We start from the raw sequence: 113,551 nt of genomic DNA, 5'->3' as shown, positions 1-113,551 counted from the left end.
CTGGACACCAAGTACTCGGTGACCGGCGAAGGCGACGGTGAAGTCGTCACCACCTCGCTCACCCTCGGCTCGAACGTGGCCGACGGCCGCGGCAACGTCGCGATGAGCATGACCTATTCCAAGCGGGAAGGCGTTCTGCTCGGCGCCCGTCCGCTCGGCAACCTCGGCATCGTGACCGCCACGGGCGCCAACTACCAGAACTTCCTGGACGGCATTCAACCGACCCCGGCGCCCGCCGGCTGCGGCGGCCCGAACTCGGTGGCCGCCGGTGGTTCGACCACCACGGTCCCCACCCGCACCCAGATCACCGGCGTCGGCGCGGCCGCGTTCCAGTTCCGTGAAGACGGCACGCTGGGCCCGAACTGCGGCGTGTTCAACTTCAACCCCTACAACTACTACCAGACCCCGCTGGAGCGTTACGGCGCTACGGCGATCGGCCACTACGAGATCGCCGACAACGTCGAGGCTTACGCCCGCGTCCTATACTCCTCGACCAATGTGACCCAGCAGGTCGCCCCGTCGGGGATCTTCGGCAACTCCTTCATGGTGCCGCTGGCCAACCCGTTCCTGACGGCCCAGGCGCAGTCCACCCTGATCACCGCCGCCAACGCCGCCCTGGCTGCCGGCACCCTGCCGGCGACGAGCTGGGACGACGTCAACAACAACGGCACGGTGGACGCCGCCGACGACCTGAGCCTGGTGATCCGTCGCCGGACCGGGGAACTCGGCCCGCGTTCGACCGAGTACGACAACAACACCTTCCAGTTCACCCTCGGCCTGCGCGGCACGCTGATGGACACCTGGAACTGGGACGTCTACCTGCAGAAGGGTCAGGTCGACCGCACGAACATCTCGCGCGGCTACACCAACACGACCAACTTCGGGAACGCGCTCAACGCCGTCTCGCCGACCGAATGCCGCGTCGACACCGCCTCGTGCGTGCCGATCAACGTCTTCGGCGCCTACGGCACGATCACGCCGGAAGCTGCGGCCTACTCCAGCGCCACGGCGATCATCGCCGAAAAGTACGAGCAGACCGTCTTCAACGCCTCTGTCAGCGGCGAACTGGCCGGCTTCCAGAGCCCCTGGGCGTCCGCCCCGGTGGCCGCCGTGCTCGGCGTGGAATACCGTGAAGAGAAGGGCTCGTTCACGCCGGACGAATGCTGGAAGCTCGCTCCGGTCAGCTGCCTCGGCGGCGCCGGCGGCAACCAGCTCCCGATCTCCGGCGGCTTCGACGCCCACGAGATCTTCGGCGAAATGATCGTCCCGATCGCGATGGACCAGCCCTTCGCCCGTTCGCTGGGCCTGGAACTGGGCTACCGCTACTCGGACTACAACCCGACGGGCGCCAACAGCACCTGGAAGGCCGGCATCAACTACGAGCCGATCGACGGCCTGCGCTTCCGCGTCATGCGCCAGCGCGCCGCCCGCGCCCCGAACATCGGGGAACTGGCCGCGCCGGTGATCACCGCCCTGCGTAACGCCGACTACGACTACTGCTCGGTGGGCAACCCGAACCCGATCTCCGCCGAGCTCGCTCAGCGTTGTATCGCGACGGGCATGACCGCGGCTCAGGTCGGCACGGTGCAGGACATCGTCTCGGGCCAGATCAACACCTTCGAAGGCACCGACCTGGCCAACCTGCCGGACGCGGAAGTCGGTAACACGACCACCGTCGGCGTGGTGTGGGAGCCGACCTTCCTGACGGCCCTGCGTCGTCCGGTGATCTCGGTCGACTACTACGACATCGAGGTGAAGGACTACATCTCGGCCTTCTCGGCCCAGGAAACCCTCGACGGCTGCTACGTCTCGGGCATCCAGGAGTTCTGCGATCGCATCGTGCGGGTGAACGGCGACATCGCCTCGCCGGGCTCGGGCGTCCAGCGCTTCACCACCAACCTCGACTACATCCGCGCGGAAGGTATCGAAGCCTCGGTCAACTTCGGCCTGGACCTCGACACCGTCGGCCTGAACGAGCGCTGGGGCAGCCTGGCCTTCTCCTGGACGGGTAACTACTACCTGACCAACGAGTCGCGCTCGAGCCAGACCGTCCCGGAGATCGACTGCCTGGGTTACTTCGGCACGAGCTGCGGCAACCCGACCCACGAGTTCCGCTTCGTCCAACGGACGACCTGGACCATGGGCGACCTGCAGCTGTCCTACCTTTGGCGCTACCTCGGCGAAGTCGAGATCGAGGAAGTCCAGAAGCCGAACACCTTCGACGAGTTCGAGGAGATCGAGGCCTACAACTACGTCGACCTGGCGGCGAGCTACGCCTTCAACGACACGGCCAAGATCACCTTCTCGGTCCAGAACGTGTTCGACAAGGATCCGCCGGTTCTCGGCAACGAGGCCGCGACCACCTCGGCCAACTCGGGCAACACCCTGCCCAGCGCCTACGACGCGCTCGGCCGCATCTATGCGGTGGGCCTGAACCTGCGGTTCTAAAGACCCGCTGGAGAGCAAGAGCTGGGGCGGCGGACTTCGGTCCGCCGCCCTTTTTCTTTGTGCGCTGGAAGACCCGGGACAGGCGGTTCGGAAGCGGCCCGGGCGGGACGCGATCCCCGTCCCCGGTCCGGCCGATCGAGATCGCGCTGCGGGCGTGGCGCCGAGCGCGCGGCCCCGGCGCCTGTGACGTCTGACGGCACGGGATCGCCGCCCCGGCGGCTTCGATGCGCGCATGCGCGCTCTGCGGCGGGCCAGGCCGCCGCCGGCTCCTTCGGCGCTTCAAGGGCGGCGGGCGCCGCCCGCTGCGTCAGCGCAGAGGCGTGGGCGCCAGCACCATGCCCGCGCCCTGGCTGCGCAGGCGCTCTGTGGCGACGTTCTCCAGGATCGCCTCGGCGCGGGGGTCGCCCAGCACCCATCCGGCGGCGGCGAGCGTCCGAACCGAGACCGCGCCGACGCCAAGCACATTCTCCAGGGCTTCCAGCGGAGAGGCCTGCGGCGTCATCCGGCGAAGCCGCACGTCGCCCTCGATCTTCGCCAGAGCCTTGGCCTTGGCGACGGCCTGGTAGAAGCCGCCGAGCTCGTCCACCAGGCCGAGAGACTTGGCCTGGGCGCCGGTCCAGACGCGCCCGCGGGCGATCTCCTGGACCCGCTCGACCGGCAGGTCCCGCCCTCGGGCGACACGGGTGAGGAACTCCTGATAGGTGCGGTCGATCATCGCCGAGAAGGCGGCCTCCTGGGCGGGCGTGAACTCTCCGGAGAGATTGTAGACGCCGGCGAAATCGCCTCCGACGTCGAGCTGGCGCATGTCGACGCCGAACTCGGCCAGGGCCGGTCCGAAGGCGAGCTTGCCGCCATAGACGCCGATGGAGCCGGTGAGCGTCGTGGGCTGGGCGACGATCGCCGAGGCCTCGGAGGCGATCCAGTAGCCGCCCGAGGCGCCGTAGGTCCCCATGGAGACGACCACCGGCTTGCCGGCCGCCTTGGCGGCGCGGACAGCGGCCAGGATCTGTTCGGAGGCCGTGTCCGAACCGCCCGGCGAGTTCACGCGGAAGACGATGGCCCGGACGGCGTCGTCCTCGGCGGCGTTGTAGATCGCATCGGCGATGTCGTCGGAGTGGATCATCGCGCTGGGGGCCAGCGGATTGGCCGCCCCGTTGCGGCCGGTGACGATGGGACCCTCGGCCTCGATCACCGCCACCACCGGGCCCGAGCCTTCGCGCCGGCCGCTGGACCGGAGGTAGCTTTCCAGGTCGACGATCTCCGCATCGCCGCCCGCCTGGTCGAGCAGGGCGTGTTCGGCCTCGTGCGCCATGCCCAGGCGGTCGACCAGCTTCAGCGCCGCGGCGCGATCTGCGGGATAGGGGCCCGCCTCGAGCTGGCGGCGAAGCTCGGCGGGGGCGACGCCCCGGTCGGCCGCCGCCAGGGCGAGGCCGCTGGAATAGACGGCGTTCATCCAGGAGAGCTGCGCCGTGCGGTGCGCCTCGGTGTAGTCGGCGTGGAGGTAGCCGTTGACGGCGTTCTTGTACTCCCGGCGCTGCTCGAACTCCGGCTCGACGCCGTACTTGTCGAAGGCCCGCTTGAAGAACAGGTCCTCGACCGCGAAGCCGGTGACCTGCAGCGAGGCGCCGGGCTGCAGCCAGAACTCGTCGGCGGCGGCGCCGACCATGTAGGTCGAGCTGACCACGCCGGCCTGATAGAGGCCCTGGCTGTGGGCGATCACGGGCTTGCCGGCCTCGCGGAAGCGCTTGATCGCCAGGCGGATCTCGTCGGCGGCGCCGGGCTCCATGCCGGCCTCCGGCAGGCGGATCAGCAGGCTCTTGACCCGCCCGTCGGTCTCGGCGCGGTGCAGGGTCTCCACCACCGACATGACCGAAAGGCCGCCGCGCCCGAAGGGGGAGAGCGGGTTCTGGGCGTCCTGGTCGGTCAGCGCCTGGCGCAGGTCGAGCTCAAGGACCACCGATCCCGGCAGGGGCGCCGGCCGCGTGGCGCCGGCGGCGATGACGATCAGCAGGAAGGGGACGCCCACCAGGAACAGGATCAGCCCGGCGAAGACGCCGGCCATGGTGGTCAGGAACTGCTTCATCGATCGTCCGGGGCCAGGGTGGAAAGCGCTCCACCCTATATCGGCGCCCGTTGCGGGGAAATGAAGGCCGCGCCTAGGGCGTCGAGGGCAGGGCGTATCCCACCCGCGCTCCGGGCCCCAGGGGCAGGTCGAGAGCCGCCCAGCCGAGCACGAGCAGCAGGCCCGCCGCCAGGAAGCACAGGGAGTAGGGAACCATGGTGGCCATCAGCGAACCCACGCCGAAGTCTTTCACGTACTTCTGGCAGAAGCCCAGGATCAGCGGGAAGTAGACCATCAGCGGCGTCACGATGTTGGTGGTGGAGTCCCCCATCCGGTACGCGGCCGTGCTCATTTCGGGGCTGACGCCCAGCAGCATCAGCATGGGCACGAGGATGGGCGCCAGGGCCGCCCATTTGGCCGAGGCCGAGCCGATCAGAATGTTGATGCTGGCGGCCAGGACGACGATGCCCGCCAGCAGCAACGGCGTGGGCAGGCCCGAGGCCCTCAGGCCTTCCGCCCCATGGATGGCGATGATGGCGCCCAGGTTCGACCAGTTGAACAGCGCCACGAAGTGCGCCGCGACGAAGGCCAGCACGACATAGGGACCCATTTCGGCCATGGACTGGCCGGTCAGCCGGACCACGTCGCCCTGGCTCTTCACCGTGCCGGCGGCGACCCCATAGGCCACGCCGCAGACCAGGAAGAGGACGAAGAAGCCGGCCACCAGCGACTGGAAGAACGGGCTCAGCCGCTCCTCGGCCGGTGCGGCCGCATCGATGAAGGGCGCCCCGGGCGCGAGCGTCATGGCCGCCCAGGCCAGGATCACGGCGAGCGCGCCGACACCGGCCCACGCCAGGCCGCGGCGTTCCCGGGCGCCGGCCTCCTGCGGATCGGTCTCGGGGGCGGTCGTCGCCGCCGGCGTCCACGGGCCGAGCCGGGGCTCGACGATCCTGTCGGTGACGAACCAGCCGATGGGGGTGAAGAGGACGGTCATGGCCAGGATGAACCACCAGTTGCCGGCGATGTTGGCGGTCCAGTCGTCCTGCAGGAGGCGTGCGGCCGGCTCGGTGATGCCCAGCAGCAGGGCGTCGAGATGGCCGGGGAAGATGTTGGCCGAGAAGCCCCCGGAGACGCCCGCGAAGGCGGCGGCGATTCCCGCCACCGGATGGCGCCCGGCGGCGGCGAAGACCACGCCGGCCAGGGGCAGAAGGACCACATAGGCCGCATCGGCCGCATGGTTCGAGACGATGGCCACGAAGATGACGATGGGCGTCAGCAGGACCTTGGGCGCCTTGGCGACGCTGGCGCGCATCGCTGCAGCGAAGAGGCCGGTGCGCTCGGCCACGCCGGCGCCCAGCATCACCGTCAGGACATAGCCCAGGGGCGCAAAGCTGGTCAGGGTCCGCGGCATGTCCACGAACAGGCGCCGCAGATTCTCGCCGGTGGCCAGGCTGACGGCGCCGAGCACTTCACCCGTGGCGGGGTTGACGGCCGAAAGCCCCAGCCCCGCTGCGACCATGCTGGCGACGAAGACCAGGCCGATCATCCAGACGAAGATGACCACCGGGTCGGGCAGGCGATTGCCCACTCGCTCGATCGTACCCAGGAATCCGATGCCGGTCGCCAATGCCGCCCCCTCCACGCTGCACAAAGGGGGGAAGCTTGGCGATCAGGCGGCCCGAGGCAAGCCCTTTAGGCGTCCGCCGGCGCCGAAGCGGCCCAGGCCTCGGCGATCGCCGCCTGCAGAGTGGCGTTGCTGAACGGCTTGTGGACGAGCGCGACGTCGTTCGGCACCTCGACGTCGAAATAGCCGGTCAGCAGGATGATCGGCAGGTTCGGCCGCAGCGGCCGCGCCTGGCGCGCGAACTCCACGCCGTTCAGGCCCGGCATGGCGAAGTCGACGAGGGCGAGATCGACGGGCTCGTCCCGGGCGATCAGGTCCAGGGCCGTCGCGGCGCTGTCGGCCTCGACCACGTCGTAGCCGCAGTCGCGCAGGAAGCCGGCCGTCACCGACCGCACCGCGGCCTCGTCGTCGACGACGAGCACGCGGCGATCCCCGCGGGCCGGCGATGCGGCGCCCTCCGCCGCGGCGGGGACGGCGCTCTCGCCCGGCTTGACGGCGGCCCGCGGCAGATAGATGCGGATGTCGGCCCCCTGGCCCAGCTCGCTGCAGATCTCCAGGGCGCCGCCTGAGCGCTGGGCGAAGCCGTAGGCCATGGGCAGGCCGAGGCCCGTGCCCTTGCCCACGGGCTTGGTGGTGAAGAAGGGCTCCAGCACCCGCGCCAGCACCTCGGGGGACATGCCCTCTCCGCTGTCGCGGACGGAGACCCGAACATAGTCGCCCGGGGCCAGGTCGAGCCCCGCAGGCGGTTCCTCAAGGCTCAGATTCTCCGCCGTCACCAGGATGTCCCCGCCGTCGGGCATGGCGTCGCGGGCGTTCACCGTCAGGTTCAGCAGGGCCAGTTCGAACTGGTCGGGCTCGATCGCCGCCGGCCACAGGCCGGGCGCCACATCCCAGAGGGTCCGAACCGATGCGCCCAGGGTGCGCTCGACCAGATCGCGCGTTTCCAGCAGCAGGGCGCCGAGGTCGGTGACCTCAGCGCCGCGGCTTTCGGTCTGACGGCTGAAGCCCAGCAGCCGCTGGGTCAGCCCCGCGCCCTTCTGGGCCGCCAGGGTGGCGTTGTCGAGATAGCGGCGGACCGCCCGCTCGTCCCCCAGACGGCGCGCCGCCAGTTCCAGGCTGCCGATGATGGCCGTCAGCAGGTTGTTGAAATCGTGGGCGACGCCGCCGGCGAGGGTGCCCAAGGCGCGGAGCTTGTCCGACTGGCGCAGATGCATTTCCGCCAGCTTCTCGTCGGTCACGTCGCGCTCCAGCACCACGAGATGGCCGATCTCCCCATCCGCGTCGGGCACCGGCACCACGGAGGTCTCGAGCCACTGCGGTCCGGTCTCGGTCTGCCGCTCGTCCAGCACCTCGACGGTCCGCCGCTCATTCACCGCCATCTGCTCGGCGTCGGGACGCCCCCGGCCGCCGAGCTCAGGCTCGGTCCGGCCAAGGCTGGCCTCGGGCGGCAGGCCGAGCGTTTCGGCCTTCCTCTCATTGATGCGGACGAACCGCCCGTCGGCGTCCTTCACCGCCACGGCGGCCGGCAGGTGCGCCATCAGGCCCCGGAGGAGGGCGCGTTCCTGGTGCAGGGCGCGCTTCAGGCGGTGCTGCTCGGCGGCGGTCGCCACCATGGCCCGGAGCCCGTCGGGCTCCCAGGGCTTGGCCGCATAGCCCACAATGCCGCCCCGGTTGAGGGCGGAGGTGACGGAGCTCAGGTCCGCATAGCCGGTGAGCAGGATCGCCTGGGCGTCGGAGATCTCTCGCGCCTGGGCGAGGAAGGCGTCCCCGGTCATTTCGGGCATGCGCTGGTCGGAGAGGATCACCGCCACTTCGCGCAGTTCGGTCAGCCTTTGCAGGCCCTCCCGTCCGGATCGAGCCGCCACGACGCGATAGTCGTCCTCGAACAGGTCCTCCAGGGCGACCAGGATGTCCGGCTCGTCGTCGACGAGCAGCAGGATGGGACGGGAATCGGAAGCCGCGGTCATGCCTGGTCGTCCATCGGCAGCTCGATCAAGAAGCGCGCTCCACCGAGCGGCCCGTCCCCCACGCTGATTTCGCCCTTATGCGCCCGAACGACGGCATAGGCGATAGCCAGGCCGAGGCCCGTGCCCGAACCGACCGGCTTGGTCGTGAAGAAGGGCTCGAAGATGCGGTCGCGCACATCCTGAGGAATGCCGGGGCCGGAGTCATTGATCTCGATCCGGTAGGTCTTTCCGTCATCTGAGGTGGCGACCTCGATCACCCCCGGCCCGCCCAGGGCGTCGGCGGCGTTGGAGACGATGTTCATGACCACCTGGTTGAGCAGGGCGGGCGAACCGGTGAAGTGCGGTCTCGCCTCCAGCCGCCGGCGCACCTCGATGGCGCCCAGCTTGGGCGCCAGCAGGGCGAGCACGGTCTCGATGGCGTCCGGCACGTCCAGGCGCTGCACTTCGGCCTCGTCGAGGCGCGAGAACTTCCGCAGGTTGAGCACCAGGCCCTGGATGCGCTGAAGCCCGAGCCGCATGGCGCTGAGCCGCTCGGCCGCCTTGCCCAGAGCCTGTTCCTGGTCCGGCTCAAGGCTTGCGCTTTCCAGGACCTGCCGGGTCAGCCGCTCCACCGTGCCCTGGTGACCCAGGATGAAGGCCAGCGGATTGTTGATCTCGTGGGCGATGCCGGCCACCAGCTCGCCCAGGGACGCCATCTTGGCTGACTGGACCAGCTGAGCCTGGGCCTCGCGCAGCTGCCGGTTGGCCGCTTCCAGCTCGGCGTTGGCGCGGGCCAGCTCATCGGCCGCCGCCGCCCGGGCGTCGGCCTCCTCCGCGCGACGGGTCTCTTCGGCGAGCAGCTTGCGCCGGACCAGAGCCCGGACCCGCGTGCGCAGCGCCTCGTCGCTGTCGTCGCTGGCCGTCACGTCGTCGGCGCCGGCGTCGAACGCCGCGGCCAGGGCCTGGGGATCGGAAGCGCCGGGACCAATGAGGATGATCTGGAAGGGCGAGGCGAGCCGCTCGCGGATGCCGTCCAGGCTCCGGCAAAGGGCGAGGCCGTCCAGCGCCGCGCCGCGGGCCGGCGCGATCACGCAGTCGACGCCTTCCTTCGCCTGGGCGAGCGCAGCGTCGGCCTCGGCGGCCTGGACCACCTCGTAGCCGCCATGAGCGAGGACGGCGCTCAGCCGCAGCCGCTGCGTCGGGCTGTCGTGGGCGACCAGGATCCGGGCCGGCCGGAAATCGTCGGCCACGGACCGTTCCGCCGCCCCTGGCCTGCCGCGCCGCAGCAGGGCGCGGAGACGGGCCAACATGACGTCCACGTCGGCCGACTTGGCCACATAGGCGTCGGCCCCGCTTTCCAGGCCCTGGCGCTCGAGGTCCTGTTCGCGCGCGCTGGTCAGCATGAGCAGCGGCAGGGTGCGGGTGCGCCGGTTGAGGCGCAGCTGGCGCGACAGCTCGCGCCCGTCCATGCCCGGCAGGTGGAAATCGGCCACCACCAGGTCGGGCAGCGGCCCGTTCAGGCGCTCCAGGGCGGCTTCGGCGCTGCCCACGGTGTCGACCACATAGCCCTCGGCTTCCAGGCGGCCACGCAGGGCCAGAGCCTGGGTCTCCGAATCCTCGACCACCAGGACCCGGGCCGGAGGATCACCGGGAGTCACGAGGCGGCCCTGCCGAGGGAGGCCAGCTGCAGGATGCGCGGCGCGATCAGGTCGAGGGGCAGGACGTCGCGAGCCGCGCGCAGGCGCACGGCCGCGCCGGGCATGCCGTTCACCACCGCCGTGCTGGCGTGTTCGGCGATGGTGTGACCGCCGGCCGTCGCCAGATCGGCGAGGCCGGCTGCGCCGTCCTCGCCCATGCCGGTGAGCAGGACGGCCAGCGTCCGCTCGCCCGCCGACTGGGCGAGGGACGAGAACAGCACATTGGCCGACGGCCGCTGTCCGCCCTGCGGCGGGTCGCGGGTCAGGCGCATCACGCCGCCGATGCGGACGGCGAGGTGCCGGTCGCCGGGCGCGACATAGACGAAGCCGGGCTCGGCCGTCTCTCCGTCGGAGGGCACCTTCACCGACAGGGGCGTCTGGCCGTCCAGCCAGCGGGCGAAGCCCTCCATGAAGGCTGCGCCCATGTGTTGGACCACGAAGGCGGGGGCGGGGAAGTCCGCCGGCAGGCCGCCCAGCACGCGGGCCAGGGCCGGCGGTCCGCCTGTGGAGGCGGCCAGGGCGAGATAGTCGAGCTGTTCGAACGGGCCGCGGCGCGCGCTCGTGGTGATCGGCGCACGAACCGGCGAGGGGGCGCCGATGTTGCGGCGGCGGATCACCGGCACGCTGCTCATGATGAAGAGCTGGGTGCAGATGGTGTCGGCCAGATGCTCGTAGCTGGCGCTGGCGGGGCCGGTCGGCTTCTCCACCACGGTCAGGGCGCCGGCTTTCAGCGCATTCATCGAAATGCGCAGCGAGGCGTCCTCGACCGCGTCGGCGATGACCACGATGGGGGTCGGATGCTCCGACATGATCCGGCGGGTCGCCTCCAGTCCGTCCATGCCGGGCAGGCGGATGTCCATGGAGATGACGTCGGGCTTCACCCGCTCGATTTCCGCCAGCGCCGCCTCGGCCGATTCCACGGCTGCGGCCACGACGAACCGCGGGTCGCGTCCGATGATGTGCGACAGGAGCTGGCGGACGACCAGCGAGTCCTCCACGATCATGACGCGAACCGGCCGGGACATCAGAGAACCCGGCTGATGGTCGCCAGCAGTTCGCGCTGATCGAACTTCTGCTTGGTGATGTAGGCCTCGGCCCCCAGGTCAAGCCCGCGGCGGACGTCCTGCGGATCGTCGCGCGAGGTCATCAGGATGACCGGCAGCTCGGCCAGGCCGGCGTCGGCCTTGATCGCCTGGAGGAGAGAGAAGCCGTCCATGCGGGGCATCTCGATGTCGGCCACGACGGCGTCGATGACGACGCCCCCCGAGCGCAGGGTGTTCAGCGCGTCGACGCCGTCGACCGCCAGGACCACGCGGTAGCCCTGGGCTTCGAGGATGCTCTTCTCCAGCGTGCGGGTGGTGATGGAATCGTCGGCCACAAGGATCGTACGCGCCGAGTGGGATTCGGACGCCTGTGGCGGCGCCAGGCCGAGCGCCGAGGCCGACAGCCGGCGGGCGTTGCGCAGCCAGCGTTCCACCAGCGCCTCGGCGCTGAGGACGAGAACCGGCTGGTCGTCGTCCAGCAGGGCCGCGCCGGCGCTGAGGCCGGGATAGGCTCGACTGTCCTGCAGCGACTGCACCGTGAGCTCCCGGACATCCTCGACGGCGTCCACGGCCACGAGCAGCCGACGGTCGCCGCGCACGAGAAGGGCCGCAGGGATCGCGGCGGCGGGATCGGGCGGGGCGAGCGGGAGGTCGTCGAGAAGGGCGCGGAGCGGAAGCACGGGCGTAACAATGTCCGAGCCGTCGGTTTGTATCCGTGCGCTCGGAACGCCTTCGACGATTTCGAGATCGGCGCCGGAAAGCCGCAACAGAGACCTCACGCCGAAGCTTGGCAGGGCGAAAAGCGCATCGCCGGCGCGGAGGATGACCAGGGTCTGCCGGGCCGCCGACAGAGGGGCCGACAGTATGACCTCGGCGCCGACCGGATCCCGGTGGGTCAGGCGCACCGATCCGCCGAGCGCGAGCAGGGTCTGGTTGACGGCCGACAGGCCCATGCCGCGGCCCGAGATGCGGTCGACCGAGGCGGTCACCGAGACGCCGGGCTCGAAGGCGAGGGCGAGGATTTCGTCGGCCGCCCGCGGCGGGTCGCCGCGCCGGCGCGGCGGCATCAGGTGGCGCGCCACGGCCGCGGCCTCGATCTTGGCGAGATCCGGCCCCGGGCCGTCGTCGAAGACGCGGACCTCCAGCCGCCCGCCGCGCGCCCGGGCGCGGAGGCCGACCTGCAGACGGCTGGGCTTGCCGGCGCGCTCGCGCACGTCGGCCGGCTCGGCGCCATGGCTGATGGCGTTGCGCAGCAGGTGGATGATCGGGTCGCGCAGGGCCTGCAGCACCCGCCGTTCGGCCCGCACCTCCAGTCCTTCGAAACGGACCTCGACCTCCACGCCCTGCTCGCGGGCGATGTCGCGGGTCATCCGCGCCAGGTCGCCCAGCAGGTTTTCGGCGGGGGTCAGCGCGACTTCGTCGACCTGCGAGCGCAGGGCCGCGGCGCTCTGGCCGACCGCCCAGCTGGCGCGGGCGTGACGCTGCGCCAGGGCCGAAAGCTCGCGCGTCAGACTGCGCAGTCCGGCCTCGAAGGCCTGCACGTGCGGACCCTCGCGTCCGGCGCCGCGCATCCGCACTTCGCCCCACAGCCGCTCCAGGGTCCGGCCGTCGCGCTGCAGGCGCTGGACCACCTCGACCAGGGCTTCTTCCGCCAGCAGGTCCGCCGACAGCTGATGCATGGCCTCGCTCAGGCGAAGGCCCAGCTCGGCGTCCACACGAACATATTCCGGCGCCTTCTCGCCCGGCGGTCCGGCTTCGGCCGGAACGGGCGCCGAGGCGGGCGCTGCGGGAGCCTCCTCCGGCGCCGCGGCCCGGCCGGCGAGCGCCTGGATCGCAGCCGTGGGGGCCGGCGGCGGCTGGCCCTGGCGCCCGGCCGCCGCCTGGGCCTCGATGGCGTCGAGGCCGACATGGATCAGGTCGACCATCTGGGCCGACAGGCCGGCGCCGGCCTCCATCACCTCGGCCAGACGCTCTTCCAGCCGATGGGCGAGATCCTCGATGGCCGCGAGATCCACGGCCCGAGCGGCGCCCTTCAGGCTGTGAACCCGCCGGAAGATCTCGCGCAGGTCCGCCTCCGCCGGATGGGTCAGGGCGCGGCGGACCGCTTCCACATGGTCGCGGTGTTCGACCTCGAAGGCCGCCAGCAGCTGGGCGCGAAGCTCGGGCACGGGCGCCGATCAGACCCTGTAGCGGTCGGCCAGGGCCAGCAGCTGCTGGGACAGTCCGGCGAGATTGCCCGCCGCCTCCTCCAGCTGGCGCGTGCCGACGGCGGTCTGCTGGCTGGCCTGGCGGATATTCTGCAGGGCGCCCATGACCTGCTCGATGCCGAGCTGCTGCTGGTTGGTGGAGGCGACGATCTGCTGGAAGGTCTGGACGCTCTCCTGCACCCGGGCGGTGATCTCGGTGATGGTGCGCTGGGTGGTGTCGGTGCGCTCCTTGCCGGCGGCCACGCGCTTGACCGCTTCCTCGGTCAGCATGACCGAGGAATTGATGCCGCGCTGGATGTCGCCCAGGATCGAACGCACCTGGTTGGTGGCGTCCTTGGCCTGGTCGGCGAGCAGCTTCATTTCCGAGGCCACGACCGAGAAGCTGCGCCCGCTCTCGCCGGCGGCGGCGGCCTCGATGGCGGCGTTGAGCGCCAGGAGGTGCGAGCGCTCGGAGATGTCGTTCACCGTGGTGATGATGTCGCCGATGGCCTGGGTCTTCTCGCTCAGGGCGACGATGTTCTCGGCCACCGCCTCGGCCTGATCGCGAATGGCGTCCATGGCGCGGGCGGTCTCGTCCACGGCGCGCAGGCCCTCGTTGCTGGTCTGGGCGGTCGCCTGCGCCGAGGCGATCACCTCCTGGGCGCGTTTGCCGATCTGGGCGCCGGAGTGGGTGATCTCGTCCACCGTCGCGGCCGTCTCCTGAACGGCGGCCAGCTGTTCCTCGACGCTCGCGGCCTGTTGCTGGGTGGAGGCGCGGATCTCGGCGGTGGCGGCGTTCAGGTTCTCCGTCGCCTCACGGTTCTGCTTGGCCAGTTCCTTGAGGCCTTCCACCATCCCGTTCAGCGTGCCGCCCAGGCGGCCGATCTCGTCGGTTCCGGTGGTGGCGGTCTGGCTGGTCAGGTCGCCGCGGCCCACGCGCTCCACGAACTCCATGAAGGCGGCCAGCGGGCCGACGACGGAACGCCGGATCAGGTAGGCCACGGTGACGGCGATGCCCACGGCCAAGCCCAGGCCGATCAGGGTGGACAGCCGGCTGATATTGTAGATGTCGCGAACCCGCTGCTGCCCGAGCTCGATGGTCTGGTCCATCACGCCCGAGGCGTTGTCGAGTTCGGCCTGGAACGCGGCGCGGGCCTCCTCCAGCCCCTGGCGGGCCTCGCGCGCCGCCGTCAGATCGTCGCGGTCGAGGGCCTCGAAGACCACCAGGTTGCGGCCGCGGATGTCCTGCAGGACCGGCTTGGCCCGCGTCAGGGCCTGGCCGATCTGGTTCCAGGCGCGGGCGCGCTCGGGCGAGGCGGCGGTGGCCTGATACTGCACGGCGAGGGCGATGGCCTGATCCAGCGTCTGGTCGGCGGCGTCGGCGCGGCTGCGCCACTGGCTGGGGACGCCGCCCACCTGGGCGCCGGTGGTTCCGAACACCTCGTCGGCGAAGGCGGTTTCCGCGGCGGCCTGCATCTCGTGCTGGGCGGCCTGCACCGCATAGAGCCTCTGGATGAAGGCCAGATCGCGGCTGACCACCGACTCCGTGTCGTTGCGGACGGCGCCGATCTGGCTGAGGCCGAAGAGACCCAGGGCCACGACGAGGACGATGACGGCGGCGAAGCCCAACAGGATTCGGTTGGCGATACTCACAGGGTCAGGCTCCCATTGGCGTGGCGCCGGCCAGCAGTTCGGCGACGGAAAGAAGGACGAGGGTCTTGCCCTGGTGTTCGCCTGCGGAGACCGCGATGGCGCGCGAGTCCGATCTCGGCTGCGCTTCGACGACGACAGGCCGTTCGGCCAGGCGCAGGGCGATGTCGGGATGGTTGGCGAGCACGGCGACATAACCGCCGCCTGAGGCGGCGGGCGCGCCGACCAGGCTTGCGAAGTCCAGCACCTGGCGAACCCGGCCGCCCTCGGCCATGAGGCCCAGCAGCCCGGCGGTCCCGCCGCCCAGGGGCTCCATGCTGCGGAAACGGCTGACCTCCCGGGGCGGCAGGCCGAACAGGTTGTCGCCCACCTGGCAGACCAGCAGCTGGATGGTGTCGCTCGCCGGCGTCTCCGCCGCCGCCGTGCGGCTCAGGCGGCGCGCGCGCTCGTCGAGAATGGCGCGGGCGCGCGGGGATTCGGCCTCAGGCTTCGCGGCGCGGGGCTTTCGGGGGGTTGTGCGGCGCGTCCTGTCGTCGGTCATCTCGCACCCGCCGTGGCGTCCAGCTGAAGGCGCGCCAGCTCTCGCAGGTCGCCGGCCGTCAGGCCTTCCCCTTCGCACAGTCGAGCCGTGGGGCTCAAGCTCGCCGCCAGCCGCGCGGCGGCGGAAAGCGCGCGGCGACCGGACTCGCGCCGCCCGCGGTCCAGTCGCACCAGGCCCAGATGGTAGTGGGCCATGACGAACTGCCCGTCGAGATAGGCCGCCTTGCGGAGGGATTCCTCGGCCTCGGCGAGGCGGCCCTGCCCCTGCTCGACGAGCCCCATATAGAAGTACAGCACCGCCTGGTCGGCGCCGCGTTCCAGCGCCGTGCGGCAGGCGGCCTCGGCCTCGGCCAGGCGTCCCTCGTCGGCCAGGCGCCGGATGTCGTCCACGGCCGGCGCGCCGGGGGACGGCGGCTCCGCGGGCTCGGCCGCCGGAGGACGGGCCGGCCGGGGCGGGGGGACGTACGGCGCGGGCGTGCGCCTCCAGGCCCGGATTGGGCTCGGCATGGCCGATGAGCAGCCACCCCTCGGCGTTGAGCCGGTTCGCCAGGGCGGCCACCACGGCGGTGACCGTGTCCGGATGGAAGTAGATGAGGACGTTGCGGCAGAGGATCAGGTCGAAATCGACCAGTTCGAGGGGCGCCTCGGCGCCCAGCAGGTCCAGCAGATTGCCATGCTGGAACCGCACGAGACTGCGGTAGCGGGGCTTCAGTCGCCAGCGACGCTCCTCCGGCGTGAACCACTCCGACTTCTGCTCCGCCGAGAGGGAGCGCAGAGCCCAGGCGCCGAAGGTCGCCTGCCGCGCCGCGGCCAGCGCATCCTCGTTGATGTCGGTTCCGAGGATCGAGACCCGCCAGTCGGGCAGCCGCTCGCCCAACAGTTCGGCGACCAGGATGGCGATGGAATAGGGTTCGGCGCCCGTGGCGCAGCCGGCGCTCCAGATCCGCAGGCGTCGCTCTGCGCCGTTGCGGGCGATGATCTCGGGCAGGATCGTGCCGCGCAGCGCGGCGAACTGCTCCACATAGCGGAGGAAATAGGTCTCCCCGACGGTGACCTCGCCCTCCAGGCGCCGCCATTCCGCCGGCCCGGTCGCCGGGTCGGAGAGACGGGCGACATAGTCCTCGAACTGGCGCACGCCGACGGCGGCCATGCGCCGGCGGACGCGGTCCCAGAGCACGTCGTCCTTGTCGGCGTAGTAGAAGTGGCCGGTCCGCTCGATGACCTCGCGCTTGAGCGACCAGAACGCATGTCCCGGCGCGAACAGCGGGCCGCGCAGAACGCGCCGGCTCAGAGCCCCGCGCCTTCGGAATCGTGCAGGCGCGCCTGCAGCGTCTGCGCCAGTTCGGCCACGCGCAGCTCTTCCTGCAGCAGAAGGAGGCGCTCGGGGTCGAGGCGCGGGACGAGCCGGCCCTCGAACTCCAGCTGGCCTGCGACCGCGCCATTGGCGCTGGCGGCCTCGTCGATCTCGCTGAAGCCCTCCGCGCGGGACCGGATGTCGCTGGCGCGGTCTACGAGAAGGGCGAGGGGGGCGCCGGTCCGGGAAGGTTTCAGGCGCACGACGTGACTGTAGAGGTCCGGCCGCTCGGCCGGCCGGTCGGGGTCCAGCACGCCGGCGAGGTCGATGACCGCCAGGGCCTCGCCCCGCAGGTTCATGAAGCCGGCCAGGATCCGCGGCCAGGGCGCCTGCCGCTCGAACCGCGTCACGGGCAGGATCTCGGCGACGGCGGACATGGGCAAAGCCATCTCCGACCCGGCGACGTCCAACAGGAGGTGGGATTCGTCCGCGGGACCCATGCCTCCAGAAACACTATCGCAAGGGTTCCGCCAACCGGGTTTCTCGCCGGCGACAGGCCAGGGGAAGCTTGGCCTCAGGCTCAACCGCGGGCGCCGCTCAGGCGTCCGCCAGACCGCTCGCCTTGCAGATGTGCGCCCACTCCGCCGCGGTCACCGGCTGCACGGAAAGGCGGAAGGAGGTGACGAGCGACATCTTGGCCAGCGCCGGATCGGCCTTGGCCTGGGCGAGGCTGAAGGGCTTGGGCAGCGGCTCGACGGCGCGCACGTCGACGCAGACGAAGACGCCCTTCGCATCGGTGGGATCGGGGTAGTGCTCCCGGACCACCTCGGCGATTCCGACGATCTCCTTGCCGGCCTGGGAATGGTAGAAGAAGCAGCGGTCGCCGTTCTTCATGGCCATCAGGTTCAGCTTGGCGGTGTGGTTGCGCACGCCCGTCCAGGGTTCGCCCGCCGCGCCGCAGGCGACGAGGTCGTCCCAGGAAAAGACGTCGGGCTCGGATTTCAGAAGCCAGTAGGCCATGGCGCTCCCCCAAAGCTCGCCGCCAGTTCACTCGATCGGCCGGCGGTCGTCCAGCAGGTCCCCGCGCTGCGTTCCCGCGCGCTCCTGGCGGACCAGTTCCTCCACCGCCGGCGCCGGGGCGGTGTCGCGGGCCTCCCGCGTCTCGGCCGCGGACGGGCGCCGGGCCGGGGCGGACGGGGCGGTCGGCTGAGGCGGCAGGCCTGACGGCGCGGCGCCGGGATCGAAGCGCAGGCGGTAGATCGGCTCCGGCAGGGAGAAGCCGCCGTCTTCCAGCGCCGCCTTCACCGCCTGGATGCAGAGGCTGCGGCCCTTCAGGAAGTCGGTCTCGCGCTGGTCGATCCAGCCGAAGAAGCGCAGCACGATGTTGGAATCCCCGACCTCCTGGATGACGGCGCTCGCCTCGGGGTCGGCCAGGACGAAGGGCTGGTCGTTGATCGTCGCCAGCCCCACCGCCATGGCCTGCAGGGGATCGTCCTTGGCGTCGACGCCGAGATCGAACTGGAAGCGCCGCTGCGGATTGCGCGTGTAGTTCAGGATCACCGCCTTGAAGACGATGGCGTTGGGGATGCGCAGGTGGTTGCCGTCCAGCGTCATCAGCACCGTCGCGCGGGAGGTGAGGCGGATGACGCGCCCCTCCTGGCCCTCGATGACGACATGGTCGTTGGCGCGGAACGGCTGGCGCAGGCTCAGCATCAGGCTCGAGACATAGTTGTCCACCGTGTCGCGCACGGCGAAGCCCAGGGCGATGCCGATGACGCCCGCGCCGCCCAGCACCGCCCCGAGCAGGGCGGTGGCGCCGAGGATATCCAGCCCGATGACGACGCCCAGGACGATGAAGACCACGCGGGCGCTGCTCGCCGCCAGCTCGGCCATGAAGGCGTTGGGCGTCAGCCAGGTCCAGAGACGGCCCACTCCGGCCAGCAGGTGGCCGGCGAAACCGATGAGGGCGGCGACGCCGATCGCCACGCCGAGCAGCGGCAGGCCCTGGATCAGGCCCCGCATCTCGCCCTCGAAACGCTCGACGGCGGGGGCGACGTTGGTGCGGACGTCGAGGTCGCGCTCCAGGGCGTTCTGCACCGTGACCACGCCCGCGACGCGACGGGCGATGGCCTCGGCCTGCTCGGCCTCCCGCGGGGTCGCCACCGACCCGGTGAGGGTGACGACGCCGGAGCTGACCCGGACCTCCGCCCCTTGCAGGCCGTCCACCTGGGCGAAGATGGCCTCGATCCGCGCGGCGATGTCGCGGTCCTCGCCGGCCGCGGTCCGGCTGGCGATCACCGGCGCGGGGTCGGTCGGCGCCTCCGGGACCTGGCCGCCGGCGGGGCCGGCGAGGAAGAGGGCGAGGGCGGGAAGGAGCCAGCGGAGCATCGCCCAAGACTGGCGCCGATCCGGGGTGCGGACCAGCCGCTCGGGATCCTGGGCGAACCAAGGGCGGGGCGGACCGGTTGTAGGAGCCTGCCCACAAAGGAGGATTTCATGGCCCAGTCCACAAAGCCCGAACATGCCGGCGCGCCGCTGACCATCCAGGCGGTGGGCCCGCTCACCTCGCGGGGGCTCGTCCTGCGTTCGCCCGCGCTCGACGACGACGGCTGGATCAGCGCCATCTATTCGGCGGACGGCGACAACATCTCGCCGGCGCTCAGCTGGACCGCCGTCCTGGAGGCCGAGAGCTATGCGCTCGTGGTCGAAGACCCGGACGCGCCGGGCGACGAGCCCTTCATTCACTGGATGATCTGGGACATTCCCGGCGACGTCACCGAACTGGCCCGGGATATCGCCAAGACGCCGGAGCCGCAGGGCCTTGGCCGCGCGCATCAGGGCCGCAACGGCAATGGCGGGTTCGGCTGGTTCGGTCCGCGCCCCCCTCAGGGACATGGAGTCCACCGCTATCACTTCCAGCTCTTCGCGCTCGGCAAGTCGCTCGGCATGACGCCCGACACCCAGCTGAAGGAGCTGCTGAATGCGCTGAAGGCCAACGCCATCGCCTCCGGCGAGCTGGTCGGCCTGTTCGAGAACCGCGACCCCGTGGCCGATGCGCGCTCGCCGGGCCGCACGGGAAGCTATGGCGAGACCCCGTCGAACGAACAGGCGACCGAACATGAAAAGGAGGCCGGCCGCGGCGGGCTGGATGCGGACGACCGCGACCAGCACGCGCCGCACCGGCCCGGCGGCGAGGTTCAGCCACGCGGCGGCGGCTGAACCCCGTCGACCTGGCGGCGGCCGCGGACCTCAGGTCCGCGGCTGCACCACATTGCCGCTGTAGGCCCCCGGACGCCCCGGCCGCGCGGCGAGGTCCAGCGACGTCCCGCCGCTGATGGGGCCCTCATGCGCCACCACCCGATCTTCCCGGATCTCCAGGTCCTGGACCGCATAGGCCTCGCCCAGGCTGGTGACCACGGCGGCGACCCGCTTGTCGTCCAGGTCGACCATCAGGTCCTTGATGACGCCTGCCTCGGCGCCGGTGGCGGAGACCAGGGGCCGCTCGCGGATATCCTGGTCCTGGTGTTCGAGCTCCCACTTGTCGAGCTCGCTCAGTCGATGCAACGCCATGTCGTCACTCCTGTCTCTAAATGGGCCTAGGGTCGCGTGGCGACCTGGGCCGCCTGGGCCCAGACGTAGATCGGCCGGTCGCCAAGGGCGTTGCGGCCCTCATCGTCCAGCACGCCGCCCGGCAGGTCGTCGCCGGCCCGCACGCTGCCCTGCACGTCCACCGTCTGGCCTTGGTTCACGTTCACGCGGCCTTCCACTTCGGGCGGCGGCGAGGGAATCTGCTCGTCCAGGATGACGAAGACCCGGCGATCCTGATCCTCACCGACCCAAAAGCTCGCATCTCCGACCATTTCCTGGACGCTCACGCCCTGCAGCCGCACCTCACGCCCGACCAGGGCGGCCGGATCCTGCGCATCCATCAGGACGGCGAGGTCGGTGATCGGCGCACGGTCGACGGCGCCGGCGGTCTCGTCGCCGACGGCGCCGGGCGCGGTGGCGACGGCGGGCGGCGTCGTGGCGACGGTGGCTTCCTCCTCGTCGCCCATCGCGCTCATCGCCCACCAGATCAGGGCGACCGCCACCAGGGCGAGGATCACCCAGGCCCACCAGGGCCATCCGGATTTCTTCTGGACCTTGATCTCGGCCATGGCTCCCACTCCATTCTGCCTCCCGGCGCACGGCCGCCGGTTGAGAGGCCAACGGGGCGCCTCAGCCGGACGTTCCAGAGGTCGCGGGGTCGTGAGAGGACGCTTCGGCGCCGCGGGCCTTCTTTTTGCGGCGGCGCATGGAGGCCGAGACCTGCAACTTCGCGAGCGCCGGCGCCAGCACCATCTGGATGACCGTCGCCACCAGGGCGCCGAAGGCGAGCGCCGCGGCCATGGGCACCAGGAACTGCGCCTGCAGGCTTTGCGCGAAAGCGATGGGCGCCACGCCCAGGAAGGTGGTGGTGGTCGTGAGCATCACGGGCTTCCCGGGGCGGCGCCGCGCAGCCCGACTGGGCGGCCAAAGCCGCCGCGCAGACGGCTTGCCGCCAGGGTCGCGCCATCTCGCTCCTCCACCCTCTCCGGATCTGGTTCAGCCCGTGCGGCCAAGCCGCTCCAGCGAGGCTAACGAGGCGATCCCGGTGCGGGTTGCGACGGCGGTCGGGCTCCGCCGCTCAGCTGGCCGATCCGCGGCCCATGGGGCGCCGCGGCGCTGTGGCGCTGCGGAGCCGTCGCCGCCCGACAACGTGGTTAACGCTTCCTTCAAGGCGGCCAGTTACGGCTTTGTTCTCTGTGAGGGCCCAATCATGATGACCACCCTGACCCCGCCAGCCGCCGGCGATCTGATCGCGGAGGGGCGCGGCGCGCTCGATCGGGGCGATCCGGCCGCGGCGGCGCAGGTCCTCCGCCGGGCCTGCGAGCAGAACCCCGTCGACTACGAGAGCCGCTACTGGCTCTACTGCGCCCTGGCCGCCAGCGGCGAGCCGGCGGCCCTGGTCCTCAATGATGCGCGCGACCTGCATGCGCACGACGTGTTGAGGTCGGTGGGCGCCGACATGGCGCGCTTCCGGGACGACCGCGCCTATTGCGCCCAGATCGGCAGCCAGCTCTACGGCGCCAGCCTGATGTCGGCGGCCAGCATCTGCTTCGCCCGCGCGCTCGATCTCGACGCGCCCGATCCCCAGCTGATGCTCTCCTACGGCCTTTCCATGCAGCACCAGGGCCGGTTGTGGGAGGCGATGAACATCTTCCGGGCGGCCGCCGAACACTTCGCCGATCCGGCCATCCACGAATTCCTTCTGCATCCGGTGTTCCTTTCGCTGAACGGACCGGACGGGATGGCCGAGGAGGCGCGGAACTGGGGTCGGCTCTATGCGACGCCGGCCGCTCCGGTGAAGGCGACGTTCGCCAACGAGCGCACCGCCGACCGGCGCCTGCGCATCGGCTATATCGGACCGAGCTTCACCCGCAGCCAGGTCGCGCAGTTCATCCTGCCGGTCCTGGAGGCCCATGATCGTGCGGCGGTCGAGGTCCACCTCTACTGCGCCGATCCCGAGGCCGAGGCGGGCCTGCCGGCCGCCTGCAAGCTACGCAAGATCGGCGGGCTCGGACACGCCGAGGTCGCCGCCATGGTCCGCGCCGACAAGATCGACGTCCTCGTCGATGTCTGGGGCCATACCGCAGGCAGCCGCCTGCCGGTCTTCGCGCTTCGCCCGGCCCCCGTCCAGGCGGCTTGGATCAACTTCGTGCAGAGCACAGGCCTGTCCTGCATGGACTATGTCCTGCATTGCGACGGCATGGCCGTACCGGGGACCGAGGCCTTCTTCACCGAGGAGATCTGGAGTCTCGGCGAACTGATGAGCCCCAGCCGCCCGGCGGCCGACCGGCCCGAGCCCACGCCGACGCCGGCCCTCAGGAACGGCTACGTCACCTTCGGCTCATTCAACAATCCGGCCAAGCTGGACGAGATGACGGTGGCGGCCTGGGCCCTGATCCTGCGCGCGCGCCCGGCGGACAGGCTCGTCCTGAAGTACCGCTACTTCGCCGATCCCGTTCTGCAGCGCGCCACCCAGGCCCGCTTCGCCGTCTATGGGGTCGGGCCCGAGAAGCTCGAGTTCCGCGGCCACAGCACCGGACAGGACTACCTGAAGGAGTTCGCCGACATCGATCTGGCGCTGGATCCCTCGCCCTGCGTGGGGGGCACGACGACGCACGACGCCATGGCCAACGGCGTGCCGGTCCTGGCCCATATGGGCGACAACTACTACGCGCGCGCCGCCGCCTGCACCGTGCTGCCCCTGGGCATTCCCGAACTGGTGGCCGAGACCTGGGACGACTATGTCGAGCGCGCCGTGGCGCTGACGGAGGATGTGCAGGCGCTCGACCGGCTGCGCGCCCGGGTGCGTCCCGCCTTCGAGGCGTCCTCCTATCGCGATGAGGCCGGTTTCACGCGCAAGCTGGAGGACGCCTTCCGGCAGATGTACGCCCGCTGGCTCCAGACCTCGAACTGACGTCGCAACCCGGCTCAGGCGCCCAGCGGCCGGCCGGAGGTGAAGAAGCCTTTCCGCGCCAGCAGCCTCAGCCCGCGCCAGTAGCCACGCTCGAGATGGAGCGGCCTGCGGCGCGCCGTTACGGCCGCGTGCGTCTTGCGCAGGTTGTAGTGGGGGATCGAGGGGAAGTGGTGGTGTTCGATGTGGTAGTTCATGTCGGCGTAGAAGAAGCCGGCGACCGGGCCCAGGATCACGGTCCGCGTCGAGCTCTCATAATCGCCGGGAACCCCGCTGGCCCGCAGGTCGAAGTGCTGGAGCGCCGCGAGCGTCCGGTTGACGAAGGTCATGCAGAAGGGCGCCAGCGTGATGGCGGCTGCGAGGAAGGGTGAGCCGAGCCAGAGACACGTCGCGATCAGCAGCGCCTGGCCGACGATCACAGCCCGGGCGCCGTTCCGGAGCTTGAGGAAGGCGTCGCTTCCGGCCGGGAAGATCGCCGCCATCGCGCCGCCGGGGGCCACGCCGGCGGCGTTGAGCGCCAGCACGCGCACCCGCCGATAGAGCGCGCCCACGTCGATCGTCAAAAGCGCGAGGGTTCCGAGCGGCGAGAGCCGTCCTTGCGGGTCGGCCTCGAAGTCGCCCTCGCCCAGGGTGTTCCGATGGTGGATCGGATGGGTGACCTCGAAGTAGCCGTAGTTGCTCCAGGTCAGGATCGAGAACAGCCGGAAGAGCGCGGTGTTCAGCCACCTGACCGAGAAGACGGAGCGATGAAACAGCTCGTGCCCCACGCCGGCCCAGCCCAGGAAGGACCAGGTCACGAAGTGGGGGATCAGAAGCAGCAGGGCGGCGACGGTCTGGCCCCGGGCGAAGAGTAGGCTGGCGCCGGCGAGCAGCGCCGCATGGAACGCGATCCTGAGCAACAGAAGCGTAGCCGCGAGGCCGTCCCGCCGGACCGTGAGCTTGCGATAGGTCTCCCGATCGAGAATGCGGCCCTCGCCCCTCTCACCGCCGGACAGGCCGCTCGTCTGGTCGCGCGCCATGAAGGGTGATCCCGGCCTACGCGCCGGCGTCCAGGAAGTCGCGGCCGGCCCGCCCCACCAGGAGCAGGGCCAGCATGGTGTGCTGGATGCACACGATGAGCTCGTGCTGGGCGAGCTCGCCCACAAAGCTCGTCACGTCCCCGTGGATGCCGGAGTTGAAGTCGTGCCAGACGATCACGCCGCTGTCCCCGATCATCCTGCGGGCGTTGGCGGTGTCGATGGTGACCGTCTCGGTGTCGTGGCCCCCGTCGACGAACACGAGGTCGACCGTCCCCTCGAGCCCGTGCGCGGCCGGGTCGAAGCGACGGCTGTCCTGATGGATCAGGTGCAGCCTGCCCTTGTCGGCCGCCGACAGGGCGGTGGTGTAGCGCGGCCCCACGGCGCCCTGGGCGCTTCGGAGATAGGCGTCGTTGATGTCGCCATCGCGCCGCAGATCGGCCTCGTCATAGTCCGTCAGCGGCCTTTCGCCGACGTGGCTCTCGCCCAGGTCGAGAGAGTAGACCTCGCAGTCCGGCCCGGAATTCTCCACCAGCAGGGCGGTGGAATAGCCGAGGAAGGTGCCGAACTCGAAGATCTTCCGCGGCTGGACCAGCTTGACGAGCGAAACGAGGGCGGCCGCCTCCAGAAGGGTGACGCTGCCGATGCCGCTCGAGGGCACGTTGATCTTCATGCCGACCGGCTCGGCGTGGCGCGCCTCGATCTTCATGAAGACGACCTTGGGCTTGATCTGCACCAGCCCGCTGGCGTGGGTCCGGCAGTGATCGCGCAGCTCGACGGGGCGGCTCATCAGGCGGGCGGTCGATTCTGAGGGCTCGGAGGTCATGAGTGGTCCGTCTTGGAATGGGGCGAGGCTCAGGCTCAGACGAAGAACATCACCGTCTCGGACCAGCCCTGAGTATAGTGTCTCAGGTACACCTTGTAGTCCGGGTGGATCGAACGGGCGTATCGCCACACGTCCCTGAAGTCGCTGGCGCTGTGATAGACGGCGATAGCCAGTTTCGGGCGGTCCTGCCCGATGTGCCGCGCCCCGCCCGCCAACGCCTTCATCTCCCAGCCCTCGAGATCCATCTTGATGAAGCTCACCGGCTCGGCGACGGCGAGGTCGAGGGTGGTCACCGGAACCTCCTGTCCCCCGCCGGAGCTCACGGCCGAGGCCGAGCCGGCCTCGGCGTCGAAGCGCATGGTTCCGGGCGCGTCCGACAGCGCCTCGGGGTGGAAGGCGATGTCGCGAAAGGCCTGCAGCCGCTCGCGGGCGGCGCGGAGGTTGCGCGGCGACGGCTCGAAGAGGTGGACCTGCCGGTAGTCTGGATCGCGCTGGCAGAAGCCCTCTGTCGTGTCGCCATCGAACCCGCCGGCGTCGACGAAGGTCTCGCCCTTCAGCTCCAGGAAGGGCTCGAAATACTGCTCCTCGATGCGGACGCGATAGTCGCCCATGAACCGCACGTCGGCCGTCAGCCGGTAGCGCAGGACGTCCAGGAGGGTCTGGCGCGAAGCGTCGTCCTCCAGGCTGGCGAAAAGGTCCGACCATTCCGCGGAGGCGTCGCGCCAGTCCGCCTGCTGCTCGCGGACGAAGGCCGGCGCCGCAACCGCGCCTTCGCCGGCGCAGACGAGGTCGTGCAGCGAGACGATGGCCGTCAGCCCCGCGGCCCGCAGCCTCTGATCGACCGCGATGGGACTGATCGAGGTCGAGCCGTTGATGACGACGGCGCCGGGGGGCAGGGCGGCGATCGGCACGCAGGGCAGGCCGTTCCACATGGCGCCGGGCTCGGCGTAGTCGTGGACGACGCCGTCCAGCCGGAGCCGCCCGACGAGCGCGGCCGTGTCCTCGTTCCGTCCCACCACGAAGCACGGACGGTCGAGCGCGCCCGACAGCAGGTCGCGGGCGAGGGGCCGGTTGGCCGGCGGAGCCTGGATCGCGGCCGCGACCTCAGTGCGGAAGCCGTGTTCGGACATGGTGTTCGCTCCCGCCTAGCCGTCGACCGTGTAGAGCTCGCCGGCCACGGTGGCGGCCATCAGCGCGTCGAGTTCGGCGCCGGTCTCGCAGCGGGCGAAGAGAATGCCGATCCGCCCGAAGGGGCTTTCGGACACGCGGTCGCCAGCCAGGGCCAGCGGCACGAGGCTCTCGATCTGCACGGGCCGGTGGAACCGCAGGGCGCCGAAGGTCTGCGCCTGCCGCAGCGCAATGGTGTGGCGCATGATGGCGGCCGGCTCTCCCGTCCGTCCGTCAAAGGGCTGGCCGAGGAACGGCCGCACATAGTTTTCAGCGTAGTTGAAGCCCGTCGAGAGCGAGATCAGGCGACTGTAGAGGTCGCCCGGACAGCGCCGGGTGATCTCCACGATCCAGAAGCGCGCGCCATCTGAGATGAACTGCGTGTGGATCAGGCCGGAGGTCAGCTTCAGGTCGCGCGCGATCTGTTCGATGGCCGCCCGGACGGCGCGAAGCTGCTCCGCATCGAAGTCGGGGATCACGCAGCTGGTGTCGACGGCGAAAGGATTGATGGACCCGTGCTCCTCCACGATGAAGTCGGCGAGGATTCCATCTTCCCCGAGGAAGGCCGTGTGGCTGTGGAGCTGGCCCTCCACGAATTCCTCAATCAGGCAGGCGCCGCCCTTCGAGAAGGACCTGGCCCGGGCCACGGCGGCGGCGATCTCCTCCGAGGTCGGCGATTTCAGGGCCGTGACGCCGCGCCCGCTGTAGGCGTCGACGGGCTTGACGATGATCGGGCGGCCCGCGACGGCGTCGGCCTCAGCGACCTCCCGCGGCGCAGGCAGGCCGCGCGCCTCGGCATAGCGGCGAAAGGCGCGCTTGTTGCCCAGGGTGTGGACGGCCTCGACGGGGTCGATCCCCGGAAAGCCGCGCCTGGCGCTGATCTGCGCGCAGGTCTCGTAGGACAGGTCGTTGCAGCCCGGCACCAGGAAGCGTGCGCCCAGGCGGTCGATCAGGGCCTCGGCCGCGTCGACGTCGGAATAGTCCAGCTCCACATAGTTGGAGACGGCCTTGGCCAGGAAGTCCTGCGGGTTGCGGCCGACCACGTGGACCTCGAACCCCGCCGCCACCAGGAACTGGTGGATCGGCGCCGAAGCGACATTGGTGTCGAGGAGAAGAACACGGTCCATCGTCATCGGGCCCGGCAGGCGGGCGCCTCCATGCGCTAGCTGTCCAGGGCGACCAGCGTGCTGGTCTCCGCGGACCGGCGGATGGCGTCGGCGACCTTCAGATTCTGCGCCCCGTCGAAGGCCGTGACGACCGGCTCGCCGCGCCCGAGGATCACATCGATGAAGTTGTCCAGCTGCCGCTCCAGCGGGTCGGCGCGCACGACGGGGATCACCTCCTCGACGAAGGGCCTGTGCCAGGACGGGGTCTCCGAGGCCGGATGCGACTTCAGGCGCATGGTGGGAAAGTCCAGCGATCCTTGCGTGCCCGTGATGCTGTAGCAGTCCTCGTCGGGATAGGTCGGATAGACCGGATTCTCGCGCGAGGTCTGTTCCCAGCTCCGCGGTGAAGCGCCGGTGTCGGACAGGACGAAGGTTCCGAGCGCGCCGCTGCGGAACTGCAGGTTGATCGCCACCGTGTCCTCGACGGGGAATCCGCGGATGGCGTTGGAGGCGATGGCCTGGACTGCGGAGATCTCGCCGCACAGCGTGCGCATGATGCCGATCTCGTGGATCAGGTTGATCAGGATGGGCCCGCCGCCGATCTCCCGCCGCCAGGGGCCGGCCTCGAAATATTCCGGCGGCTTGTGAAAGATGGCGCTGCCCTGGATCGCCACCAGCCGCCCGAGCCGACCCTCCTCGATGAGCGTCTTGGCCGTGGACATGAGCGGGCTGTGGGCCCGATGGTGCCCCACGATCAGCTTGGCGTTCCGCCGCGCGACGAGGTCCGCCAGCCGGGCGGCGTCCTCATAGGTCGACGTGATCGGCTTCTCGACCAGCGCCGGAACGTCGCGCTCCACGCATAAGCGCGCCTGGTCGTAGTGAAACTCGTTGGGCGAGGAGATGATCACGCCGGACGGCGCGAGGCTGTCGAGGCAGGTCTCCAGGTCGTGGAAGAGCGGCACGTTCAGCCGCTCGCCGATGTCGTTGAAGACCGCACGCTCGGGCGTGACGATGCCGGCCAGTTCGGACCGCGGGTTGTTCTGGATCAGCTCGATGTGCTTGCGGCCCATCAGGCCGGGGCCGACCACGACCAGTCCTTGCTTTGTCATCAGCGGCGCTCGGTCATGTCAGGAGCCCTCCGGCGGAGGCGGCGGACCGAGTGCGTCGAGGCTCTCCGCCAGCGCCGAGGCGACGGCGCCGATCTGCTCGAAGTCCAGGTCGATGGCGAAGGGCAGGCCGATGACCGAGGCGCCCAGCCGGTCGGTTTCGGTAAGGTCGCCGTGCGGACAGCCGGCGAAGGCCGGATTGGTGTGGCAGCCGAGGCCCCACCAGCGGCGCGTCTCGACGCCCCGGGCGTTCAGCTTCTCCTCCACCGCGGCGGCGGCGCCGTCCGGCAGCCGCACGCTGCAGACGCTCGTCACCCAGTTCGCTCCCCAGCCGGGCTGGAACCCCACCTGCGGCAGATGGAGCAGGGCCGCGCGCACGGCCTGGGCGGTGCGGAGCCAGCGGAGCCGGTTGTGCGGCCACCCGTCCAGGGCGGCCAGGCCGACGGCGCCGGCGTATTCGCTGAGCTTGGCGTTGGTCGCCGGGATGTGGGACTCGCGCGAGCCCCTGAAGCCGTAGGTGGTCCGCTGCCGCACCCGCTGGGCGAGGATGTCGTCGGTGGTCGCCAGGAAGCCGCCCTCGCCGATGCCGAGCACCTTGGTGGCGTGCAGGCTGACCACGGCGGGGACCGGCGCGGCCTGCAGGTCGTCGAAGGCCGCCGCAGCGTCGAGCAGGACCTGCAGCCCGGTCTCCTCGCGCAGGGCCAGCCAAGGCGCGAGGTCGGGCATCAGGCCGAAGGGGGCGACGAGGATGGCCGCGGAGATCGGGCCAGGCGCGCCTTGCAGGGCGTCCCGCACCGTCTGCGGCTGCAGCATCCAGGTGTCGGGGTCGACGTCCAGGAAGTAGGGCACGAGGCCCGCGGCGATCACGGCGTGGGCGGTGGCCACGAAGGTGTAGGCCGGAAGCGCGCAGAGGCTGCCCTGCGGCAGGTCCATGGCCTGCAGGCAGAGGGTCAGGCCCTGGGTCGCGTTGGCGCAGGTGACCACGTGGGTCTGCGGCCCGAATCGGTCGGCGAGACGCGCTTCGAATTCGGTGAGCAGGGGGCCGAAGTTGGAGTACCAGCGGGTCTCGTCCAGCCGCCGCAGATAGGGCAGCAGGGCTTCGGCGGTCGGCAGTTCCGGACGCGCCACGGGCATGGGCGCGCACGGTTTGGCCAACAGGTCGTTGGAACGGGCGACACCGTAGCTGGCCATGACGACGCGACTCTCCCAATGGAGTTTCGCGCCAAGGCTAGGGTCGCAATCGCGGACATATGGTTAACGGGAGCCTGTGCGGCGCCGTGACGCGCCCTTCGCCCGGCGGCCGCTCGGCCCGCAGGCGAAAGACCGTGTTTACCATAACTGCCCATGGTCGGCCGGGTGCGCCGCAGGCGCGGCTGGATGAGCGACATGTCAGCGACCTTGGTCTTCCCGGTATCGACACCCGACGGCCGCGCCTTCCTGCGTCAGGCGCTGGAGCGGGGCGAGCGGGTCGTCGGCGCCTCCTGCGACGCCAGCGATCCCACCGAAGGCGCGGCGCCCTGGGTCAGGCTGCCGCTGGTCCACGAGCCCGGCTTCCTCCCGGCCTTCCTCGATCTTGTCGAGCGGCACGAGGTGACCCGCATCCACGCCGCCGCCCACATGGTGCACGCGGCCCTGGGCGACATCCTGCGCGAGCACGACCTGAAGCACCTGCGCATCATCAACCGCTCGGCCCTCGAACAGGAGTTCGCGCGCTGGGACGACATCTTCGCGCGCGCCGGGCGGTGGGCGGACCTGATCGCCGCCCTGGCGCCGTCCCGCCCGCCGCCGGAGCCGACCTTTCTGGCGGGCGTCATCCGCCTCGCCTTCGACCTGTTCGGCGAATCCTACGACGACAAGCTGGCGGCGCTCCTGGCCTGCCTGCTCGAGGCTCCCGAGGGCGACATGGTCGAGATCGGCGCCCTTTTCGGGCGCTCGGCGAGCGTCCTGCTCTCGGGGCGAAATCTCGGCGGGGCGGAACGGCGCCTCTTCGTCTTCGATCCCTGGTGCGCCGACGAAGGCGCCCAGCAGGACCTGCCCGAAGCCCTGCAGGCCTATACGCGCGCCGCCGGGCTGGAGCGGGTGGCCCACGCCTTCGAGGCGACCTTCGCCGCCCTGGCGCCCCCCGGAGCGATGGGCGCCTACCGCGCGCCCTCGGCCGCCGGGCGAGCCATCTATGGCGGAACGGCCGATGGCGAATCCGTGCGCCTTCTGAAGCCGCGGGCGCCGCTGAAGCCCGCCGGCGGAATCGCCCTCCTGCACATCGACGGGAATCACGACGCGCCATGCGCGGCCGAGGACGTCGCCCTGTGGTCGCCGCTCGTCGTGCCGGGCGGCTGGGTGGCGATCGACGACTACTGCTGGCGCTATGGGGATGGCCCCAAACTCGCGGGGGACGCACTGCTGAAGCAGTGGGGCGCAGGCGTGGCGCGCGCCTATGTGGCCGGCGACTGCCTCTTCATCCAGCGCGCCCGCTAGAATCCGCTCACGCCGAATCGTCGGGCGTCGAAGGGCTGGTTTTCCTGGGGGGAAGGCCCGTCGCAACGGCGACGGAATGGATGGTCGGAGTGGCAGGATTCGAACCTGCGACCCCCGCGTCCCGAACGCGGTGCTCTACCAGACTGAGCCACACTCCGACTTGGAGGCGGCCTTATAGAGGAGCGATTTCGGGGTCGCAAGCGCGTGACGAGGCGTTGCATCCCAAAAAGGCTTTTGCTATTCCCACGCCCTCGCCGCGGGGGCCTCCCCCGCCGCCGTTCCTGCTGGGGAATGGTGTAATGGTAACACTGCGGTTTTTGGTACCGTCATTCTAGGTTCGAGTCCTAGTTCCCCAGCCACTTCTCCGAAGGGACCGAGCGCTGTCTGAGGCGCGGGTTCCAGGAACTTGAGAGCACAAGCCTCCGGACCCCCACATCGTCATGCTCGGGCTTGTCCCGAGCGTCCCTGTCGAGGGGGTGAGCGTGGGGAGTGATTCCCGGCGCAAGGCCGGGAATGACGTGTGGGCGCCGGACTCGCGAGCGCCTAGGCCCGCCGCATCGATTCGATGATCACCGGCTTCTTCAGCCACTGGTCCTGCTGGTCCTTGAACTTGGTCTCGCCGCCGGTGGGCTGGGCGAGGATCTTCTGGGCGACGGGCAGGCCTGAGACCACCTTGCCGAAGGCGGCGTAGCCGAGGTTGTCGCCGGGCTCGCCCGGACGGGCGTCCAGGAAGGGCTGGTCGCCCAGGCAGATGAAGAAGGTGTTGGTCGCCGTGCCGACGTCGAATCGGCCGAGCGAGATGGTCCCGTGGGTGTGCTTCAGCCCCGTCATGGTCGTGCTCTCGTGCCGGATCGGCGGGAAGGGGCGCACCTTGGCGGCCGGCTGGGCGACGATGGTGCCCTCGGTCGGCGCCCAGTCGTTGCGGGCGGCGCGGAAGAAGCTCGCGCCGTCATAGGCCTTGGCGTCCACATAGCGCAGGAAGTTGGCGGTGGTCAGCGGCGCCTTCTTGGCCTCCAGCTCCAGCACCATGGTCCCCAGCGCCGTCTTCATCGTCACCCGCGGCTTTCCGTCCGCCCCCCAGACCACCTGAGGCGCCGCGGCGATCAGCCCGGCGCCAAGGATCACGTTACGACGGGGGAGGGTGGTCTTGGACATGGGGAACTCCTGACTGTCGGACGGCCGGACCCTAGCGGACCCTGGCCGCAGGCGCCAAACGCGCGGCCCATATCGCGGGCGGGTTCGGCGCCAGGCAGAGGGAACGGACCTGTGCGCCCGGGGATTGCCTAGTCTCCCAACAACGGAGGCAGAGCATGTCCCTTTCGAAGATGGTCGGACTTCATCCTGATGTGGCCGGCGAGGTGAACGAGAGCCTGGTGACCGCGGCGCGCCATTCCATGCTGTGCTCGCTCTTCTGTACGTCCTGCGCCGACGCCTGTCTGGCCGAGGACATGGACATGCGCAGCTGCATCCGCGCCTGCCTGGACTGCGCCGAGATCTGCGCCGCCACCGCGCGGCTGGCGGTCCGCCGCAGCAGCCAGAACATCGAGATGCTGCGCGCTCAGGTGGAGACCTGCATCCGCGCCTGCGAACTCTGCGCGGCGGAGTGCGAGAAGCACGACCACGAGCACTGCAAGCTGTGCGCGACCATGTGCCGGGAATGCGCCGAGGACTGCCGAAAGGCGTTGCCCACCATCCAGTAGGGCGGGCCGCGGGCGGCGGCTATTCGAACCCTACGAAGGTCGCCGCCTCCGCCACGCTCTTGCGCTCGGACACCACGGCGTTGGCGGGGAAGGTCTCGTCCGGCCAGCCGAGCGCGATGCTCTTCATGATGACCTGGTCCTCGGCGATGCCGGCGTGTTCGCGCACCACGGGCGACTGCATGATGCCCTGGCTGTTGATTACGGCGCCCAGGCCGCGGGACCAGGCGGCGTTCACCAGGGCCGTGGTCACCGCGCCGCAGTCGAAGGGGGTGTCGTCGCTGCCGTCCAGCACGCGGTCATAGGTGACGATGATGCAGACCGGCGCGTCGAACTGGCGGAAGCCGCGCAGCACCCAGTCCTGGCGCCGTTCCTTGTCGTCGCGGGCTATGCCCATGGCGCCGAAGAGCTGCTTGGCCACGCCCACCTGCCGCTCGCGGTGCTGGCCTTCGAAGGGCTGGCCGGTGCGGAACTCCCGCGACTGGGGCACGCCGGCCACCATGCGCTCGGTGTTGCCGGCGCGGATGCGGTCCAGCGGCTCGCCGGTGATGACGTAGAAGCTCCAGGGCTGGGTGTTCATCGACGACGGCGCGCGCATGGCGAGCGTCAGGATCTCCTCGATCAGTTCCCGCGGCACCGGATCGGGCTTGTAGCCGCGGATGCTGCGCCGGCCGAGGATGACGTCGTCGAATTCCATGCTGGTCCCCTGGATGTGGTGTCGCCGGACGGGAACCTGTCAGTTTGCGGGGCGCGCGCCAATGCTGACGCTAGGGGAGGCGGCCCGATCGGCTCGACCGCGGTCGGGACGGAGAACCTCCGTCGCGTCCGCCCGTTCGGGCGGGATGGATCGCGCCATGCTGAACTGGGCCAGGGCGAGGCTCGACGGTTTGCGGACCAGCCTATGGCTGGCGCCGGTCCTGATGTTCCTGTTGGGCGTCCTGCTTGCGGTCATCATGCTGCGGCTGGGCGCGACCTGGCCCCGAACGGGCGGGGTGCTCCACCGCTGGCTGGTCAGCGGAGACGGCGAGGATGCGCGCAACCTGCTGTCCACGCTCCTGACAGCGGTGATCTCCCTGGCCGGGATCGTCTTCTCGGTCACCGTGGTGTCCCTGTCGCTGGCGGCGAACGCCTATGGGCCGCGCCTCATCCGGACCTTCCGCGCCAACCGTGGGACGCAACTGGCGCTCGGCGCCTTCGCGATGACCATCGTCTACCTGCTGCTGGTGCTTCGCGCCGTGCGCGGGGGCGCCCCGCCGGGTGAGGTCCCCACGGGGGCGGTCGCCCTGGGCAGCCTGCTGGCGCTCGTCTGCGTCCTGGCCCTGGTGGGGTTCCTGCAAGGCGTCTCGAACCTCATCGTGGCCGACGAAGTGGTCCGTCGGGTCCGGCGCGAGTTCGACAAGGTTGTCGACGATCTGCCGGCCATGGCCGAATTCGCTGCCCCCGGCGGCTGGGCCCTGCCGCCGGACTTCGAGGCGACGGCCGGGCGCATCCGGCTGCCCAAGGAGGGCTACGTCCAGTCGGTCGAGTATCACCAGATCCTGTGCTGGGCCGAGGCGCACGGCGCCGTCGTCCGGCTCGATTTCCGTCCGGGCGACTTCGTGGTGGAGGGCGACCGCAAGGTGCTCGTCCACCCGGCGCCGGCCGATCCGGAGGCGGCGCGGCGGGAGATCGGCAGGTTCATCGTCTCCGGCCATGGCCGCACGCCCGACCAGGATCTTGAGTTCGCCATACGCCATCTCGTCGAGGTCGCCGTGCGCGCCCTGTCCCCCGGCGTCAACGACCCCTTCACCGCCCTGGCGGTGATCGACCGCCTGCGGGGCGGGCTGGCGCGCCTGATGGTCCGGCAGATGCCGAGCCCGACCCTGGCTGACGGCGATGGCGAGTTGCGGGTGGTGCGCCGCGTCAGCGACTTCGGCGGCATCGTCGACGCAGCCTTCGACCAGATCCGGCAGTCGGGCGCCGGCATGCCCTCGGTGCTGATCCACCTGCTCCGAGCGATCGGCGATCTGGCCGAACATGTGAGGACCGAGGAGCAGCGGCATGCGCTGACGCGTCACGTGCGGCTGATCCAGCCACCGGCCGGCCCGGACGGCGCGCCGGGCGACGACCAGGACATCCGCCATGAACAGCGCCGCGCCCTCGCCGCCCTCGCGCGGTGAGCTCGGGCGCCTTCCCGGGTCAGGCGGCTCGCCTCAAGGGCGCAGGACGCCCCTGTGACCGCCGCACCTTAGACGCCGCTCAAGACCAGACCCGGCGCGTCGGGTTCGCGGCCGGTTCCGCCGTTCAGCGCCTTCTGCATCCAGACGATGTCGACCCAGCGGCCGTGCTTGTAGCCGAAGCCTTCGCCGACGCCTTGCTGCCGGAAGCCCAGCGACCTGTGCAGGCCGATGGAGCCCGCGTTGCCGGAATCGCCGATGACGGCGACGACCTGGCGGATTCCGAGGGACTCGCAGGCCGCGATCACCGCGGAGAGAACCGCCTTGCCGACGCCGCGTCCCTGCATGTCGGGCGCGATGTAGACGCTGTCCTCCACCGTGTAGCGATAGGCGGCGCGCGGACGGAAGGGGCCGGCATAGGCGAAGCCCAGCACACGACCCGCTTCCTCGGCCAGCAGATAGGGCAGGCCGCGGGCCACCACCGCCTGGCGGCGCGCCTCCAGTTCGTCTGCGCTCGGCGGGACCTCTTCGAAGGTGCCGAAGCCGTGCAGCACATGGTGGCCGTAGATGGCGGCCAGCGCCGCCATGTCGCGGCTCTCGGCCGGGCGAACGATCATCGGCTCACGGCCTCCTTCATCCAGCCCTTCTCCATCGCCCAGACGGCGAAGGCGTAGTCCAGCGCGATCTCCTTCAGAAAGTCGAAGCGGCCCGAGGCGCCGCCGTGGCCGGCCTCCATGTTGATCTTCAGAAGGATCGGCGCCTCGCCCGTGGTGTGCTCGCGCAGCTTCGCCACCCACTTGGCCGGCTCCCAGTAGGTCACCCGCGGGTCCGACAGGCCGCCGGTGGCGAGAATGGGCGGATAGGCCTTTGCGCCCACCTGGTCGTAGGGGCTGTAGGAGGCGATGCGGTCATAGGCGCCGGGGTCGGTCAGCGGATTGCCCCACTCCGGCCATTCCGGCGGGGTGAGGGGCAGGGTGTCGTCGCTCATGGTGTTCAGCACGTCGACGAAGGGGACGGCGGCGATGATCGCGCCCCACAGGTCGGGCCGCATGTTGGCGACGGCGCCCATCAGCATGCCGCCGGCCGAACCGCCATAGGCCGCGATCTTGCCCTTGGTCGCCAGGCCTTCGCCGATCAGATGCTCGGCGCAGGCGATGAAGTCGGTGAAGGTGTTGGTCTTCTTGTCCTTCCGCCCGTCCATGAACCAGCCCCAGCCCTTGTCCGAGCCGCCGCGGATATGGGCCGTGGCCCAGATCCAGCCGCGGTCCACCAGGGAGAGGTTGCGGATGGAGAAGGTCGGCTCCATCGCGTGCCCGTAGGAGCCGTAACCATAGAGCATGACCGGCGCGGAACCGTCGGTCGGCGTGTCCTTGCGCATCAGCAGGGTGACCGGCACCTGGGCGCCGTCGGCCGCACGGGCGTAGAGCCGCCGCGCCACATATTGCGAGGCGTCGTGGCCGGAGGGGATTTCCTGCGTCTTGCGCAGGGTCCGCTGGCCCGTGAGCATGTCGTAGTCGAACCACTGGCGCGGCGTCGTCGGCGACTGGTAGACGAAACGGGTGGTGGCGGTCTCGTACTCGAGCCCGCCCTCGAGATGCAGGGCGTAGGCCTCCTCGTCGAAGGCGACGATGTCCTCGCCCCCGTCGCGGGTCATGATGACGATGCGGTCGAGCGCATTCACCCGCTCCATCCGCACAAGGTGATGGGCGTAGGCGGCGAAGCCCGTGATGTAGCGGCCCGGCTCATGGGGCACGAAGTCGCGCCAGGTCGCCCGCGCCGGCAGGGGCTCGGTCGAGACGCAGAGCTTGAAGTCCACCGCCCCGTCGGCGTTGGTGCGGATCACCCAGCGGTCGCCCCAGTGGTCGATCTCGTAGCGCACGCCCTCGGACCGGCGCTCCGCGCAGGCCGGGTCGGCGGTGGGCTCGGCGCCGGGAATGATCCAGATCTCGGTGGTTTCCTGGTTGCCCACATGGATGGTGACGTAGGCGTCGTCCGAGGTCGTTCCGACGCCCAGGAACATGCCTTCGTCAGTCTCCTCATAGACCAGCACGTCGTCGCCGCCGCGCGCGGGGCGGCGGAAGACCTTCACCGGGCGGGCGTTCTCGTCGCGCCAGATCCAGAAGAGCCACTGGGAGTCCGGCGAGAAGGTGAAGTCGCCATAGGCGCTCTCCGCCGGCGCGCCGAGTTCCTCGCCCGTCGCCAGGTCCTTCACCCGGACAGTGTAGTACTCCGAGCCCTGCTCGTCGGCGGCCCAGGCATAGAGCGCATGGTCGGGGCTGTGGCCGGCCGCGCCCACCTGGAAGTAGGCCTTGCCCTTGGCCAGCGCGGCCTCGTCCAGCAGGATCTCCTCGCCCACCTCGCCGCCGCGGGGGCGGCGCGCGCGGATCGGATGCTCGGCGCCCTGTTCGTAGCGGACATAGTATTCCCACGGCCCGTCCGGCGTGGGGACGGAGGAGTCGTCCTCCTTGATGCGCCCCTTCATCTCCGCGAACATCTGCGCCTGCAGGGCCTCGGTGCTCGCCAGCATGGCCTTGGTGTAGGCGTTCTCGGCGTTCAGGTGCTCGCGGATGTCGCTGCGCAGCTTGGACGGATCGCGCAGCACCTGTTGCCAGGCCTCGTCCTTCATCCAGGCATAGTCGTCGGTCCGCGTGCGGCCGAGCTGTTCGAAGGTCTTGGGATGCTTGGGCGCGACGGGCGGGGTGAGGGGATTGCTCATGTCCGCTAGATGCGACGAACGGTCGCCCGCCTCAAGCGGCAGCGGTCGCGCGCCCCCCGCGGCGGACAGATTTCCTGCTGAAGGCATGGGCGCGCGGCATTAGAACGCGCCCCGCTCACAGGGTCGCGTCTTGTTTGGGCGCACGCCCTCTGATTCACTCCGCCCCAAGTCGGGACGAGTAGTCGAGGGCGTCATGGTCTGGGATCTCTCCGTAGAGCTGATCCACGCAACCGTTCAGGTCGAACAGCCGCTGGGCGATGGAACGCGCACGGTGGGCACCGGGTTCCTGATCAACGCGCCGGCGCCCGACGGGCGGCCGCGGACGGTGCTGGTCACCGCGGGCCACGTCCTGCAGCGCATGCCCAATGTCCAGGCCAAGATCGGCTACCGGGTGGAGAATCCGGACCATTCCTGGCGCTACAGCCCGCAGAAGTTCGACATCCGCGACAGCGGCGGCAATCCGCTCTGGACCCAGCATCCGAACCGCGACGTGGCGGTGATCGAGATCACGGCGCCCGAGAAGTTCGCCAAGGCGGCCATTCCGCTGGACTGGCTGGCCGGCGACGAGACCTTCACCTCCTATGCGGTCGGGGCGGGCGACGAGATGATGGCGCTCGGCTTCCCGCGGGGCCTGGCGGCCAATCCGGCGGGCTTCCCCATCCTGCGCTCCGGCCGCGTCGCCTCGTTCCCGCTGGCGCCGTCCAAGGCCTTCCCGACCTTCCTGCTCGACTTCACCGTCTTCCCGGGCAATTCCGGCGGTCCGGTCTTCATGGCCGAGGGGGCGCGCCGCCGCCCGGGGTCGAGCGAGGCCCAGGAGGTGCAGTTCATCGCCGGTCTGCTCACCCAGCAGGTGGAGCTGAACAACGAGCGGCTGGAGATCGGCATCGTCACCCACGCCCGCTACATCCGCGAGACCCTGGCCCTGATGGACGACCCGCTGGCGCCGGTGACGGTGGCCGAGGCCTATAGCGAAGTGGGCGGCGCCAAGGCGGCCTCGGCGCTGGAGGCGGTGTCCGACGATCCGTAGGGCGGGGCGCCCGAACGGACAGCCGCGTTTCTCTCGACGTCATCGTCGGTCTTGATCCGACCCGTATTCATGGACCCTCGCGTCAAGCACGCCTGTCCTGGGCCACGTACGAAAAAAGGCCCGGGTCGCCCCGGGCCTTTGTCGTTCGTCCGAGCGGGACGGCTCAGCCGGTGTAGACGATCGAGATCGTCTCGGCGATGCAGGCGGGCTTGTCCTCGCCTTCGATCTCGATGGTGCACTCGTTCTTGATCTGCATGCCGCCGGCCTTGGGCTCGGCGCCGATCAGCTTCTGGCGCATGCGCACGCGCTTGCCGACGCGCACCATGTTGATGAAGCGGACCTTGTCGGAACCGTAGTTGATCCCCCGGGTCACGCCCTTGATCGGCAGCATGCCGGCGCCCAGGAAGGGGATCAGCGACAGGGTCAGATAGCCGTGGGCGATCGGGCCGCCGATCTCCTTGGTGGCGCGCTCCACGTCCACGTGGATCCACTGATGGTCGCCGGTGGCCTCGGCGAACTGGTTCACGCGCTCCTGGGTGATCTGCACCCAGTCCGACACGCCGACTTCCTGACCGACCAGGCCGGGCAGGTCCTTCACTTCCACCGGGTTCATCGCTTGCTCCCTCAAGGGTTTGAAACAGGTGTTCGCGGTCTAGCACGCGCCGCGCCCCCGGCAAGGGCGCGAACGTGAAAGGCCTCAGACGATCTTCGAACCCTCCTTGCCCCAGTAGGCGTCGCGGATGAGCCGCTTGTAGAGCTTGCCGGTCGGGTGGCGGGGCAGTTCCTGCATGAAGTCCAGCACGCGCGGCGCCTTCACGTGGGAGAGGTTGGCGCGGCAGAAGGCCATGAGTTCGCTGCGCAGCTCGTCGCCGGCGGCGTTCCAGTCCATGGGCTGGATGACGGCCACCACCTTCTCCCCCATCTCGTCGTCAGGGGCGCCGACCACGGCCGCGTCGGCCACCTTCGGGTGGGTGACCAGCAGGTTCTCGACCTCCTGCGGATAGATGTTCACCCCGCCGGAGATGATCATGAAGCTCTTGCGGTCGGTGAGGTAGAGGAAGCCCTCCTCGTCCAGCCAGCCGACATCGCCGAGCGTGGTCCAGCCGTGCCTGTTGGTGTTCTCGGCCACCTTCTCGGGCGCATTGTGGTAGCTCAGCGGCGCCCCGCCGGAGAAATAGACGACGCCCTCGGTGCGCGGCGGCAGGGGCTCGCCGTCCTCGCCGCAGATCTTCACCTCGGCGGTCGTGCCCTTGCCCACCGAGCCCTTGTGGGTCAGCCAGTCGTGCGGGCCGATGTGGCAGAAGCCGTTGCCCTCGCTGCCGGCGTAGTATTCGTGAATGACCGGGCCCCACCAGTCCATCATCTGCTCCTTCACCGGGATGGGGCAGGGGGCTGCGGCGTGGACCGCCGACTTCAGCGAGGAGACGTCGTAGCGGGCGCGCACCTCCGGCGGCAGCTTGAGCATGCGCACGAAGTGGGTCGGGACGAACTGGCCGCAGTCGACGCGATACTTCTCGATCAGGCCGAGCGCGTGCTCGGGATCGAACTTCTCCATCACGACCACCGTGCCGCCGAGCCGCTGGTATCCCATGCACCAGCGCAGGGGCGCGGCGTGGTAGAGCGGGGCCGGCGACAGATAGACCCCGTCCGGCGGGAAGCCGAAGATGTGCTCGGCCATCATGGACAGGGCGTTGGGCGCATCGATCGGGCCGCCGGTCAGCGGCGGCTTGATCCCCTTGGGCCGGCCGGTGGTGCCGGAGGAGTAGAGCATGTCCGAACCCGCCGTCTCGTCGGCGATCGGCGTCTCCGGCATGTCGGCGCGCGCCGCCTCGAAGCTCTCGTAGGGCGCGCGCGCCTCGCCCACCATGTAGAGCTTCACGCCGGGCAGCAGGGCGGGCAGTTCATCGACCACCGGGCCGACGCCGGCCGAGGTGATCAGGGCCTGCGCCTCGCAGTCCTTCATGATGTAGTCGATCTCGCCCGCCGTCAGCTTGGACGAGATGCAGGCGTAGTAGAGGCCCGCCCGCTGGGCGGCCCAGGCCACCTCGAAGAAGCGCGGATGGTTCTCCATCAGGATGGCGATGACGTCGCCCGCCTTCAGGCCGAGCGATCGGAAGAGGTGCGCCCCCTGGTTCGATCGGGCCTCCAGCTGGCCGTAGGTGACGGTCTCGCCCGAGCTCCCCATCACATAGGCGGCGCGGTCGGGGTGGCTTTTCGCGTGATGCGACGGATGCATGGGTCCTCTGTTTCCTCCGGCGGCGCGGGCCTCTCGCGGGCCCGTCGGCGCATCTCAGCTTATCGCTGTTCATCTGATGATGGGGTGCTTGACCTCCCGTCCGTCAAGCGGCCGGTATGGTGAAAAAGCCTGGAAACGCCGGAGGCCCCCCATGTCCGCCAAGACGCTCGCGAAATTCGAGACCCTCAAGCTGGAGCTGGAGGAGGGCGTCGCCACCCTGACGCTCAACCGGCCCGACAAGCTCAATGCTTTCAACGTGGTCATGAACAAGGAGCTGATCGCCGCCTTCGATGTCACCGACGCGGAGGATGCGGTGCGGGCGGTGATCGTCACCGGCGCCGGCCGCGGCTTCTGCGCCGGCGCGGACCTCTCCGGGGGCGCCTCGACCTTCGACTACGCCCAGCGCGACAGCGGCAACCTGGCGGAGCGGACGGAGGCCGGCGTCTATCGCGACGGCGGCGGACTGGTCGTCCTGCGCATCTTCGAGAGCCTGAAGCCCGTGATCGCCGCGGTGAACGGGGCCGCCGTCGGGGTCGGCGCCACCATGCAACTCCCCATGGACATCCGGCTGGCCTCCACCGAGGCGCGCTTCGGTTTCGTCTTCGCCCGCCGCGGCGTCACGCCGGAGGCCTGCTCCTCCTGGTTCCTGCCCAGGCTCGTGGGCATGCCGACGGCCCTGGAGTGGTGCTACACCGGCCGCGTCTTCGGCGCGCAGGAGGCGCTCGACGGCGGCCTCGTGCGCTCCCTGCACGCCCCCGACGAACTGCTGCCGGCGGCGCGCGCCCTGGCCCGCGAGATCGCCGACAACGCCGCGCCGGTCTCCGTCGCCCTGACCCGCCAGCTGATGTGGCGGATGGCCGGCGCCGAGCATCCGATGATCGCCCATCGCCACGACAGCCGCGCCATCCAGGCCCGCGGCGCCTCCGCCGACTCCGCCGAAGGCGTCAGCTCGTTCCTGGAGAAGCGCCCGGCGGACTTCCCCAACCGTGTGTCGCAGGACCTGCCCGACATCTGGCCGGGCTGGTCGGCGCCTCCCTTCGCCTGAGGGGTTCGCAAACCGCAGGTTAACGTCCCTGCGGCAGACTCGCGGTCCTGATGAGCCAGACCTCGCCCGCCGCATCTCCGGACGACCCGCCGGCGCCGCGCTTCCGGGCGCGGCATGCGCTGCTGAAGCGGCTGGCCGACGTGGTCTGCCTGCCGTCGAGCCGGGTGAACGCCTTCGAGCGTTCGGTCACCGCCGACCTGCTGATCGAGATCCTGCGCGAGGCTTCCACGGAGGAGCGGCAGCGCGTCTCGCGCCGCCTGTCCAGCCTGGTCGAGGTGCCGGCCCAGCTCGCCCGCCTGCTCATGCGCGACGAGCCGGAAGTGGCCCGGCCCCTGCTCACCGAATGCGAAACGCTCTCGGACGCCGACCTCGTCGATTGCGTGCGCCTGTCCGGCCCCGACCACCGCCTGATGATCGCCGGGCGCAAGGCGGTGAGCGAGGTGGTCGTCGAGGCGCTCGTCGCCTCGGGGGAGGTCGCGGTCATGGAAGCCGTGGTCGGCAACCGGGACGCGAAGATCGGACATGCGAGCCTGGAGGCCCTGGTCGCGGTCACCCGCGACGCCCCGCAGCTGGTCGGCCCGCTGCTGCGCCGTCCCGAACTCCGTCCGGCCCAGGCCTATGTGCTCTTCTGGTGGGCGGACGCCGAGGCCCGCAAGACCATCCTTCAGCGCTTCGCCGTCTCGCGCGAAATCCTGCAGGACGCGGCCGGCGACATCTTCCCGATGGCGGCCCAGGAAGGCTGGCAGGATCCGCTCTCGCGCAAGGCCCTGCAGTTCATCGAGCGGCGCCAGCGCAACCGCGCGGCCATCGAGAAGAGCCCCTTCACCAGCCTGGAGGCGGCGATCGCCGCGGCCCAGCACGGCATGACGCGCGAGGTGGCCGAAGAGATCTCCTACCTCTCGGGCCTCAAGCCGATGACCGGCGCCAAGCTCTTCACCGATCCCGGGGGGGAGCCCCTGGCCATCCTCTGCAAGGCGACCGGACTGCCGCGGGCGGCCCTGCGCGCGCTCTGGCGAGGCCTGCGGCGCCCCGAGACCGACGAGACCGGCGCGCCGAGCCCGGCCTACGAGCGCACCCTGTTGATCTACGACATGCTGGCGGTCGATCGGGCCCAGACGGTTCTGCGTTACTGGAACTGGTCGCTGTCCTCGGCCCTGACGCCGGATCTTCTTAAGGCGATCCGCGATGGCGACGAGGACGCCATCGATGAGTACTCCCTGCCTCAGCGCGCGGCGATGCTCGCCTTCTCCAAGGAATTCGGCAGGAACTAGCCGGCCGCCGATCGTCGATAGATTGCGCCGACCGCTGAACCCGCGTCGGGCCCCCGCCACAATCTCCACGGGAGATTGTGTTCATGCGGCGAAGCTCAGCAAAAGCGCGAATTTCTGTTATTCCTCTTGTCTCCGTTCCTTGGCGGCTATAACTACGGAACAACTGATCTCGGAATCAGATGTTCTGGGGTGCCGTTGGCGCCGCTCTGGATAGAAGAAATGGACGAAAAAACTGAAGTCATCGAGATGACCGCCGATATCGTTTCCGCCTATGTCGGGAACAACTCGGTGGCGGCGGCGGATCTCCCGAACCTGATTCAGGCGGTCCATCGCGCCCTCGCGGGAATTACGCAGGCGCCGGAAGCGGTGGAGGCTCCGCCGAAGGAGCCGGCCGTGCCGGTTCGTCGTTCGATCACGCCGGACTACCTGATCTGCCTGGAAGATGGGCGCAAGTTCAAGTCGCTGAAGCGGCATCTGCGCACCAAGTACAATATGAGCCCCGAAGAGTACCGGGCGAAGTGGGGCCTGCCGAAGGACTATCCGATGGTCGCCCCGAACTACGCCAAGGCGCGTTCGGACCTCGCCAAGCAGATGGGCCTCGGCCAGGGCGGCCGGCAGACCACGCGCAAGAAGCGCTGATCTCCCGCGGCCCCTGACATACCGACTGCGGACGCCCGCCTCCCCGGAGGCGGGCGTTTGCGTTCGGGGCGCCGGAAATTGACTCTTCGGTGGATTCTTCGTCGCAGCCGCCGGATTTCGGCTTGCCCTCGATTCGCCATACGGGCGATAAGTGATTCGTCGTGATTCCAAGGGGTTGTTAAGGAATCTGAGCATGGCGGCGCAGATTGGGGCATCGGCCGCGGCGGCGCGGGCGCACGAGGAGATGTACAGCTACTGGGCGGGGCTGCGCCGGGGCGCGCGGCTGCCTGCGCGCGCCGACATCGAGCCTGCGGCCCTCAAGCGGCTGTTGCCCACCGTCAGCCTGATCGACGTTCGGAGAGACCCGCTCGCCTTTCGCGTCCGTCTCGCCGGCACCGGTCTCTACGGCGTCTATGGCCGCGAGATCACCGGCCGCAGCCTGGCCGAGGTCTATAATTCCGGGGCCGCGGAATACTGGCGCCAGGAGCTGACCGCTGTGGTCGAGGAACGCCGGCCCGGCGTCGGCGTCCACAGCCTCGCCTGGCGGGGCGCCGGCCACCTCTCGATCCTCTGGCTGCGCCTGCCGCTGGCCTCCAACGGCCGCGACGTGGATATGATCCTCGGCTACGACACGGTGGTCGGCATGCAGAGCGAATCCGGGGTCAGCGGCATACGCGCCGCCTGACCGGCCCTACGGGCGGTTGGCGGCGCCCAAGGCCTCGGCGTCGCGGCGAATCCGCGCCGCCATGGAGGCCAGGCCGTTCGACCGCTGGGTGGACAGGGCGCCCGAAAGCCCCAGGCGTTCGAAAGCCGCCTTGGGGTCGAACGCCAGGATCTCGGCCGGCCGACGGTCGGAATAGAGCCGCAGCAGCACCGCGATGAGGCCCCGCACGATGTGGGCGTCGGAGTCGCCGCGGAACTTCACGGTCCCGTCGGGCTGAGGCTCCGTGACCAGCCAGACCTGGCTGGCGCAGCCCCGCACCTTGTTCGCCTCCGAGCGTTCGGCGTCGCTCAGGGGCTCCAGGCCGCCGCCCAGCTCGATCACATAGCGGTAGCGCTCCTCCCAGTCGCTGAGGAGGTCGAACTCTTCGGCGAGTTCGTCGAGGGAGTCTTGGATGTCGGCCATGAGCCCTGCGACTTAAGTCGCCGCCGCGGGCGGCGCAACCGCTGCGGCTCAGTCCGGCGCCGCGGTGAGCCGGACGGCGGCCTCAAGGCCCCCGCCTTCGCGCGGCCCCAGCACCAGGCCGCCGCCCATCGCCTGGCACAGCATGTGGGCCAGCGGCAGGCCCAGTCCCGCCCCCTGGGTCTGGCGCACCAGCGCGTTCTGACCCTGTTCGAAGGGGCGCAGGAGGCGCGGCAGATCCTCCGACGCCACGCCCGGACCGCGGTCGAGGATGTGCAGAATCACCGATGGTCCTCGACGGCTGGCGGTCACCTGGACCTCCCCGCCCTCGGGGCCGAAGGCGAGGGCGTTGGACAGGAGCGCGCCGAGCGCGGTGCGCAGCCCCCGCGCGTCGGCCATCACGTCCGGCAGGCGCCCCTCGTCGTCGCGCAGGACCGAGGCCGTCCGAGTCCGGATCTCCTCGTGAAGCAGGTCCAGCACGTCGTCGAGGGCGTGGTCCAGGGATTCCCGGCGATGAGCCAGGTCGGCCGTGCCGCTCTCCAGGCGGGCGATCTCCAGCACCTGGTTGGAAATGGCCAGCAGCCGGCGCCCGCTCTCGGCGATCATGCGGGCGTAGTCCTTGTACTCCGGCGCCCCGACGGGACCGTAATACTCGGCGGCGATCAGCTCCGAGAAGCCGAGGATCGAGTTGAGCGGGGTGCGCAGTTCGTGGCTGACCATCCGCAGGAAGGAGCGCCGCTGCTCCTCGCTGCGGGCGTCGATGCGCGCCCGCGCCCGGGCGCGGCGCTCGGCCGGGAGCTCCGGAGGCGTGGCGGCGAGCTTGCTTGCAGGCGGAACCATTGAGGGCGGCGCATCCTTCGGCGAAGGGGACACGGTGTGGCCCTGCGCTTACGATTTCGTTTCGCCCGTCGCGCGCGGGGCGAGCGGATTCGCTGTTTCGCGCCCTCGCCGATAGACTTGCAGGGTTGCAACCCATGATTCCGCGGCCGTGAATTCGCCCTCTCGACAGGTCCGCGCCCGCAGAGGCGCCGTCAACGCCAGCGCCGAGGGCTTCTGGTGGAACGCCGCCTGGCTCGCCGCCTGCGTGGCCGGGGTCGTGGTGCTGCTCGCCTCCGGCTGGGCCGACGCCGGCCGCGGCGCCGCGGCGCTGGCGATCGGCGGCTTGCCCGCGCTCGCCGGCCTCGGACTGGCGATCGGCGGCCGACGCGGCGGCCGCCGGGCCCTGCTGGTCTGTTGGACCCTGGCCGCTGCGGCGGCGGTCCTGCTGTGCGGGGGCGCGCTCGGCCCGCTCGGGGTCTGGTGTCTGGCGCCGCTCGCCTTCGCCGCCGTCAGCGGCCGCCCGCGCCTGACCGCCGCGGCCGGCGCAGCCGTGCTGGGCGTGCTCGGTCTTGGCCTGCTCTCCAGCCTGCTGGGCGGCGTCGCCGCCCCGGCGCCGCCCGCCGCCGGACTCCTGCGCGCCGTGGCTCTCGTCACCGTGGCGGGCGGTCTCGCGCTCGGGCTCGTGGGCCTCACGCGCCGATTCGCGCAGCAGGAGCGCGCGGCCCTGGGGGAGGCGGGCAAGCTGCGCCGACTGGCGGACGAACAGCCGGCCCTGCTGCTCGACCTGCTGCCCGACGGCCGCATCGCCGCGGCCTTCGGACGGACGCTCGACGGCGCCGGCGCGATGACCCTGGCGGGCCAGCCCTTCGCCCATCTGGCGGCGCCGGCCGAGCGGGACCTTCTCGTCGAGGCCATGGCCGAGGCGCGTGCGCGCGGCCAGGCCGAACGCGCCTTCACCCCGGCCTCCGACCCCGAGGGCATGGCCGAGGCGAGGCTGCGCCGCATCGGCCCGCTTCGCGTCCTGGCCGTCGTCGTGGATGCGGGCGCCCGGCGCCGGCGCGAAGCCGTACTGGAGGCCGCGCGGGTCGAGGCCGAGCAGCAGAACGCCGGCAAGTCCCGCTTCCTGGCCAATATGAGCCACGAACTGCGCACGCCGCTGAACGCCATCATGGGCTTCTCGGACATCATGCGCTCGCGGCTCTTCGGCCCGCTGTCCGACCGCTACGCCGAATATGCCGAGCTGATCCACGAGTCCGGCGGCCACCTGCTCGATCTGATCAACGACGTGCTCGACATGTCGAAGATCGAGGCCGAACGGTTCGACCTGGCCCGCGAGGTGTTCGACGGGCGCGAGGCGATCACCGCCGTGCTGCGCCTGATGCGTGGCCAGGCCGACCGCGCCGGCGTCCAGTTGCGCGGCGTGCTGCCGCGCGAGCCGCTGGACATCGACGCCGACCGCCGGGCGCTGAAGCAGATCGCCCTGAACCTCGTCTCCAATGCGCTGAAGTTTACCCCGCGGGGCGGCGCGGTGACCGTAGGCCTGCAGGCGGCGGGCGGGCAGCTGGAGCTGGTGGTGGCCGACACGGGAACCGGCATGAGCGCGCAGGACGCCGCTCGTGTGGGCCGGCCCTACGAACAGGCCGGCGATGCGGAGAAGCGCGCCGTCGGCACGGGCCTGGGCCTGTCGCTGGTCCGCAGCTTCGCCGAGCTGCACGGCGGCGACATGTTCATCGAAAGCGCCCTGGGCGAGGGCACGACGGTGACGGTCCGCATGCCCGTCCTGGCGGAGGCCGAGGCCCCGGCGCCGGCGGTTCCGGCCGAAGCGCCCTAGCTTAGCGCGCGGCCATCCGCAGGAAGGCGCGGCCGGCGGCGAAGTCGCCCACCTCGACATAGGCCCGGCGCACCGGCGTCCCGTCGGAGAACAGGAACTCCACCGCCACCGCCTCGCGCGGGTCGAGCTCGGCCAGGGTGGCGGCGGCCTCGGCCGGGAATCGGAAGGCCCACCCGGACGTCATGGTTTCCGGCATCAGGTCCAGACCCGCCCGGCTTCGCGCCTCGGCGGCGAAGGTGCGGCGGGCGGCCGGCGGCGGCAGTCGTCCCGAAAGGTCCGCGCGGGCGCCGAGGCCGAGATAGGGTTGTCCGGCGCGGTCGACGTCGCGCACCGCCAGGCGTGCGGCATAGGGCGTCCGTCCGTCGGCGAAGCTCGCCAGGGCCAGCAGCACGGGACGGCCGTCGCGGCCGGCCAGGCCGAAGACCATCCGTCCGCCGTCGAAGGCGGCGTCCTGCGCCAGGCGCCAGCGGTGCTGTTCGCCGCCAGCGGTGCGGTCGGCCCGCCAGTCGGCCCGCTCGCCGGGATAGGTGATCCTGCGTGTCTGGGAAAAGCCGTCGAAGGCGGCGCGCACGTGGTCGGCGGCCGAGCGAAGGCTGTCGGAGTCGCAGGCGCTGCGGGTGGCCGCGGCCACCGCCTGCCGATCGGCCCGGGCGATGGCCTCGGGATCAGCGCCGGCGCGGACGGCGGCGTTGCGCGCCTGCAGCCGGCCCGCGTCCAGGGCGGCGCGCAGCTCCTCGCCGAACAGGCCGCATCGGGCGTCGGCGGCGGTCATGGCGGTGCGCTCGACATAGAGGTCCAGCGGCCCGGCGGCCGCGGCGGCGGGCATGGCGAAGAGCGCCGCAGCCCAGATCCCCATCCATCGAGACGCCGAACGCCGCCGGTTCTGGCGGTGGCTCGTCATCGCGTCGTTCGTCTTTGTTCTGTCGCGACCGTCGAGGGCCGCTTCAGCCACCATGGCCCGGGCGGGGTTGTCGTTCGGTTAGCGCCGTGACGCGGGCGCGCAGATGGTGGAAAAGACGGCCATGATCCTCTCCACCGACGTCTGGGCCGCAGCCCTCATCCGCCGCGCCGAGCTCTCCGGCGGCTTCGGCGTCGTCGCGCGCAAGGGCGATGCGCGGGCCGGCGCGGTGCTGGTCAAGGCGGTGAACCTCTCCGACCGCACGGTGCGCCTCTATGCCGAGGCCACCCGCGGCGACGGCGAACGCGTCTGGATGCGACCGACCGCCGCCACCGAGGAGCCCGAGGTCGACGCCTACATCGCCCGCGCCGCCCGCATCGACCCCGACATCTGGGTCGTCGAGGTGGAGGACAAGCAAGGCCGCCACTTCCTCACCGAACCGGTCGAGGAGGGCTGAGGGGCCGTGCGCTCTCCGCTGACGCTTCGGCGGGCCGGAATGGCCGACGCGGAGACTGTGTTTCGGCTCCACGTGGACTCCGTCAATGCGCTCTGTCGGCCGCATTACAGCGAAGAGCAACTGGAGGCTTGGTTCGTCGGCCGCTCCGGTGCGAACTACCTCGGGGCCATCCAGGCAGGCGCGCTTTGGATTGCGGAGCGGGATTCGGAAGCCGTCGGCTTTACCGAGTTCTTCCCGGGACTGATCTCGATGCTCTTCGTCTCCGGCGGGGCCTCAAGGACTGGCGTCGGACGACGATTGCTGGAGTTCGCCGTGACGGGAGCCCGCGGCGTCCCTGACGCCGCAGTGCGTTTGGAGTCGACGCTAAACGCCAGGCTCTTCTACGAGCGATGCGGCTTTGTCGTGGTGGGAAACAGCCATCTGGTGAGGAATGGCGACATCCGGATTCCAACCGTGAAGATGGAGCTCCCTTCAGAGCGCCAGCTCTGACAGACACTGACGCTCCTGACTGATCGGTCGATCCGAAGGGGCCAGGTCGAGGAGGCTCAGCCGCGTCAGATCGGCGGCAAGACGATCAGCTCTTCGGGATATTCGCCGTCCAGCAGGGCCTGGAGGTCCAGGGGCAGGTTGGGCGGATAGATCGTCTCGTCGCACGCGCGAAGTTCCGCCGCCGACCACCAGCGCATCTCAAGAATCTGCGTCCGCTCGTGCTCGGTCCAGCCGTCATTGGTCAGCGGTTCTTCGTCGGCGAAAGCAATGACGAAATGCTCGCGAAAAGTGACCCCCCAGTCGCCGCTCCGCCGGCTGTCCTCGCCGTACCAGATGACGGGACCCAGGCGCACGTCGGTCAGGCCCGTTTCCTCGGCGATCTCTCGGGCGGCGGTTTCGGCGATGGTCTCGCCAGCATCCACCCCGCCCCCCGGCAACATCCAGCAGGGGCTATCGGCGCCCGAGCGCATGGTGTTGCGCACCTTGATCAAGAGGAGGCGGCGTTCCGGGGAGATGAGCAGGACGCGCACGCGACCGGGTGGGGAGATTGTCATTTTGCGGACCTCTCGCGCCCTTCACAGAATGGCTACCGCGGACTTGGGTCGCGGACAGATAACTGGAGGCATGTGACGAGGCTTCGAGCCCGGAGCAGGTCACGAAGGCTCCGACCAGCACAATCGCCCTATAGTCAAGCTGTTAACCGACTTCGTCCACCGAACCGAAAGCCGCGCGGGGGCAGGATGGCCATTCCCCCAACAGTAATGGCGTGCGGCTGATGCTCTTCCTCATGAACGACGTGGTCCTGGACCTCTCCGAGATGAAGCTGACGCCGCGCCTGACCGCGCACCGCTTCCGGGCGCTGTCCTTCCCGTCGATCATGCGCATGGGTCAGGAGCTCTACGCCGAGACGCCGCTGCTGCATATCGAGCGCCCGAACCGCGCCCGTCGGCTGGCGGCCCTGATCCACGCCAAGGCGCCCAGCATCACCGCCGCCCTCTTCGTCGCGCCCGGCGAGGCCGCCGAGCCGGAGGAGGTCACCGTGCGCTTCGCCGAGCTGACGCCGAGCGCGCTGGAGGCGCTGAAGGACCGCCAGGACGAGGGCGGACTCGACATGCTGGCCTGCGACCGCGAGGTCTGGCGCCGGCTCGCCGCCTGAGGTTTTGGCGCCGGCGAGACGACGCCGTTTGCGTTGAAGGGGAGGGCGCGCTAACCCGCGCCGATGACCAGCTCTCCCGCCGCCCAGGCCGCGCGCCGCCGCACCTTTGCGATCATCTCCCACCCCGACGCCGGCAAGACGACGCTGACCGAGAACCTGCTGCTGGCCGGCGGGGCGATCCGCGCGGCCGGTCAGGTGCGCGCCCGCGGCGAGAACCGCCGCACCCGGTCCGACTGGATGAAGATCGAGCGCGAGCGGGGCATCTCCGTCTCGGCCTCGGTGATGACCTTCGACCACGATGGTCTGATGTTCAACCTGCTGGACACGCCGGGCCACGAGGACTTCTCCGAGGACACCTACCGCACGCTGACGGCCGCCGACGCCGCGGTCATGGTGCTGGACGCCGCCAAGGGCATCGAGCCGCAGACTCTGAAGCTGTTCGAGGTCTGCCGCCTGCGCGACATCCCCATCGTCACCTTCATCAACAAGATGGACCGCGAGGCCCAGGACCCCTTCGAGCTGCTGGACGAGATCTCCTCCAAGCTCGCCCTCGACCCCGCGCCGCTCTACTGGCCGGCCGGTTCGGGCGGCCGCTTCAAGGGCATGATCGACCTGCGCGCCGACCGCTTCCTGCCCTTCGCCAAGAAGAGCGCGGCCGACGAGGAGGGCCATCCCGACCCGATCGCCTTCCACGGCAACGCCATCGTCTCCTACCTCGACCCCGAGGAGCAGGCCGAGGTGGAGGAGGGCGCCATGCTGGTGCAGGAAGCCTCCAAGCCCTTCGACCCGCAGTCCTTCCTGGAAGGGCACATGACGCCGGTCTTCTTCGGCTCGGCCCTGCGCAAGTTCGGCGTCGCCCAGCTTCTGGAGGGTCTCGGCGCCTATGCGCCGCCGCCCAAGGCCGTGCCGGCGACGAAGAACGGCGAGGCGATCCACGTGGCGCCGGGCGACCGGGAAGTCTCCGGCTTCGTCTTCAAGATCCAGGCGAACATGGACCCCAACCACCGCGACCGGGTCGCCTTCCTGCGTCTGACCTCGGGGCGCTTCACCCGCGGCATGAAGCTGAAGGTGCAGAACACCGGCCGGCAGCTCTCGGTGAACTCGCCCATCATGTTCTTCGCTTCCGACCGCGAACTGGCCGAGGAGGCCTTCGCCGGCGACGTCATCGGCATTCCCAACCACGGCGTGCTGCGTGTGGGCGACAGCCTGTCCGAGAGCGGGACCCTGCGCTTCGCCGGCCTGCCCAACTTCGCCCCCGAAATCCTCCAGCGCGTGCGCGTGAAGGACCCGCTGAAGGCCAAGCACCTGAAGAAGGCGCTGGAAGGCCTGGCCGAGGAGGGGGTCACCCAGCTCTTCCGTCCCAATATCGGGGCCGACTTCATCGTCGGCGCCGTGGGCCAGCTGCAGTTCGAAGTCATGGCCGACCGCCTGGCCAACGAATATGCGCTGGAAGTCGCCTTCGAGCCCGCGCCCTATGCCGAGGCCCGCTGGCTGGGCGGGGACAAGGCCGACGTCGAGGACTTCGCCAGCAAGCACAAGGGGGCCATGGCCAGCGACATCGACGAGCAGCCCGTCTTCCTGGCCAAGTCCGCCTGGGAGATCGGCTATGTGGCCGAACGCTATCCCAAGGTGCGTTTCGAGCGCTCCAAGGAGAGGGCTTAAGGGCGCATGGGCGGCCACGGCCTCTATGGGCGCCCGCCGCGGGAACTCGCGCCGACCCCGGCCGATGCGGTCCAGGTCTCGCCCCTGATCCCGGGCTCGCAGGCGCTGGAGGACCTGTCCGACGGCGGCCTCGACGCTGCGACCCTGCTGGCGCCGCCGGGCGTGGCGGAGCGGCGCTACGTGCTCGCCCAGGCCCTGCGGGCGCTGAAGCCCGGCGGGGACCTGCTGGCGCTGGCGCCCAAGGACAAGGGCGGATCGCGCCTGGGCAAGGAGCTCGCGGCGTTCGGCCTCGAGGTCGCCGAGAGCGGCCGTCGCCACCATCGCATCTGCCACGCCGTCCGTCCGGCCGAGCTCCGCGGCCTGGACGACGCCATCGCCGCCGGCGCGCCGCGTCTGTCGAAGACGCTTGGCCTCTGGACTCAGCCGGGCGTGTTCGCCTGGGACAGGGTCGACCCGGGGTCGGCCCTGCTGCTCGACCACCTGCCGCCGCTGGAAGGGCGCGGCGCCGATCTCGGCTGCGGCCTGGGGGTGCTGGCCCGCGCGGTGCTAGCCTCGAAGGACGTCGCCGAGCTCGCCCTCGTCGACATCGACCGTCGCGCCGTCGACTGCGCGCGGCGCAACGTGGACGATCCCCGCGCCCGCTTCCTGTGGGCCGATGTCCGCGGCGGCACGGACCTGGCCGATCTCGACTTCGTGGTCATGAACCCGCCCTTCCACGACGGCGGGGCCGAGGACCGCAGCCTGGGCGCGGCCTTCATCGCCGCGGCGGCCCGGGCGCTGAAGCCTGGCGGACGCCTGCTGATGGTCGCCAACCGCCACCTGCCCTACGAGGCGCCGTTGCGGGAGGCTTTCGGCAAGGTGGCCCTGTTGGCCGAGACCGGCGGCTACAAGGTCCACGAGGCTAGGCGATGAAGCCGCCCATGGCCCGCCTCGACCGGCTGCTGGCCAATCTCGGCTACGGCTCGCGCAAGGAGGTGCAGGCTCTCGCCCGGACGGGCGCCATCGTGTTCGACGGGCAGGCGATCAAGGACACCGGTTACAAGGTGCCGATCTCGGCCGAGCTGCCGCAGCGCCTGACCATCGGCGGTGCGCCCGTCGATCCGCCGGCCCCGCTGACCCTTCTGATGCACAAGCCGCTGGGCGTGGTCTGCTCCCACCGCGAGCCCGGGCGCAGCGTCTACGAGCTTCTGCCGCGGCGGTGGCGGGCGCGGATGCCGGCGCTGTCCACGGTCGGGCGCCTCGACCTCGACACCTCGGGCCTGTTGCTCATCACCGACGACGGTCCCTTCCTGCATCGGGTGATCTCGCCGCGCAGCCATGTGGCCAAGCGCTACGTGGCCGAGCTCGCCCGGCCGCTGCGCGGCGATGAGGCGGCCGTCTTCGCCGCGGGCGAGCTGATGCTGGAAGGCGAGACCGATCCCCTGGCGCCAGCCGTTCTGGAGGTCCTGGGCGAGCGTCGGGCGAGGCTGACCATCATCGAGGGCCGCTACCACCAGGTGCGCCGCATGTTCGCCGCCGTGGGCAACCACGTGGAGGCCCTGCACCGCGACCGCGTGGGGCGACTGGACCTGCCGGACGCTCTCGCGCCGGGCGAGTGGAGAATTCTCACGCCCGACGAACAGGCCGCCATCTTCGCCGAATCCGAGGCGTAAGCCTCCGCCGTTGTTGAGAAAAGATCCGGCGGCTCGGCGCGCTTTACTGGTGCGACGAAAGGTTCCGTTAACCATGTTCAAGAGTTAATGACTTGTTAAAGCCGGCGGCTCCGGCTTTGCTCTGTCGGGCATGCACCCGTGACGGTCGTCCCGTCGCGGGACTCTGATGGGCACGGAGTTCCAGTTCATGTTCGAGTTCGGCCGGGAGCTGAAGCGCATCTTCGGGGGGCAGGGCGCCTGGCGTCCCACCCGTGACGGCCTGGCGGGCGGCGACGCGGCCCTGCTCGAACTGCTCGACCTCTCGCTGCTGCGCAACGAAGGCCGGGCCGCCGATGTGGCCGCCGGCCGGATCAGCGCCAAGGACAAGCCGCAGCGCCGGCTCGAGGCGGCCATCGTCTGGCGCGAGGTCGCCCGCCGCTCCGGCGACGCCACGACCCTGCGCAAGGCCGCCGCCCAGGCCGAAGCCGCCGCCGAGGCCTTCGACCGCAACCGCCGCCCCGACGGCTGGGCCCGGGCCCGCTGCGAACAGGCCTACTGCGCCCTCCTGGGCGCCGAGCTGTTCGGCGACGAGGGCCTGAACGCCGCCGCCGAGATCGCCTTCCGCGAGGCCCGCGAAGCCGCCCGCGGCGGCCTGGCCGCGCCCCTGGCCGAGGTCGGCCTCGCCCTCATCGAGGGCCGCCGCCGCATGAGCCTCGGCGACGCCCAGGCTGCGCGCGTCACCGCCGCCCGCTTCGCCGCTCCGATTGCGGCGCTGAAGGCCCTGACCCGCCGCTGTTCGGCCGCCCACCTGCTGATCGCCGAGGCCCGCACCCTGCGCGCCGACCTGCTGGCCGGATGGGGCGCCCGCCTCAAGGACGCGGACCTGCTGCGCATGGCGCTCGACGAGGCCGCCGACGTGGCCGACGGCCTGGACGGCGCCTATGAGCCGCTGGCCCACGCCCGCGCCGCCGCCCTGCGCGGCCACATCCTGGCCCTGATCGGCGAGGTGGACGGCGACGTCGAGGCCATCCTGGAGTCCGTCACCCGCCTGGCCGACGTGCTGGACGACCTGTCGCGCGACCATAGCCCCCTCGACTGGGCGCGGATCCAGGCCACGCTCGGCTTCTCGCTTCAGACCCTTGGGGAGGCCACGTGCGGCGAGCGCGCCTACGAGCAGGCCGTCACCTGCTATGAGCGCGCCGGGCTGGTCCTGGCCGAGGCGCCGACCCTGGCCCTGCGCGCCGAGGCGTCCAACGGCCGCGCGCTCTGCCTGGCGCGGGCCGCCGAGCTCTCCGGCGACCTGGCCGTGCTCGATGCGGCCGAAGCGGCCTTCAAGATCGAACTGTCCCGTCGTCGCGCCGGGGCCGACCCCGTCACCTGGGCGCTGGCCCAGGTCAACCTCGCCCGCATCTACGAGGCGCGGCTGGACATTACCGGCAAGGATCGCGGCGAGCGCGCCTCGGCGGCTCTGGCGCTGCAGGCCGCCCTCGACGTCTTCGCCGAACAGGGCCTGCGCTCCTTCAGCCTGATCGCCATCGAGGCCATGGAGCGCCTGCGCCTGCGCGTCGTCCCGCGCGACGCGGTGTGATCGCCACCTCAAATGGTGGTTCTAGAAGTGAGCGCGCGCTGGTAGAAACTCCCTGATCGCGTGGGGGGGAACATGACTCGGACCGGCTTGATTCTCTGCGCGCTTCTGCTGGCCGCCGGAGGGGCGCAGGCCCGCCAATCGGTGACTCCCGACGCCGAATTGGACACGCTCCCCGACTGGCTGCGGATGCCCACGCCTCAGGACCTGCACGCCGTCGCGCCGGCCGAAGCGATACGAAAGGGCGTGGGTGGACGCGCGACGCTCGTCTGCCTGGTCAGCCGGCAGGGCGCCCTCTTCGACTGCGCGGTGGAGTCCGAGACGCCCGCCGGGATGGGCTTCGGCGCCGCGGCCATCGCCCTGACCCCGCAGTTGCTGATGAAGCCGGGCACGAAGAACGGCGAACCCGTCGTCAGCCGCACCCACATCCCATTCGACTTCACCGGCCTCGAGCGGGGCATGAGCGGACGCTATGCGCGTGTTCCGCCCCCGGTGTCGCGCTACTTTATCGGCCAGCCGACCTGGACGGAGGCGCCCACCTACGCTGAAGCCGTCGCGGTCTATCCGGAGAAGGCTGCGACCCGCCGCGTCGGCGGCTCGGCGACGGTGAAGTGCCGGATCGATGCGGATCGGCGGCTGAAGACTTGCCAGACGATCAACGAGGAGCCGCGGGGCTTCGGCTTCGCCCGCGCCGCGCGCAGCCTTTCCGAAGACTTCGAGATCGCCCCCCTGGCGCCAGGTAGCGAGCTGGACCTGGAAGCCTTGGAAACCCAGTACATGGTCACCTTCGATCCCCTGATGCTCGATGGCGAAGCCCGCGTCACCGGCCGGCCGACCTGGACCGCATTGCCGTCCGCGGCCTCCATGGCCGGGGCCTTTCCGGCCGCGGCGCAGGTCGCCGGAGTCGCTTCAGGGCGTGTGATAATGGATTGCCGGGTGGGCGAGGGCGGAACTGTGGAGGACTGTCGCGTCGCTTCCGAGGACCCGGCAGGCTACGGCTTCGGCCCTGCGGCCCTTTCGCTGACGCCCGGCTTCCGGATGTCGGTCTGGACGATGGAAGGCCTGCCGACCGTGGGCGGCCGGATCACGATTCCGCTGCGCTACCAGAACCCGACGGCGGAGGCGCCCCCCGCCGCGCCCCCCGCCGCCCCCTAGGCCGCGGCGACGTCGCCGGTCTGGCGGCGGATTCGCCAGAAGCGGATGGTCCGCTGGGCGGCCTCGCGCGGGATGGACTCGTAGAGTTCGCCATATTCCTTTGCGCGGCCCATGGCGTTGGCTTCGCGGTCGAGGATCAGCAGGGCGAAGGTCAGATAGAGCGAACGCTCGAAGCCGGCGGCCTTGCAGACGATCGACAGGGCGTCGAGGTCGCGGCGCTCGAGGATCTTGCGGGCGGTGCCGAAATCGATGTCGGCCATCTCACTCAGCGCCACCAGGAACTTGGTGGTCTCGCGATTGCGCAGGAAGGCGGCCAGCACCGGCGGCGTGATGCCGTTGCGCAGCTTCAGCAGGCGGACGGCCCGCTCGGCCTCGTCATAGTCCGGGGGCAGGGCGCCGTCGCGGGCGGCGACGCTCTTGCGGCCGGCGGCGAGCGCGGCCTCCAGGGCGGCGGGATCCACCTCGGCGTTGCGTTCGCGGATCTGGTCGCGCAGCCGCGCCTCGACCACGAAGTACATCTCGTTCAGCAGGTCCACCGGAACGGTGCGGCGCGACACCACGGCGGCGTGCAGTTCGGCGTTGGCCATGGCCCGGTCGATGGCCCGCTCGTGGGACTCGCGCGACAGCTCGGCCCCGTCGTTGCGGAGCAGGACGCCGAGCGTCTGGTCGTCGCCGCGTTCGACGATGGCCTCGGACACGGCCGCCGAGACGGTGGCGCGCTGGCTGATGGCGCGCAGATGCGCCTGACCGCGCGTGTGGGCGACCGCCAGCAGGTCGTCGTCCGTCAGGGCCTCGGACCGGGTGAGGACCTTTTCGGCGACGGCGATCGACCGGTCGCGGGCCAGATCGCGCAGCAGCCCGCGGGGCGGCTCGGCGGTCTCGGCGATCTGGCCGGCCAGTTCGGCCCGGACAGCCTCCTCCATCTCGCTCGCCAGTTGGCTCATCACGTCGTCGAAGAGCGACATCTCCTTCGGCGCGCGGCCGCCCTCGCCGGTGAAGAACAGGTCGGTGACGCTGCGCAGCAGTTCGCGCCGCCGCTCGCTCGAGGGCTCGCTCGCGAGCGCGATCAGGTCGTGGATCTTGGTCCGTTCCATGGAGCGTCTCAGAACTGGCGGTCGAGGCCCTCGGCGTCGTCCGCGGCCTCCTCGGAAGGGGCTGGCGCATCGGGCGGCCCGACCAGGATATAGCGGTCCCCCGCGGGCGGAGCGGGAATGGCGTCCGGAGTCAGGCCGTAAGGTCGATGCACCGAATAGAGGTGGGTCCGCCCGCCGCCGGCCGGGGCCGCCTGCGCCATCTGCTGCGCCGACGGTGCGGCCGCCCCGCTGCCCCAGAGCCTGTACGGCCCCGCCCAGGCGGCCGGCGGACCGCCGAGCAGGGCGGGGGTCGCGGGGGCGATTTCGGCTCGGCCCACCGGCTCATAACCCGGCTGAACCGCGGGCGCGGCGGCGGCGCGGGGCGGCTGTGACGGGGCCTGTGACGTCAGCGGCTGAGCCGTCGGCGGCGTCGGCGGCGACGACGCCGGCCTGGCGAACTGGTGGGCGAGCGCCAGGGCCTGGGGGCGTTGCGGCGCGGCGGCCGCCGTCGCGGTCTCGGCGCGAGGCGAGCGCTTGTTCGCCCAGCCCAGCATCGTCCCGCCATAGGCGGCGGCCTGGGGCGCTCCCTCGGGGCCCGTGGGAGCAAGCTGATGGGCCGGCGGCGGGCCGTAGCGGTCCTGCACCACCTGGGCGTGCGCCTGCGCGGCGGGCGCGGCGGCGAGAATCAGGACGGCCAGGCTGAGCTTACGCATGGCCGAATGATTAGGTCTGGCCGCTTAACCCTGGCCTAACGTCCGCGCCACCAGCGAAGGCCGAAGCGCTCCAGCCGCGCCAGCAGGGCGTAGAGGATCGCGCCCATGACGCCCAGCACCACCAGGGCCGCGAACATCCGGGCCGTCTGCAGCCGGTTGCCCGCTTCCAGAATCCGCCAGGCCAGCCCCTGGGCGCCGCCCGAACCGGCGACGAACTCGGCCACCACGGCTCCGATCAGGGCGAGGCCCGCCGCCACCTTGTGGCCCTCCAGCAGGAAGGGAACGGCGGAGGGCAGGCGCAGGCGCGCCAGCCGCTGGACGCGGCCGGCTCCATAGAGGTCGAAGAGCCGTTCCAGGTCGGGATCGGCCGCCTTCAGCCCGGTCACCGCCCCGGAGAAGATCGGGAAGAAGGCGACGACGGCGGCCAGCGCGACGATGGCCCGTTCCGGATGATCGATGCCGGCCCAGATCACCACCAGGGGCGCGATGGCCACCACCGGCGTCACCTGCAGCACCACGGCCAGGGGTTTGACCGCCCGTTCCAGGATCGGGCTCAGCGCCACGGCGAGGGCCAGGACCTGGGCCGCCAGGCTCGCGATCAGCAGGGCGACGAGCGCCATGAACAGCGTGTTCCAGGCCGAGGCCAGCAGGCTGTCGGCGTCGGCGACGACGGCGGCGGCGACCTCCGAGGGCGGCGGCAGAAAATAGCTCGGCACGGCCAGGATCCGGCAGGCGGCCTCCCAGGCGCCGAACAGGAGGGCCAGCAGGAGAACGGGCGCGAGCAGGTCGACCACGCGTCTCACGCCGCAGGCTCCTGGGGCGCATGCATGGCTGAGGCCAGCACGGTCGAGACCGCCTCCACCGTGGCCCGGAAGCCTGCGGTCGTTCGGAAACCCTCGGGGCGGGGCGTCTCGCCCGAGACCGTCAGTTCGCCGGCGGTGCGGCCGGGGCCGGCGCTCATCACCACCACGCGGCTGGCCATGTAGACGGCCTCCTCGACGCTGTGGGTGACGAAGACGATGGCCGGCTTCAACTCGGCCCACAGTCTCAGCACGTCGTCGGCGAGCGCCCGGCGGGTGATCTCGTCCAGGGCGGCGAAGGGTTCGTCCAGCAGCAGAAGGCGCGGCTCCGTGACCAGGGCGCGGGCGAGGGAGACGCGCATGGCCATGCCGCCGGAGAGCTGCGCCGGTCTCGCCCGCGCTGCGGCGCCAAGCCCGACCCGGGCGAGGGCGGCTTCGGCGCGCCGCTGCGCCTCGCGACGGGCGACGCCCTCCAGTTCCAGCGGCAGGGCGACATTGGCCCGGGCGCTCAGCCACGGCGCCAGGGTCGGCGCCTGGAAGACCACCGCGGTCTCGCCGCGGCCGGGGGTGCGGCGCACCGCGCCGCGTGTCGGCTGCTCCAGTCCGGCCAGCAGGCGCAGAGCCGTCGACTTGCCGCAGCCGGACGGCCCGACGATGGCGGTGATCTCTCCGGCCGCGAGCGAAAGGCTGAACGGTCCGAGCGCGCGTCCGCGCGCCGGATAGTCGACCTCGACCGCGTCTAGGGCTGCGACCGTGGCGGACTCCATCGGCCCTGTCGCGTCCCTTAGGGTTGGGCCGGCTGGACGAAGTCCAGGGTGTAGGCGCTGCGATAGTCCATGTCGGCGGGATAGACGCCCTGGTCGCGGGCCATCTGGTAGAATTCCGCCCAGCGTTCGTCGGTCATCAGGCCGAGCTGGTCGGGATGGGCGCCCTCGACGATCTCATACGACTTCAGCTTCTCCCGCGCCTGATCGAGCACGTCCTGGCTCATCTCCGGATTGTCGGCCCGGATCAGGGCGTCGGCGGCCGAGGCGTCGCCGTGAAGATAGGAGCGCCAGCCGGCGGCCGTCGCCTCGACGAAGGCGCGCACGGCCTCGGGATTTTCGGCGATGAGCGGGTTCCGCGCCAGCACCATGGTGGCGTAGCCGGGATAGCCGTAGTCGGCGAGCAGGAAGACCTTCGGCGCGAAGCCCGCCTCCTTCTCGATGGTGTAGGGCTCCGACGTCACATAGCCCTGCTGGGCCACGCGCTTGTCGGCCAGGAAGGGGGCCGAGTTGAAGGTGTACTTGCGCACCTGATCGTCGGTGAAGCCGTACTTGGCCTTCAGCCACACCCAGAAGGCGGTGACCGAGGCGTCGGACAGCAGGATCGGATGGCCCTTCAGGTCGGCGATGGTCTCGATCCCCTGGTCGGGATGGGCGATCAGGACCTGGGGGTCCTTCTGCATGAAGGCGGCGACGGCGGTCACCGGGACCTTCTCCTGGGCCAGGTTCAGGACGATGAAGCTGTTGGAGCCCATGCCCATGTCCACGGCGCCGGAGGCGAGCAGCTGGGGCACGTTCACGCCGGGCCCGCCCTGCACGATCTCCACCTTCAGGCCGCGCTTCTCGTACTCGCCCGTGGCGAGCGCCTGATAGAAGCCGCCGTGCTCGGCCTGCGCCCGCCAGTCGGTGGCGAAGCGGATGGTTGTCAGGCCCTCGGCGCCGGCGGCGGGATCGGCGGCCTCCTCGCGGGGCGAGCAGGCGCAGACCAGAGCGGCGAGCGCGATGGCGACATGGCGCAGGATCTTCATGAACGAACCCCCGAAACGAACCCGGCCAACCTAGAGCGTTTTCGCCGGAAGGGGAGAGCCGATCGTGGGGAAATCCGCGCCAAGGCTTTCAGGCCGCGGCCTCGGTCGGCTGGCCTCTCCCGCGGACGTCGCGGCCGGCCCAGCGCGCCAGGGCGCCGTGCAGGGCCTCGATCTGAATGGGTTTGCCCACCGCGTCGTTCATGCCGGCCCGGCGGCAGCGCTCGACCATCTCCGGCAGCACGTCGGCGCTCATGGCGATGATCGGGACCCCGCCGGCCGGCCCGTCCAAGGCGCGGATCGCGACCGTGGCCTCCAGGCCGTTCATCACCGGCATATGCACGTCCATGAGGATGGCGTCGAAGGTGAGTCTGCTGGCCAACTCCAGGGCCTCGGCCCCATCGGCGGCGACGGCGACCTCGCATCCCAGCAGGCCCAGCACGGTCCGGCCGAGGTCGCGGTTCATCGGGTGGTCGTCCACCAGCAGGACGCGCAGGCCCGAGAGATCGGCGGCTTCGCCCCGCGGTGCGCTGTCGGCCTCGGCCGCAGCGGCGTCCGCGGTGATCTCGAACCAGAAGACCGAGCCGGCGCCAGGCGCGCTCTTCACGCCGATCAGGCCGCCCATGGCCTCGACCAGGCCCTTGCAGATGGCGAGGCCAAGACCCGTTCCGCCATAGGCGCGGCTGACGGAGGAATCGACCTGCGAGAAGCGGCGGAACAGCCGGTGCATGCGCTCGCGCGGGATGCCGACGCCGGTGTCGCGCACCTCGAACCGCAGGAGCAGGGCCTCGCCCTGTTCGCGGATCGACAGGACGAGGTCGACACGTCCGGCCTCGGTGAACTTCACCGCATTGCTGAGCAGGTTCAGCAGGATCTGGCGCAGCCGGAACTCGTCGACCTCGGCGACGGCGCCGGCCGGTCCTGCGACCTCGAGCCGGACATCCAGGCCCTTGTCCGCCGCGGCGGGCGCGATGATGGCCAGACTCTCCTCGGCGATCTGCGCCGGCCGGTGCGGCCGGAGGGCCAGCTCCACCTCGCCGGCTTCCAGCTTCGAGAAGTCGAGGATGTCGTTGACGAGCGCCAGCAGGGAGGCGCCGGCCCGGTCGATCAGGTGGAGTTGGCGGCGCGCCTCCGCCGGCAGGTCGTCGCGCCGGATGAGCGTCTGGGTGAAGCCCAGGATGCTGTTCATCGGCGTGCGGATCTCGTGGCTCATGGTCGCCAGGAACTCGGCCTTGGCGGCGCCGGCGGCCTGGGCCCGCGCCTGCGCCCGCTTGGCCGCGCGCGTGCGCATCGCCAGCAGACGCCGGATGCGCGCCTGCTCGGCCAGGATCAGCGCCACCGACAGGCTGGTCATGAAGCCCAGCGCGATGACGAGCTGCAGGTTGTGGATCCGCTCGACCGGCGTCCAGAGCGTGGCGATCTTGGCGACCGGCCCCTTGGTCACCACGAGGGTGCAGACCACCGACATGGTCAGCGCCGTCAGCGCCGCGCCCCGCGGCCCAAGGCGGAAGGCTGCGATCACGAGAAGCGGCGTCAGCAGGATCGGCGTCGGGAAGGTGGCGGGAAGATAGGCGATGATGCTCAGGGCGACGACCGAGCCGTAGATCGCCGCCCGTTCGGCCCGGCTGCGGCGGAAGTCGGGACAGCTGCGGCCATGGACCAGCAGCAGGACCGCCGGCAGGGTCACGGCCATGCCCAGGACGTGCGCCAGGGCCCAGCTCCAGGACGTCGCCCAGAAGCCGCCGCCCGCGGTGCTGATGATCGCGCCGGCCGGCAGGGCGGTGAGGGCGCAGGCCGGGATCACCGCCAGGCCGAGGAGCTGCAGGAGCTGGCGCAGGTCGCCCATCCGCGGGCGATGGCCCAGGGTGCGGCGCACGAGCCAGGCGGCCAGGCCGGCCTCGGCCAGATTCAGGGCGGTGAAGGCCGGCGCCAGGCGAAGCGGGGCGCCCGTGGCGAAGTTGATCGTCAGGCTGAGGACGGCGCAGGCGGCGAGCGCCGCGGCCGCCCAGCGGCTGGGCAGCACCAGCAGGGCGGCGGCCAGGATTCCGTTGGCGAGCCACAGCGCCGCGACGCTGTTCTCATCGCGCGTCAGCACGACGCTGAAGAGGGCGCTGGCGGCGAAGGCCAGGCTCAGGACGGCGGTCAGGCTGGCGTGTCGCCGAGCGCCGGACGCGTGAAGCATGATGGATGGGCTCCCCAGACCTGCCGACAATGCCTGGGGGATGGCGCCAAATGGTTAAGCTAGACAGGGCGGCGGAAAGGCTGCGCCCAAGGCAAGAGGGCGGCGCAACGGTCGCCCGCTGCGTCGCCCTCGTTCCAGATCCGCGAAGGATCTGCGCCGTAAAGGTCGCCGCGACTTCGAAGGCGGGCTTCCCCGCAGGTTTCCGTCGCGCCGTTGTCCTCCGAGCCTCGACGAAGGGTCGCCCCGCCGTCGTCTCCTGAGAACCTCCCGCTCCGTCGGCGTCCCGGTTTCCCGCTTCGCCAGGGACGCGGTCCCTCTCGGCCCCTTGACGTTGCGCCCGGACCCTCTATGAAGCAAGCGCCCGACCTCGCTCCGATGTGGGAGAACGTCGTTCCGCCAGTGGAGAACCGGTGGATCGGCTGGGGATTTCGCGGGAATTCCGCTTTCAGATCAATCGGTCGCGCTTATCCACAGGATTGCGCGCGGGCTGGCGTCAGCGTCCGCCCTCAAGCGCCTCGCGCCGGGATTCAAGCTCCAGCCACTCGGTTTCGGCCGCTTCGAGCCGACTGCGCGCGGTCTCCAGCGCCTGGCCGTAGCGGTCGAAAGCGGCCGGGTCGCGGCCGTAGAGTTCCGGATCGGCCAGCTGGCGCTCCAGCAGGGCGATCTTCTCCGGCAGATCGGCGATCAGGGCGTCCAGTTCCTCGAGCCGCCGCTGCTCCTTGTAGGAGAGCTTGACCGCCGCCTTCGGGGCGGCCGGCGCCGGCGCCGGTTTCGCAGCCGGCTTGGCCGGGGCCGCCGCCGGCCCGAAGAAGCCGGGATTCTGGCTCATGAAGTCCTGCCAGCCGCCGGGCGTCTCCACCACCTGGCCGCGGCCATTCAGCCCGATGGTCGAGGTGGCCAGGCGGTCGACGAAGTCGCGGTCGTGGCTGACGAGAATGAGCGTGCCCTCGAAGTCGGCGAGCAGGTCCTCGAGCAGGTCGAGGGTGTCCATGTCGAGATCGTTGGTGGGCTCGTCGAGCACCAGCAAGTTGGCCGGGCTGGCCAGGGCGCGCGCCAGCAGCAGGCGGTTGCGCTCCCCGCCGGACAGGCTGCGCACCGGCTGGCGCACCTGCGCGTCGGTGAACAGGAACTCCTTGGCGTAGGCGGCGACGTGCTTGGGCGCGCCGCGCACCAGGATCTGGTCGCCGCCCTGGGGCGCCAGCACGTCCTTCAGCAGCATGTCGGGCTTCAGATCGGCGCGGGCCTGGTCGATATAGGCGATCTCCAGATTGGTGCCGAGGACCACCTCGCCGGCGTCGGGTGGAATCTCGCCCAGCAGCAGCTTGACCAGCGTCGTCTTGCCGGCCCCGTTGGGCCCGACGATGGCGATGCGGTCGCCGCGCAGGATGCGGGTGGAGAAGTCCTTCAGGATGATCCGGTCGCCGAAGCTCTTCGACAGGCGCTTGACCTCGGCCACGCGCTGGCCGGACAGGCCCGACGTGCTCAGGCCCATGCTCAGCGCCCCCTTCTGGTCGCGCAGGCGCTCGGCCTTGTTCTGCCGCATCTCGATCAGGCGCCGGCGGCGGCCCTCGTTGCGGGCGCGCCGCGCCGTGACGCCGCGGGCCATCCAGTGCTGTTCCCGCTCGATGGCCTTGTCGAGGCGGCGCGCCTCCTCGGCCTCGGCGGCGCGGATGCGCTCGACCCACTCGTCGAAGGCGGCGAAGCCCTTGTCCAGCCGCCGCACCTTGCGCCCCTCCAGCCAGAAGCAGCGCTGGGTCACGCGTTCCAGAAAGGCGCGGTCGTGGCTGACGATCAGGACGCTGGCGCGGCTGGCGGCGACGGCGGCCTCCAGGGTCTCGATGGCCAGGATGTCGAGGTGGTTGGTCGGTTCGTCCAGCAGCAGGACGTCAGGGTCCTCGGCCAGGGCGCGGGCGAGCGCGACGCGGCGCGTCTCCCCGCCGGACAGCCCCTGGCTCGGCTTGGCCGGATCGAGGCCGAAGCTCTCCAGCGCCGCCGCCGCCTCGTGCGGGGCCGCGCCCCCGGCCGTGGCGTGGTCGAGCAGGGTCGGGCCCGTGATCTGCGGCTCCTGCAGCACATAGGCGACTCTGGTCCCCGGCGTGACGGTGCGCTCTCCGGCGTCGGCCTCGGCCAGCCCCGCGAGGATCTTCATCAGCGTCGACTTGCCCGCGCCGTTGCGGCCGACCAGGGCGGCGCGGCTGCGCGGCTCCAGCGCCAGGTCGACGCCGTCGAACAGCATCTTGGGTCCGTCGGCGAGACGGACGTCCTTCAGGGCGAGAACGGGAGGCTTCATGCGGCAAGGCACATAGCGCGCTTCGCCGCGCCTGCAAGCGCGGCCCGGTCAGAAGGGGATGTCTTCCTCGGGGATCGGCCGGCTGGGATCGACCTCGTCACGGGGCTGCGGCGTGGCGGCCGGCGGCGGCAGGGGCGGCGGCTCGGCGCGCTGGGCCGCGACGCCGAACTCTGCGGCCAGGTCACGATAGAAGCCATTGCGCGCGTCCTCCTCGAACAGGGGTTCGAGATCGGGCAGCAGCCACTCGAACTCGCGCGGCTCAAGGCCCTCGTGGGCCTCGATCATCACACGGCGCCAGATCTGGGCCGGAATGGCCCCGCCGGTGACCCGGTTCATCGGGGTGTCGTCGTCATTGCCGACCCAGACGCCCGTGACCAGCTCCGGGGTGAAGCCGACGAACCAGGCGTCGCGCCAGTTCTGGCTGGTGCCGGTCTTGCCCGCCGCCGGCCAGTCGAAGGCCGCCCGGCTGGCCGTGCCGCCGGGGCCCAGCACCTTCTGCATCATCTTGACCATCATGCTGGCGTTGGCGACGTCGTAGACCGGGACCGGGCTGGTGGGCGTCCGGACGAAGACCGTTTCGCCGCCGACCGTGCGGATTTCCTCCACGATGTGGGAGTCCAGCCGCCCGCCGGCCTGCTGGAAGACCTGGAAGGCGCTGGTCAGTTCCAGCAGGCTGACCTCGTAGGCGCCGAGCGTCACCGACAGGTCGGGATTGCGTGGAATGGTCGTCAGGCCGAAGCGGCGCGAGATGTCGCCGAGCGCCGGGCCGCCGGCCTCGGCTCCCAGCTTGACCGCCACGGTGTTGATGGAGCGGGCCAGGGCCGTCTCCACCGTCACCGGTCCGCGGTAGCCGCCGCCATAGTTCTGCGGCCGCCAGTCGCCGAAGCGGACCGGGCCGTCGACCCGCACGTCGCTCGGCAGCACGCCCTTCTCGAGCGCCGCGGCATAGACCAGCGGCTTGAAGGTGGAGCCGGGCTGGCGGCGAGCCTGGGTGGCGCGGTTGAAGACGCTGCGACTGTAGTCGACGCCGCCCACCATGGCCCGGATCGCCCCGGTGGAGTCGAGCGTGACGAGGGCCGCCTGACCCGCCCCCGCCGCAGCGCCGTCGCTGGCCATCACCTGGGCGACGATCCCGGCCGCCTCTTCCTGGAGCGCCGGATCGATGGACAGGCGCACCAGCAGGTCGGGCGAGTTGGGAGCGATGCGGCTGAGCACCTCGTTGGTCGCATGGTCGAGCAGATAGCCGTAGGGCCCGTCGCTGGAGGTCGCCGTCGGCGCCAGCCGGGGCGTGTCGGCCAGGGCCGACTGATACTGCGCCTCGCTGATCCAGCCGGTGTCGCGCATCCGCTGCAGGACCCAGCGCGAGCGGGTCAGCGCGGCGGGCATGTCGTTGGTCAGGGCGAGCCGCGACGGCGCCTTGGGCAGGGCCGCCAGCAGGGCGGCCTCCGAGAGGCTGAGCCGCGACGCGGGCTTGCCGAAATAGGTCCGCGCCGCGCCGTCGACGCCGAAGGTGTTGGCGCCGAAGAAGACGCGGTTGAGATAGAGCTCGAGCACCTCGTCCTTGGTCAGCATGCGCTCCAGCCGCCAGGCCAGCGCCGCCTCCTGGACCTTGCGCTCCAGGGTCTGGTCGGGCGTGAGGAACAGGCTCTTGGCGATCTGCTGCGAGAGGGTGGAGCCGCCCTGCACCACCTCGCCGGCCTGCCAGTTGACGTAGAGCGCCCGGGCGATGGCCATCGGATCCACGGCGCCGTGCTGGTAGAAGCGGTGGTCTTCCGCGGCCAGGAAGGCGAGCGGCACGTGCTCGGGCAGATCGACCAGGCGCACCCGGTCGCCGTAGCGCGGGCCGCGGGTGGCGATCAGCTGCCCCGTCCGGTCGAAGAACTTGATCCCCGGCGCGCGGTTGAAGGCGTAGAGCTGCTCACGCGGCGGAAGGTCGGGCACGTCGTCCAGGAAGCGCTTCTGGACATAGACCGCTCCGGCGACGCCGAGCACGGCCACGACCAGCAGCAGGACCGCCAACGACTTCCACAGCCACCCCCAGCGCCGGCGGCGCTGGCGCGGCGGCAGGACGAAGGGCGCCTCGTCGGGGCCGGGCGGCTCGCCGCCGCCGCCTCCGCTCCCCTTGCGTCGCGGCGCCTTCTCTCGCCGGCCGAAGCCGTCCCGCAGGGTCTCCGCCTTCTCGGCCGCGGCGGCGGCCATGGACGGCGGCTCCGGCGCGCGCGGGCGGCCGGGCTCTTCGTCCGAGAAGCGGTAGGGTTCGATGTTCCAGTCGTTCACGTTCGCGGACTGTGATTGGCGGCGGAGACGCTTCGGGTTTAGGACGGGCGCGTGAGCACGCACAAACCCTTTTGGCGCACGAAGTCCCTCGAACAGATGACGCCCCGGGAGTGGGAGAGCCTATGCGACGGCTGCGGCCTCTGCTGCCTCGTTCGCTTCGAGGATGAGGACAGCGGACAGGTGATCCCCACCCGCGTGCATTGTCGCCTGTTCGATCCGGACACGTGCCGTTGCTCCAACTACGCCGAGCGCAAGCGCCATGTTCCCGACTGCATCAAGCTGACGCCCGGCCTGATCGGCAAGCTGCCGTGGATGCCCAGGAGCTGCGCCTATCGCAGGCTCTACGAAGGGCGCGACCTGCCGCCCTGGCATCCGCTGATCACCGGCGACCCCGAAAGCGTCCACGAGGCCGGCGTCTCCATCCGGGGCCAGACGCTCAACGAGGACGAACTGGAAGACCCGGAGGACGCCTGGGCCTATGCGGCCTTCGACCTGCTGGAAGACCGCAGCGGCGACTGACTTCGTCGCAGGGCGACAGGTATGTGGCAAAAAAGTCACATCCGCTCTTGCGTGACTTCGCCGTCCGCACAATCTAGACGCCGTAGAATTCTGACTGACGGAGAGAGCATTCTTGGCGCGCGACCCCTACCAGGAACTGGGCGTTTCCCGGAGCGCGAGCGACGACGAGATCCGCAAGGCGTTCCGCAAGCTCGCCAAGCAGCACCATCCCGACGCCAATCCGGGCGACAAGGCCGCCGAGGAGAAGTTCAAGCGCGTCAGCGCGGCCTTCGACATCGTCGGCGATCCGGACAAGCGCAAGAAGTACGACGCCGGCGAGATCGACGCCGAAGGTCATGAGACCATGCGCGGCTTCGGCGGCGGCGGCTGGAGCCCCGGCGGCTTCGACGGCGGCCGGCGCGGCTACTCCCGCGCCGAGACCTTCGAAGGCGTCGATCTCGGCGACATCCTGGGCGAAATGTTCGGCGCCCGCGGCGGCGCGCGCGGCGGCGGCGGCGGCGCAGGCGGCTTCGGCGGCGGCTTTTCGGCCAAGGGGGCCGACGTGCGCGCCAAGCTGGAGATCGATCTCGAGGAGGCGATCGCCGGGGGCAAGAAGCGGATCGCCTTTTCCGACGGCCGCACCATCGACGTCACCATCCCGACCGGCGCCGCCGAGGGCCAGACTCTGCGGCTGAAGGGCCAGGGCTCTCCTGGCCGCGCAGGCCCGGGCGACGCCTTCATCGAGCTCGTCATCCGGCCCCACAACATCTTCCGGCGGGAGGGCGAGCGGCTGGTCATGGACCTGCCGGTCACGGTCTACGACGCCGTGCTCGGCGGCAAGGTCGAGGCGCCCACCCCGGACGGGCCGGTCACCCTGACGGTGCCCAAGGGCGCCAACACCGGCACGCTGCTGCGGCTGAAGGGGCGGGGACTGCCCGACGCCGCCGGCAAGCGCGGCGACCTGCTGGCGCGGCTCGTGGTCACCCTGCCCGACGCCATGGACGCCGAGCTCACCGCCTTCGCCGAGCAGTGGAAGGCCAAGCGGCCCTATGCGCCCAAACGGCGCTGAGTCCGTGACAGGGCGTCGCAGCCGTATCATAACCGCCGCGTTCAGCCTCGGTTCAGTCGCCCGCGGCTAGATCGGAACCCATGAAACGTCTCGCGCTCACAGCCGTGCTTCTGGCCCTGGCCGCGCCCAGCGCGGCGCTGGCGCAGTACGGCCCGGACCTGCGCTCGTCCTTCGGCGCCGGCCGCGGCGACCAGGACGCCGCGCGCGCGGCGGTGCGCGCCGGCCGCCAGGCGCCTCTGTCCCAGGTGCTGGCCTCCATCGCGCGCCAGACGCCGGGTCGCCATCTCAACACCACCCAGGGCGACCATCAGGGCCGCCCGGCCTATTTCGTCCAGTGGCAGACTCCGGATGGCCGGGTGCTGATCTTCATCGTCGACGCCGAGAGCGGCGCCATCATCGGCCGCCAAGGCGGCTGAGCCAGACGGAGGCGAAGTCATGCGAATCCTGCTCGTCGAGGACGATCCGGACCTGTCGCGCCAGCTGAAGGCCGCGCTCGCCGACGCCGGCTACGCCGTCGACCACGCGCCCGACGGCGAGGAGGCGCAGTTCCTGGGCGAGACCGAGCCCTATGACGCGGTGGTGCTCGACCTGGGCCTGCCCAAGGTGGACGGCGTCTCGGTGCTGGAGCGCTGGCGGCGCAACGAGGTCGGCACGCCGGTGCTGATCCTGACCGCCCGCGGCGCCTGGAGCGAGAAGGTGGCCGGCTTCGATGCGGGCGCCGACGACTATCTGACCAAGCCCTTCCACACCGAGGAGCTGCTGGCCCGCCTGCGCGCCCTGCTGCGGCGCTCGGCCGGCCATGCGGCGCCGAACCTGACCTGCGGCGGCCTGCGGCTCGACCCCCGCGCAGCGCGCGCCTCGGTGAACGGCGAGCCCCTGCGCCTGACCTCGCTCGAATACCGCCTGCTGCACTATCTGATGATGCACCAGGGCCGGGTGATCAGCCGCACCGAGCTGGTCGAGCACCTCTACGACCAGGACTTCGACCGAGACTCCAACACCATCGAGGTGTTCGTCGGACGGATCCGAAAGAAGATCGGCGCCGACCGCATCGAGACCGTCCGCGGCCTGGGCTATCGCCTGACCTGTCCGGCCGACGAGGCCGAGGGGGCGAGCGCCTCGTGACGCGGCGCGCGGCCCGAGCGTGAAGCTGGAATCGCTCCGCCGGCCTTCGCTCGTTCGTCGCCTGGTGATCCTGGCGGCGGGCTGGAGCCTGACCGTCCTCCTGATCTCGGCCGTGATGCTGGCCCTGCTCTTCCAGCAGGCCGCCCTGCGGCGGTTCGACCAGGGTCTATCGGAGCTCATCGACAACCTCTTGGCCGGCACGACCGTGGCCGAGAACGGGGAGGTGCTGGCGCCCGCCCTGACCGACATCCGCGCGCTGCGCGCCTATTCCGGCCGCTACTGGCAGATCGTCGAGCCGCTGCCGGATGGGCAGTGGCGCATCGTCGTCCGCTCGCGGTCCTTGTGGGACGCCGAGCTGCCGGCGCCTGAGAACCTGATCGCCCGCCTTGAGGCGCAGCCCGGCCGGCCCGTCATCTACGAGACGCGCGGGCCGCTGAACCAGCCGCTGCGGGCCATGGCCAGCCGGGCGACCCTGCCGGGGCGCGAGGCGCCGCTGGTCTTCATGGCGGCCGAGGACCGCTCCCCGATCGACAGCGACGTCCGCGGTTTCGTCACCGCCACGGCGGTCGCCTTCCTTCTGCTGGGCGCCGGCCTGATCGGCGCCGTCGTCTTCCAGGTCCGGTTCGGCCTGCGGCCCCTCTTCGCCCTGCGCCGCGAGGTCGCCTCGGTGCGCCGCGGCAAGGCCGAGCAGATCGCCGGCCGCTATCCGGTCGAGCTGGAGCCCCTGGCGCACGAGCTCAACGCCCTCGTGGCCCACAACCAGGAGGTCGTGGAGCGCCAGCGCACCCATGTCGGCAACCTCGCCCATGCGCTGAAGACGCCCCTGTCGGTCATGCTCACCGAGGCGCGGCAGACCCGCGGCGAACTGGGCGAGGTGGTCGAGCGCCAGGCCGAGGTGATGCGCCAGCAGGTGGACCATCACCTGCGTCGGGCGCGGGCGGCCGCCCGTACGCCAGGCCGGGGCGAGCGGACCGAGGTCGCCGACGTGCTCGACGAACTGGCCCGCACCCTGACCCGCATCTTCCAGGACAAAGGCGTCGACATCGACTGGGACGCCGAGGACGGGCTCTACTTCCAGGGCGAGCGGCAGGACCTGCTGGAACTGGCCGGCAACGCCATGGAGAACGCCGGAAAGTGGTGCGCCGGCCGGGTTCGCGTGCGGGCGGTTCCGCTTTCCGACGAACGCCTGCGCCTGACCATCGAGGACGACGGGCCGGGCCTGCCGCCCGAACGCCGGCAGGAGGTGCTGCGCCGCGGCGCGCGTCTGGACGAGAGCGCGCCGGGTTCCGGCCTCGGCCTGTCGATCATCGACGAACTGGCCCGCGCCTACGGCGGCGAGCTTCGCCTGGAGACCGCCGCCCTGGGCGGGCTGGCGGTCGTGCTCGACCTGCCGCGCGCGGAGACCTAGGCCAGCAGGGCGGCCCGCTCGGCCGCCATGTTCCGCCGGGCCTGCGTCTCGAAACGATGCCGATAGGCCTCGTCCGGATAGAGGGGCCGGGCGGTGAGAAGGTGCTCGAGCACGGCGGCCCGCCCGGGGCGGAAGAGGGCGTCGGGCACGTGGCCGTACTCTTCCCGGACGGCGCTGGCATAGGCGGCGTAGGCGGCCGGGTCGCGGCCGAGGATCGACAGGTCGATGGAGACGAGCAGGGCGCCCAGCCGGTCGCCGGCCTCCACCTGATGGCCCTTGGTCAGCTCGATCAGCCGGGCGACCTCCGCGATCGCCTGCGCCGGTTCGCCCAGGAGGGCCAGGTCGCGCCGGGCCAGGGCCGCGCTCTGCGCCTCGTTGTCGCTGCGGGTCGGATCATAGACCGCGTCGTGCCACCAGATGGCGTAGGCCAGCCAGGTCCGCTTCTCGTCGGTCAGGCCCTCGACCGCCCGAAGCTGCGCCAGGCCGTCGGCGATGTGGGTCATGTCGTGGTAGCGCCGCTGGGGTTCGCCATAGGCGGCGATCAGGCGCGCCTTGGCTTCGGCGCCCGCGCTCTGGGACGTGACCTCGGGGCGCAGCCAGTCTTCGTTCATCTCCTGCAGCCTCCTGGCCTGTCACGCCGGGAGCGGCGTCCATCTTAGGCGAAGGGAAACCTTAACCGCCCCCCGGCAGAGTGAGAACGACCGCCGTTCCGTGAGGCTTGGAACGCGGCAAGGGGGATCGATGGGCGTCTTGCCCGAACAGAAGCTCGCCGTCGTCCGCAATCTGGTCGAGGCCGCGCCCGACCGGGTGGTCGGCGACCTGCGGGCGGCCCTGGCCGGAGCAGGCGGCGATTCCGGCCTGGTGGACGTGCGCCTGCTGGTGGAGACCGAGGCGCGGGACCGGCAACTGCGCAACGCCGTCTTTCTCCCGATCGCGCCCCTCTGCATCGGCGACGGCCGTACGGAGCGTCTGACCTTTCCCGCGCGGGCCCTGGCGCTCGTCTGGAAGGGCCTGCGCGACCAGGCGACCCACGAGGTCGCCCGCGCCGCCGCTCTCTACGAGGAATACCAGGCCGAGGAGAGTTCGCCCGAGCCGTTCGACGTCCTGGCGCGCCGCGCCGCGCGCGGGGTGCGCGAGGGCAACCATCCCCGTTTCGCGGCGGCCGCCGAACTTGTCGAACAGGCCCGCCCGGACGGTGCGCGCTATTTCGCCGAATGCCTTGAGATGACGCCGAAGGTGCGCACCGCCGTCGGCCGCCTGCCGGACTGGATCCAGCGGGTGACCGATGAGGACGCCGCGATCGCGCGCATCGCCTACAAGGACGCCGTCGCCATCGCCGAGGACGCCGGCCCCCGCTTCTTCGAGATGCTGGCGGCCCACCTGCGCCACCCGTGGATGGTGCTGCGCCTGATCTCGGCGGTGATGGACAAGCCGCCGGAGAGCTATCTGTCCGGCTCCGAACTCGCCGACTTCGGCCAGCGGGTGCTGGATTCCATCGATGCGGAGCTGGGCGTCGTCGAGGCCTTCGACGCCCAGGGCGGCGCGGCGGCCGTCAAGGCGGCCGGCGGCGCGGTGGAGGCCGTCACCGCCCAGATCGCCGAGATCGAGGGCAATGTCGAACTGAGCCGCGACGGCGTCTGGGGCGCTCATGTGGCGCGGCAGAAAAAGACCCTGGCGCGCGTCGTCGAGGCGCGCCTGCGCGAGACCGACAAGGCCGTGCGGACCGCCCTGCCGACCGCCCAGGTGCGAGTCGGGCGCGTCACCAAGGACACGCCGCGCCTGGATGCGCCGCCCAGCGACGCGACCGTGCAGAAGGCCCGCACGCTTCTGGCGTTCGCCCAGGAGATCCGCGGGGCCGCCAACTATGGCGGCTTCGCCGCCGCGCGCGCCAAGACGATGGAGGCGGTCGAGGAGTTCCTCGACACCTATGTCGAGGAAGCCCTCGACTACCTGCGGGTGGGCGACGCCGCCGATCCCGACGCCGCGCGGGCCCTCGTCCGGGCCGCCGCCGATCTCATCGCGGTGGTGCGGGACCGCCAGGCGGCCGAACTCGTCCGCCGCCGCCTCTCCGGGCTTTAGGCCGGCCGCGACGTCCAGACCTCTCGCGCACGCGATGCCTTTGGGATAAAGGCGCGGCATGTTCGCCTTCTGGATCGCGGCCAGCCTGCTTTCCGCCCTGGTCGCGGGACTCGTCCTGCATCGTGCGGCGGTGGCCGCGCGCGCGCCGGAAGCGGCCGAGGCCACCCTGCCGCTCTACCGCCGCCAGCTTCGCGAGATCGACGAGCTGGCCGAGCGCGGCCTGCTGGCGCCGTCGGAGCGCCGCAGCGCCCACGCCGAGGCCGCCCGGCGCCTGCTCAGCGCCGCCGACGCCGGCGGCCAGGCCTGGACCGCCGATCCGCGCGGCCGGCGTCTGGCCCTCGGCCTGGCCGCGGCCGCGCCCCTTCTCGCGCTCGGTCTCTACCTGTTGGTCGGCGCGCCCGGCTATGGCGACCAGCCCTATGCGCGGCGGCTGGCGGAGTGGCGCGCCACCCCGCCGACGCAGCTCGACCCGACCCGCATGGCCGCGGTGCTGCGCAGCGTCGCCGCCGAGCAGCCGGGCGATCCCGAACCCTATCGCTTCCTGGCCATCGCCGAGATGGCGTCCGGCGATCCGGCGGCGGCCACCCGCGCCCTGCGGCGCGCCGTCTCCCTCGCCCCGCAGCGGGCCGATCTCTGGGAGGCGCTCGGCGAGGCCGCGGTGCTTGAGAGCGAGGGCGAGGTGACGCCCTACGCCCAGGCGGTCTTCCAGGAGGCGCTGAAGCTCGATCCGGCCTCGCCGACCGCCCGCTTCCATCTGGCCCGCGGCCGCATCGAGGCCGGCGAAACCGAGGAGGGCCTGGCCGAGTGGCGGGCGCTCCGCGCCGACCTGGCCGCCGACGATCCGCGCCGCGCCGCCCTGGACGCGGCCATCGCAGAGGCCGAGCAGGGTCCGGCGCCGGCCCCGGCCATGCCCGACATCGGCGCCATGGTCGAAGGCCTGGCCGCCCGCCTCGCGACCGATCCCGACGATCCCGAAGGCTGGGTGCGGCTGGTGCGATCCTACGCCGTGCTTGGCCAGGACGCGCGCCGCGATGCGGCTCTGGCCAGCGCCCGCGCCCGTTACGCCGACAATCCCGAGATCCTTTCGCGGCTGGCCGAAGCCGCGCGTGCGGAGCCCATGCGATGAGTTCCTGGCTGCCCAAGTCCCGCAAGGCGCGCCGGCGCCTGATGGTGCTCGCCGCCGTCGCCCCGGTCCTGGCCCTGGCGGTCGGCCTGACCCTGTGGGGCCTCTCCGACTCCATCTCCTACTTCTACACGCCGGCCCAGGCGGCCGAAGCCCGGCCCGAGCCGGGGCGGACGATCCAGATCGGCGGCCTCGTCCAGGACGGCAGCGTGGTCAAGCACCCGGACGGGCGTCTCGAATTCGTGGTCGCCGACCAGATCGCCGCCGCCCAGGTCGTCTACAAGGGCGATCCGCCCGACCTGTTCCGGGAGGGCCAGGGCGTGGTGGCGACGGGAAGCTTCAACGAGGCCGGCGTCTTCGAAGCCGGCCGCCTGCTGGCCAAACACGACGAGACCTATATGCCGCGCGATCTGCAGAAGGCGCTGAAAGAGCAGGGCGAGTGGCGCGGCGACGGCGCCGTCCGCGGCTATGACGCAGAGGCCTATCAGGGGCCGCCGACGCCGGTGACGGCCGAATGATCGTCGAGACCGGCGCCTTCGCCCTCGTCCTGGCGCTCATCCTCTCCGCCCTGCAGATGGGCGTGTCGGCCGCCGCCCGCGTGCGGCGATCGCCGCTGCTGGCCGCGGTGGGGGAGGGGGCGGCGCTGGGCGCCTTCGCCTGCATCGCCGCGTCCTTCGCCACCCTGGTCTACGCCTTTGTGGTGTCGGACTTTTCGGTGGCCAATGTGGCGGCCAATTCTCACAGCGAGAAGCCGCTGCTCTATCGCATCGGCGGCGCCTGGGGCAGCCACGAGGGCTCCATGCTGCTCTGGTGCCTGGCGCTGACCGGCTACGGCGCCCTGCTGGCCGGCTTCGGCCGCGGGCTGTCGCCGGCGCTCAAGGCCGTGGCCGTGGCTGTGCAGGGCGCGCTGGGCCTCGTCTTCCTGGCCTACACCGTCTTCGCCTCCAACCCCTTCACCCGCCTGCCCGCGCCGCCGGTGGAGGGGCGCTCCCTCAATCCCCTTCTGCAGGACCCGGCGCTGATCCTGCATCCGCCGTTCCTCTATGCCGGCTATGTCGGACTCTCGGTGGTCTTCTCGCTGGCCATCGCCGCCCTGGTGGAGGGCCGCACCGACGCGGCCTGGGCGCGCTGGATCCGGCCATGGACGCTGGCGGCCTGGAGCGCGCTCACCGTCGGCATCACGCTCGGCGCCTTCTGGGCCTATTACGAGCTCGGCTGGGGCGGCTGGTGGTTCTGGGACCCGGTGGAGAACGCCAGCTTCATGCCTTGGCTGATCGCCACGGCGCTGCTGCACTCGGCCGTCGTCACCGAGCGGCGCGGGGCGCTGCCGGGATGGACCATCTTCCTGGCGCTCGCCGGCTTCGCCTTCTCGATGCTGGGCGCCTTCCTCGTCCGCTCAGGGGTTCTGACCTCGGTCCACGCCTTCGCCGTCGATCCGACCCGCGGCGTGCTGCTGCTGACCATACTGGGCGTGACAGCGGGGCTGGGCTTCGCCCTCTTCGCCTGGCGGGCGCCGGCCATGGCGCGCGGCGGGCTGTTCGCGCCGATCAGCCGCGAGAGCGCGCTCGTGCTCAACAACATCCTGCTGGCGGCGGCGACGGCCACGGTGCTTCTGGGCACGCTCTACCCGCTGATCCGCGAAGCCATGGCCGGGGAGGCGATCTCGGTCGGCCCGCCCTATTTCAATCTCACCTTCACGCCGCTGATGTTCCTGCTGCTGACTCTGCTGCCGGCCGGACCGCTGCTGGCCTGGAAGCGCGGCGACGCCCGCGGCGTGGCCGAGCGGCTTTGGGTCGCCGCCCTGATCGCCCTGGCGATCGGCCTGCTGACCGTCGCCCTGGCGGAGCCGCGAAGCCTGTTCGGGGCCGCCGGCCTGGCCCTCGGCGCCTGGCTCATCGCCGGCAGCCTGGCCGAGGTGGCCGAGCGCATCCACCTGTTCCGGGCGCCGGCCCGCGAATCGCTGCGGCGTCTCGGCGGTCTGCCGCGCGGCGCCTGGGGCATGACCCTGGCGCACATGGGCCTGGGGGTCTTCGTCCTGGGCGCGGTGTTCGAGACGACCTGGAAGGCGGAGTCGGCCGAGGTGCTGCAACTGGGCCAGCGGTCCCAGGTGGCCGGGTACGAACTGGTCCTGGAAGACGTCGGCGGCGTCGATGGGCCCAACTATGAGGCCGACCGGGCGACGATCCGCGCCTTCGCCCCCGACGGACGCCTGGCGTGCCTGGCCCACCCTGAGCGCCGGCTCTATCCGGCTGGGGGGCAGACGACCTCGGAGGTCGCCATCTGCACCCGGGGCCTCAGCCATCTCTACATCGTGCTCGGCGAGCGTCGCGCCCTGCCGGACGGGTCCGCCGGCTGGCTCGTCACCGGCTACTGGAACCCCTGGGCGCTGCTGATCTTCCTCGGCCCTGGCCTGATGGCGGTCGGCGGCGCGGTGTCGCTCAGCGACCGGCGCCTGCGGCTGGCGGCCGGCAAACGCGCCGCGCCCGCGCCGGCGCCTGCGACGTCGCCGGCGGAGGGTGTGGCATGAGGCCGCTGGCCCGCCTCTTCGCCGTCGTCGCGGCCGTGTTCTGCATGGCCGCCGCGTCCGATCCGTCCGAACGCCTGCCCGATCCGGCGCAGGAGGCCCGGGCGCGGGAGCTCTTCAAGGAGGTCCGCTGCCTCGTCTGCCAGAACGAGTCGATCGACGACTCCAACGCCGAGCTGGCCGCCGACCTTCGCCGGATCGTCCGCGAGGAAGTGGCGGCGGGGCGGAGCGACGCCGAGATCCGGGACTTCCTCACCGACCGTTACGGCGAATATGTGCTTCTCAAGCCCGTCTTCTCCTGGGGCAACGCCGTGCTGTGGTTCGCGCCCCTGCTGATCGCCGTGGCCGGGATCGCCATGCTGATCGGGCGTACGCGGAACCGTGGCGGGGAGAGCGAGCTTAGTGAGGCTGAGGCCGCGCGGCTGGCGCGGCTGGCCGACGAGACCGACGAAGCCTGACACCTTTAGGCCCCGTTGCGGCCCTGAAGCTGAGCCAAGGCTGTCCTAAAGGTAACTTGAGGGCGGTTGCGCTCTCGTGCATCGAACCTAGCTTGGGGATGGCGGGCATGTGTTATGTCCCCGTAAAGCCCGCGAGGAACTGAAACGCCCATGACCTCTAAGAAGACCGGTTATCTTCTCGGCGCCGTCGCCGGCGTCGGCGTCGCCGCTGCGGCCCTGGCCGCCACCGACATGCGTATTCCGCATGCGGACAGGGCGGGGCCGTCCATGCCGCTGATCCGGACGGCCACGGCTCCGGTCTTCGCGCCCCCGCCCGGGGCGCCGCTGTCCTTCGCCGACATCTTCGACCAGGTCTCCCCCGCCGTCGTCTCGGTGAACGTGACCTCGCGCGCCGATACAAACGTCCTGCGCCAGATCCCGGGCCTGGAAGGCCTGCCCTTCGGCATCATCCCCCGCGGCCCCGGCGGCGGCGAGGAAGGGGAGGAGGAGGATCTTCCGACTCAGCTCTCGGCCGGCTCGGGCTTCTTCATCTCGGCGGACGGCTACATCGTCACCAACAACCACGTCGTGGAGAACGCCGAGGAGATCAAGGTCGTCCTGAAGGACGAGCGCGAGTTCGACGCCGAGATCGTCGGCCGCGACGAGGCGACCGACCTGGCCGTCATCAAGATCAAGGGCTCGAACTTCCCCTATGTGAGCTTCGAGAACGACGCCGTGCCGCGCGTCGGCGACTGGGTGATCGCGGTGGGGAATCCCTTCGGCCTGACCACCACGGCGACGGCCGGCATCGTGTCGGCCTACGGCCGCGACATCGGCGAGACCTTCGTCGACTTCATCCAGATCGACGCCCCGATCAACCGCGGCAATTCCGGCGGCCCGACCTTCGACATCTATGGCCGCGTCATCGGCGTGAATACGGCCATCTTCTCGCCCTCCGGCGGTTCCGTCGGCATCGGCTTCGCCATCCCCGCGGCCACGGCCGACTCGATCACCAAGCAGCTGATCGCCGGCGGGAAGGTGACCCGCGGCTATATCGGCGCGACCATCCAGAACTACACCCGCGACATGGCCGAGGCCCAGGGCCTGGGCGACCAGCGCGGCGCCATCGTCTCCGACACCGTGCCCGGCGGCCCGTCCGCTCGCGCGGGGCTGCAGCCCGGCGACATCATCATCTCGGTGAACGGGGCGGAGGTGGAGACCTCTTCCGAACTCACCCGCGAAGTGGCCAAGGCTTCGGCCGGCGACGTGCTGCGCCTGCAGGTCATCCGCGACGGCTCGCGCCGCACGGTCGAGGTGCGCTCGGGCGTTCGCCCCACCGAGAGCGAACTGGCCGCCAACGACAACGGCCCCGACGGCTCGCCGCGGCCGGGCCAGGCGCCGGCCCAGCCGAACAATCCCGAGGTGCTCGGCATGTCGCTGGCGCCCCTGGACGACGCCGCCCGTCGCGCCTTCGGCATTCCGGCCAATGTGCGCGGCGTGGTGATCGCCGCGCTCGAGTCCTCGTCCGACGCCGCCCGCAAGGGCCTGCGCCGCGGCGACGTGATCGTGCGGGCCAACAGCCGCACGGTGAACGCCGCCAGCGACCTGGCCGCCGAGGTGGACGCCGCCCGCAAGGCCGGCCGGCCGAGCGTGCTGATCGGCGTCAATCGCGACGGCCGCACGCTCTTCCTGCCCCTGGACATCGAGGGGTAAGGTCAGCGATCCACCGGGGGCGGGAATCATGCGGATCCTGATTGTCGAAGACGATCTCGAAGCGGCGGGCGCCATGGTCCGCGGCCTCACCGAAAGCGGCCACGAGTGCGTCTCGGCCGCCGACGGCGAGGCGGGGCTGGCCGAGGCGCGGGCCGGCGAGTTCGACGTGATGATCGTCGACCGCATGATGCCGAAGATGGATGGGGTGACCCTGATCCAGACCCTGCGGCGGGAAGGGGACCAGACGCCGGTCCTCTTCCTCTCGGCGCTGGGCGAGATCAACGACCGCGTCGACGGGCTGAAGGCCGGCGGAGACGACTATCTGGTCAAGCCCTACGCCTTCGCCGAACTGATCGCGCGGGTGGAGGCCCTGGCGCGCCGGCGCGAGACCGGCTCGGTCCAGACCCTGCTGCGCGTGGGGGATCTGGAGATGGACCTGATCGCCCGCACCGTTCACCGCCAGGGCCAGGAGATCGACCTGCAGCCGCGCGAGTTCCAGCTGCTGGAATTCATGATGCGCCACGCCGGTCAGGCGGTGACGCGGACCATGCTGCTGGAAAAGGTCTGGGAGTATCATTTCGACCCCCAGACGAACGTGATCGACGTCCACATCTCGCGCCTGCGCTCGAAGATCGACAAGGGCTTCGACCGGCCGATGCTGCAGACGGTCCGCGGGGCCGGCTACCGGCTGGACGCGTAAGGGGCGGCCGCGGGCCATGCGGCTGCCGCGCATCTTCCGGACAACGCCGTTCCGGCTGACGCTCCTGTTCCTGGCCCTGTTCGCGGCCTCGGCCAGCGCCTTCCTCGCCTATATCTACGTGGCCACCGCCGGCGAGGCGACGCGGCGCACCGACCAGCTGATCACGCGCGAAATGCGCACCCTGCAGAGCGCCTATGGCCGGGCCGGCGTCGACGCCCTGAACCAGGCCCTCATCGAACGCGCGGCCAGCGAGCGGCCCTATCTCTACCTGCTGATGCGCCCGGACGGCACGCGCATCTCCGGCTCTATCGAGGAGTCGCCCCTCGACGAATTCGAGGGCGAGCCGGCCTGGGCGAGCTTCCGCGTCACGGAGTTCGACGTTCAGGGGCGGGAGATCAGCCGACCGGCGCGCGGACTGCAGGAGAAGCTGTCGGGCGGGGAGATCCTCTTCGTCGGCGCCGACGTGGCCGAGGACGAGGCCTATGTGGTCAAGATCGTGCGCGCCCTCTGGGGCGCCGGGGCGCTGGTCATCGTGCTGGGCCTGGCCGGCGGCGTGGTCGTCAGCCGCAATGTGAGCCGCTCCATGACCAGCCTGACCGAGGTGGTGGACGCGGTGCGCAACGGCGACCTGACCGTCCGGGCCCAGGTGCGGGGCACGCGCGACGAACTGGACGAACTGGCCGTCGGCCTCAACGAGATGCTCGACCGGCTGGAACGGTCCATGGCCGGGCACAAGCACACCGGCGACGCCATCGCCCACGACCTGCGCTCGCCCCTGACCCGGCTGCGGGCGCGGCTGGAGGCGGCCTATCTCGACCTGGAGGCGGGGCGCGGCGACGCCGAGGCGGCCCTGGCCCGCGCCATCGACGATACGGACGGCGTGCTCAAGACCTTCGGCGCGGTGCTGGCCATCGCCCGGCTGCAGGCCGCGGGCTCCGCGCCCGATCCCGTGGTCTTCGACCCCGCCGACCTGGCCGCCGACATCTGCGAACTCTACGAGCCGCTCTGCGAGGACCATGGCCTCGACTTCAAGGCCGAGCTCGCCAAGGGGCTCTCGATCCGCGCCAACCGCGAATTCATGGCCCAGGCCCTGGCCAACCTCCTCGACAACGCCATCAAGTACACGCCGTACGGCGGAGCCATCATGCTGCGCGTGCGCCGCCGCTCCTCCGGCGAGGTGGAGTTCTCCGTCACCGATACGGGCCCCGGCGTGCCGGAGGAGGACCGCGCCCGCGTGATCGAGCGCTTCGTCCGCCTGGAGAACAGCCGCAACCAGCCCGGCGCGGGCCTTGGCCTGTCGCTGGTCGCCGCCGTGGCCGAGGCGCACGGCGGCCGCGTGGAGCTGTCGGAGGGCCCCGGCAAGGTGGGCGAAATCGGGCCGGGCTTGCGCGTGGCGGTGATCCTGCCCCGGGCGGGCTAGGCGTTTGCCATCGGGCGCCCTGCGCGGCCAAACTCCGCAGCCATGACATCGCTTTCCGACTCTCTCCGCCCCTGCGGCCCCGTCGCCGACAAGAACGCCGCCGACCGGGCGCTGGAGGTGCTGCAGCCAGAGGCCGCCGCCGGCGGCTGGGGCGAGCGGCTGAAGACGGTCTGGCCGGCGCTGGCGCCCGTGTTCGGCGCCTCTCCCTATCTCGCCGGTCTGGCGCGGCGGGCGCCGGACCGCCTCGGCGAGCTTCTGGCCGCCGAGCCGGACGCGCGGTTCGCCGACATCCTGGCCCGGACGGAGCGGGCCGGCCGCATGCCGGCGCAGGAGGCCGGACCGGACCTGCGCCGTCTGAAGGCCGAGGCGCACCTGCTCATCGCGCTCTGCGATCTGGGCGGCGTCTGGGACCTGGACGCCGTCACCGGCGCGCTCACCCGCTTCGCCGACGCCGCCATCGCCGCGGCCCTGCGCGCCGCCGCCGCCGCCGAGGTCGAGGCCGGCCGCCTCCGGGCGGTGGGCGAGGGAGAGGACGGGCCGGTCCCCGGCTGGTTCTGCCTGGCCATGGGAAAGCAGGGCGCCTACGAGCTGAACTATTCCAGCGACGTCGACATCTCGGTCTTCTACGAGCCCGACCGCCTGCCGGTCGCCGAGGGCGTGGAGCCGCGCGCCTTCGCCGTGCGCCTGACCCAGGCGCTCGCCGCCCTCATGCAGGACCGGACCGCCGAAGGCTATGTCTTCCGTGTGGATCTGCGCCTGAGGCCAGATCCGTCCTCGACGCCGCCCGCCGTGCCGCTGGCCGCGGCGTTCGACTATTACGAGACGGTGGGCCAGAACTGGGAGCGCGCCGCCTTCATCAAGGCCCGTCCCTGCGCCGGCGACCTGCCGCGCGCCCAGGCCTTCCTGGACGAGCTGGGGCCCTTCGTCTGGCGCAAGAACCTCGACTTCGCGGCCATCGCCGACATCCACTCGATCAAGCGCCAGATCCACGTCCACAAGGTCGACGACCGGCTCTCCGCGCCGGGGGCGGACCTGAAGCTCGGGCGAGGGGGGATCCGGGAGATCGAATTCTACGTCCAGACCCAGCAGCTGATCCTGGGCGGACGCAATCCGGGGCTGCGGTCGCGCCGCACCCTGGACGCCCTGCAGGCCCTGGTCGAGGCGGGACACGTCGCGCCCGAGGCCGCCGCCGAGCTGACCGCGGCCTATGGCGTGCTGCGCGCCGTCGAGCACCGGGCGCAGATGATCGCCGACGAGCAGACCCACCGCCTGCCGGAGAACGACGAAGAGCGCGGCCGGGTCGCCGCCCTGCAGGGCGCCAAGTCCCTCAAGGCCTTCGACGCCGCGATCACCGACGTGCTGAAGACGGTCAACCGCCGCTATGGCGAGCTCTTCCCCGACGAGGAATCCCTGTCCTCCAGTTTCGGCAGCCTGATCTTCACCGGTGTCGACGACGACCCGGCGACGCTGCAGACGCTGGCGCGCATGGGCTTCGACAATCCGCCCCAGGTCTCCCAGACGATCCGGTCCTGGCACCACGGCCGGATCGCCGCCACCCGGACCGAGCGGGGGCGGGAGCTCTTCACGCGCCTGGCGCCGCGGCTTCTGGAGGCGGCGCACGCGACCGGCGCGCCCAACGCCGCCTTCAACCGGTTCGGCGACTTCTTCGCGGGCCTGTCCTCGGGCGTGCAGATCCAGTCCCTGTTCCTGGCCAATCCCAAGCTCTTCGAGCTGCTGGTGGAGGTGATGGCCTTCGCGCCCAAGCTGGCGGCGACCCTGGCCCGACGCCCCGCCGCCATCGACGCCCTGATCGACGGAGACTTCTTCGCCGAGATCGATCCGGCCGAGGACGAGGCGGTGATGCGGCTCGCCGTCTCCCGGGCCGAAGGTTTCGAGGAGATCATGGACGCCGTCCGCCGCGCCCATCGCGAACAGGCCTTCCGCCTGGGCGTACAGGTGATGAGCGGCGTGGCGAGCGCCGAGACGGTCGGCCGGGGCTTCGCCGACCTGGCCTATCTGTGCATCCGCACGCTGGCGCCGGCCGCCCTGGCCGAGGCCGAGCGCATCGGCGGGGCCTTTCCGGGGCAGGTGGCGGTGGTTGCGCTCGGCAAGTGCGGATCGCGCGAGATGAGCGCCGGCTCCGACCTCGATCTGATGACGCTCTATCGGCCCGACGATCCGCGGGCCATGTCGTCCATCAAGTCCTGGGGGGCGGAGACCTTCTATGGCCGATTCACCCAGCGGCTGATCGCGGCCCTGTCCCTGCCGACCGCCGAGGGCGGCCTCTACGAGGTCGACATGCAGCTGCGCCCCTCGGGCACCCAGGGGCCGGTGGCGGTCAGCCAGGCGGCCTTCGAGAGCTATTACGAGGGCGAGGCCGAGACCTGGGAGCTGCTGGCCCTGACCCGGGCCCGCGTGGTCTGGGCGAGCACGCCGGACTTCGCCGAGGCGGCGGGTAAGCTGATCGAGGGCGCGCTGCGCCGGCCGCGGGACCGGGAGCGCACAGCCAAGGACGTACGCGCCATGCGCAGCCTGCTGGAGCGGGAGCGGCCGGCCAAGGACTTCTGGGACATGAAGCTCTCCCGCGGCGGCCTGGTGGATGTGGAGTTCGCCGCCCAGTTCCTGCAGCTCGTCCATGCCGCCGAGGGCGGACCGCTGCGCCCGCACACGGCGACGGCCCTCGGCGCCTTCCGCGAGGCGGGCCTCGAGCCGGCCGAACCGCTCGTCGCGCTCGAGGACGCCTGGCGGCTGCAGCAGAACATCACCCAGCTGACCAAGGTGGCCCTGGAGGAAGGGGCCGATCCGTCGCAGGAGCCGACGGCCTTTCGCAAGCTCCTGGCCCGCGCGGCCGGAGAGGCCGACTTCAAGGCCGTGCGGCCCAGGCTGGACGCCGCACGCAAGGCGGCCCGAGCGGCTTTCGAGCGCCTCCTGAAACCCTGACGCGACGGATCGGACGCCGGTGCGCGTGAAAGCATGCAAAGCCCCTGAGCCGCAGAGACTCCATGTCGCCATCCCGTCGTCCCCGCTCCGTCGTCGATCCGGCCGCTTCCGGTGCGGCGCGTTGAGGCTGTGCAGGCTTCGCCGGTCGGCGGGGTGAGGCTTGGAGCCCCTGGCCGACCCCGACGAGGAGCTGCTCGCCCGTGTCGCCCGTGGCGATCCGGCGGCCGTGCGCGCGCTGATGGCCCGCAAGCTGCCCCGGATCCACGGTCTGGCGGCGCGCCTGCTGAACGACGCGGCCGAGGCCGAGGATGTGACGCAGGAGGTGTTCGTGCGGGCGTGGAAGCAGGCGGGGCGCTGGAAGCCCGGCGGGGCCCGCTTCGACACCTGGCTGCATCGGGTGGCGCTGAACCTCTGCTACGACCGGCTGCGTCGGCGGCGGGAAGTGGCGACGGACGCCCCGCCGGAGGTGGCCGACGACGGGCCGGCCCCCGATCGCGGGCTGGAGGCCGCCGATGTCGGCGCCCGGGTGGCCAGGGCGATGGCCGCCTTGCCCGACCGGCAGCGGGAGGCCCTGGTGCTCTGCCATTACCAGGAGCTCGGCAATATCGAGGCCGCCGCCCTGATGGGGGTCAGCGTCGAGGCCCTGGAAAGTCTGTTGTCGCGGGGCCGGCGGGCCCTGCGGACCGCGCTCGCGGACATGCGGTGATGCGGCGATGAGAAAGGAAGGACCGGCCATGGGCATGGACCTGGATCGATTTGCGGCGCTGGCGAGCGCCTATGGCGGCGACGTCTCGCGCTGGCCGCCGGCCGATCGCGAGGTCGCCGCGGCCCTCATGGCCCGCGATCCGGGCGCGACGGCGGAGCTGCTGGCCATCGAGAGCGAGCTCGACGGCGTCCTCGACGCCTGGCGGACGCCCCCGGCCGGGGCGGCGCTGCGCGAGGCGATCCTGGCGGCTGCGCCCGCGCGGCGGGCGGCGGCGGCCTGGCGGACCTGGATCTGGCGCACCGGCCTCGGCGCCGGACTGGTGGCGGCCGGGGCTGCGGGGCTGATGGCCGGCGTCGTCGTCTCCGGCGCCGTGGCGCCCGCGGGCGAGGCCGACGTGATCGCCGCGGCTGTCACGGGCTATGAAGGGCTCGACCTCGACTCGGCCGGTCTGGAGGGCGTCTGATGTCGCAGCGTCATCTGACCATCGCCCTGTTCGTCTCCCTGGCGCTCAACCTGTTCGCCGTCGGCGCCATTGTCGGCGGGCTGGTCGTCGGCGCCCGCTTCTCGCAGCATCGTCAGACGCTCATCCGGCCGGGCCCGCCGCCCTTCTGGGACGCCGCCCAGACCCTGCCCGCAGCGCAGCAGGAGGCCTTCCACCGCGCCCTGCGCGGCGACGCCCTGGAGGTCCGCCGCAAGCTGATGGCCGCCGGAGAAGCGCGTCGGGAAGCCTGGTCGGAGCTGGGCGCGGACCCGTTCGACCCGACGGCGGTCCGCCGCGATCTGGCGCGGGCCCAGGCGATGGAAATGGAGGCTCGCTCCATCGTGGAAGGCCGCGTCGTCGATTTCGCCGGAGAGCTCAGCGCCGAGGAGCGCGATCGGCTGGCCGGCGCCCTGTCGCGCCCCGCCACGCGGCGCATGCACGGCGGCCGGCGGGAGGCCGACGAAGAGCGCGGACGCCCGCTGCGGGAACCGGCGCCTTAGGCCGCCGCCCCGCGCCGCGCCTCAAGCCGCGCGCCCTGCCGGACCGGGACGGAAAAGGCGACGGTCGTGCCCTCGCCGGGCGCGCTCTGGATGTCCAGGGCCCCGCCGTGCATCTCGACCAGCGACTTGGTCAGGGCCAGGCCCAGCCCCGTCCCCTGCTGGGTCTTGGAGTGCTGGCTCTCGATCTGCTCGAAGGGCTGGGCCAGCCGCTTCAGGTCGTCGGCGGCGATGCCGATGCCCGTGTCCCTGACGCTGATGCGGATCCGCTCGCCGGTCGGATCGCGGCGCGCCTCGGCGCGCACGGTCACCCGGCCGCCGCGCGGCGTGAACTTGATGGCGTTGGACAGAAGGTTGAGCAGCACCTGCTTGACCGCCCGGTAGTCGGCCTCGACCTCGGGCAGGTCGCGGGGGAACTCCAGCTCCAGCGCGAGCCCCGCGGAATCGGCGCGGTTGCGGACCAGACGCACGGCGTCCTCGACCACGTCCTCCACGGTGAGGGGTTCGAACTTCAGGTTCATCTTGCCGGCCTCGATCTTCGACATGTCGAGGATGTCGTTGATCAGCGCCAGCAGGTGCTGGCCTGAAGACAGGATGTCGCCGGCATATTCCTTGTAGCGGGCGTCGCCCAGGGGGCCGAACATCTCGCCGACCATGATCTCGGAGAAGCCGTTGATCGCGTTCAGCGGCGTGCGCAGCTCGTGGCTCATATTGGCCAGGAACTCGCTCTTGGCCTTGTTGGCGGCCTCGGCCCGGACCTTCTCGGCCTCGTACTTGCGGGCGAGCTCGGAGAGCTGCTCCTGGCTCTGTTCGAGCCCGTCGACGGCGCGCTGCAGCGCCTCCTCGTTCTTCCGGCGGGCCTCTTCCTGCGTCTTGATGGCGGTGATGTCGGCCGCGGTCATGACCAGGCCGTCCTCGGCCGTGCGACGCTCGGAGATCTGAATCCAGCGTCCGTCGTTCAGCTCGGCCTCGCGCACGCCGGCGCGGCCGTCCGCGGCCGGCTGCTCGCGCCGGATGGCCAGGCGGGCGTAGCGGTTGACCTGATCGCGCAGGGCGCCCGGCTTGAGGAGCCGCGCCTCCAGGGAGAAGAAGCTGCGGTAGTTGCGGTTGCACATCAGCAGCCGGCCGTGGCGGTCCCAGAGGACGAAGGCTTCCGAGACGCTCTCGATGGCGTCGCGCAGGCGGTTTTCGGCCGCCTGGGCCCGGGCCTGGGCCATGCGCTCCTCGGTGACGTCGAGCGCCACCCCGATGATGCGTGAGAAGCCGCCCTCGGCCGCGCGGCCGAAGGCCTGGCCGCGGGCGTCGATCCAGATCGGACGACCCCCGCCGGGACGCGGCACGCGGAACGAGACGTCGAAGGCGCCGTAGAGGGCCGCCGTGGACAGCGCCTGGCGCACCCGCTCGCGATGGTCCGGCGACACCCGCTCGAGGACCTCCTGGCCGCTGACCACGCCGCCGCCGCCCCAGCCGAGCATGCCGCCGGTGACGTCGGACATGAACATCTCGTCGGTGGTCAGGTCCCATTCCCAGATGCCGCAGCGCGCGGCCTCGACGGCCATGCGGAAGCGCTGCTCGCTGTCGAAGGCGTCCTGCTGGGCGGCTTCGACGCGGCGGCTCTGGTTGAACAGCAGGAGTCCGAGCAGGAAGGCCACGCCGAGCGGGATCAGCACCCAGCCCAGCTGCTCGCGCGCCGAAATGATCTCCAGCGGATCGGAAGAGACGCCGGCGACGGCCAGCAGGGCGCCTTCGGCCGCCGGATGGGCGGAGATTTCCAGGGCCTTGCCCTCGGGACTCTGCGCCCGGTTCAGGCGGCCCGGCCGGACCTCGCCCGGCGTCAGGCCGAAGGCGCCGAGCAGGCTGTCGGCCTGGGCGACGCCGTCCGGGCCCGAGGCGGCGAGGACCAGACCCCGTGCGGAGGTGACGGCCTCGGGGCGGTCGGCCTGCAGCAGGGCGGCGATCCGGCCCGGATCGGCGGCCGCGACGATCCAGCGACGCCCCTGGGGCGTGGCGGCTGCGGTGGCGGCGACGAGGGTCGGCGCTTCGGGCCCGGCGGCTGAGAACCAGACATCCCTGTCGCTGCGCTCGGCCTCGGCGACCAGGGCCGTCCAGTTGGCGCCGAGATCGGCGCCCGTCGCGGCGGCCACGCCCTCGGGGGCGAGGACCACGACGGTGGCCGCTGACCCCGAGGCGATTCGCAGACCGGTTTCCGCCGCCGGCAGGGGGGCGTCCGGGGCCCGCTCCAGCGCGGCGCGGGCGGCGAGAAGCCCGCCCCGCAAGGCGGCGGCCTCGGCGTCCAGCCGCGCGGCGAGCGTCGCCGCCCGGCCGGGCAGGGCGGCGCTGGCGGCGGCCGCGCCGCTGGGCTCGGACTGAATCCGCTGCACGGCGAAGGCGGTGTAGACCGCCATCAGCAGGAGGGTGGTGAGGATGGCCACGCGGGCGAAGGCGAAGGTCGGCCGCGGACGAGCGCCCGCCGCCACGTCCGTCCGGCGACGGCCCGGATGGCTGCGAGCCGCACTTTGACGTCCGCGTCCGGCCAAGGCCCGCCGCTCCCCTAAACCCAAAACCGAGTCACCGAACCGGGAGTCTAAGCGCGCCGACTCCCCGCGTCACGAGTCATACGGTCGCGCGGCCGACAATCGCCGGCCACGGCCGCGCTTCAGTCGTCGGCGAGCGCCCGAGACGCCAGTTCGTACACGTTCTTGGAGAGGCCTTCCCTGGCCACGATCCGCTCCAGTTCGCCGCGCATCCTGGCGCCGAGTTCGGGCGTGTAGCGCCGCCAGCCGCCCAGCGGCTCCAGCAGGCGGGCCGCCGTCATCGGGTTGAACGCGTCGACGGCCAGGATCTGGTCGGCGAGGAAGGTGTAGCCGGCCCCGCTCGGATCGTGGAACCGGGCCGGATTGCCGGCGGCGAAGGTCCCCACGAGGGCGCGCAGGCGATTGGGGTTCTTCTGGTCGAAGGCGGGGTGGGCGGTCAGGCCCAGCACGCGGCCGAGCGCGCCTTCGGACGGGTCGCGCGCCTGCAGGGCGAACCACTTGTCGATGACCAGCGGCTCGGACTTCCAGCGCTCGTAGAAATCGGCCAGCGCGTTCTCGAACGCCTCGCCGCCGATGCTCATCAGGGCCGAAAGGCCGCCCATGGCGTCGGTCATGTTGCCGGCGGCCTCGTAGTGCCCCCTGGCCCGTTCGACGGTCTCGGCGTGCGGATTGGCGGCCAGGACTTCGAGGGCGGTATTGCGCAGGGCCCGGCGTCCGGCCTCCGCGGCGTCGGGCGAAAACTCGCCCACGCCCTGCAGCCCGGTGTGCAGGCGCTTCAGCTCCTCCTCCAGGTGGAGGGCGAGGCGGGCGCGGAGCGCCTCGCGCGCCGCGTGGATCGCCGCCGGATCGGCCGGCTGGCGGGCGAGCGCCAGGTCGGACTCGGTGGGCAGGGTGAGAAGCAGGGCCTTGAAGGCCGGATCGGCGGCCTGGTCGGCGAGCGCCCGCCCGACGGCGTCGGCGTAGCGCTCCTCGTTGACCTCGTCGGGCCGGCCGGCGGCCCGGGCCAGCATCAGCTCGCGCGCCAGGTCCTGGCCGGCTTCCCAGCGGTTGAAGAGGTCGGGGTCGGCGGCCAGCTGGACGTAGCGGTCCTTGGGCTCGGCGTCGGTGGTCAGGACCACCGGGGCGGAGAAGCCGCGCAGGGCCGACAGCACCGGTTCGCGGTCGACCCCGGTCAGGCGGACGGTCGTCTTGGCGGCGTCCAGAACCACCACGGTCTCGTCGGTCGCCTGGCCGTCGCGGTCGAAGGCGATGGTCCGCCCGTCGCCGTCCAGCAGGCCGATGCGCACCGGGACGGGCAGGGGCTTCTTGTTCGGCTGGCCGGGCGTCGCCGGGTTCGTCTGGGTGAGGTCGAGCTCGAGCGTCCGGGCGGCGGCGTCGTAGCGGCTCTTGATGTCGATCCGCGGCGTGCCGGCCTGTTCGTACCAGGCGAAGAAGGCCGAGAGGTCCCGGCCGGAGGCCTCGGCGAAGCAGTCGATGAAGGCTTCGACGGTGGTGGCGTGGCCGTCCCAGCGTTCGAAATAGAGGTCCATCCCCTTCCGGAAGGCGTCCGGCCCGATGAGGGTCTTCAGCATCCGGATGACCTCCGCGCCCTTCTCGTAGATGGTCGCGGTGTAGAAGTTGTCGATCTTCAGATAGCTCGACGGCCGCACGGGGTGGGCCAGCGGGCCCTGGTCCTCGGAGAACTGGCGGGCGCGAAGCGCCTTCACGTCCTTGATCCGCTGGACGGCCTCGCCGCGCATGTCGGCCGAGAAGCTCTGGTCGCGGAAGACGGTCAGGCCTTCCTTCAGGCACAGCTGGAACCAGTCGCGGCAGGTGATGCGGTCGCCGGTCCAGTTGTGGAAATACTCGTGGGCGACGACGCTCTCGATCCGCTCATAGTCGAAGTCGGTGGCCGTGGCCGGGTCGGCCAGCAGCAGCGAGGAGTTGAAGATGTTCAACCCCTTGTTCTCCATCGCCCCGAAATTGAAGTCGCGCACGGCGACGATCATGAACAGGTCGAGGTCGTATTCGCGGCCGAAGGCCTCCTCGTCCCACTTCATCGACCGCTTCAGCGCGTCCATGGCGTAGGCGGCGCGGCCGGCCATGCCGGGGTCGACATAGATGCGCAGGTCGACCTTGCGCCCGCTCATGGTGACGAGGCTGTCCTCGAGCACGTCCAGTTCGCCGGCCACCAGGGCGAAGAGGTAGCAGGGCTTGGGGAAAGGATCGTTCCAGACGGCGAAGTGACGACCGTCCGCCGTCTCGCCCGATTCCATCAGGTTGCCGTTGGAGAGCAGGCGCTGGAAGCCCTTGTCCGCCGTCATCCGCACCGTGTAGCGCGCCAGCACGTCGGGACGGTCCGGGAACCAGGTGATCTTGCGGAAGCCCTCGGCCTCGCACTGCGTGCAGAAGCGGCCGCCCGACATGTAGAGGCCGTCCAGCGCCTTGTTGGCGGCCGGATCGATCTCGACCTCGGTCTCCAGGACGAAGGCGTCGGGGACGTTCGGCACGGTGAGGAACTCGGCGTCGATCGTCCGCTCGTCCTCGCCCAGCGTCCGGCCGTCGACGGCGACGGAGATGGGGGTCAGGCGCTCGCCGTTCAGCACCAGGGGCTCGGCGTGCTCGCCGTTGCGGCGCAGGGCGAGCTTCGCCCTCACCCGCGTCGCGCTCGGCTTCAGGTCGAAGTCGAGCTCGATCGTGTCGACGAGGAAGGCCGGCGGGCGATAGTTGGCCAGGCGGATGGGCTGGGGCGTTTCGGTGCGCATGGGACCGATTTAGACCTCCCGCCGGCTGCTCGCCAGGGGCGGCTGTCGTTCTGCGGGGCCAAAGGCGCGCGCCGCCGGGTCAGGCGGCGTTTTCCTCCGCCTCGCCCGGCGCGGCTTCAGGCGCGGCGGGAATTTGCTGCAGGTAGCGCTCCACCTTGCGGGCCTCCTCGGCCAGGCGGCGGATCTCCGGCGGCGCGTCCTCCGGCGCCTCGTCGACCATGGCGGTCAGATGCCTCGCGATGGAGAGCAGCCGCTTGGACGAGGCGATCAGGCGGGCCTGGAACTCCACCTTGAGCGGGTCGCGGTCGTATTCGGCGCCGGGCACGCGCCAGCCGCCCCAGTCCTGGGCGTCGGTGACCACGACGGGATAGGTGCCGGGATAGGGGTGGTGCTCGCAGTCCTCGGGCTGCTGCCACTTGTTGCGGGCCCGCAGCAGCCGCCAGCTGGGTTCGTCGTCGTTCACCAGGTCCTGGGTCGACTGCTCGCCGCGCAGCTCGTGCGCGTGGAAATCACGCCCCAGGCCGACGTCGTAGGTCACCCTGACCGGCTCGTCGAAGCCTCGCGCCCAGACCGGCACGATTTTTTCGATCACCGCCCAGGCGCCGACGCTTTCGACCCAGACCCTCTGATTCCGCTGAAAAACCGCCTTGGCCATACGCACCATCACTGTTGTTTGGACGCATAAGACCCTGAAATCCTTGACGCGAGGTCAATCTTTCCACGCCGCGAACGATGCGTATGGTGGCCGGCAGGGGAAACGTTAGACGCCGCGATTTCCGGCGGGACAGACGGGCATGAATTTCGATTTTTCCGACGACCAGAAGTTTCTGAAGAACGAGGCGCGCAAGTTCCTCGACGCACGATGCGGGACCGATCGCGTCCGCAAGGTGCTCGACGACGAGGGCCGCGCCTATGACGAGGACCTGTGGAAGGCGGTGGCCGAACAGGGCTGGCTGGGGGCGGCGATCCCCGAGGCTTACAACGGCCTGGGTCTGGGCCGGCTCGAGCTTTGCGTGATCGCCGAGGAACTCGGCCGCGCGGTCGCGCCGATCCCCTTCGCCTCCACCGTCTACTTCCTGGCCGAGGCGGTGATGCTGGCCGGGACGGAGGAGCAGAAGACCTACCTCCTGCCGCGGATCGCGGCCGGCGAGGTGATCGGCGCCGTGGCGGTGTCGGAAGGTCCCGGCGTCACGACCGCCTCCTCGCTCCAGGCCACGGTGGAGGGCGGCAAGCTGAACGGGGTGAAGCTGCCGGTGACGGACGGCGACATCGCCAACGTCGCCCTGGTCCTCGCCAAGGAGAACGGCCGGCCGGCGCTCTTCATCGCCGACCTGACGGACGCCTCGGTGACGCGCGAGAGCCTGAAGACGCTCGATCCCACGCGCGACGCCGCCAAGCTGACCTTCAAGGATGCGCCCGTGCGACGCCTGGGCGAGGCGGGTCAGGGCTTCGAGCTCCTCGAGCAGGTCTTCGACCGCGCCGCCGTCCTGCTGGCCTTCGAACAGTGCGGCGGCGCCGACCGCTGCCTGGAGATGGCCAAGGCCTATGCGCTGGAGCGCTACGCCTTCGGTCGCGTCATCGCGAGCTATCAGGCCATCAAGCACAAGCTCGCCGACATGTATGTGAAGAACGAGCTGGCCCGCTCCAACGCCTATTACGGCGCCTGGGCGCTGAACACCGGCGCGCCGGAGCTGCCGGTGGCCGCCAGCGCGGCCCGCATCGCCGCGTCCGAGGCCTACTGGTACGCCTCGAAGGAGAACATCCAGACCCACGGCGGCATCGGCTTCACCTGGGAAATGGACTGCCACCTGCACTATCGCCGTTCGCGCCAGCTCTCGCTGGTCGCCGGCGCTCCCCGGGTCTGGAAGGAGCGCCTCGTCAGCCACCTCGAACGCCGCAACGCGGCCGCCGCCTGAGGGAGGAAGAGATCATGGACTTCAAGGACACCCCCGAAGAGGCCGCCTACCGCCAGCAGGTCCGCGACTGGCTGGCCGCCAACGCCCCGAAGAAGCGCGAGGGCGAGGCCGACCCGCTGTCGGAATCCAATGACGGCCTGAGCGCGGCCAAGGCCTGGCAGGCCAAGAAGGCCGCCGCCGGCTACGCGTGCATCACCTGGCCCAAGGAATGGGGCGGCCAGGGCGGCACCCCGATCCAGCAGGTGATCTTCAACCAGGAAGAAAGCGCCTTCCCGACCCCGGGCAATCCGTTCCAGATCGGCTTGGGCATGTGCGTGCCCACCGTCATGACCTTCGCCGACGAGGAGACCAAGAAGCGCTTCGTCGGCCCGGCCATCCGGGGCGAGGAGATCTGGTGCCAGCTCTTCTCCGAGCCCTCGGGCGGATCGGACGTGGCGGGGTCGCGCACACGGGCCGAGCGCGCGCCGGACGGCTCGGGCGACTGGATCATCAACGGCCAGAAGGTCTGGACGACCGGCGCCCAGTTCTCCGACTTCGGCATCGTCATCTGCCGCACCAATCCGGACGCGCCCAAGCACAAGGGCCTGACCATGTTCTGGATCGACATGAAGGATCCGGGCGTCGAGGTCCGGCCGATCCACCAGATGTCCGGCGGCTCGGGCTTCAACGAGGTCTTCTTCACCAATGTGCGGGTGAAGGACAGCCAGCGCCTGGGCGCGGTGGACGACGGCTGGCGCGTCTCGCTCGTGACCCTGATGAACGAACGCCTGGCCGTGGGCGGCGCATCGGGCGCCGGCTGGAGCGCCTTCATGGAGGCCGCCCGCGAGACGCCCGGCCTGGACGGCGGAGCGGCCATCAAGGATCAGGCCCTGCGCGAGAAGCTGGCCGACTGGTACGTGCAGGCCGAAGGTCTGAAGCACACCCGCAACCGCACCATGACGGCGCTCTCCAAGGGCGAGACGCCCGGGCCGGAGAGCTCGATCGGCAAGATCATCTCCGCCGTGCAGATGCAGGAGCTGGCCAATTCGGCGGTCGAGATGCTGGATCAGTACGGCATCATCAACGATCCGGAGCTGGCGCCCCTGCGCGGGGCCTTCCACGCCTCGCTGATGTCGGCGCCGGGCCTGCGGATCGCCGGCGGCACCGACGAGATCCTGCGCAACATCATCGCCGAGCGGGTCCTGGGCCTGCCCGGCGACATCCGGGTGGACAAGGACATCCCGTTCAAGGACCTGCCCACCGGGCGCTAGAACGGGCCCGGAGCCGGCGGCCTCAGGCGCTCATCGCCAGGGGACCGGCCGGCGACGCGCCGGTGACCATCTCGCCATAGATGCGGGTCAGGCCCTGGAAGGTCGCATCCCAGCCATGCCGGGTCTCGGCCCGGCGGCGCGCCGCCACCGACAGGGCCGCCACGTCGCGCTCGAACAGGGCCTCGATCGCCTCGGCGAGGTCGGCAGGCTCGACGCTCTCGGCGCACTGGCCGACCGATCCGTCGATCAACTCCCCCACGCCGCCGCGGCAGGGGCCGACCACCGGGGTGCCGGAGGCCAGCGCCTCCAGGGCCGCCAGGCCGAAGGGCTCGTTCTCGTTGGCGTGCAGGAAGGCGTCGGCGCTGGCGATCAGGCCGGCGAGGGTCTCGGGATCGCTCTCATAGTCCATGCAGAGGACCCGGCGCGTATAGCGGGTCTCGCCGCCGGCTCCGACCAGCAGCAGGCGGTAGGGATCGCCCAGCCGCTCCACCGCGCAGACCATGGCGTCGATGTTCTTTTCCCGCGCCGGTCGGCCCGCGAAGACGAGCAGTCGCGTCCGCCGCGGCAGCCCCAGTCGCCGCAGCAGGGCCGCCCGGTCGGCGCGCCGCGGATGGAAGAGCTCGAGATCGACCCCCAGGCGCTGGATCGTCACCCGGTCCACCCCCGCGTCAGCCAGACGTTCGGCCATGTGTCGGCTGGGGGCCACGGCGCGATCGAAACGGGCGAAGGTCTCGGCCCACTGCCGGCGCGCCGGGGCGCGCGCCCACTCGCCCAGATGCAGGGCCGCGAGCGCGGCGGCGTCCGTGTGGCAGAACCCCACCACGGGGCGGCCCAGGAGCTGGCCGGCCTCGATGGCGGCCAGGCCCGGCACGAAGACGTCGCCGGCCTCGATGATGTCCGGCGACAGGAGACGGATCATCGCCGTCCACTTGGCGACGCTGGCCGGCATCCGGTAGCCGTCGCCGAAGGGCAGGCGCGCGGCGGCCACGCTCACCCGGCCCGGGGCGTCCTGGCCCGTGCGCGGACCGGGCGCGACGATGGTGTGGGTCACGTCCGGCCGCCGCCGCGAAAGCCAGTCGCGCTTGGCGTGGAGGTAGCGCTTCACGCCGCCGGAGCGGGGCGCATACATCATGGTGGAGTCCACGAGGTGGAACCCGTCGCGGCCCGGCGCGCCGAAGTGCGGCGCGTCTTGCGGAAGCAGCCGGATCAGATCCTTGCCGGCCGTCCCCTTGAAGTGAAACACGGACTTTCCTCGCTGGACGCACACGCCCCTTTGGTCGGGGAGAACGCGCCAGCCGGGTTTTCGATCCGGCCTCTCAGCGCGCCGATGCGGCATGGCGGGCGTCTTCGGCCGCACGGACGAGGGTCAGGAATTCCGCCCGTTCGCCGTCGGGGTCCGCCCCGCGTGCGCCTTGGACCAGGGCCTCCACATCGTCCAGGCCGAAGTCCGCCGCGACCCACGGATCCTGACGCAGGATCTGGGCGAAGCCCGCCACCGCCACCGCCCAGCGGGTCGCCTCCGGCGCCTGGGCGAGGTCGCCGACGCGGTCGCGGGCGGTGATCGGACGAGAAATCAGACGGGAGCGGTCCTCGCCCGGCGGCTTGTAGCGGATCTTCAGGAAGGCCAGTTCGTCGGCCGGTCCCCCGGCGCGCGCCGGCGCCTGATAGCGCAGGGGATCGGTGGAAGGCCGCGCGCCCACAGGCGTGATCTCGTAAAGCGCCGTCACCGAGGCGCCGGAGCCGACCTCCCCGGCGTCCACCCGATCGTTGTTGAAGTCCTCGCGGTTGAGCAGGCGCGTCTCGTAGCCGATCAGCCGGTACTCGACGACCGCGGCCGGGTTGAACTCGACCTGGATCTTCACGTCGTCGGCGATGGGCAGGAAGCTCTTCGGCAGATCCTCGCGGAACAGCCGCCGCGCTTCGGTCAGGCCGTCGATATAGGCCGCCGTGCCGTTCCCGTTCTGGGCCAGGGCCTGCATCATCACGTCGTTGTAGTTGCCCCGGCCGAAGCCGTAGACCGACAGGTAGACGCCATCCTTGCGGCGCTCGGCCACGAAGTCCTTCAGGCGGGCGGGATCTGCGATGCCGACATTGAAGTCGCCGTCGGTCAGCAGGACGACTCGATTGACCGCCTTCGGATCGAAGCTCTGCTTCGCCAGGTCATAGGCGAGCGCCAGGGCTTCGCCGCCGGCGGTGGAGCCTCCGGCGCGCAGACTGCCGACGGCGCAGCGCATCATCAGCTTCTGCCGCCCATCGGTGGGCGCCAGGACGGCTCCGGCCGAACCGGCATAGGCGACGATCGCCACCCGGTCCTGCGCGCCCAGTTGGTCGATGAGGAGATCGATGGCCTTCTTGGCCAGAGGCAGCCGGTCGGGGCCGCCCATCGAACCGGAGGTGTCGATCAGAAAGACCAGGTTCAGGGGCGGCCGCTCGCGGGGCGGCAGTTCGTAGCCCTGGATGCCGATGTGAACGAGCCGCCGCTGCTGCGACCAGGGCGAGGGGACGACCGCGACGGTGGTGGCGAAGGGCGGCTGGCGGTTCGGGGGCGGCGCGTAGCCATAGTCGAAATAGTTGATCAGCTCCTCGACCCGGACGGCGTCCGTCGGCGGCTGCTCGCCCTCGTTGAGGAAACGCCGGACATTGGCGTAGCTGGCCGTGTCGACATCGATGGAGAAGGTCGAAACCGGATCCTCGGCGGTCCGCTTCACGGGGTTCGGCGTCGCGTCGGGATAGCGTTCGGTGTCCATCCGAGGCTGGCCCCGGGCCGATCCTGTGACGATCATCGACTGCGGCGCAGACGGCTGCGCCACACGTCGCTCCACCGGCGGGACGGGCAGCGGCGGTATGGACGGCGTCCCAATCGGCGGCCGAGGCTGAAGCTTGGGAGGCGGCGGGGGCGGCGTCGGTGCGGGACCGGGCGTCGTCGGCAGGGGCGAGGTCATCGCCGGCGCGGGAGCGAAGCGAGCGCGATAGCCGCCGTCTTCGCCATAGGCCGGGAAGCCCAGCCGGGCGCACGCTTCGGGAGTCGCAGGACCGTCCAGAGGCGGTCGGGGCGGGGCTGGCGGCGCGGCCAGGACTGGAGACGCCACCGTCAGCGCCAACAACACGGAAAGGGTGGGTTTCGGTCGCGGCTCTATCATGAGCGGTATCCCAGCATGCCGGTCCCTCACGGTCGAGCCTGGCGATCATTTCGGGCGAAAAAGCGGACGACCGTCGTTCGGCGAAGCGGGCCAAGGCGCGGCGCTCAGCCGTGACGAAGAATTCACGAACCCATTCCGGGCGCGAGCTTGACAGTGGTGTTCCCCGCAAGGCTACTGCCCGTTCGAAACATGGTTAACGCGCTGCGAGGGGAGCAAGGCGCCATGGTCCATGGGGAGGACCGACTGTTCCGCGAGGGCGCGCGCAAGGGGCTGACCCTTGCCGTTCTGCTTTCGCTCGTCCCTCTCCTGGGCTGCGAACCCAAACCCCACGGCCCCGGCGGCCGTTCGGCCAATCTCGCCTGTCCGCGTCCCCAGGCCTTCCTCGGCGCGCCGGAGTTCAACGCTCAGGAAACCGAGATCCGGACCCTGCGCCGCCACGCCTTCGCCGGCGACTTCTTCGCCCAGCTGGACCTTGGGCGGCGCTACAGCGGCCGCGACGCCGAACAGCGCAAGACCTACGATCCGGTCGAAGCGGCGGTCTGGCTGGAACTGGCCCTGTCCAATCCGGACGGTTTCTCGCCGACCGTCACCGGACCGCGCCGCCGCCACGAGCGGGGGGCCCAGTTCGAGGACTGTCGCGAGGCCGAGCGGCGTTCGGCCTATTTCGCGCTCGAGCACCTGCTGAGCCGGATGAGTTCGGAAGAGCGCCAGCAGGTGCGCGACCGTGTGATCTATGTCCTGTCCACCCAGGGGGCGTCGGGCTTCCGCACCCTGGCCCGGCTGCATGATGTCGGCTTCGGCCCCTTCGGCGACCCCTATGACGCCTCGCCGATCGACGAGCGGGACCTGCGCGACCGCCGCCCGCCGGCGGCGGCCACCCTGTTCACGCGCAACGACGTGGACGTCTATCTCTTCAACTATCTGGCGGCGCAGGCCGGCGACGTGGCCGGCTATGTCATGCTGAAGGACTTCGAGCGCTCCTCGGCCAACCGCGCCGCGCTCGGCGCCGACGCCGAGGCCAAGGCCAACCGCTGGGTCCCGCCCTTCGAATTCTATCCGCCGGAGGCGCCGGAGTCGGGCGTTCCCCACTCGGACGAAAGCGTGCGGGCCAGCGAGACCGAGACGCTCGCCCTGGCGCGGCTGGACGAACTGCCCTTCGTCCATGTCGGCCATGCGCTGGCCTATCTGCAGGTCATCCCCAAGCCGGCGGACGAACTGTCGGACCTCTCGGTCACCGAGATCCAGACCTTCCAGGCCATGCTCGGCCGGCCGATGACCGGCAAGCTGACGTCGCTGGAGGAGGTGCGCGCCATCCAGTACGCCGCGGTGAACGGCCAGGCGCGTTCGCAGCTCGCCCTGGCGGTGATGTACGCCGAGGGCGTCGGCGTGCCGCGCGACTATGCGAAGGCCTTCTACTGGTTCTCCCAGGCCGACCGCCAGGGCAGCGCCGAGGCCAAGTACGCCATGTCGACCTTCTTCTCCCTCGGCGTGGAGGGCGTGGCCGACCAGGACAAGGCCTCGGCCGTCGTCTACCAGATCGACGGCGCGCTCGCCGGCTTCAAACCTTCCGCCCAACGACTGCGCGAGCTCCTGGCCCAGGTCTCTCGCGCGCCGCGAACCTGATAGAGGCGCTCCATGGCGACCCCGTTCCCTTCCTCCAAGATGCGGCGGCGGCCCCTGGCGACGGGCCTCGCGGCCCTTCTGCTCGCCATCGGTTTCGGCGGGGCCGTTCAGGCCTATCCCGACGCCAAGGTCGACGCGCAGATCCGGCCCAATTTCGGCGGGCTGATCACGCCGCCCCTGCGGTCCAACTATCGCCCCGACCATTGGAGGAAGCCGGATCACAAGCCGAAGAAGCCCTATCCGCGGCCCGGCTGGCCGACCTATCCGTACCCGCCGCAGGGCGGATTCCTCGACAGCGTGGTGGTCGACTGCGCCGACCCGGCCCTCGGCCCCTATCCGATCTCCGACGCCCTCTGGGCCCTGCGCGACGGCGGCGTGCTCTTCCTGCGCGCCCGGGGCGGGGTCTGCCGCGAGACCCTCTATATCGACCGTCCGGTGACCCTCATCGGCGAGGGGACGCCGACCTTCGCGCCGGGGCCCAACCCCTCGCCCGCGCGCATCGCGCCGCCGGCCGGCGCGCCCTGCATCCGCATCGCGCCCGGCACCCGCGGCGTGGAGATTCGCGACCTGATCATCGAGGCCGACCAGGCCGGCCGCAGCGCCTGCATCGAGGCGGTCGACGCCGAACTGGCCCTGGTGAACAGCTATGTGCGCTACAGCGGCGAGGCCGCCGCAGTGTTCGTCTCCGGCGGCCGGCTGGTCGGCCGCCAGTCGACCATTGAGGCGCGGACCAACGACGCGGCCGTCCTGGTCGACACCGCCGCCGTGGACTTCCGCCAGGTGCGCATCGCTGCCGACGTGCGCGGCCTCGACATCACGCCGGCCGCCGGCGAGAGCCATCTGACCCAGGTCGGCGTCGTCGCCGAAGGCGGAACCCTGCCGGGCTCCACGGGCGTCACGGTGCGCGGCCTGCGCAGCGGCGGCGGCAAGCTGGTGGTCAAGAACAGCTATGTGGGCGGCTGGATCACCGGCCTCTATGTGGACCGCGGCGCCAAGCTCGACCTGATCCGCAGCCGGGTCCATGCGCGGCGCGGCGTCATCTCCGACTGGGGCGAGGTGGTCGTGCGCGAATCGGCCGTGTGGGGCGACGAGTACGGCGCCTATTTCGCCGGCGGCTCGCCCGTCATCGAACACAACCGGTTCGGCGGTCCGCGCGGCGGCCTGCTGCTGGACCGCCAGGTGCAGGCCCAGGTCCAGCCGAACTACCTCTACGCCCAGGAAGGCTGCTCCACCTGGTCCTTTGGTCAGGGCCTGTACTGCCAGCCCATGAGCGCCGCGCCTCCGCGCCTGTTCGACGGCGGGGCCGACCCCTACGGCTATTCGGCCTATGGCGGGCAGGGCGGCTACGGCTGGTCCTATGACGGCTATGAGCGCGGCTACCAGCTGCACGGCGCCCCGCAACCGCTCGCACCGCCCCAGCCGACGCGGCGGGGTCTCTTCAGCCGATAGTCCCTACTGAGCGTCGAAGAAGGCGTCCGGATCCTCGATCTCGATCAGCCGTCCCTTGCGGATCTCCAGGAACCGGTTGGCGGCCGCCCGCGTGAAGTGGCGGTCGTGCGAGACGAAGAGGCAGGTGGTCTCGCCCTCGTCCAGCTCGGCCTCCAGCGCCTCCTGGCCCTCGATGTCCAGGTGGTTGGTCGGTTCGTCGAGGAGATAGAGGTTGGGCCTGGCGAGCTTCAGCCGCAGGAAGATCAGCCGCGCCCGTTCCCCGTGGCTCAGGTCGCCGATGGGGCCCTTCACCCGAGCGTGAGAGAAGCCGGCCTTGGCCAGGAGGCTGTTGGCCTGGACCGTCGTCGCGCCCTCCGCCCGGCCACATAGTCGAAGAGGCTGGTCTTCAGGGGCAGGTCGCGCATGCCCTGGTCGAAGACCGCCAGACGGATGGACGGATTGAAGCGCACGGCGGCCGTACCGTCATAGTGGCTCTGGTCGGGGTCGTAGGCTGCGGCCAAGGCCGACAGCAGCATGGACTTGCCCGCGCCGTTGGGCCCCAGGAGCGCGATGCGATCGCCCACGGCCACGTTCAGCCGGTCGATGCGGTAGAGCGGCCGGCCGTCGGGAGCGCAGACGTCCAGGCCGGCCAGCCGCAGGGCGACCTTGGCGTCCATCTCGCCCTCGGCCAGTTCAAGCCGGCGCTCCCGGCCGGCATAGGCTTCGGTGCGCTCGGCCTCGATGCGGGCGATCCGCTTCTCCGTCGCCTTGGCGCGCTTGTGGAACTTGTCGTTCAGCACGCCCCACTGTCGATAGCGCTGGGCCACCTGCTCCAGGCGCGCGATCTCCCGGGCTTCCAGCTTGCGGCGGGCGGCCTCGGCGGCGTCGCGGGCCATCAGTTCGGCGCGGGCCTGGACGAAGGGGACCGCGAAGGCGTGCGCGCCGTCGCTGCGCAGGAAGATGGTCCGGGTCGTGGTCCGCTCCAGGAAGGCGCGATCATGGCTGACGATCAGCATCGGCAGGCGGCGCTCGGCCGCCAGCCACCGTTCCAGCCGATTGATGTTGGACAGGTCGAGGTGATTGGTCGGCTCGTCCAGGATCAGCAGGTCCGGCTCGGCCAGCCGCACTGCGGAAGCGATCATGAAGAGCCGGCGCCAGCCGCCGCTGAGCGCCTCGAAGCGTCGCTCCGCCAGCTCGAAGGGGATCTCGAACTCGTCCAGCAGGACATCGATCCGCCAGTCCTCGGACCCGTCCTCGGGCAGGGCGCGGGCCAGCACCTCCCGCGCCGTGAGCGGCAGAAGCGCTTCGGGCGCCTCCTGCGGGACGTAGCCGAGCTTGAGGCCCCGCGAGCGCACGACCTTTCCCTCGTTGAGCTCCAGCTCGCCGGTCAGGCATTTCAGCAGGGTCGACTTTCCGGCGCCGTTCTCGCCCACCAGGGCCGTCCGGGCCGCATCCAGCGCGAAGCTGACGCCTTCGAACACCCGCGTCGCGCCATAGTAGAAGCTGGCCCTTTCGACCCCCAGGACGGCGGCGCCCATGTCAGACCGCTCCGCGAGCGGGCGCGGCGTGCGACGGTCGTGGGGCGTGACGGACGCCGGTCTTCACGGGTGGGACTCCCTTTCCGCCGCCATTGAACGTCGCTCCAGCCAGCTTGGCCAGGGCGCAGTGAGGCGTCGTCCGGTCCCTCCGGCTCGCCGCCCTCGCCGGGGCGCCTCAGGGGCCGGGCGCCTCCACGGGACGCCGGGCCATGACGATCTGTCGGACCAGCACCTCGCCGCCGGCGGCGGCCTCGGCGTCCCAGCGGATCTGGCGGATCACGGCGCCCATCCAGTCGCGGCCGCCCATCTGCGGCGCGGCCATGTCATAGGCCAGGACCGCATCGGCGCCCTCCGGCGGCGGGGCCTCCGTCGGCAGGTTCATGAAGCGGGCCGATTCGCCGTGCCGGTCGGTGACGTAGTAGAGGGCGCCGTCCCAGGCGCCCGCCGTCCGAAGACGCACCAGGCTGACCGCCACGAGGCTCGCCTGGATCCCAGGCACGGCGAGGTCCCCCGGCGAGCGGAGCTTCGCATCGCCGGTGTCGGCGCGCAGAATCACGCCATCGCCGGGGCGGCGGCTCAAGGCGCCGCCCTCGGCTGTGAAGCCCGCGGGGCCGCCGGCGAAGTCCCACAGCTTCACCGCCTCCAGGGGCGCCCCGTCCAGCAGGATCTGACGCGAGGGCGCGCGCCATTCCAGGCGCGGGCGCCACGGCTGGACTGGCCCGTCCGGCTTGTCGCAGGCGCAGAGGGGCGCGGCGGCCAGGCCGCAGATCGCGCCGCGGCGGGTCAGGCTCATGGCGGGCCTCGTCGGAAGACGGCCAGGCTGTCGCCTTCGAAGGTCGCCCGCCACGGCGCGGGGGGCGCCTCCGGCCCGATGACCACCAGATCGTCGAATCCGGCGAGCGCCTCGGCGGGCAGGGGCCCGGGCGGGCGAACGCGGACGTGGACCTGACCGTCGTAGCGCAGGAAGGCGATGTGGCCGGCGTTGTTGTCGTGGGCGATGACCGCCGCCGGCCCCGGCGCGGCGTCGGTCAGGGCCCGGGCGACATGAAGCTCGTCCTCCAGTTCGCTCCGGGGCGCTGCGATGTCGCGGCCCACCCAGGCGTCGTCATAGACCGTCGACAGCAGGCCGAACGCCACGAAGGCCGCCGCCCAGGTGCGCCAGGGGCTGGCGCGAAGGACGAGGGCGAGGGCGGCGGCCACAACCACGACCAGCGCCAGGGGACGCAGGGGCAGGGGCGGCACGAAGAGCCATCGCTCCGGACGCGGCGCGAAGAAGGCCGACAGCGCGGCGCTGTCCCAGGGAAAGAGGGTGAGACCCGTTCTGCAGGCGACGAGCAGGCCGAGGGCGCCGACGAGGGGCAGGAGGGCCATCATGATCCGCTCGACCCGCCCCGCGGCGGCCCAGAGGCTGGCCAGAGGCCGCGCCGCGGCGATCCACAGCAGCGGCGCATAGAACTCGAAATAGCGGCCCCAGAGGCGGTTCTCCTCGCCGGGAATGGCGGAGACCTTCACCGCGAACAGGAGGATCATGCCCAGCGCCGCCGCGAAAGCCGTCAGCAGGAACAGGCCGGCGAGTTCGTCCGGGGCCGCCGGCCCGCCGGATCTCCGCCGGCGCCACAGGGCGCGCCCGATCGCCCAGGCCGGAAGGCTCGTCAGGAGAAGGGCCGAGGACCCCAGGGCCAGCGCCGTGGCCAGACCTGTCCTCAGTGGCGCTTCCGGATGGCGGCCGAAGGCGTCGGCATAGGCGCCGCCGAGGAAGAAGGCGAACGGCTCGCCCGGGGCGCCGGCGAGGGTCTGGATGGCCGCGCCAGTCAGCAGGAAGGCCGCGGCGAACAGGGCGCCCTGACCGAGGGCGGCGAGGGGGCGGGCCATCCGGAAGACCACGGCGCCGACGAGCAGGCCCGCCATGGCCGGCAGGACCGCCACGCCGTGCGGTTTCAGAAGGACAAGTGCGGCTGCGCCCATGCCGGCCAGGAGGGCGTGCAGCCACGGCCGACGCGGCATCAGCCACGCCGTCAGGCTGGCGAGGGCCGCCAGCCCCAGCACATAGAGCCCCTCCGGCATGGCCGTGACCACGAAGCGGTAGAAGGGGTAGGCGAGGGCGACGGCGAGCGCGCCCAGCCCCGCGCCGCGCCCGGCGCCGCCGAGCACCCGGTGGAGGAGGAGCAGGCCGCCGAAATAGGCTGCGAGCCCGATCAGCCGCAGCCAGGGCAGGACGTTCAGCGTGAGGGCGTCGACGAGCCGCGCCACCAGCAGATAGAGCGTGTTGCCGACGGGATGGACCGTGGGGTGCAACTCCGGCCGGGCCGCCAGGGCCTCGCCGTGGAGGGCGCGGATCAGATAGGCGCCCTCGTCGCTGGCGTAGAGCGGAAGCTCCGGGAAGATCCGGTTGACGTAGAAGAGCAGGACCGCCGCTCCGGCCAGGCCGAGTGTCAGATCCGCGACGCGGCGGACGGACGCCGGCGACCGCACGGCCGAAACCAGACTGTACAACGCCACCGCAACGCCCCTGGATGGCCCGCCCAACGGGCGTCGGCAATCTCACAGAGCCATAGGTTGCATTTGCGACGCCTTGATGGCCACAGAAAAACGGCCGCCCCGGAGGCGGCCGTCTTCTGCATCGCCATGCGGCGAGGCTAGTTCTTCAGCGCGTCGCGGGCGCCTTCCTTCAGGTCGCCGACGCCCTTCTGGACCTTGCCCTCGGCCTGATCCATCTGGCCTTCGGCTTCCAGGCGTTCATTGTCCGTCGCCTTGCCGGCGGCTTCCTTGACCTTGCCGCCCATATCCTTTGCGGCGCCTTCGGCTTGATCCTTATGCATCTGAATCTCCTGCTGTTTCAGCGGCGACCCCGGTGCGGGGCGTCTTCAGGGAGATAAGCGTTGGCGCGGCGATCCGTTCCGATGGCCAAGCTTGGAGAACGCCTTGCGGCCCGGGGATTTCGGCCGCCTCGCATTGCACCACAGGCGGGGGGCGGCTATCTGCTGAGCCGACTTTCCCCATCGCAATCTTCAGGGCGGACGCGGCACCATCCATGGCGCAGCAATACATTTTCCAGATGCAGGGCCTGACCAAGGCCTATCCCGGCAACAAGAAGGTGTTCGAGAACATCTGGCTGTCCTTCTACCCGGACGCCAAGATCGGCGTGGTCGGCGTCAACGGCTCGGGTAAGTCGACCCTGCTGAAGATCATGGCCGGCCTCGACACCGAATTCTCCGGTGAGGCCCGCGCCGCCGAAGGCACCAAGATGGGCTATCTCGAGCAGGAACCGCAGCTCGACGACAAGCTCGACGTCTGGGGCAATGTGATCTCGTGGTGCGAAGAGAAGAAGATCTTCGACCAGTACAACGCCGTCGCCGCCAAGCTGGGCGAGGACTATTCCGACGAGCTGATGGAGGAGATGACCGCCCTCCAGGAGAAGCTGGACGCCGGCGATCTGTGGGACATCGACTCCCGCATCGAGATGGCCATGGACGCCCTGCGCTGCCCGCCGAACGACTGGCCGGTGGACAAGCTGTCGGGGGGTGAGAAGCGCCGCGTGGCGCTGGCCCGCCTGCTGCTCTCCAAGCCCGACATGCTGCTGCTCGACGAGCCGACCAACCACCTCGACGCCGAGAGCGTCGCCTGGCTGCAGCACCACCTGGAGAACTTCCCCGGCTGCGTGATCCTGGTCACCCACGACCGCTACTTCCTGGATCAGGTCACCAAGTGGACGCTGGAGCTCGACCGCGGCAAGGGCATCCCCTACGAGGGCAACTATTCGGCCTGGCTGGAACAGAAGGCCAAGCGCAGCGCCCAGGAAGAGCGCGAGAGCGAGAGCCGCAAGCGGACCATCGAGCGCGAACTGGAGTGGGTGCGCTCCTCGCCCTCGGCCCGCCGGTCCAAGTCCAAGGCGCGCCTGGCCGCCTTCGACGAACTGGTCAACGCCTCGGAGCGCGAGAAGCAGACCTTCGCCCAGATCCAGATCCCGCCCGGCCCGCGCCTGGGCCATGTGGTCATCGAAGCCGACCACCTGGAAAAGGCCTATGGCGACAAGCTCCTCTTCAAGGACCTGTCCTTCAAGCTGCCGCCCGGCGGCATCGTCGGCGTGATCGGGCCGAACGGGGCGGGCAAGTCGACCCTGTTCAAGATCCTCACCGAGCAGGAGACGCCGGACCAGGGCTCGATCCGTCTGGGCGAAACCGTCCAGCTCTCCTATGTGGACCAGCACCGCGACGCGCTCGACCCGAACAAGACCGTCTGGGAGGAGATCTCCGGCGGGCTCGACATCATGAAGGTGGGCGCGCGGGAAATCCCCAGCCGCGCCTATGTGGGCAGCTTCAACTTCAAGGGCGCCGACCAGCAGAAGAAGGTGGGCCTGCTCTCCGGCGGTGAGCGCAACCGCGTCCACCTGGCCAAGACCCTGGCCTCGGGCGGCAACGTCATCCTGCTCGACGAACCGACCAACGACCTGGACGTGGAGACCCTGCAGGCGCTGGAAAGCGCGCTGGAGGACTTCCCCGGCTGCGCCGTCGTCATCAGCCACGACCGCTGGTTCCTGGACCGCCTGGCCACCCACATCATGGCCTTCGAGGGCGACAGCCACGTGGAGTGGTTCGAGGGCAACTTCGAGGCCTATGAAGAGGACAAGAAGCGCCGCCTGGGCGCCGACAGCCTCATCCCGCACCGGATCAAGTTCCAGAAGTTCAGCCGCTAGGGCGCCAGCGGCCGACTTAAGGTTGTAACGCTGTTCTTGACGTTGTAGCTCTCCCCGGCCGCGTGGGGCGGCTGGGGGAATTGCCGTCATGACCATCGTCGCCGCCGCAGCCGAGCTGAACTTCGACGAGATCTATCTGGGCGCGCTCGGCGAGCGTGTGATCACCAACTACACTTCGGGCTTCGCCCAGGCCGAGGGCGGCGGGGTGATCGATCGCTACTATGGCGACTTCATCTTCAACGGCGACGGGGCCCTGGTGGGGGGGACCCTCACCCAGTACATGCAGATCGTCCAGGGCGTCCTGTCGCTGCACATCTACAATGTCTCGGTTCCGATCGTCGATCTGGCCTTCGGCATCTTGAACGACGTCACGCTCGGCGAGCTTCAGATCTTCAACGGCGCCGACCTGATGACCGGGTCGGCGTTCAACGACCTAATCCGCAGCCAGGGCGGCGCCGACCAGGTCTATGGCGGCATGGGCGCGGACACCGTCTTCGCCGGCCTGGGGAACGACTCCATCTGGGGCGGCGAGGGCCGCAGCTTCCTGCGCGGCGAGGACGGCGACGACAGCCTCACCGGCGGCTCCGACTTCGACGACCTGCACGGCAACATGGGCGACGACACCCTGCGCGGCGGCGCCGGAAGCGACTGGGTCGTGGGCGGCAAGGATCAGGATGAGCTGCACGGCGACGCCGGCGCGGACGTCGTCTACGGCAACCTCGGCTCCGATGTCTGCTACGGCGACGACGGGAACGACCTCGTCCGGGGCGGCCAGAACGACGATGTGATCTACGGCGGCGCGGGCGACGACTGGCTGTCGGGCGACCGGCACAGCGACACGATCAGCGGAGGTTCCGGGGCCGACGTGTTCCACACCTTCGGCGACGCGGGCATCGACCGTGTGCTGGACTTCAACCGCGCCGAAGGCGACCGCGTCCAGGTCGATCCGGGCACGGTCTACACCTTCTCCCAGGTCGGCGGCGACGTGGTCATCAGCATGCAGGGCGGCGCCCAGATGGTGCTGGTCGGCGTCAGCACGGCCAGCCTGACGGGGGACTGGATCTTCGCGGCCTGACGGCCGCGATAGGTTCCGCCGCATCGCAGCAAATTTCTTCCGGAGCGCCGAGCGGGGCCGCGGAACCTCCGTTCACGCCGCCTGTTCTCCGCGGGACGAACAACCCCGAAAGGAGAACGCCATGGCGACGCCTCGCCTCGACGGCCGCAAGGTGGCCGTGCTGGCCACGGACGGCTTCGAACAGTCCGAACTCGAACAACCCGTCGCCGCCCTGACCGCGGCCGGGGCCACCGTCCATGTGATCGCCCCCAAGGGCGGGGAGATCCAGGGCTTCGAGCATCACGACAAGGGCCGCACCGTGGCGGTCGATGTCGAACTCTCCAAGGCCAAGCCGGCGGAGTACGATGCGCTCGTCCTGCCGGGCGGGGTGATCAATCCGGACGCCCTGCGCCTGGACAAGAAGGCCATCGCCTTCATCGCCGACTTCGTGGCGAGCGGGAAGCCGATCGGCGCCATCTGCCACGGCCCCTGGACGCTCATCAACGCCGGCGGCGTGGAGGGCAAAACCATTACCTCCTGGCCCTCGCTCGAGACCGACCTGAAGAACGCCGGGGCCAAGTGGGTCGACAAGGAGGTGGTGGTCGACCAGGGCCTCGTCACCTCCCGCAAGCCCGGCGATCTGCCCGCCTTCTGCAAGAAGGTGATCGAGGAGATCGCCGAGGGCCGTCACGCCCAGGCGGCCTGATCGGCCCGGCCAGATCCTCCGGCTGAAATCCAGCGCTCCAGGCGCCCTGGCCAGGGCGGGCTTCCGCCCGCTATAGGCGAGAGGCAACCTGGAGCGCTTTTTCATGTCCGAAGCCCCCGTCGTCCTCCTCTCCCACGTGATGCTGAAGCCGATGCAGGCGGCGCTGGAGGAGAAGGGCTATCGCGTCGTCCGCCGGTGGGACCTGGAGGACGCGGATCGCGCGCAGGTGCAGGCCATCGCGCACGCCGGCGAGGTGGTGCTCGAGCCGGAGTTCCTGCAGAGCCTGCCCAAGCTCGGCCTCATCGCCTGCATCAGCGTCGGCTATGACGGGGTGGACGTCGCCTGGTGCCGCGCCCGGGGCATAGAGGTGACCCATGCCCAGGGCCTCAACGCCGAGGATGTGGCCGACCATGCGGTGGGCCTGCTGATCGCCTCCTGGCGCAACATCGTCACCGGCGACGCCCATGTGCGCGAAGGGCGCTGGGCGCCCGACGACCGGCTGGGCGCGCGGCCGGCCCTCCGTGGGCGCAAGGTCGGCGTCGTCGGCATGGGCCACATCGGCCAGGCCTGCGCCACGCGGGTCGAGGCCTTCGGCATGACGGTGGCCTGGTGGGGGCCGAACCCGAAGCCGGAGCTCGCCTGGCCTCGCGCCGAGAGCCTGCTGAAGCTGGCCGAGGACAGCGACATTCTGATCGTCGCTTGCCGCGCCGACGCCTCCAACCGCGGGCTGATCTCCCGCGAAGTGATCGATGCGCTGGGCCCGCGCGGTCTGCTGGTCAACGTCTCGCGCGGCTCGGTCGTGGACGAGGACGCCCTGATCGCGGCGCTCAAGGACAAGCGGCTGGGCCGTGCGGCGCTCGACGTCTTCCAGCAGGAGCCGACGCCGCCGGCGCGCTGGGCCGACGTACCCAACACCGTCCTCTCGCCGCACGCCGCCGGGGGTACGCTGGAGTCGATCCCGCGCATGATCGGTCAGGCGCACGAGAACCTGCGCCGCCACTTCGCCGGCGAGCCCCTGCTGAGCCCGGCGCCCTGACGCCGCATTCTCCTTGAGCCGGCGCCCCACACCGCGTCAGAGTGGTCAAAGGCCCCGTCAGCGGGCGGGGGAGGAGAGCGGCATGGAAACCTTCGACGTCCTGATCGTCGGCGCCGGCCTGTCGGGCGTCGGCGCGGCCGTGCACCTGCGGACGGACTGCCCCGACCGCAGTTATGTCATCCTGGAAGGCCGCGAGGCGATCGGCGGCACCTGGGACATCTTCCGCTATCCCGGCATCCGGTCGGACAGCGACATGTACACGCTGGGCTACGCCTTCAAGCCGTGGACGGAAGCCAAGGCCATCGCCGACGGGCCGTCCATCCTCCGTTACATCCGCGAAACGGCGAAGGACTACGGCGTCGAGGAGCATATCCGCTTCGGGCACAAGGTCCGCCGGGCGAGCTGGTCGAGCGAGGCGGCGGCCTGGACGGTGGAGGCCGAGCGCGCCGACGGCTCGGTGGCGGAAATCCGCTGCAGCTTCCTCTTCCTGTGCGGGGGCTACTATTCGTACGAGGGCGGCTACGCCCCGGACTTCCCGAGCGCCGACCGGTTCGCCGGACCCATCGTCCACCCCCAGGCCTGGCCGGAGGACCTGGACTACGCCGGAAAGCGCGTCGTCGTGATCGGGTCGGGCGCGACCGCCGTCACCCTCGTCCCCGAAATGGCCAAGAGCGCGGCGCACGTGACCATGCTGCAGCGTTCGCCCACCTATGTGGTCTCGCGTCCGGCGGAGGACCGCTTCGCCAACTGGCTGCGGGAGAAGCTGCCGGCCCGGCTCGCCTACGGGCTGATCCGCTGGCGCAACGTCCTCTTCGGCATGTGGTTCTTCCGCCTGGCGCGCAACAAGCCCGAGCAGGTGAAGAGCCGGATCATCGGCATGGTGCGCGAACAGCTCGGGTCGGATTACGACGTCGAGACCCACTTCACACCCCGCTACAATCCCTGGGTCCAGCGCCTGTGTCTGGTGCCGGACGCCGACCTGTTCGACGCCATCAGGTCCGGCTCGGCCGAGGTGGTGACCGACCATGTCGAGACCTTCACCGAGACCGGCATTCGCCTGAAGTCCGGCCGTGAACTGGCCGCCGACATCATCGTCACGGCCACGGGCCTCAATCTGGAGGTCATGAACGGCGTCGCCCTGCAGGTGGACGGGCAGGCGGTGGAGCCGGCCAAGACGTATTCCTACAAGGGGATGATGTACTCGGGCGTGCCGAACCTCGCCTCGGCCTTCGGCTACACCAACGCCTCCTGGACGCTGAAGTGCGACCTGACCTGCGACTATGTCTGCCGGCTGCTGAACCACATGAAGGCCACAGGCCTGCGCCAGGCGACCCCGCGGCTGGGTTCGGAAGAGATGGCCGAGGAGCCCTGGCTGGACTTCTCCTCCGGCTACGTCCAGAGGTCGATCGACCGCTTCCCGAAGCAGGGGAGCCAGGCGCCGTGGAAGCTTCATCAGAACTATGCGCTGGACCTGTTGAATCTGCGCTATTCCCGGCTGGAGGATGGGGTGATGGAATTCTCCAACCCGCCTCGACCCGCCGAGCGCCCGGCCCGGGCGGCTTGACATAATCACATAAAGATATCTTTATATGGCCCATGCCGGTGTCTACGGGCCAGATCGTCGAAGTGCTGCGTGCGGCGGGGGAGCCGACGCGCCTGCGAATTCTCGCGCTCCTCTCCCATGAGGAGCTGTCGGTGCTGGAGATCTGCCGCGTCCTGGACCAGAGCCAGCCGCGCGTTTCGCGCCACCTGAAGCTGCTCGCCGAGGCGGGGCTGGCCGAACGCTTTCCCGACGGCGCCTGGGTCTTCTATCGCCTGGCGACGGGCGGCGACCCCCGGCGGCTGGTCGACCAGGTGCTCGACCTCATCGATCCTGCGGACGCCGTGCTGGCGCGCGACGCCGAACGCCTCCGGGCCGTCCAGGCCGAGCGGGAGACCGAGGCCGGCGAGTACTTCGCCCGCAACGCTGCGCGCTGGGACGAAATCCGTTCGCTCTATGTGGCCGACGAGGCGGTGGAGGCGGCCATCCGCGACGCGGTCGGCGGCGGCCGCTTTCGCCGGCTGATCGACCTGGGCTCGGGCACTGGCCGCATGCTGACCCTGCTCGGCCCCTCGGCCGACGAGGCGCTGGGCCTCGACCTCTCGCAGCAGATGCTCAACATCGCCCGAAGCCATGTGGCCCGGGCCGGACTGGAGCACTGCGAACTGCGCCACGGCGACATCTTCGGCACGCGCCTGCCGGACGGCGCCGCCGACCTCGTGGTCGTCCACCAGGTGCTGCACTATCTCAACGAGCCGGCCGTGGCGGTGCGCGAGGCCGCGCGCCTGGTGGCGCCGGGCGGACGCCTGCTGATCGTGGACTTCGCCCCGCATGCGCTGGAGTTCCTGCGCGAGCAGCACCAGCACCGCCGCCTGGGCTTTTCCGAGACCGAGATGTCCCGCTGGCTGGAGGACGCCGGCCTGTCGGGCGTCCAGGTCCGCACCCTGCCGCCGGCCCGCGAGGCCGGACTGACCGTCAAGATTTGGAGCGCCCAGCGCGCGCCGCTCCAGGAGAGGAACGCCGCATGACCTTCATTCCCCCCAACGCGCTGGGGCCCGTGGCGCGGGCCGGCGCCGGCGTCGCCCAGCGGCCCAAGGTGTCGTTCGAGTTCTCGCCGCCCAAGACGCCCGAAGCGGAGGCCAATCTGTGGGAGGCGATCCGCAGGCTGGAGCCGCTCAATCCGGAGTTCGTCTCGGTGACCTACGGCGCCGGGGGGTCGACGCGCGAGCGCACCCACCGCACCGTGGTGCGGATGCTGAAGGAGACGCGGCTCAGGCCCGCCGCCCACCTGACCTGCGTGGAGGCTTCCCGCGAAGAGGTGGACGAGGTGGTGCGCGACTACTGGGCCGCCGGCATCCGCCACATCGTCGCCCTGCGCGGCGATCCGCCGGGTTCGCTCGGCGGCGTCTATGTCCCGCGGGAAGACGGCTACCGCAACGCCACGGAGCTGACCGCGGGCATCCGCCAGATCGCTCCCTTCGAGGTCAGCGTCAGCCTCTATCCGCAGCAGCATCCGGAAAGCCCGTCGATCGACCACGACATCGACGTGCTGAAGGCCAAGGTGGACGCCGGCGCGACCCGGGCCATCACCCAGTTCTTCTTCGACATCGACGCCTTCCTCCGCTTCATGGAGAAGGTGCGGGCCGCCGGCGTCACCATCCCGATCTCGCCGGGCATCATGCCCGTGTCCAACTACAAGGGGCTGATGAAGATGGCCGCCCCCTGCGGCATCCCGCTGCCGGGCTGGCTCGCCAACCTGTTCGACGGCCTCGACAAGGATCCGGAGACCCGCAAGCTGATCGCCGCCTCGGTGGCGACGGAGATGTGCGCGCGTCTGGCCGAAGAAGGCTTCTCCGACTTCCACTTCTACACGCTCAATCGCGCCGACCTCGTCTACGCCATCTGCCGTGTGCTGGGCGTGCGGGAGGACGGACCGGCGCCGGCCGCGGAGGCCGCGGCATGAAGAGGCTCGCGCCTGTTCTCGCCGCCGGCGCAGCGCTGCTCGCGGGCGCCGCCCAGGCTCAACCCGCCAGCTGGAGCGCGCCGGGCGAGCCGCTGCAGATCGGCGGCAACCTCTACTATGTGGGCACCGAAGGCATCGCCGCCTTCCTGATCACGACGCCCGAGGGCCACATCCTGATCGACGGCGCCATGCCCACCAGCGCGCCGCTGATCGAGGCCTCGATCCGCAAGGTCGGCTTCGACCCGAAAGACGTGAAGATCCTGC

At 70.9% G+C, this 113,551-nt stretch carries 99 protein-coding genes, 2 tRNA genes and 1 pseudogene (2 of these 102 cut by a window edge); 50 read left to right on the top strand and 52 right to left on the bottom strand.

Features of this window, described 5'->3' with window-relative positions; translation table 11 throughout:
- Positions 1-2,448 carry the 3' portion of a TonB-dependent receptor gene (locus H2041_RS01050; RefSeq protein WP_293408502.1) on the top strand. The gene continues 525 nt to the left of window position 1, outside the view, so the window shows 2,448 of its 2,973 coding nt (coding positions 526-2,973); its start codon lies off the left edge, out of view; the stop codon is at positions 2,446-2,448.
- A gap of 307 nt (positions 2,449-2,755) precedes the next feature.
- Here the strand turns inward: H2041_RS01050 and sppA are convergent, their stop codons facing one another.
- The 13 genes and pseudogenes from sppA to H2041_RS00990 form a co-directional block, all read right to left on the bottom strand.
- Entirely contained in the window at positions 2,756-4,531 is a 1,776-nt protein-coding gene (gene sppA / locus H2041_RS01045; RefSeq protein ID WP_293408500.1) for a signal peptide peptidase SppA, read from the bottom strand.
- A 73-nt stretch (positions 4,532-4,604) separates the two neighbouring features.
- Entirely contained in the window at positions 4,605-6,137 is a 1,533-nt protein-coding gene (locus H2041_RS01040; RefSeq protein ID WP_293408498.1) for an AbgT family transporter, read from the bottom strand.
- A 65-nt stretch (positions 6,138-6,202) separates the two neighbouring features.
- On the bottom strand, positions 6,203-8,101 hold the full coding sequence (locus tag H2041_RS01035; RefSeq protein ID WP_293408496.1) for a response regulator: 1,899 nt from the start codon (positions 8,099-8,101) through the stop codon (positions 6,203-6,205).
- On the bottom strand, positions 8,098-9,738 hold the full coding sequence (locus H2041_RS01030) for a response regulator (RefSeq protein ID WP_293408494.1): 1,641 nt from the start codon (positions 9,736-9,738) through the stop codon (positions 8,098-8,100). Before H2041_RS01030 ends, H2041_RS01035 begins: the two co-directional genes overlap by 4 nt.
- A complete protein-coding gene (gene cheB, locus H2041_RS01025) occupies positions 9,735-10,802 on the bottom strand; it encodes a chemotaxis-specific protein-glutamate methyltransferase CheB (protein ID WP_293408492.1) in 1,068 nt (355 codons plus the stop codon). Before cheB ends, H2041_RS01030 begins: the two co-directional genes overlap by 4 nt.
- Complete coding sequence (locus H2041_RS01020; protein ID WP_293408490.1) at positions 10,802-12,988, bottom strand: response regulator; 2,187 nt, start codon at positions 12,986-12,988, stop codon at positions 10,802-10,804. The genes cheB and H2041_RS01020 overlap by 1 nt, the downstream gene beginning before the upstream one ends.
- 9 nt (positions 12,989-12,997) lie before the next feature.
- The gene (locus H2041_RS01015; protein ID WP_293408488.1) at positions 12,998-14,659 is read right to left on the bottom strand and encodes a methyl-accepting chemotaxis protein; all 1,662 of its coding nucleotides are present in this window, start codon (positions 14,657-14,659) and stop codon (positions 12,998-13,000) included.
- Between the two features lie 4 nt (positions 14,660-14,663).
- A complete protein-coding gene (locus tag H2041_RS01010) occupies positions 14,664-15,197 on the bottom strand; it encodes a hypothetical protein (RefSeq protein ID WP_293408486.1) in 534 nt (177 codons plus the stop codon).
- Positions 15,194-15,586, bottom strand: a complete 393-nt coding sequence (locus H2041_RS01005) for a hypothetical protein (RefSeq protein WP_293408484.1) — start codon at positions 15,584-15,586, stop codon at positions 15,194-15,196. Before H2041_RS01005 ends, H2041_RS01010 begins: the two co-directional genes overlap by 4 nt.
- A 160-nt stretch (positions 15,587-15,746) precedes the next feature.
- A pseudogene (locus H2041_RS19070) lies at positions 15,747-16,346 on the bottom strand (protein-glutamate O-methyltransferase CheR); the annotation flags it as partial.
- A 137-nt stretch (positions 16,347-16,483) separates the two neighbouring features.
- Entirely contained in the window at positions 16,484-16,990 is a 507-nt protein-coding gene (locus tag H2041_RS01000; protein WP_293408482.1) for a chemotaxis protein CheW, read from the bottom strand.
- Between the two features lie 97 nt (positions 16,991-17,087).
- Positions 17,088-17,510 (bottom strand): EVE domain-containing protein, encoded by a 423-nt coding sequence (locus H2041_RS00995; RefSeq protein WP_293408480.1) that lies wholly within the window; start codon positions 17,508-17,510, stop codon positions 17,088-17,090.
- A 27-nt stretch (positions 17,511-17,537) separates the two neighbouring features.
- Complete coding sequence (locus H2041_RS00990; protein ID WP_293408478.1) at positions 17,538-18,878, bottom strand: mechanosensitive ion channel family protein; 1,341 nt, start codon at positions 18,876-18,878, stop codon at positions 17,538-17,540.
- Positions 18,879-18,986: 108 nt separating this feature from the next.
- Here H2041_RS00990 and H2041_RS00985 point away from each other — a divergent pair, with 108 nt between their 5' ends.
- Positions 18,987-19,709, top strand: a complete 723-nt coding sequence (locus H2041_RS00985) for a YbhB/YbcL family Raf kinase inhibitor-like protein (protein ID WP_293408476.1) — start codon at positions 18,987-18,989, stop codon at positions 19,707-19,709.
- 30 nt (positions 19,710-19,739) lie between these two features.
- On the opposite strand, the gene H2041_RS00980 is transcribed toward H2041_RS00985, so the two are convergent.
- From H2041_RS00980 to H2041_RS00970, 3 genes are all read right to left on the bottom strand, one after another.
- The gene (locus H2041_RS00980; RefSeq protein WP_293408474.1) at positions 19,740-20,060 is read right to left on the bottom strand and encodes a PRC-barrel domain-containing protein; all 321 of its coding nucleotides are present in this window, start codon (positions 20,058-20,060) and stop codon (positions 19,740-19,742) included.
- 26 nt (positions 20,061-20,086) lie between these two features.
- On the bottom strand, positions 20,087-20,647 hold the full coding sequence (locus tag H2041_RS00975) for a hypothetical protein (protein ID WP_293408472.1): 561 nt from the start codon (positions 20,645-20,647) through the stop codon (positions 20,087-20,089).
- A gap of 61 nt (positions 20,648-20,708) precedes the next feature.
- Complete coding sequence (locus H2041_RS00970; protein ID WP_293408470.1) at positions 20,709-20,960, bottom strand: hypothetical protein; 252 nt, start codon at positions 20,958-20,960, stop codon at positions 20,709-20,711.
- 328 nt (positions 20,961-21,288) lie between these two features.
- Between H2041_RS00970 and H2041_RS00965 the strand changes: the two genes are divergently transcribed.
- Positions 21,289-22,992 carry a hypothetical protein gene (locus H2041_RS00965; protein WP_293408468.1) on the top strand — a complete coding sequence of 568 codons (1,704 nt, stop codon included), beginning with the start codon at positions 21,289-21,291 and terminating at the stop codon, positions 22,990-22,992.
- A gap of 14 nt (positions 22,993-23,006) precedes the next feature.
- Here the strand turns inward: H2041_RS00965 and H2041_RS00960 are convergent, their stop codons facing one another.
- Genes H2041_RS00960 through H2041_RS00935 form a run of 6 tightly spaced genes read right to left on the bottom strand, consistent with a single transcriptional unit; the run spans position 23,007 to position 29,401 of the window.
- Complete coding sequence (locus H2041_RS00960) at positions 23,007-24,008, bottom strand: fatty acid desaturase (protein ID WP_293408466.1); 1,002 nt, start codon at positions 24,006-24,008, stop codon at positions 23,007-23,009.
- 16 nt (positions 24,009-24,024) lie between these two features.
- Positions 24,025-24,831 carry a class I SAM-dependent methyltransferase gene (locus H2041_RS00955; protein WP_293408464.1) on the bottom strand — a complete coding sequence of 269 codons (807 nt, stop codon included), beginning with the start codon at positions 24,829-24,831 and terminating at the stop codon, positions 24,025-24,027.
- A 35-nt stretch (positions 24,832-24,866) separates the two neighbouring features.
- Positions 24,867-25,961 (bottom strand): FkbM family methyltransferase, encoded by a 1,095-nt coding sequence (locus tag H2041_RS00950; RefSeq protein ID WP_293408462.1) that lies wholly within the window; start codon positions 25,959-25,961, stop codon positions 24,867-24,869.
- Positions 25,962-25,976: 15 nt separating this feature from the next.
- Positions 25,977-27,125, bottom strand: coding sequence for an ATP-grasp domain-containing protein (locus tag H2041_RS00945; RefSeq protein WP_293408460.1), 1,149 nt, complete (start codon positions 27,123-27,125; stop codon positions 25,977-25,979).
- A 35-nt stretch (positions 27,126-27,160) separates the two neighbouring features.
- Positions 27,161-28,213 (bottom strand): Gfo/Idh/MocA family oxidoreductase, encoded by a 1,053-nt coding sequence (locus tag H2041_RS00940; RefSeq protein WP_293408458.1) that lies wholly within the window; start codon positions 28,211-28,213, stop codon positions 27,161-27,163.
- A gap of 18 nt (positions 28,214-28,231) precedes the next feature.
- On the bottom strand, positions 28,232-29,401 hold the full coding sequence (locus H2041_RS00935; RefSeq protein WP_293408456.1) for an aminotransferase class I/II-fold pyridoxal phosphate-dependent enzyme: 1,170 nt from the start codon (positions 29,399-29,401) through the stop codon (positions 28,232-28,234).
- Positions 29,402-29,596: 195 nt separating this feature from the next.
- Here H2041_RS00935 and H2041_RS00930 point away from each other — a divergent pair, with 195 nt between their 5' ends.
- On the top strand, positions 29,597-30,685 hold the full coding sequence (locus tag H2041_RS00930; RefSeq protein ID WP_293408454.1) for a class I SAM-dependent methyltransferase: 1,089 nt from the start codon (positions 29,597-29,599) through the stop codon (positions 30,683-30,685).
- 81 nt (positions 30,686-30,766) lie between these two features.
- Here H2041_RS00930 and H2041_RS00925 read toward each other — a convergent pair.
- Positions 30,767-30,843 (bottom strand) — tRNA-Pro (locus H2041_RS00925).
- Between the two features lie 127 nt (positions 30,844-30,970).
- Here H2041_RS00925 and H2041_RS00920 point away from each other — a divergent pair.
- Positions 30,971-31,044: transfer RNA gene (locus H2041_RS00920), tRNA-Gln, on the top strand.
- A gap of 184 nt (positions 31,045-31,228) precedes the next feature.
- Here the strand turns inward: H2041_RS00920 and H2041_RS00915 are convergent.
- Complete coding sequence (locus tag H2041_RS00915; RefSeq protein WP_293408452.1) at positions 31,229-31,840, bottom strand: peptidylprolyl isomerase; 612 nt, start codon at positions 31,838-31,840, stop codon at positions 31,229-31,231.
- A gap of 155 nt (positions 31,841-31,995) precedes the next feature.
- On the opposite strand from H2041_RS00915, the gene H2041_RS00910 reads away from it, so the two are divergent.
- A complete protein-coding gene (locus H2041_RS00910; protein WP_293408450.1) occupies positions 31,996-32,385 on the top strand; it encodes a four-helix bundle copper-binding protein in 390 nt (129 codons plus the stop codon).
- Between the two features lie 19 nt (positions 32,386-32,404).
- Here the strand turns inward: H2041_RS00910 and H2041_RS00905 are convergent, their stop codons facing one another.
- A complete protein-coding gene (locus H2041_RS00905) occupies positions 32,405-33,079 on the bottom strand; it encodes a nitroreductase (RefSeq protein ID WP_293408449.1) in 675 nt (224 codons plus the stop codon).
- Positions 33,080-33,236: 157 nt separating this feature from the next.
- On the opposite strand from H2041_RS00905, the gene H2041_RS00900 reads away from it, so the two are divergent.
- Complete coding sequence (locus tag H2041_RS00900) at positions 33,237-34,541, top strand: DUF2254 domain-containing protein (protein WP_293408447.1); 1,305 nt, start codon at positions 33,237-33,239, stop codon at positions 34,539-34,541.
- Positions 34,542-34,609: 68 nt separating this feature from the next.
- Here the strand turns inward: H2041_RS00900 and H2041_RS00895 are convergent, their stop codons facing one another.
- Together H2041_RS00895 and H2041_RS00890 are read right to left on the bottom strand one after the other, a co-directional pair.
- A complete protein-coding gene (locus H2041_RS00895) occupies positions 34,610-35,155 on the bottom strand; it encodes a GNAT family N-acetyltransferase (RefSeq protein ID WP_293408445.1) in 546 nt (181 codons plus the stop codon).
- Complete coding sequence (locus H2041_RS00890) at positions 35,152-37,254, bottom strand: S9 family peptidase (RefSeq protein WP_293408444.1); 2,103 nt, start codon at positions 37,252-37,254, stop codon at positions 35,152-35,154. Before H2041_RS00890 ends, H2041_RS00895 begins: the two co-directional genes overlap by 4 nt.
- Before the next feature lie 193 nt (positions 37,255-37,447).
- Between H2041_RS00890 and H2041_RS00885 the strand changes: the two genes are divergently transcribed.
- On the top strand, positions 37,448-38,281 hold the full coding sequence (locus H2041_RS00885) for a serine protease (protein WP_293408442.1): 834 nt from the start codon (positions 37,448-37,450) through the stop codon (positions 38,279-38,281).
- A 163-nt stretch (positions 38,282-38,444) separates the two neighbouring features.
- Here the strand turns inward: H2041_RS00885 and H2041_RS00880 are convergent, their stop codons facing one another.
- On the bottom strand, positions 38,445-38,894 hold the full coding sequence (locus H2041_RS00880; RefSeq protein ID WP_293408440.1) for a MaoC family dehydratase: 450 nt from the start codon (positions 38,892-38,894) through the stop codon (positions 38,445-38,447).
- An 84-nt stretch (positions 38,895-38,978) separates the two neighbouring features.
- Positions 38,979-40,517 (bottom strand): acyl-CoA synthetase, encoded by a 1,539-nt coding sequence (locus H2041_RS00875; RefSeq protein ID WP_293408438.1) that lies wholly within the window; start codon positions 40,515-40,517, stop codon positions 38,979-38,981.
- 151 nt (positions 40,518-40,668) lie between these two features.
- Here H2041_RS00875 and H2041_RS00870 point away from each other — a divergent pair, with 151 nt between their 5' ends.
- From H2041_RS00870 to H2041_RS00855, 4 genes are all read left to right on the top strand, one after another.
- Entirely contained in the window at positions 40,669-41,562 is an 894-nt protein-coding gene (locus H2041_RS00870; RefSeq protein WP_293408436.1) for a crotonase/enoyl-CoA hydratase family protein, read from the top strand.
- 50 nt (positions 41,563-41,612) lie between these two features.
- Positions 41,613-42,833: a DUF2336 domain-containing protein gene (locus H2041_RS00865; protein WP_293408434.1), complete on the top strand. Its 1,221-nt coding sequence runs from the start codon at positions 41,613-41,615 to the stop codon at positions 42,831-42,833.
- A gap of 219 nt (positions 42,834-43,052) precedes the next feature.
- On the top strand, positions 43,053-43,472 hold the full coding sequence (locus H2041_RS00860) for a MucR family transcriptional regulator (RefSeq protein ID WP_293408432.1): 420 nt from the start codon (positions 43,053-43,055) through the stop codon (positions 43,470-43,472).
- Between the two features lie 193 nt (positions 43,473-43,665).
- Positions 43,666-44,157: a PAS domain-containing protein gene (locus H2041_RS00855; protein WP_293408430.1), complete on the top strand. Its 492-nt coding sequence runs from the start codon at positions 43,666-43,668 to the stop codon at positions 44,155-44,157.
- Positions 44,158-44,163: 6 nt separating this feature from the next.
- Here the strand turns inward: H2041_RS00855 and H2041_RS00850 are convergent, their stop codons facing one another.
- Both H2041_RS00850 and H2041_RS00845 read right to left on the bottom strand, forming a co-directional pair.
- On the bottom strand, positions 44,164-44,598 hold the full coding sequence (locus H2041_RS00850; protein ID WP_293408428.1) for a SufE family protein: 435 nt from the start codon (positions 44,596-44,598) through the stop codon (positions 44,164-44,166).
- 48 nt (positions 44,599-44,646) lie between these two features.
- Positions 44,647-45,435 (bottom strand): HAMP domain-containing sensor histidine kinase, encoded by a 789-nt coding sequence (locus H2041_RS00845; RefSeq protein ID WP_293408426.1) that lies wholly within the window; start codon positions 45,433-45,435, stop codon positions 44,647-44,649.
- Between the two features lie 148 nt (positions 45,436-45,583).
- On the opposite strand from H2041_RS00845, the gene H2041_RS00840 reads away from it, so the two are divergent.
- Positions 45,584-47,245 carry a HAMP domain-containing sensor histidine kinase gene (locus H2041_RS00840; protein WP_293408424.1) on the top strand — a complete coding sequence of 554 codons (1,662 nt, stop codon included), beginning with the start codon at positions 45,584-45,586 and terminating at the stop codon, positions 47,243-47,245.
- A gap of 1 nt (position 47,246) precedes the next feature.
- Here H2041_RS00840 and H2041_RS00835 read toward each other — a convergent pair whose 3' ends face one another.
- Positions 47,247-48,101 carry a hypothetical protein gene (locus tag H2041_RS00835; RefSeq protein WP_293408422.1) on the bottom strand — a complete coding sequence of 285 codons (855 nt, stop codon included), beginning with the start codon at positions 48,099-48,101 and terminating at the stop codon, positions 47,247-47,249.
- Between the two features lie 166 nt (positions 48,102-48,267).
- On the opposite strand from H2041_RS00835, the gene H2041_RS00830 reads away from it, so the two are divergent.
- Positions 48,268-48,600 (top strand): DUF1491 family protein, encoded by a 333-nt coding sequence (locus tag H2041_RS00830; RefSeq protein WP_293408787.1) that lies wholly within the window; start codon positions 48,268-48,270, stop codon positions 48,598-48,600.
- A gap of 39 nt (positions 48,601-48,639) precedes the next feature.
- Entirely contained in the window at positions 48,640-49,089 is a 450-nt protein-coding gene (locus tag H2041_RS00825; RefSeq protein WP_293408420.1) for a GNAT family N-acetyltransferase, read from the top strand.
- Between the two features lie 65 nt (positions 49,090-49,154).
- On the opposite strand, the gene H2041_RS00820 is transcribed toward H2041_RS00825, so the two are convergent.
- Entirely contained in the window at positions 49,155-49,643 is a 489-nt protein-coding gene (locus tag H2041_RS00820) for an NUDIX domain-containing protein (protein ID WP_293408418.1), read from the bottom strand.
- A gap of 221 nt (positions 49,644-49,864) precedes the next feature.
- Here H2041_RS00820 and H2041_RS00815 point away from each other — a divergent pair, with 221 nt between their 5' ends.
- The 6 genes from H2041_RS00815 to H2041_RS00790 all read left to right on the top strand — a co-directional run bounded on the left by H2041_RS00815 (position 49,865) and on the right by H2041_RS00790 (position 56,278).
- Entirely contained in the window at positions 49,865-50,245 is a 381-nt protein-coding gene (locus H2041_RS00815) for a hypothetical protein (RefSeq protein WP_293408416.1), read from the top strand.
- A 63-nt stretch (positions 50,246-50,308) separates the two neighbouring features.
- Entirely contained in the window at positions 50,309-51,907 is a 1,599-nt protein-coding gene (locus H2041_RS00810) for a peptide chain release factor 3 (protein ID WP_293408414.1), read from the top strand.
- A gap of 6 nt (positions 51,908-51,913) precedes the next feature.
- Positions 51,914-52,819 (top strand): class I SAM-dependent methyltransferase, encoded by a 906-nt coding sequence (locus H2041_RS00805; protein WP_293408412.1) that lies wholly within the window; start codon positions 51,914-51,916, stop codon positions 52,817-52,819.
- A gap of 8 nt (positions 52,820-52,827) precedes the next feature.
- Complete coding sequence (locus H2041_RS00800; RefSeq protein ID WP_293408410.1) at positions 52,828-53,559, top strand: 16S rRNA pseudouridine(516) synthase; 732 nt, start codon at positions 52,828-52,830, stop codon at positions 53,557-53,559.
- Positions 53,560-53,725: 166 nt separating this feature from the next.
- Positions 53,726-55,126 (top strand): hypothetical protein, encoded by a 1,401-nt coding sequence (locus H2041_RS00795; RefSeq protein WP_293408409.1) that lies wholly within the window; start codon positions 53,726-53,728, stop codon positions 55,124-55,126.
- 72 nt (positions 55,127-55,198) lie between these two features.
- Complete coding sequence (locus tag H2041_RS00790) at positions 55,199-56,278, top strand: energy transducer TonB (RefSeq protein ID WP_293408408.1); 1,080 nt, start codon at positions 55,199-55,201, stop codon at positions 56,276-56,278.
- Here the strand turns inward: H2041_RS00790 and H2041_RS00785 are convergent.
- The 8 genes from H2041_RS00785 to H2041_RS00750 all read right to left on the bottom strand — a co-directional run bounded on the left by H2041_RS00785 (position 56,275) and on the right by H2041_RS00750 (position 67,402).
- A complete protein-coding gene (locus tag H2041_RS00785; protein ID WP_293408406.1) occupies positions 56,275-57,372 on the bottom strand; it encodes a DUF2336 domain-containing protein in 1,098 nt (365 codons plus the stop codon). The two genes, H2041_RS00790 and H2041_RS00785, sit on opposite strands and share 4 nt — an antisense overlap.
- Before the next feature lie 8 nt (positions 57,373-57,380).
- Positions 57,381-58,064: a hypothetical protein gene (locus H2041_RS00780; RefSeq protein WP_293408404.1), complete on the bottom strand. Its 684-nt coding sequence runs from the start codon at positions 58,062-58,064 to the stop codon at positions 57,381-57,383.
- A gap of 35 nt (positions 58,065-58,099) precedes the next feature.
- Positions 58,100-58,858, bottom strand: a complete 759-nt coding sequence (locus H2041_RS00775) for an ABC transporter permease (RefSeq protein WP_293408784.1) — start codon at positions 58,856-58,858, stop codon at positions 58,100-58,102.
- Positions 58,859-58,863: 5 nt separating this feature from the next.
- On the bottom strand, positions 58,864-59,631 hold the full coding sequence (locus H2041_RS00770; RefSeq protein WP_293408402.1) for an ABC transporter ATP-binding protein: 768 nt from the start codon (positions 59,629-59,631) through the stop codon (positions 58,864-58,866).
- A 17-nt stretch (positions 59,632-59,648) separates the two neighbouring features.
- Positions 59,649-60,656 carry an ABC transporter substrate-binding protein gene (locus tag H2041_RS00765; RefSeq protein WP_293408400.1) on the bottom strand — a complete coding sequence of 336 codons (1,008 nt, stop codon included), beginning with the start codon at positions 60,654-60,656 and terminating at the stop codon, positions 59,649-59,651.
- 88 nt (positions 60,657-60,744) lie between these two features.
- Positions 60,745-62,835, bottom strand: a complete 2,091-nt coding sequence (locus tag H2041_RS00760; protein WP_293408398.1) for an ATP-binding protein — start codon at positions 62,833-62,835, stop codon at positions 60,745-60,747.
- 493 nt (positions 62,836-63,328) lie between these two features.
- Positions 63,329-65,125 (bottom strand): ABC-F family ATP-binding cassette domain-containing protein, encoded by a 1,797-nt coding sequence (locus H2041_RS00755; protein ID WP_293408396.1) that lies wholly within the window; start codon positions 65,123-65,125, stop codon positions 63,329-63,331.
- 48 nt (positions 65,126-65,173) lie between these two features.
- On the bottom strand, positions 65,174-67,402 hold the full coding sequence (locus H2041_RS00750; protein WP_293408394.1) for a PBP1A family penicillin-binding protein: 2,229 nt from the start codon (positions 67,400-67,402) through the stop codon (positions 65,174-65,176).
- Positions 67,403-67,453: 51 nt separating this feature from the next.
- On the opposite strand from H2041_RS00750, the gene H2041_RS00745 reads away from it, so the two are divergent.
- From H2041_RS00745 to H2041_RS00725, 5 genes are all read left to right on the top strand, one after another.
- Positions 67,454-67,921: a YcgN family cysteine cluster protein gene (locus tag H2041_RS00745; protein ID WP_293408392.1), complete on the top strand. Its 468-nt coding sequence runs from the start codon at positions 67,454-67,456 to the stop codon at positions 67,919-67,921.
- Positions 67,922-68,033: 112 nt separating this feature from the next.
- The gene (locus H2041_RS00740) at positions 68,034-68,969 is read left to right on the top strand and encodes a J domain-containing protein (RefSeq protein WP_293408390.1); all 936 of its coding nucleotides are present in this window, start codon (positions 68,034-68,036) and stop codon (positions 68,967-68,969) included.
- Between the two features lie 80 nt (positions 68,970-69,049).
- Positions 69,050-69,385 (top strand): hypothetical protein, encoded by a 336-nt coding sequence (locus H2041_RS00735; RefSeq protein WP_293408388.1) that lies wholly within the window; start codon positions 69,050-69,052, stop codon positions 69,383-69,385.
- A gap of 19 nt (positions 69,386-69,404) precedes the next feature.
- Positions 69,405-70,094: a response regulator transcription factor gene (locus tag H2041_RS00730; protein ID WP_293408386.1), complete on the top strand. Its 690-nt coding sequence runs from the start codon at positions 69,405-69,407 to the stop codon at positions 70,092-70,094.
- Between the two features lie 25 nt (positions 70,095-70,119).
- Entirely contained in the window at positions 70,120-71,502 is a 1,383-nt protein-coding gene (locus H2041_RS00725; protein ID WP_293408782.1) for an ATP-binding protein, read from the top strand.
- Here H2041_RS00725 and H2041_RS00720 read toward each other — a convergent pair.
- Entirely contained in the window at positions 71,499-72,113 is a 615-nt protein-coding gene (locus H2041_RS00720; protein WP_293408384.1) for a phosphohydrolase, read from the bottom strand. The genes H2041_RS00725 and H2041_RS00720 overlap by 4 nt on opposite strands.
- Positions 72,114-72,243: 130 nt before the next feature.
- On the opposite strand from H2041_RS00720, the gene H2041_RS00715 reads away from it, so the two are divergent.
- The 12 genes from H2041_RS00715 to H2041_RS00660 all read left to right on the top strand — a co-directional run bounded on the left by H2041_RS00715 (position 72,244) and on the right by H2041_RS00660 (position 86,125).
- On the top strand, positions 72,244-73,581 hold the full coding sequence (locus H2041_RS00715) for a hypothetical protein (protein WP_293408382.1): 1,338 nt from the start codon (positions 72,244-72,246) through the stop codon (positions 73,579-73,581).
- 58 nt (positions 73,582-73,639) lie between these two features.
- Positions 73,640-74,707 (top strand): c-type cytochrome biogenesis protein CcmI, encoded by a 1,068-nt coding sequence (gene ccmI / locus H2041_RS00710; RefSeq protein ID WP_293408380.1) that lies wholly within the window; start codon positions 73,640-73,642, stop codon positions 74,705-74,707.
- Positions 74,704-75,222, top strand: a complete 519-nt coding sequence (ccmE, locus tag H2041_RS00705; protein WP_293408378.1) for a cytochrome c maturation protein CcmE — start codon at positions 74,704-74,706, stop codon at positions 75,220-75,222. Before ccmI ends, ccmE begins: the two co-directional genes overlap by 4 nt.
- Complete coding sequence (locus H2041_RS00700; RefSeq protein ID WP_293408376.1) at positions 75,219-77,231, top strand: heme lyase CcmF/NrfE family subunit; 2,013 nt, start codon at positions 75,219-75,221, stop codon at positions 77,229-77,231. The genes ccmE and H2041_RS00700 overlap by 4 nt, the downstream gene beginning before the upstream one ends.
- Entirely contained in the window at positions 77,228-77,686 is a 459-nt protein-coding gene (locus H2041_RS00695; protein ID WP_293408374.1) for a cytochrome c-type biogenesis protein, read from the top strand. The genes H2041_RS00700 and H2041_RS00695 overlap by 4 nt, the downstream gene beginning before the upstream one ends.
- Before the next feature lie 150 nt (positions 77,687-77,836).
- Entirely contained in the window at positions 77,837-79,378 is a 1,542-nt protein-coding gene (locus H2041_RS00690) for a Do family serine endopeptidase (protein WP_293408372.1), read from the top strand.
- 28 nt (positions 79,379-79,406) lie between these two features.
- Positions 79,407-80,078 (top strand): response regulator transcription factor, encoded by a 672-nt coding sequence (locus H2041_RS00685; protein ID WP_293408370.1) that lies wholly within the window; start codon positions 79,407-79,409, stop codon positions 80,076-80,078.
- 16 nt (positions 80,079-80,094) lie between these two features.
- Complete coding sequence (locus tag H2041_RS00680; protein WP_293408368.1) at positions 80,095-81,498, top strand: HAMP domain-containing sensor histidine kinase; 1,404 nt, start codon at positions 80,095-80,097, stop codon at positions 81,496-81,498.
- A gap of 42 nt (positions 81,499-81,540) precedes the next feature.
- The gene (locus H2041_RS00675) at positions 81,541-84,438 is read left to right on the top strand and encodes a bifunctional [glutamine synthetase] adenylyltransferase/[glutamine synthetase]-adenylyl-L-tyrosine phosphorylase (protein WP_293408366.1); all 2,898 of its coding nucleotides are present in this window, start codon (positions 81,541-81,543) and stop codon (positions 84,436-84,438) included.
- A 160-nt stretch (positions 84,439-84,598) separates the two neighbouring features.
- Complete coding sequence (locus H2041_RS00670) at positions 84,599-85,144, top strand: RNA polymerase sigma factor (protein WP_293408364.1); 546 nt, start codon at positions 84,599-84,601, stop codon at positions 85,142-85,144.
- Positions 85,145-85,151: 7 nt separating this feature from the next.
- On the top strand, positions 85,152-85,607 hold the full coding sequence (locus H2041_RS00665; RefSeq protein WP_293408362.1) for a hypothetical protein: 456 nt from the start codon (positions 85,152-85,154) through the stop codon (positions 85,605-85,607).
- A complete protein-coding gene (locus H2041_RS00660; protein ID WP_293408360.1) occupies positions 85,607-86,125 on the top strand; it encodes a periplasmic heavy metal sensor in 519 nt (172 codons plus the stop codon). The genes H2041_RS00665 and H2041_RS00660 overlap by 1 nt, the downstream gene beginning before the upstream one ends.
- Here the strand turns inward: H2041_RS00660 and H2041_RS00655 are convergent.
- The 3 genes from H2041_RS00655 to H2041_RS00645 form a co-directional block, all read right to left on the bottom strand.
- Complete coding sequence (locus H2041_RS00655) at positions 86,122-88,659, bottom strand: sensor histidine kinase (protein WP_293408358.1); 2,538 nt, start codon at positions 88,657-88,659, stop codon at positions 86,122-86,124. The genes H2041_RS00660 and H2041_RS00655 overlap by 4 nt on opposite strands.
- Before the next feature lie 119 nt (positions 88,660-88,778).
- Positions 88,779-91,400, bottom strand: a complete 2,622-nt coding sequence (gene pepN, locus H2041_RS00650) for an aminopeptidase N (protein WP_293408356.1) — start codon at positions 91,398-91,400, stop codon at positions 88,779-88,781.
- Positions 91,401-91,479: 79 nt separating this feature from the next.
- Complete coding sequence (locus H2041_RS00645; protein WP_293408354.1) at positions 91,480-92,055, bottom strand: hypothetical protein; 576 nt, start codon at positions 92,053-92,055, stop codon at positions 91,480-91,482.
- A 139-nt stretch (positions 92,056-92,194) separates the two neighbouring features.
- Between H2041_RS00645 and H2041_RS00640 the strand changes: the two genes are divergently transcribed.
- Positions 92,195-93,316, top strand: a complete 1,122-nt coding sequence (locus H2041_RS00640; protein WP_293408352.1) for an acyl-CoA dehydrogenase family protein — start codon at positions 92,195-92,197, stop codon at positions 93,314-93,316.
- A gap of 14 nt (positions 93,317-93,330) precedes the next feature.
- On the top strand, positions 93,331-94,566 hold the full coding sequence (locus H2041_RS00635; protein WP_293408350.1) for an acyl-CoA dehydrogenase family protein: 1,236 nt from the start codon (positions 93,331-93,333) through the stop codon (positions 94,564-94,566).
- A gap of 22 nt (positions 94,567-94,588) precedes the next feature.
- On the opposite strand, the gene H2041_RS00630 is transcribed toward H2041_RS00635, so the two are convergent.
- Both H2041_RS00630 and H2041_RS00625 read right to left on the bottom strand, forming a co-directional pair.
- On the bottom strand, positions 94,589-95,809 hold the full coding sequence (locus H2041_RS00630; protein WP_293408348.1) for a glycosyltransferase: 1,221 nt from the start codon (positions 95,807-95,809) through the stop codon (positions 94,589-94,591).
- Between the two features lie 73 nt (positions 95,810-95,882).
- Positions 95,883-97,376: a VWA domain-containing protein gene (locus H2041_RS00625; RefSeq protein ID WP_293408346.1), complete on the bottom strand. Its 1,494-nt coding sequence runs from the start codon at positions 97,374-97,376 to the stop codon at positions 95,883-95,885.
- 552 nt (positions 97,377-97,928) lie between these two features.
- Here H2041_RS00625 and H2041_RS00620 point away from each other — a divergent pair.
- Both H2041_RS00620 and H2041_RS00615 read left to right on the top strand, forming a co-directional pair.
- Positions 97,929-99,329 carry a tetratricopeptide repeat protein gene (locus H2041_RS00620; protein WP_293408344.1) on the top strand — a complete coding sequence of 467 codons (1,401 nt, stop codon included), beginning with the start codon at positions 97,929-97,931 and terminating at the stop codon, positions 99,327-99,329.
- Positions 99,330-99,341: 12 nt separating this feature from the next.
- Positions 99,342-100,778, top strand: coding sequence for a hypothetical protein (locus H2041_RS00615; protein WP_293408342.1), 1,437 nt, complete (start codon positions 99,342-99,344; stop codon positions 100,776-100,778).
- 3 nt (positions 100,779-100,781) lie between these two features.
- On the opposite strand, the gene H2041_RS00610 is transcribed toward H2041_RS00615, so the two are convergent.
- The 5 genes from H2041_RS00610 to H2041_RS00590 form a co-directional block, all read right to left on the bottom strand.
- Entirely contained in the window at positions 100,782-101,069 is a 288-nt protein-coding gene (locus H2041_RS00610; RefSeq protein WP_293408340.1) for a hypothetical protein, read from the bottom strand.
- Complete coding sequence (locus H2041_RS00605; protein ID WP_293408338.1) at positions 101,066-102,295, bottom strand: ATP-binding cassette domain-containing protein; 1,230 nt, start codon at positions 102,293-102,295, stop codon at positions 101,066-101,068. The genes H2041_RS00610 and H2041_RS00605 overlap by 4 nt, the downstream gene beginning before the upstream one ends.
- 175 nt (positions 102,296-102,470) lie before the next feature.
- Complete coding sequence (locus tag H2041_RS00600; RefSeq protein WP_293408336.1) at positions 102,471-103,088, bottom strand: hypothetical protein; 618 nt, start codon at positions 103,086-103,088, stop codon at positions 102,471-102,473.
- The gene (locus tag H2041_RS00595; protein ID WP_293408334.1) at positions 103,085-104,794 is read right to left on the bottom strand and encodes a hypothetical protein; all 1,710 of its coding nucleotides are present in this window, start codon (positions 104,792-104,794) and stop codon (positions 103,085-103,087) included. The genes H2041_RS00600 and H2041_RS00595 overlap by 4 nt, the downstream gene beginning before the upstream one ends.
- Positions 104,795-104,931: 137 nt before the next feature.
- Positions 104,932-105,114 carry a CsbD family protein gene (locus H2041_RS00590; protein ID WP_293408332.1) on the bottom strand — a complete coding sequence of 61 codons (183 nt, stop codon included), beginning with the start codon at positions 105,112-105,114 and terminating at the stop codon, positions 104,932-104,934.
- Positions 105,115-105,326: 212 nt separating this feature from the next.
- On the opposite strand from H2041_RS00590, the gene ettA reads away from it, so the two are divergent.
- The 8 genes from ettA to bla all read left to right on the top strand — a co-directional run.
- Positions 105,327-106,988, top strand: a complete 1,662-nt coding sequence (ettA, locus tag H2041_RS00585) for an energy-dependent translational throttle protein EttA (RefSeq protein ID WP_293408330.1) — start codon at positions 105,327-105,329, stop codon at positions 106,986-106,988.
- An 88-nt stretch (positions 106,989-107,076) separates the two neighbouring features.
- On the top strand, positions 107,077-108,063 hold the full coding sequence (locus H2041_RS00580; RefSeq protein WP_293408327.1) for a calcium-binding protein: 987 nt from the start codon (positions 107,077-107,079) through the stop codon (positions 108,061-108,063).
- A gap of 121 nt (positions 108,064-108,184) precedes the next feature.
- Positions 108,185-108,748, top strand: a complete 564-nt coding sequence (locus H2041_RS00575) for a type 1 glutamine amidotransferase domain-containing protein (protein ID WP_293408325.1) — start codon at positions 108,185-108,187, stop codon at positions 108,746-108,748.
- Between the two features lie 103 nt (positions 108,749-108,851).
- Positions 108,852-109,784: a 2-hydroxyacid dehydrogenase gene (locus H2041_RS00570; protein ID WP_293408323.1), complete on the top strand. Its 933-nt coding sequence runs from the start codon at positions 108,852-108,854 to the stop codon at positions 109,782-109,784.
- Between the two features lie 82 nt (positions 109,785-109,866).
- On the top strand, positions 109,867-111,348 hold the full coding sequence (locus H2041_RS00565) for an NAD(P)/FAD-dependent oxidoreductase (protein WP_293408321.1): 1,482 nt from the start codon (positions 109,867-109,869) through the stop codon (positions 111,346-111,348).
- 32 nt (positions 111,349-111,380) lie between these two features.
- On the top strand, positions 111,381-112,352 hold the full coding sequence (locus H2041_RS00560) for a metalloregulator ArsR/SmtB family transcription factor (RefSeq protein WP_293408319.1): 972 nt from the start codon (positions 111,381-111,383) through the stop codon (positions 112,350-112,352).
- A complete protein-coding gene (metF, locus tag H2041_RS00555; RefSeq protein WP_293408317.1) occupies positions 112,349-113,287 on the top strand; it encodes a methylenetetrahydrofolate reductase [NAD(P)H] in 939 nt (312 codons plus the stop codon). Before H2041_RS00560 ends, metF begins: the two co-directional genes overlap by 4 nt.
- On the top strand, positions 113,284-113,551 hold the start of the coding sequence (gene bla, locus H2041_RS00550; protein WP_293408315.1) for a subclass B3 metallo-beta-lactamase. Its footprint extends 596 nt past the window's final position; 268 of the gene's 864 nt are visible here — the first part of the coding sequence; the start codon lies at positions 113,284-113,286; the stop codon falls past the right edge of the window. Before metF ends, bla begins: the two co-directional genes overlap by 4 nt.

The sequence above is a fragment of the Phenylobacterium sp. genome (genome assembly GCF_013911965.1).
Taxonomy (GTDB): Bacteria; Pseudomonadota; Alphaproteobacteria; order Caulobacterales; family Caulobacteraceae; genus Phenylobacterium.
This window is presented reverse-complemented; position numbering and strand designations above follow the sequence as displayed.

What these genes read in the sequence shown, in the direction of transcription:
- sppA (WP_293408500.1), bottom strand. Translation starts at nt 4,531, where the DNA reads ATGAAGCAGTTCCTGACCACCATGGCCGGCGTCTTCGCCGGGCTGATC.
- H2041_RS01035 (WP_293408496.1), bottom strand. Translation starts at nt 8,101, where the DNA reads ATGACCGCGGCTTCCGATTCCCGTCCCATCCTGCTGCTCGTCGACGAC.
- cheB (WP_293408492.1), bottom strand. Translation starts at nt 10,802, where the DNA reads ATGTCCCGGCCGGTTCGCGTCATGATCGTGGAGGACTCGCTGGTCGTC.
- H2041_RS01010 (WP_293408486.1), bottom strand. Translation starts at nt 15,197, where the DNA reads ATGACCGACGACAGGACGCGCCGCACAACCCCCCGAAAGCCCCGCGCC.
- H2041_RS01000 (WP_293408482.1), bottom strand. Translation starts at nt 16,990, where the DNA reads ATGGGTCCCGCGGACGAATCCCACCTCCTGTTGGACGTCGCCGGGTCG.
- H2041_RS00995 (WP_293408480.1), bottom strand. Translation starts at nt 17,510, where the DNA reads ATGGCCTACTGGCTTCTGAAATCCGAGCCCGACGTCTTTTCCTGGGAC.
- H2041_RS00990 (WP_293408478.1), bottom strand. Translation starts at nt 18,878, where the DNA reads ATGCTCCGCTGGCTCCTTCCCGCCCTCGCCCTCTTCCTCGCCGGCCCC.
- H2041_RS00985 (WP_293408476.1), top strand. Translation starts at nt 18,987, where the DNA reads ATGGCCCAGTCCACAAAGCCCGAACATGCCGGCGCGCCGCTGACCATC.
- H2041_RS00980 (WP_293408474.1), bottom strand. Translation starts at nt 20,060, where the DNA reads ATGGCGTTGCATCGACTGAGCGAGCTCGACAAGTGGGAGCTCGAACAC.
- H2041_RS00975 (WP_293408472.1), bottom strand. Translation starts at nt 20,647, where the DNA reads ATGGCCGAGATCAAGGTCCAGAAGAAATCCGGATGGCCCTGGTGGGCC.
- H2041_RS00970 (WP_293408470.1), bottom strand. Translation starts at nt 20,960, where the DNA reads ATGCTCACGACCACCACCACCTTCCTGGGCGTGGCGCCCATCGCTTTC.
- H2041_RS00965 (WP_293408468.1), top strand. Translation starts at nt 21,289, where the DNA reads ATGATGACCACCCTGACCCCGCCAGCCGCCGGCGATCTGATCGCGGAG.
- H2041_RS00960 (WP_293408466.1), bottom strand. Translation starts at nt 24,008, where the DNA reads ATGGCGCGCGACCAGACGAGCGGCCTGTCCGGCGGTGAGAGGGGCGAG.
- H2041_RS00955 (WP_293408464.1), bottom strand. Translation starts at nt 24,831, where the DNA reads ATGACCTCCGAGCCCTCAGAATCGACCGCCCGCCTGATGAGCCGCCCC.
- H2041_RS00950 (WP_293408462.1), bottom strand. Translation starts at nt 25,961, where the DNA reads ATGTCCGAACACGGCTTCCGCACTGAGGTCGCGGCCGCGATCCAGGCT.
- H2041_RS00945 (WP_293408460.1), bottom strand. Translation starts at nt 27,125, where the DNA reads ATGGACCGTGTTCTTCTCCTCGACACCAATGTCGCTTCGGCGCCGATC.
- H2041_RS00940 (WP_293408458.1), bottom strand. Translation starts at nt 28,213, where the DNA reads ATGACAAAGCAAGGACTGGTCGTGGTCGGCCCCGGCCTGATGGGCCGC.
- H2041_RS00935 (WP_293408456.1), bottom strand. Translation starts at nt 29,401, where the DNA reads ATGGCCAGCTACGGTGTCGCCCGTTCCAACGACCTGTTGGCCAAACCG.
- H2041_RS00930 (WP_293408454.1), top strand. Translation starts at nt 29,597, where the DNA reads ATGTCAGCGACCTTGGTCTTCCCGGTATCGACACCCGACGGCCGCGCC.
- H2041_RS00915 (WP_293408452.1), bottom strand. Translation starts at nt 31,840, where the DNA reads ATGTCCAAGACCACCCTCCCCCGTCGTAACGTGATCCTTGGCGCCGGG.
- H2041_RS00910 (WP_293408450.1), top strand. Translation starts at nt 31,996, where the DNA reads ATGTCCCTTTCGAAGATGGTCGGACTTCATCCTGATGTGGCCGGCGAG.
- H2041_RS00905 (WP_293408449.1), bottom strand. Translation starts at nt 33,079, where the DNA reads ATGGAATTCGACGACGTCATCCTCGGCCGGCGCAGCATCCGCGGCTAC.
- H2041_RS00900 (WP_293408447.1), top strand. Translation starts at nt 33,237, where the DNA reads ATGCTGAACTGGGCCAGGGCGAGGCTCGACGGTTTGCGGACCAGCCTA.
- H2041_RS00895 (WP_293408445.1), bottom strand. Translation starts at nt 35,155, where the DNA reads ATGATCGTTCGCCCGGCCGAGAGCCGCGACATGGCGGCGCTGGCCGCC.
- H2041_RS00890 (WP_293408444.1), bottom strand. Translation starts at nt 37,254, where the DNA reads ATGAGCAATCCCCTCACCCCGCCCGTCGCGCCCAAGCATCCCAAGACC.
- H2041_RS00885 (WP_293408442.1), top strand. Translation starts at nt 37,448, where the DNA reads ATGGTCTGGGATCTCTCCGTAGAGCTGATCCACGCAACCGTTCAGGTC.
- H2041_RS00880 (WP_293408440.1), bottom strand. Translation starts at nt 38,894, where the DNA reads ATGAACCCGGTGGAAGTGAAGGACCTGCCCGGCCTGGTCGGTCAGGAA.
- H2041_RS00875 (WP_293408438.1), bottom strand. Translation starts at nt 40,517, where the DNA reads ATGCATCCGTCGCATCACGCGAAAAGCCACCCCGACCGCGCCGCCTAT.
- H2041_RS00870 (WP_293408436.1), top strand. Translation starts at nt 40,669, where the DNA reads ATGTCCGCCAAGACGCTCGCGAAATTCGAGACCCTCAAGCTGGAGCTG.
- H2041_RS00865 (WP_293408434.1), top strand. Translation starts at nt 41,613, where the DNA reads ATGAGCCAGACCTCGCCCGCCGCATCTCCGGACGACCCGCCGGCGCCG.
- H2041_RS00860 (WP_293408432.1), top strand. Translation starts at nt 43,053, where the DNA reads ATGGACGAAAAAACTGAAGTCATCGAGATGACCGCCGATATCGTTTCC.
- H2041_RS00855 (WP_293408430.1), top strand. Translation starts at nt 43,666, where the DNA reads ATGGCGGCGCAGATTGGGGCATCGGCCGCGGCGGCGCGGGCGCACGAG.
- H2041_RS00850 (WP_293408428.1), bottom strand. Translation starts at nt 44,598, where the DNA reads ATGGCCGACATCCAAGACTCCCTCGACGAACTCGCCGAAGAGTTCGAC.
- H2041_RS00845 (WP_293408426.1), bottom strand. Translation starts at nt 45,435, where the DNA reads ATGGTTCCGCCTGCAAGCAAGCTCGCCGCCACGCCTCCGGAGCTCCCG.
- H2041_RS00835 (WP_293408422.1), bottom strand. Translation starts at nt 48,101, where the DNA reads ATGGGGATCTGGGCTGCGGCGCTCTTCGCCATGCCCGCCGCCGCGGCC.
- H2041_RS00830 (WP_293408787.1), top strand. Translation starts at nt 48,268, where the DNA reads ATGATCCTCTCCACCGACGTCTGGGCCGCAGCCCTCATCCGCCGCGCC.
- H2041_RS00825 (WP_293408420.1), top strand. Translation starts at nt 48,640, where the DNA reads ATGGCCGACGCGGAGACTGTGTTTCGGCTCCACGTGGACTCCGTCAAT.
- H2041_RS00820 (WP_293408418.1), bottom strand. Translation starts at nt 49,643, where the DNA reads ATGACAATCTCCCCACCCGGTCGCGTGCGCGTCCTGCTCATCTCCCCG.
- H2041_RS00815 (WP_293408416.1), top strand. Translation starts at nt 49,865, where the DNA reads ATGCTCTTCCTCATGAACGACGTGGTCCTGGACCTCTCCGAGATGAAG.
- H2041_RS00810 (WP_293408414.1), top strand. Translation starts at nt 50,309, where the DNA reads ATGACCAGCTCTCCCGCCGCCCAGGCCGCGCGCCGCCGCACCTTTGCG.
- H2041_RS00805 (WP_293408412.1), top strand. Translation starts at nt 51,914, where the DNA reads ATGGGCGGCCACGGCCTCTATGGGCGCCCGCCGCGGGAACTCGCGCCG.
- H2041_RS00800 (WP_293408410.1), top strand. Translation starts at nt 52,828, where the DNA reads ATGGCCCGCCTCGACCGGCTGCTGGCCAATCTCGGCTACGGCTCGCGC.
- H2041_RS00795 (WP_293408409.1), top strand. Translation starts at nt 53,726, where the DNA reads ATGGGCACGGAGTTCCAGTTCATGTTCGAGTTCGGCCGGGAGCTGAAG.
- H2041_RS00790 (WP_293408408.1), top strand. Translation starts at nt 55,199, where the DNA reads ATGACTCGGACCGGCTTGATTCTCTGCGCGCTTCTGCTGGCCGCCGGA.
- H2041_RS00785 (WP_293408406.1), bottom strand. Translation starts at nt 57,372, where the DNA reads ATGGAACGGACCAAGATCCACGACCTGATCGCGCTCGCGAGCGAGCCC.
- H2041_RS00780 (WP_293408404.1), bottom strand. Translation starts at nt 58,064, where the DNA reads ATGCGTAAGCTCAGCCTGGCCGTCCTGATTCTCGCCGCCGCGCCCGCC.
- H2041_RS00770 (WP_293408402.1), bottom strand. Translation starts at nt 59,631, where the DNA reads ATGGAGTCCGCCACGGTCGCAGCCCTAGACGCGGTCGAGGTCGACTAT.
- H2041_RS00765 (WP_293408400.1), bottom strand. Translation starts at nt 60,656, where the DNA reads ATGAAGATCCTGCGCCATGTCGCCATCGCGCTCGCCGCTCTGGTCTGC.
- H2041_RS00760 (WP_293408398.1), bottom strand. Translation starts at nt 62,835, where the DNA reads ATGCTTCACGCGTCCGGCGCTCGGCGACACGCCAGCCTGACCGCCGTC.
- H2041_RS00755 (WP_293408396.1), bottom strand. Translation starts at nt 65,125, where the DNA reads ATGAAGCCTCCCGTTCTCGCCCTGAAGGACGTCCGTCTCGCCGACGGA.
- H2041_RS00735 (WP_293408388.1), top strand. Translation starts at nt 69,050, where the DNA reads ATGAAACGTCTCGCGCTCACAGCCGTGCTTCTGGCCCTGGCCGCGCCC.
- H2041_RS00730 (WP_293408386.1), top strand. Translation starts at nt 69,405, where the DNA reads ATGCGAATCCTGCTCGTCGAGGACGATCCGGACCTGTCGCGCCAGCTG.
- H2041_RS00720 (WP_293408384.1), bottom strand. Translation starts at nt 72,113, where the DNA reads ATGAACGAAGACTGGCTGCGCCCCGAGGTCACGTCCCAGAGCGCGGGC.
- H2041_RS00715 (WP_293408382.1), top strand. Translation starts at nt 72,244, where the DNA reads ATGGGCGTCTTGCCCGAACAGAAGCTCGCCGTCGTCCGCAATCTGGTC.
- ccmI (WP_293408380.1), top strand. Translation starts at nt 73,640, where the DNA reads ATGTTCGCCTTCTGGATCGCGGCCAGCCTGCTTTCCGCCCTGGTCGCG.
- ccmE (WP_293408378.1), top strand. Translation starts at nt 74,704, where the DNA reads ATGAGTTCCTGGCTGCCCAAGTCCCGCAAGGCGCGCCGGCGCCTGATG.
- H2041_RS00700 (WP_293408376.1), top strand. Translation starts at nt 75,219, where the DNA reads ATGATCGTCGAGACCGGCGCCTTCGCCCTCGTCCTGGCGCTCATCCTC.
- H2041_RS00695 (WP_293408374.1), top strand. Translation starts at nt 77,228, where the DNA reads ATGAGGCCGCTGGCCCGCCTCTTCGCCGTCGTCGCGGCCGTGTTCTGC.
- H2041_RS00690 (WP_293408372.1), top strand. Translation starts at nt 77,837, where the DNA reads ATGACCTCTAAGAAGACCGGTTATCTTCTCGGCGCCGTCGCCGGCGTC.
- H2041_RS00685 (WP_293408370.1), top strand. Translation starts at nt 79,407, where the DNA reads ATGCGGATCCTGATTGTCGAAGACGATCTCGAAGCGGCGGGCGCCATG.
- H2041_RS00680 (WP_293408368.1), top strand. Translation starts at nt 80,095, where the DNA reads ATGCGGCTGCCGCGCATCTTCCGGACAACGCCGTTCCGGCTGACGCTC.
- H2041_RS00675 (WP_293408366.1), top strand. Translation starts at nt 81,541, where the DNA reads ATGACATCGCTTTCCGACTCTCTCCGCCCCTGCGGCCCCGTCGCCGAC.
- H2041_RS00665 (WP_293408362.1), top strand. Translation starts at nt 85,152, where the DNA reads ATGAGAAAGGAAGGACCGGCCATGGGCATGGACCTGGATCGATTTGCG.
- H2041_RS00660 (WP_293408360.1), top strand. Translation starts at nt 85,607, where the DNA reads ATGTCGCAGCGTCATCTGACCATCGCCCTGTTCGTCTCCCTGGCGCTC.
- pepN (WP_293408356.1), bottom strand. Translation starts at nt 91,400, where the DNA reads ATGCGCACCGAAACGCCCCAGCCCATCCGCCTGGCCAACTATCGCCCG.
- H2041_RS00645 (WP_293408354.1), bottom strand. Translation starts at nt 92,055, where the DNA reads ATGGCCAAGGCGGTTTTTCAGCGGAATCAGAGGGTCTGGGTCGAAAGC.
- H2041_RS00640 (WP_293408352.1), top strand. Translation starts at nt 92,195, where the DNA reads ATGAATTTCGATTTTTCCGACGACCAGAAGTTTCTGAAGAACGAGGCG.
- H2041_RS00635 (WP_293408350.1), top strand. Translation starts at nt 93,331, where the DNA reads ATGGACTTCAAGGACACCCCCGAAGAGGCCGCCTACCGCCAGCAGGTC.
- H2041_RS00620 (WP_293408344.1), top strand. Translation starts at nt 97,929, where the DNA reads ATGGTCCATGGGGAGGACCGACTGTTCCGCGAGGGCGCGCGCAAGGGG.
- H2041_RS00615 (WP_293408342.1), top strand. Translation starts at nt 99,342, where the DNA reads ATGGCGACCCCGTTCCCTTCCTCCAAGATGCGGCGGCGGCCCCTGGCG.
- H2041_RS00605 (WP_293408338.1), bottom strand. Translation starts at nt 102,295, where the DNA reads ATGGGCGCCGCCGTCCTGGGGGTCGAAAGGGCCAGCTTCTACTATGGC.
- H2041_RS00600 (WP_293408336.1), bottom strand. Translation starts at nt 103,088, where the DNA reads ATGAGCCTGACCCGCCGCGGCGCGATCTGCGGCCTGGCCGCCGCGCCC.
- H2041_RS00590 (WP_293408332.1), bottom strand. Translation starts at nt 105,114, where the DNA reads ATGCATAAGGATCAAGCCGAAGGCGCCGCAAAGGATATGGGCGGCAAG.
- ettA (WP_293408330.1), top strand. Translation starts at nt 105,327, where the DNA reads ATGGCGCAGCAATACATTTTCCAGATGCAGGGCCTGACCAAGGCCTAT.
- H2041_RS00580 (WP_293408327.1), top strand. Translation starts at nt 107,077, where the DNA reads ATGACCATCGTCGCCGCCGCAGCCGAGCTGAACTTCGACGAGATCTAT.
- H2041_RS00575 (WP_293408325.1), top strand. Translation starts at nt 108,185, where the DNA reads ATGGCGACGCCTCGCCTCGACGGCCGCAAGGTGGCCGTGCTGGCCACG.
- H2041_RS00570 (WP_293408323.1), top strand. Translation starts at nt 108,852, where the DNA reads ATGTCCGAAGCCCCCGTCGTCCTCCTCTCCCACGTGATGCTGAAGCCG.
- H2041_RS00565 (WP_293408321.1), top strand. Translation starts at nt 109,867, where the DNA reads ATGGAAACCTTCGACGTCCTGATCGTCGGCGCCGGCCTGTCGGGCGTC.
- H2041_RS00560 (WP_293408319.1), top strand. Translation starts at nt 111,381, where the DNA reads ATGCCGGTGTCTACGGGCCAGATCGTCGAAGTGCTGCGTGCGGCGGGG.
- metF (WP_293408317.1), top strand. Translation starts at nt 112,349, where the DNA reads ATGACCTTCATTCCCCCCAACGCGCTGGGGCCCGTGGCGCGGGCCGGC.